Origin of the sequence: Psychrobacter immobilis (genome assembly GCF_904846285.1) — a bacterium.
Taxonomy (GTDB): domain Bacteria; phylum Pseudomonadota; class Gammaproteobacteria; order Pseudomonadales; family Moraxellaceae; genus Psychrobacter; species Psychrobacter immobilis_D.
The window spans coordinates 1-115,343 of the sequence record NZ_CAJHAD010000008.1 but is presented as its reverse complement, the minus strand read 5'-3'; the positions used below and the strand labels follow the sequence as shown (position 1 = coordinate 115,343).

Genomic DNA, 115,343 nt, shown 5'->3' with positions numbered 1-115,343 from the left:
CGCCTTTGAGTGGCTGATAATAAAGGGCGTTGATAGAAAAGTCGCGACGGGCAAAATCTTGTTTGATATCACCCCAGACATTGTCGCGCAGAATCATGCCGTCTTGATTGGTATTAGAATCATTAAGCGGTGGGCCACGAAAAGTGGCCACTTCGATCAGCTCACGCCCAGAGTACACATGCGCCAATTGAAAGCGGCGGCCGATAATACGGCAGCGCTTACCAAAGACGTCTTTAATCTCATGGGGCTTGGCATCAGTGACCGCATCAAAGTCTTTTGGACGCAGGCCTAGCAATGTGTCGCGCACGCCGCCACCGACGATATAGGCATCAAACCCAGCTCGGGTTAGGGTTGCAATCACTTCGGTAATGGAATTTGGTAATTCAGATTTATTCAGTTCTAACTGCTTGGCGGCACGCTCGGCCATGCATCTACTCCTCGCCTTTATTCTTAACCACCCTGACGAACACAGCGTCTATCAGGCGGATGTACCTGCTAGTTTAACAAATTTTGACCATGGTGGGTGTGTTATGACATTTACTTACATGCTATTTTGTCAATATTGGGGTTAATTAATACAAAATATCGTGATTAATACAGTGATTAATCCTGTACGCTTAAACGCCTGCGATTCTTCTCAATGGTTTTTGCACCGATGCCTTTTACCTTGGTCAACTCATCAACCGTCTTAAAGCCACCAAACATGTCACGATATAAAATAATCGCCTGCGCTTTATTGCTGCCAATACCGTGTAATGACACCAGCTCGGCTTCTGTCGCTCGATTGATATTAATGCTGCGCTGATCACGTGCTTGGGTTTGCACTGTTTCTTGCGTCAGTAAGTAATCATAAGCACTTTGGGCATTATCAAAACAAGGGGCGGCATTAGCATGACTAAGCGTTAGGACAATCATAACTAAGCAACCAGCTAGGCAGCAGTAAACGCCTGCTACAAACCTCATTAGCAGTGGCTTATTAGTCGCGTTCATGTTGTTTCGCCGCTTCCCACAGTGCGTCCATCTCATTAATGTCACTGTCTTCTAAACGCTTGCCAGCGGCAGCTAACTGGTCTTCAATATAGCCAAAACGTGATTTGAATTTATGCACACAGGTCAACGTCGCAGTTTCAGCGTCGAGGTTTAGTTTACGGGCGATATTGACCAGCGCAAACATGCAATCACCAAGCTCCTTTTCAATCTCTCTGATATTGGTTTTACTTATATTATATTTAGCAGCATCTTTTGGCTTATCTACAATCTCGGCCTTTAGCTCGGCAATTTCTTCATCGAGTTTATCAAATGCACCGCTGACGTCTTCCCAATCAAAACCCAATTTTGACGCCTGTTTTTGCACATCCTGCGCTTGCATCAGCGCGCTGCCGGCTTTGGTATTGTCCAAACGGCGCTGTGGTTTACCACGTGCAGCGCGGGCTTGTTGCTCCTCCGCCTTAATCTCATCCCAGCGTTCTTTTACCGCGGCTTCATCTTGTAGCGTTTCTGCTTCAAACACATGCGGATGCCGGCGAATCAGCTTTTCTTGTAAAGTGGTAATCACATCGCTCATATCAAAGCGTCCTTGCTCAGCGTACATCTGACAATGAAAAACTACTTGCAACAATACATCACCAAGTTCACCTTTGATGTCTTCATCATCATCACTTTGTACCGCTTCACCAAGCTCATAGGCTTCTTCAATCGCATAAGGAATGAGACTATGGTTGCTTTGTTTTTTATCCCACGGACAATCTGCTCGCAGCCGTGCCATTAAGGATAATAAATCCGCCAACTCGCCACTTGCTTCTGGCGTTCCTGGTACCGGTGTAGGCGCTGTTATTTTATTTTCTAAGCTATTCATAAAAAACACTCTTATATTTTTATTGGTTATTCAATAGAACCCTATTAAGTTTATAACGATTTTGTCGTTAGTGTAGCATTGAACACTGATTAGCTTATAATTGGGTAACCTACTTAATTATCATCTCACTGCTTAAACGCAAGGATTTTATCGTTATGCCCACATCCGATACCAATAATGCCAGCTATGCGACTCAAACCCAGTTCGCACCGATTAACATTGATTCATTTAAAGCTTACGATATCCGCGGCGAGCTTGGTGTCAATCTCGATGAAGCTATCGCCTACCGTATCGGCCGTGCCTTTGCCCAAATTTTATTCGAGCGTTATAACAGTGCCGATAATGATGCTACCGCTGAACTGAAAAACTTAAAACCAGCTATCGTTATTGGTAGCGATATTCGCCATTCAAGTGAACAGTTAAAACAAGCGACTATCAAAGGCATGCTAGATGCTGGCGTCGATGTGATTGATTTGGGAATGACAGGTACAGAAGAGGTGTATTTTGCCACCAGCTACTATCAAGCGTTGGGCGGTATCGAAGTCACTGCCAGTCATAATCCGATTAACTATAATGGCTTAAAATTGGTCAAAGAGCATTCCAAACCGATTAGCGCCGATGATGGTTTGGCAGAGATTCAAGCGTTGGCAGAATCAGGGCAGTTCATCACTGATAATACGTTAGGCAACCTACAATTACTGACGGATAAAAGCGCTTATATCGATCATGTGATGACTTTTATCGATACTGATAAATTAAAACCGCTGAAGCTGGTTATTAATTCAGGCAATGGCAGCGCCGGCCCGGTGGTTGATTTATTAATCGAAAAGTTAGCACAAGCTGGCGCACCGATTGAAGTGATTAAATTGCATCATGCCCCTGACGGTAGTTTTCCAAATGGCATTCCCAATCCGATGATTTTGGCTAATAGAACCGCCACCCAGCAAGCGGTGTTAGAACATAAAGCCGACCTTGGGATTGCCTTTGATGGCGATTTTGATCGCTGCTTTTTATTCGATGAATACGGCGAATTTATCGATGGTAGCTATGTCGTCGGAATGCTGACGCAAGCATTTTTAAACAAGTATGCAGGCGAGTCGATTGTTTATGATCCACGAGTAATTTATAACACCGAAGCGGTGATTACTGAGCATAACGGTAAGGCGGTCATCAGCAAGTCTGGGCATTCCTTTATCAAGCAGGTCATGCGTGATTCTGGCGCGGTTTATGGTGGCGAAATGTCAGCACATCATTATTTCCGCGATTTTTTCTACTGCGATAGCGGTATGATTCCTTGGCTGCTAACCATTGAATTATTATCGATTACTGGCAAGACGTTATCAGCATTGGTCAGCGGTTATATTGCAGCCTATCCAAGCTCAGGTGAGCTGAATTTTCATCTGACCACTCATGAGGCGCCGACGATTATCAAAGCGATTGAAGCCAAGTTTAGCATCGAAAATCCAACTAAATCGATGCTTGATGGTTTGAGTTTGAACTTTGGCGAATGGCGTTTTAACTTACGTGCCTCAAATACAGAACCACTGATCAGATTAAATATTGAAAGCCGCGGGGATAAGGATTTACTACAAACTAAAACCCAAGAGATTCAGCAATGGCTTGCCAGCCAAGGCGCTGTAACTGCTTAAATAGCTTTGATTTGTGAATACAGTATGAATCTATAAAAAAAGCGCCAGTTAATTTTTATATGAATCGGCGCTTTTATTTAGCTTTAACCTAATAACTGTTTGTCTACTGAGCTTATTTTACACCTGATAGAAAGCCTTATTTAGCGCGACCAATCCCCATATAGTCGCCGACTAGGCTATCTATCTGCGTTCGTGACAAGGCATTTTGCGCGTCGAATACGGGCATCGCTTCCTCATTAAGCTTAGCAATATCTAACCTGTTTTCTGGTAGCCAGCTTATAATAAAAATGGCCTGCGCCTCATTAAGCTGTTGATAAGGATTGTCAATTAATTCAAGCAATGGCTGCTGCTTATAAAGTGCGGCAAGCTCGGTTTGCGCTTTATTGCTATAGACTAGCGTGCGAATATTATAAGACCATAATAGTGCTAATAAAGGGTGAATAGCCGACTCTGCCGTCCGTCCCGAGCCTGCTTTATAACTACCGCCCCAAATCATAACGGTTTTATTATCGATAAAACCATCAAAATATTGCCAAAACTTACGGAATATCAGCTCTTTTTGATCTTCATTAATATGGATAACCGATTGCAATAGTGGCATGGCCAAACTTTGCGCTTGACTTGATTGCTGCAGCTGAAGCAATTCAGTCGGTAACGTATTACCGCCAAAGCCCCATCCTGCCTGCAAGTAGCTACTGCCCACACGCTCATCGAGTCCCATTATATGGCTGACCTGCTGGATATCTACCTGTTGGCTGTCGGCTAAGCGCGACATCTCATTCATAAAGCTGACCCGCGTTGCGAGCATCGCCATGATACTACTACGCGCAAACTCTATGGTGGCAATATCGGCATGATGCGTCGCACGTGCATGCTGCATTAATGGTTGAAGCATATTTAGATGGTGGCTGCTGTTTGGCGTTTTTTCACCAAGCAACCATAACGACGGGTTTAACATCGAGCTATAAGCATCACCGTCTTTTAAAAATACGAACGGTAAATAATATACCCAAGCGCGCTGCAAACGCTTGGATAATGAGGCAACCGACCCTAACTGTTTAATACCACTCATGACGAGCGGTAATGCTTGCTCATGACTATGATTAAAGGCGGTAATCCAGCTGTCCTCTAGCCATACTGAGCTAATACTGTCTAAAAATAACCAATATAGCGCTACTGATTTTTTCTCATCATTATCACTCGCCACTTCATAACGCTGTATTAACTCATCAGCACTCTTTGGCAGCGCATAGCTAATAATCTGTTGCTGCTGGTCATACATTTGCCAAAGCGCTTGCAGGTGATGCTCAAAGCCATACTGTTGTAACTGCTGCGCCAATAATTCCTTATTCGCATAGAGATGAACCTGCTGACCGAGACTTGCCAGCACCACGGCACTGGTAATGGCATCGATACTATGACCGACAAGAACGCAGACGTTATTATTTATCGCCGTATTATTAAACGGCTTGGGTACAGATTTATACTTATGTGTATCGATGGCATCAGCGCTCATGACTTTACCTTTGATTATTGGTGGATTATCAGTGTTAATAACTTAACAATATAACCATTAAGATAACCGCTTAATATGCTGTAACAGCTGATTGGTAGAGCTGTCGAACTGCTCACCGCCCTCTTGCTGCATGGCGGTATGCACTGACTCTGCCATCTGCTTACCCATCTCGACACCCCATTGGTCAAACGGATTGATATCCCAAATGCTGGCCATCACATAAACCTTATGCTCATAAAGCGCGATTAATGCCCCCAAACTATGCGGGGTCAGCTCGTCAATTAGTAAAGTCGTTGACGGCTGATTGCCGCGGTAGTATTTATATTTATCAGCGTCAGAAGCGATTTGACCATCAGTATCAGCTATAGCCGCATTGCCAAAAGCTAAGACCCGACTTTGTGCTAGACAATTGGCTAAAGACAGTTCATGTTGCTGCTGTAATGACGCATTGGTGGCTTTATCGCTATAACGCCGCACACAGGCGATAAAATCACAAGAAACTTGCTGCGTCCCTTGATGCAAGAGCTGATAAAAAGCATGCTGAGCATTTGAGCCAATCTCACCCCACAAAATCGGACAAGTATCGTAGTCTAATCGCTCGCCATGCAGCGTCACCGACTTACCATTACTTTCCATCTCAAGCTGGGTCAAGTAGCTGGGTAAATACTCTAAACGCCCATCATAAGGTAATACCGTATGAGCATTTACTTGTAAAAAGGTACTGTTCCAAACGGCAAGTAGACCTAATAATACTGGCAAATTTTCTACAAAACCCGCTTGCGCGAAGTGCTCATCCATACTATGAGCGCCGGCCAATAACGCTTTAAAGCCATCGATACCGATACGAATGGCAATAGCCAATCCAATCGCTGACCATAAAGAAAAACGGCCGCCAACCCATTCCCAAAGCTGCAATTGATGCTCAGGATGAATACCCCACGCGCTCATTTTCTCATTGTTGGCTGAGATACCGATGAAATGACGACGTAACACACTATCTTCCGTACCCGCACGCAGTTTTGCGGTTGCAAGCAGCCATGATAGGGCGGTTTTGGCATTAGATAACGTATCAACAGTACCAAAAGACTTAGATGAGATAATAAATAAGGTGGTTTCAGGATTTAAGTGCTTGAGCAAATTATCAAGTTGTGTGCCGTCCATATTGGAGACAAAATGCACTTCGATAGCGGTATCTGCCCACTCATCAAGCGCAGTGGTCGCCATCAGCGGCCCTAAATCAGAACCACCGACGCCGATATTAACCACATCGGTAATTGCCTTGCCGGAAAATCCACGCCATGTACCACTGCGGACACGCTCGGATAATCTTGCTACCTGTGCCAAGCTCTGGTGTACATCAGTAACGACATCTTGCGTACCAACTTGCAATTTCGCTGTCGCTGGTAAACGCAGCGCCGTATGCAACGCTGCACGCTCTTCACTGGTATTAACCATCGCGCCTTGCAGCAAAGATTGGATACGGCCTGACAATTCACAACTATTCGCCAAACTTAATAAATTTTCTAGCACAGCATCATTAATACACTGCTTGCTATAATCCATATATAGCGCACCAGCTTGCGTGCTAAAACGGCTCGTACGCTCAGTATCTTGAGTGAATAGCTTATCAAGCGACCATGGCTGTGCTGCTAACTGTTGTAACTGCTGCCAGTATTCAGAGCTGCGCGCGCTACTATAGCGATTATTGTCTTTTATATCGTTCATGCACTACTCTTCATTTGCTAATTGCTGCTGCGCGAAATAAATAAACGCCTGCATATAAGAACGCATATCACCGGCATCATAACTGGCACCGCGCATGGTCGTGACATTGACGCCGTACTCACTAATCAAAGCATCAACAGCATCGGTCAGTTGAATCTCACCGCCGACCGATGCTTTGGTATTTGCTAGATAATCAAAAATATGGTTACTAAAGACATAGCGACCGACGACCGCCAATCTAGAAGGTGCATCGGCTAAGTTGGGCTTTTCTACAAAACCGGCAACCTTAAAGCTGACATTCATATCTGTTTTGTCAGCTACATCGCTCGTATCACTCAACGCTTCATGTAATTGGGCGATACCATATTTATGCACATCTTCATCGGCAATTTTATCGACCAATATCTGCGAATGACCATCGCTGGCAAACTGCTCAATCATAAAGGCTAAATTATCCGCTGCCATATCTGTAGTAAACGGATCAAGTACCACATCTGGAAGCAATACAGCAAAATCATTCATGCCTATGATTGGGCGCGCAGCAAGCACTGCATGCCCTAGTCCCAATGGCTTACCCTGACGTATCATCGATATCGTCACATCATATGGTAGCCAATTTAAGCTGTCTGCTAGCTCGTCTTTACCTTTCACACGCAACTGGTTATCCAGCTCAGCATTGATATCGAAGTAATTTTCAATGGCGCTTTTTTGTGCATGACCGACCAACACAATATGCTTGATACCAGCAGCAATCGCTTCTTCAACGACATAATGAATCGAAGGACGATTGCCAAGTGGCAATAGCTCTTTCGGCACCGATTTCGATAATGGCAGCATACGTGTGCCAAAGCCTGCAACAGGAATAACCGCGTGGATAATTTTTTTCATAGTTTTTAAACTGTATTAAAAAGTGTGAGATAAAAGCTAGCTTTAAAGATAGTCTTTATGCAATCTAAGCGATGTTATACCCATTTGGATTCATACTCTGCCAACGCCATGTATCTTGACACATCTCAGTGATAGACAGTTTTGCTTCCCAGCCTAATAGCTGTTTAGCTTTATCAGCACTGGCATAGCAGCTGGCAATATCACCGGCGCGACGAGCAGAAAATTGATAAGGAATATCTTGGCCGGATACTTCAGAAAAAGCAGTGACTAACTCTAACACTGAAGTACCTTTGCCCGTTCCTAGATTAATAGGTAAGAACCCTACTGAGCTTGTTTGACTTAAGCTTACCTGTTGCTGTAGATAATTAAGCGCTGCTACATGACCTTGCGCAAGGTCAGTGACATGGATAAAGTCGCGTACACCCGTACCATCTACGGTAGGGTAATCATTACCAAAGATGCTGAGCTTTTCAAGCTTACCAACGGCGACTTGCGAGATATAAGGCATTAAATTATTGGGTATGTCATTAGGATCTTCGCCAATTTGTCCAGATGGGTGAGCACCTACTGGATTAAAGTATCTAAGCGGAATAAGATTCCAGCCATCATTAGTTGCAGCTAGGTCTTGTAAAATATGCTCGACCGTAAGCTTACTTTGCCCATAAGGATTGGTACAAGAACGTGGCGATGTCTCATCAATAGGCAGTACTTCAGGGTCACCATAAACAGTCGCAGAGGATGAAAAAACCAGATTTTTAACGTTTGCTTCAGCCATGACTTCCAGTAAAGTAATGGTGCCGCTGACATTATTATTATAATACAGCAGTGGCTTGGTAACGGATTCGCCAACGGCCTTTAAACCCGCGAAATGAATCACGCCAAAGAAATCATTTTCGGCAAATACTTGTTTGAGTAGCTTAGCATCTCTAATATCGCCTTCGATAAATTCGATAGGCTGCCCTGCTAATTTGGAGGCACGGTTAATAGCCTCAATGCTACTGTTGGATAAATTGTCATATACCACAACATCATAGCCTGCCTGATGCAGTGTTATACAAGTATGTGAGCCGATATATCCAGCGCCGCCGGTAACCAATATCTTGTTTTTCATAATTTCTACATTTTAGTCAAAGAAAAGGTATCTTAAGAATAAAAAAAGACACCCCATTGTAGGGGTGCCTTGTATTTTTTTCAACGACGTTTCGGTATTAGATTATCGATTAATACCTAAATTACCAACCGGTAACTTCTTTTAACTTATCACCGATTTTTGATGGATCGCGAGTATAAGCAATACCAGCGTCTTCAAAGGCTTTAAATTTCTCTTCAGCAGTACCTTGACCACCAGAGATGATCGCACCAGCGTGACCCATACGCTTACCGGCAGGCGCAGTCACACCAGCGATATAACCAACCACTGGCTTAGTCACGTGCTCTTTGATATAAGCAGCCGCTTCTTCTTCAGCAGTACCGCCGATTTCACCGATTAAGATGATAGCTTCGGTTTGTGGATCCTCTTGGAACAATTTAAGCGCATCGATCTGATTCATACCAGGAATCGGATCACCACCGATACCGATACAGGTTGATTGACCAAAACCAAGTTTAGTGGTCTGTGCAACGGCTTCATAAGTCAAGGTACCAGAGCGTGAGATGATACCCACTTTACCTGGCAAATGGATATGACCTGGCATGATGCCAATTTTGCACTGACCTGGAGTGATAACGCCTGGGCAGTTTGGACCAACCATACGGACGCCGTCTGCTTCTTCGATATAACGCTTGGCTTTTAGCATATCGATAGTCGGTACGCCTTCAGTGATCACAACGATCAATTTCACGCCGGCATCGACTGCTTCAACGATAGAATCTAGTACAAATGGTGCCGGTACGTAGATAACGGATGCGTCAGCTTGGGTCGCTTCCATGGCTTCCGCCATGGTGTTAAAGACTGGTAAACCTAGGTGAGTTTGACCACCTTTACCTGGGGTTACGCCGCCAACCACTTTAGTGCCATATTCGATTGCTTGTTCAGAGTGGAATGTACCGTTCTTACCAGTAAAACCTTGTACCAATACTTTGGTATCTTTATCAATTAATACACTCATTATTTTTTCCTTATTCGGTTGTCTTGCAATAGCAGTTTTCTCGCCCATTTAGCGTTAAATGTTAACGATAAATGCTTTTGCTAAAAACTGCCATCACGCTTTGACTATAATGCTTAAGCGTTTGGTTCAGCGCGTTATAAATAAACGGCGCTTAGACTCACAACTTATATTAAAGACTTATGCTTTAACCGCATCGACAATTTTTTGTGCCGCGTCTGCTAGGCCTTGAGCTGAAGTCAGTTTCAGACCAGACTCTTCTAGAATCTGTAAGCCCAATTCAGCGTTGTTACCTTCTAGACGTACAACAACAGGCACTTTAACGTCGACTTCTTTAACTGCAGCGATAATCGCTTCTGCAATCATGTCACAACGTACGATACCGCCGAAGATGTTGATGAGAACACCTTCAACACTGCTGTCTTCTAGAATGATTTTGAACGCTTCAACAACGCGATCTTTGGTTGCACCGCCGCCAACGTCCAAGAAGTTAGCAGGTTTGCCGCCATACAATTTGATGATGTCCATGGTCGCCATCGCAAGACCCGCACCGTTCACCATACAACCGATATTGCCTTCTAGGGCAACATAGTTTAGGTCAAATTCAGCGGCTTTAAGCTCACGCTCGTTTTCTTGCGTTTTGTCTTGTAGCGCAGCAATTTTAGGTAAGCGATATAGGGCGTTTGAGTCAATACCAATTTTGCCATCAACACAAACAATTTCGCCATTTTCACGAACCGCTAATGGGTTGATTTCTAATAATGCAAAATCATTGTCAACGAATGCTTGATAAGCGCCGCTCATCAATTTTACAAACTGGTTGATTTGCTTGCCTTCAAGGCCCAGTTTGAATGCCACTTCACGTGCTTGATAAGGCATTAGACCCACTAATGGATCAACGCTTACTTTGAAGATTTTTTCTGGGGTTTCGCTTGCAACTTCTTCGATATCAACGCCGCCTTCGGTTGATGCCATGAACGTTACGCGACGCGTAGAACGGTCAACAACTGCGCCAAGATATAGCTCAGTTTGTACTGGGTACATATCTTCTGCAACCAAGACAAAGTTAACTGGTTGGCCATCAGCGTCAGTTTGGAAAGTAACCAAATTGGTACCGATTAGCTCTTCAGCAACTTTTTTGGCTTCTTCGCGAGTTTTAACCAGTTTTACGCCACCCGCTTTACCACGGCCACCAGCATGTACTTGCGCTTTAATCACCGCAATATCCGTTGGCGTTTTATCAAAAGCAGCAGCAGCTTCGTCGCCGTTATGGGCGATGATGCCTTCTTGAATAGGCAAACCATAGCTTTTCAATAGCTCTTTTGCTTGATACTCATGTAAATTCATTGATTGTATCCTTTATTTTTTACAATTAATAAAAAGTGACAACAAGTGCGAGGCAGAATAACGCTGCCGCACTTATGATGATGACAACCGTTATCTTAATAGTGATAGCGGTCGCGCCATCCAGTTAAACTTGATATTTACTTAAATGCTTTGAATTCTAGGCATTTAATCTCAAAAACTACTTACGTTTTTTACGCTGAATGGCATGAATTGCACGGCCATCTGCTGATAAAGCGGCTTCATGAACGGCTTCAGAGATGGTTGGATGCGCAAACGTCATCAACTGTAAATCTTCGATGCTAGACACAAATTCCATCGCAATCATACCTTGATGGACGATGTCGCCTGCCCCAGCAGAAATAGCGTGCATACCTAATAGGCGGTCTGTTTTGGCATCAGCAACGACTTTGATAGAGCCCTGTGCTTCACTTTGGGCAAGTGCACGGCCGTTCGCTGCTAGGTTAAATGAACCAGTTTTGACTTCATAACCAGCTTCTGTCGCTTCTTGCTCGGTCAAACCAACCCATGCGATTTCTGGATGGGTATAAATGACATTGATAATAGTGTCATAGTTAACTTGTGCTTTTTCGCCATGAATGCGCTCAACCGCCATCATGCCTTCTTCCATGGCTTTATGCGCAAGCATAGGGCCACGAACCAAGTCACCGATTGCATAAACGCCGTCAAGGTTGGTTTTACACTGGTCATCGACATCGATAAGACCGCGTTCAGTCAACGTGATACCGCTGTCTGCGCCGAGCAATTTTTCAGAGTAGGCACGGCGACCGACACAAACGATTAGCTTATCAAAGCTTTCCTCGCTCGACTCACCTTTGGCTTCGCTGGTCACAACAACTTGATCGCCTTTCACTTCAGCATTGGTCACTTTGGTGTCGACGCGAATATCAAGACCTTGCTTTTTCAGCATTTTACCCGCTTCTTTAGCGATGTCTTTGTCAGCAGCAGCTAGGAAACTTGGTAGTGCTTCATAAACCACCACTTCCGCACCCAAGCGGCGCCATACTGAACCTAGCTCGAGACCGATAACACCAGCACCAATGACGCCTAAACGCTTCGGTACTTCCGTGAAATCAAGCGCGCCAGTAGAGTCAACGATGCGATCGCCATCAGTTTTTGCCACAGGAATATCGATCGGCACCGAACCTGCTGCAAGAATGACGTTTTTAGCCGTGATAATGGTTTCGCTATCGTCAGCAAGGGCGGTAAATTTAACTTTTTTATCCGCACCTTTACCGTCTTCTAACGTGCCCCAGCCTTGTAGCCAGTCAACACCGTTGCCCTTTAACAACGCCGCAACGCCGCCAGTCAATTGCTTGACGATGCCTTCTTTACGGGCAATCATTTGCTCGATATCAATAGCAACGTCGCCGGTGCTGATACCATGTTCAGCAAGATCATGTTTGGTTGCTTCATAACGATGTGATGAATCAAGTAAGGCTTTTGATGGGATACAACCGACGTTTAAGCAAGTACCGCCAAGTGCTGGCTCACCTTTATAAACGCGTTTTTCGATACAAGCCACGCTCATACCCAATTGCCCTGCACGAATAGCGGCTTCGTAACCACCAGGACCGCCGCCGATGACGACTAAATCATAATTGTCTTTCATAGTACGTTCCTATTTTTAATTTCTTTCTAATTTTATTTAACATTTAAATGATTGTTTAGCTTATTGACCTTTAAATAATGATTTTATCTTATCGTTAATACACGCTAAGAAAGACATCCGTTATTTATCGATAAATCACAATCATCTAGTCCAAAGTTAAAAAGCTTGTACCGGCGGTTACCAATACAAGCTCATAGGCTTAAAGGTCTAGTAGTAACATGGCTGGATCTTCGACCAACTCTTTGATAGTTACTAAAAACTGTACTGCCTCTTTACCATCAATCATACGGTGGTCATAAGAAAGTGCTAAATACATCATTGGTAGAATTTCAACTTTACCATCGACGGCCATTGGACGATCGTTGATAGCATGCATACCCAAGATAGCAGTTTGTGGTGGATTCAAGATTGGCGTTGACATGAGTGAACCAAATACGCCACCGTTTGAGATAGTGAATGTACCACCAGTCATCTCATCTAGACCAAGCTTACCTTTCTGTGCTTTACCACCCAACTCACGAATCTTGGCTTCAACATCTGCCATGCTCATGCGATCGGTATCACGCAATACAGGAACGACCAAACCACGATCTGAAGATACGGCAACACCGATATCATAATAGCCATGATAAACAATATCATCACCATCTAGTGAGGCGTTGACCGCTGGGAAACGTTTAAGCGCTTCGGTCGCCGCTTTTACAAATAACGACATAAAGCCTAGACGTACGCCATGACGCTTTTCAAACTGCTCTTTATACTTAGCACGCATGTCCATCAACGGTTTCATATTGACTTCGTTAAACGTGGTTAGCATCGCTGTTTCTTGAGAAGCGGCTAGCAGACGATTGGCGACTGTCTTACGTAGACGCGTCATTGGTACGCGTTTTTCCGTGCGCTCACCTGTTGATTCAGCGACTGGAAGACCGCTATCAGATTTAATAGAGCTGTCAGCTTTTAGCGTCGGGTTTGCCATGTCAGATTTGGTCACACGACCGTCACGACCACTGCCTTCGACGTCTTTAGGATCAACGCCAGACTCTTTCGCTGCTTTACGGACTGCAGGGCTTTGATCTTTATGATCTGCTTCGTCTTTTTTATCTGTTGCTTGGACTGGCTCACCGCCATCAGTACCTTGCTTTGGTTGTACTGGCGCAGCTGGCTGGTCTGGATCGACTGCAGGAGCATCACCTTTATCAGTACTACCGCTAGCACCTGCTTCAAATTCTGCGATCAATTCGTCAGACAAAACAGTATCGTCAACTTGCTTAACGATTCTGGTTACGACACCATTATCAGGTGCCACAACTTCTAATACCACTTTATCAGTTTCAATTTCAGCCAATAAGTCATCACGGCTAACTTCTTGACCTTCAGTGACATGCCATTCCACGATGGTGCCATCGGCAACCGATTCTGGAAACACGGGGGCTTTAATTTCAGCCATCGATATACTCCTTAGATATTGATATTACTATTTATTATTAAGTCGTGATGAGCAGTCAGTACCATTTTGAATTGTCTTACTTCAATGGTAATACGCGGTACGGACTGTCATCGCCTGATTCATGTATCTTATATAAATATAATCTGTTAAGTAAACGAGTCGTTACTTGGACAGCTCATCTACACTAATTCCAAGACCGCCAGCGATTAAATCTTGCTGCTGCTTGACATGCAGTTTTGCCGAACCTGTTGCTGGTGCCGCACTAGCAGGACGCGCCACTGGCTCCATGACTTTCGCCTTGGTTGGGTGCGGCACGACAATGCGGAACATATGCGGCGCTAAATAGTACCAAGCACCTTGGTTAAGCGGCTCTTCTTGTGTCCAAACGATTTCTTTTAAATTGCTATATTTTTCAATTTCAGCAATCAAACGTTTTTCTGGTAATGGATAAAGCTGCTCAATACGCACGATAGCAACATGGTCAAGACCTAATGCACGGCGCTGCTCTAGCAAGTCATAATAGACTTTACCGCCACATAACACCATACGCGTCACGTTGTCCGGATTTTGTTGATCCATCTCTGGCAATACCGTTTCAAACTTACCGTTTGCTAACTCTTCGAGGTTTGAAGTCGCCAATTTATGACGTAGCAAGCTCTTCGGCGACATAACGATTAATGGTTTACGAATCGGACGTACCGCTTGGCGACGTAGCGCATGATAAATCTGTGCTGGCGTCGTTGGGGTAATCACTTGCATATTGTCTTCAGCACATAATTGCAAGAAGCGCTCAAGGCGAGCAGATGAATGCTCAGGGCCTTGACCTTCAAATCCATGTGGTAACAGCATGGTTAGACCACAAACGCGCTGCCACTTGGTCTCACCACTAGAGATGAACTGGTCAATCACCACTTGCGCGCCGTTGACGAAATCACCAAACTGCGCTTCCCAAACGACAAGTGCATTTGGCACTGTGGTCGCATAACCATACTCAAATGCTAATACTGCTTCTTCTGATAGCAACGAGTTATAAGTGGCAAAGCGCGCTTGCTGCTCACTGATATGCGCCAATGGCACATACATGCTGCCATCTTCAATATTGTATAGCTCACTATGGCGATGCGAGAAGGTACCACGACCGACATCTTCACCCGTAATACGTACCAACACTTTATCGTTATCAACCAGTGAAGCGTATGCTAAGGTCTCGGCAGCACCCCAGTTTAAAGGCTCTTCACCCGTTTGCATCGCTAAGCGTTGTTCGACCACTTTTTGTACTTGACGTTGTAACTTATAGCCTTCTGGCATCTCCGCCATACGGCGGCCATAACCTTTTAGTACTTCGATATCGACGCTGGTATCCCAATCATCGACCAAGTCATGACCTAGATAAGGTTTCCAATCGACAAATAGCTCTTCGTTAGGCTGACTGACTAAAGAGTTGGCAACATATTCGCCGCGGTCTAAAGACTCACGGTATTCATCTTCTAAGCGAGTTTCATCTTCTTTACTCAGCAGACCTTCTTCAATTAGCTTTTGCGCATAAATAGTACGGGTCGTTGGTAATTTTTTAATCACCGCGTACATCAATGGCTGAGTCGCTGATGGTTCATCGGCTTCATTATGACCGTTACGGCGATAGCAGAACAAATCAATAATAATGTCTTTATCAAATTCATGACGGTAATCAAGCGCTAACTGAGCAGCAAATACTACGGACTCAGGGTCATCACCGTTTACGTGTAAAATCGGCGCATGAACCATTTTTGCTACGTCAGTACAATACTCAGTCGAGCGCGCATCTTCTTGACGGCTGGTGGTAAAGCCAACTTGGTTATTGATAACGATATGTACCGTACCGCCCGTGGTATAAGCGCGGGTTTGTGACATCTGGAAGGTTTCTTGTACCACACCCTGGCCGGCAAAAGCGGCATCACCATGAATAACGATTGGCAATACTGAGTTACCAGTTTTGTTATCTTGTAATGGCTGATCGTTACGACGAACTTGACGCGCGCGTACCGACCCTTGCAATACAGGTGCAACAATCTCAAGGTGCGATGGGTTAAACGCCAATGCTAGATGCGCCTCGCCACCTGGTGTCATCACGTTCGATGAAAAACCATTGTGATATTTAACGTCGCCTGAGCCTTTTTCTGGCTGTACTTTACCATCGAACTCATCGAACAAATCGGCAGGGTTTTTACCCAAAATATTGACCAATAAATTCAAACGCCCACGGTGAGCCATACCAATGACCATCTCTTTGGTGCCATAACCGCCAGCACGTTGGATGATTTCATTGATAGCAGGAATAAAGCTCTCACCGCCTTCCAAACCGAAACGCTTAACGCCGGTATATTTACGAGCCAGATATTTCTCTAAGCCTTCGGCGGCGGTTAAACGCTCAAGAATAGATAAACGTTTTTCTGTATCAAATTTAATATACCCTAGATTGCTCTCGAGATATTTTTCCATCCAGCGTTTTTCAGTGCTGGTGGTCACGTGCATATATTCAGTACCGATAAAACGGCAGTATACGCGCTCCATGATTTCGATAATTTCACGTAGCGGCGCTTCATCCTTACCAATATTTAAATCATTGGTCGGGAATACGGTATCAAGGTCAGCTTCTGAAAGATTGTGATAAGCAAGGGTCAAATCTTCCACTTCTGCACGTGGATGTAGATCCAAAGGATCAAGCTTAGCACGGCGATGACCACGGCGACGGTACGCTGAAATCAGTTGCTGCACGCCCATTTGTTTTGGGTCGGCACAGTTACCTGAATTGTCAGCAGTAGCGCCAGACGTTTCAGTGTTGACTTTATTAGCGGTCTGATTGCGCGCAAGCAACAAGAACTGATCCTTAATGGCATTATGCGCGGCATCGTTTGGTGATTTGTATTGTTGAAAATACGCTTGCCAATCGCTATCAACGCTACTAGGATCGTCTAGATATTGCTCATAGAGGGCTTCGATGTAACTGGCATTATCAGCGGCCAGTTCGGTATGATCTACGCTCGCTGCTTCTTTAGTTATACTATTCATAATAATCGTCTATTTGATAGATAAATGAATGGAATCGTGCTTATTATTGTGTTATTCGTTGTACATTAGGTATGTTGTTCATCGTTTTTTGCTATTAAAAACTATTTCGCAATTGTATGCTAAAGCTATATAACGGTAAAAAGCGTGATGGCAATACCAATCTTAGTATTTTAATTATTTGTGAACGGTCAGTTTTCTGAATCACATCGTTTCACAACATTAATTTATATATAATGCTATCAGCTATAACCAAATTGTTAATAATAAGGTTTTTAAGCAAGCATCTTTTCTTTCAGTTAGCCTATCAATTGGCTATTTTCACTGAAATGTCTTCCTATGGTAAAAGTATGGCGTATATTTCGCCAAACATACATTGCCGTATAGAGTAACATGCCTAGCCTAGGCGCCATAGTTTGTTTGTTCAATACTAGGTATTTACGTAATGAATATCTATTATCATTTATCGCAACTTTACCTTTAGAAGAATAAATCTTTGTAAATCTATTACTTCACAAGAACCAGATTTACACCAATAAGTCTTTGCAATACTAAACAATATTACCATATTCAATTATATAGGGAGACGCGCGATATAGCATGTCTTCTTACATACAAGCAACGTATTGTTAATAGAGCCTTACTTACACTGACGGATTTGCCACTGCTCCTCAACAATATCGCTTAAAATGCTGATATTGTCGTCTTAATCAGAAAAACAAGAGCTAATTGCTTAAAAAATAAGAGCTAGTTACTTAAAAGGCAGCTAACTACTCAATTTTTTTAATAAAAAACACCACCTAATGATAGGTGGTGTTTTTTATGGCGCTATTATAAAGCTAATTAACGATAAAAGGTAGACTAACCTGCTTGATCGATAAGTAAATTGCGTAGATGGCCAATAGCTTTGGTTGGATTCAAGCCTTTTGGACATACTGAAACACAGTTCATGATGCCGCGGCAACGGAACAAGCTGAACGGATCGTCTAAACGTGCCAAACGCGCACGAGTGTCCGTGTCACGGCTGTCAGAAACGAAACGGTTGGCATTCAATAGTGCTGCTGGACCTAAGAATTTATCAGGATTCCACCAAAAAGATGGGCAACTGGTTGAACAGCAGGCACATAAAATACATTCATACAAACCATTAAGCTTGTCACGTTGCTCAGGTGACTGCAAGCGCTCTGTTGCTGGCGCTGGCTGGTCATTGATTAGGAACGGATGAACTTTTTCGTATTGCTCGTAGAATTGGTTCATATCGACGACCAAATCACGAACCACTGGCAAACCTGGTAACGGGCGAACCGTTACTTTTTCAGGCAAGGTATTCATGTTAATCAGACATGCAAGACCATTTTTACCATTAATATTCATGCCGTCAGAACCGCAAATACCTTCGCGGCAAGAGCGACGGAAGGTCAGAGTTTCATCTTCCTTTTTTAAGCGTAATAACACGTCAAGCAACATACGATCTGAGTCTAACAACTCAACCGTATAGGTTTGCATGCGCGGCGCTGCGTCCACATCAGGATCGTAGCGATAGATTTCGATGGTGCGAGTACCTCGGCTCATAATGCTAAACTCCACACGTAGATGATGGCGGGCTGACAAACCATGCAATCTAAGGATTGTAAACTATCAGCGCTGCGATTTTAAATCTCAGCGCTGATAGTGGTCTGTCGCTGGCGGTCACCTTTTTAATAGATTAATAAAGGATAAAACGTTTGTACTGTGCGTAAAAATCAAGCGCACATCATCTAAAATTAATAGACGCGGACTTTTGGCTCGATATAATCGACGGTCAATGGCACTTTACGAACGGGTTTATAGATAACTTTATTACCTTCAGAATACCATAAGGTATGCTTCATCCATTCTCTATCGTTACGGCCGTTTGGTGCGTATTCATCATCTTCTGGGCGATCATAGTCAGAAACACTGTGCGCGCCGCGACTTTCGTGGCGCTTAGCTGCTGAAATCATCGTCGCTTTTGCCACTTCATAAAGATTGCCTACTTCAAAAGCTTCGATACGTGCGGTATTAAAGACTTGTGATTTATCAGCCAAATGAATTTGGTCAATCTTCTCGCCTAGCGCTAAGATTTTTGCAACGCCTTCGTCCATCATCGCTTGCGTACGGAATACACTGGCATGCGTTTGCATGGTTGCACGAATTTCATCAGCAACGTCTTGCGCATTATAGCCTGAAGTCGATTGTTGCAGTTTGTCTAAACGACCAACCGTATAATCAAGAATACGTGGGTCTAATGGCTTGTAATTGTGGTCAGCATGATGGAATTCATCAACGATATGCTTACCAGCTGCGCGACCAAAGACCAATAAATCAAGCAATGAGTTGGTACCTAAACGGTTGGCACCGTGCACACTGACGCAAGCACACTCGCCGATTGCATAAAGACCTTTAACAACGTTGCCTTTGGCATATAAACCTTCTTCATCAGTACCCGCTTCTAGATCCGGTACAATCACTTGACCATGGATAGTCGTTGGAATACCCCCCATCATATAGTGAATGGTTGGGATAACGGGAATTGGCTCTTTGGTGATATCGACGTTAGCAAAGTTTTTGCCAATCTCAAATACTGATGGCAAACGCTTCATGATGGTTTCAACACCTAAATGCGTCATATCCATCACGATATGGTCAGCATTTGGACCACAACCACGACCTTCTTTGATTTCTTGGTCCATAGAACGTGATACTAAATCACGTGGTGCCAAGTCTTTTACCGTTGGCGCGTAACGCTCCATAAAGGCTTCGCCATCTTTATTACGTAAGATAGCGCCTTCACCGCGGCAACCTTCGGTTAATAGTACACCGGCACCATGAACGCCCGTTGGGTGGAACTGCCAGAATTCCATATCTTGCAATGGAATACCTGCGCGAACCGCCATGCCAATACCGTCACCAGTATTGATATAAGCGTTAGTAGATGCCGCAAAGATACGACCCGCGCCGCCCGTTGCAAGAACCGTAATCGGTGATTGGAAGACGGCAACCGTACCCGTTTCTTGTTCAATAGCGATGACGCCATTGATATTACCGGCGTCGTCTTTGATCAAATCAAGCGCAATCCACTCGATAAAGAACTCAGTACCTTGCTGTAGGTTTTTCTGATATAACGTATGCAATAGCGCATGACCAGTACGGTCAGCAGCAGCACAAGCACGCTGTACGGCTTTTTCGCCATAGTTTGACGTATGACCACCGAATGGGCGCTGATAAATCGTGCCATCTTCGTTACGGTCAAACGGCATACCCATATGCTCAAGCTCATACACCACTTTTGGCGCTTCACGGCACATGTACTCAATGGCGTCTTGGTCACCTAACCAATCTGACCCTTTAACAGTGTCATAAAAGTGAAAGTGCCAGTTGTCATTGCTCATATTACCCAAACTTGCACCAATGCCGCCTTGAGCAGCAACCGTGTGCGAACGGGTTGGGAATACTTTGGTCAAGACTGCAACCTTCATGCCCGCTTCTGCTAAATGCAATGAAGCACGCATACCTGAGCCGCCGCCACCAACGATGACCGCGTCGTAGTTCAGGGTTTTAATATTACTAATAGTATTATCTTGTCTAGTTGCCATTACGGTTTTCCTAATGCCTGTTAATGCTTAGAAGTAAATAAAAAGGTTGTTTTGCATCTTATTGTGCGGTAACGCTACTGACAATAATCAAAATACGATACAAACAGCCTTCAACCACTTAATTTGCATATCTATCGTTATATTGGGTCATCTCACCTGATTAGCTACATTCACCTAGTAACTCATTCATCTAATCATTATGAGCTACTCAATAACTTATGCTTCTATTCAGTGTGCGCCCAACGCTATGATTAGCTATGACTATTTTGGTGACTACGGAATCATAATAATCTAACAGCTATAAACCATATAAGGGTTAATAGCGTTGTCAGGTTCATCCGTTGTTATTTGTTGATATCCAATGATTAGATATCTGCTTAATGATTAAACAGCAACGACACCGAAGCCGTTACCCCAAAAAATCATGATGCCCCAAAATAGAAACACTAAAATAGCGATAATCATTAATGTCTGTAGTACTAAACGTAGACCTGCTGCGCTTGAGCCCAGTTTGCCAGTGGTAATATAGTCAGTAAATACCGTCCACATACCAACCCAAGCGTGACCAGCCAATGCCAAAACGGCCAATAAGCTGAACAAACGCATCGGTAAACTGGTCATAAATTGTGACCAATCAACGAAGGTTACATCACCATGGGTTAAGAAGAAGCCCAGTAATACCACACTGTAAACGGCTAAAATGACAGCACTGATACGCTGCACAATCCAATCGCGTGAACCTGAGCCAGTTAGACCCGTAGCGCTGTTGATTCCTGAATCGTTTTTCATTAGAACATCACCCATACAAATGACGCGACAATTAAGATTGCTGCAATGACAAAGCTAATCATAGAAGCGGCACGGCCAGATTTTAGCTCCTCATTCATGCCCATATCAGCAAATAAATGCTTAATACCCATCACAAAGTGATAGGCAATGGCAGCGACAAAAATCCAGGCCAAAAAGCGAACGAGAACATTGTCAAATACGGTCTCAAAACTCTCAGGCGACGCCAAAGAATTCTGCAATAACCACAGCATGACAGGAATAAGTAGAAATAAAACAATGCCAGAGATACGATGCAAGATTGAAGCTATCGCAATCGGTGAGCGATTAACGCTAATCACTTGGCTTAAGGGCAGATCAATAGGTCGGTTGCTTTTCACAGCGGGCATCCTTTTTGCGGTTATACTCCTGTATCTGCTATCAACGCTTTATACCAATACTATTTATAAAAACACTATTTATAAAAAAACTATTCTAAAGCGGCGAGCAACACATGAGATGAATAAAGTAAGGAAGGGCTAGCTGACGTCGTTTAATTTGCGCTAAATTTGAAAGGTCGCTTCGGTCTATTAATTAAAGCCTATTTATAGAAGGCTAAACCTCGCTCGTTGAGATGACAATCCCTTTCAATAACAAGCTATCTACGTGCTTTTAATACTCAGCACACAGTATGGGATAAATCGATTAACTATTCTATTTTTACTGCTTGCCATCAACAAAAAAAGATAACGCCAAGGTGTCATCTCTATGTTATCATTTTTTATTAAGGTAAACTTCATTGTTGGCTATCTAAAAATAGAACAGTTAACAAGAATATTCAAGCGATAAGCTGGTTTATAGTCTATAAACCGAACGTCCAATCGTAACAAAGTATGAGTAAAGCCAAGCCTTATCCAAGGCTTTATTAGGATGAGCGATCAATTTGCGCAAAGCTAGTGCCAGTTAAATCCCTCTAATTATAAAATGACTGGCCACTAATTACAAATTTATCCCCTAAATAGTGGTTATTAGAGATTAATTAACAAAAAGCTAGCTATTGGTAATATGAATTCATTAGTATTACCAATTCAGGATAAAGCATAAACCCAAAGCAATTTGTCGATTACTCATACGCTGTCTGTTTTATGGTATTTATCTTTCGTTATTAAAACAGAGTATCTTGCTAAAAAGTCTTTAGTATTATAATGTTAATGAGAAGCATTACGTTAACAACAAGTAAGTATTTTAAAGCTAAATTACCAAGCAGACATATTTTGATACAAAGTTTACAGTCGCTAACTACGACTAAAGCACCCGTATCACAGCCATTACTGCCAAAAGTCTTTTCAAAACCTCAGTAATAACTGCTAATATAGCCTGCATATTAAATATAGCCTGCATGTTAAATGGGTTAAATTGATTTTGACCATTTAGGGCGCGAAGGTATGCGTCTCTACAATTTTATTCTAACAAGTTAAAACAATGGAGATTAGATTATGGCTGATAATCAAGCCACATTAACCGTAGATGGTAAGGATTACCAACTTCCTATTATTGAAGGTACTTTAGGGCCGTCAGTTATCGAAGTTGCTGCTTTTCAACAAGCTGGCTACTGGACCTACGATCCAGGTTTTATGGCAACTGCGCCTGTCGAATCAAAAATCACCTTTATTGATGGTGGCAAAGGCGAGCTGTTGCATCGCGGCTATCCTATCGATGAGTTAGCAAATAATGCTGAATATTTAGAAGTGGCGTATGCGCTGATTCATGGTGATTTGCCTAATGCTGAGCAAAAAGCGGATTTCTATGAAAAAGTCCGTAAGCATACTGGCGTTCATGACCAGTTACGTAAATTCTTTGAAGGCTTCCGCCGTGACGCCCATCCAATGGCTATCATGGTCGGTGTCGTTGGTGCTTTATCAGCGTTCTATCATGAAAATCTTGATGTAAGCAACGAAGAGCATCGTGAAATCACTGCTATCCGTCTAATCGCTAAAATGCCAACGCTTGCGGCGATGAGTTATAAATACTCACAGGGCGAACCGTTCATGTATCCGCGTAATGACTTCAATTATGCTGAAAACTTCTTATATATGATGTTTGCAACGCCTGCTGATGTTGATTATAAAACCAACGATGTCATCACTCGCGCTATGGACAAAATCTTTACTTTGCATGCTGACCATGAGCAAAACGCTTCAACGTCTACGGTACGGTTAGCTGGCTCTACTGGCGCAAACCCTTACGCTTGTATCGCCGCTGGTATCGCTGCCCTTTGGGGTCCATCACATGGCGGCGCCAACGAAGCCGTACTCACTATGTTAGATGAAATTGGTACAGTTGAAAACGTACCAGCATTCATGGAAAAAGTAAAAAGCCGTGAAGTGAAACTAATGGGCTTTGGTCACCGTGTTTACAAAAACTTTGACCCACGCGCACAAGTAATGAAAGAAACTTGTGACGAAGTCTTAGGCGCATTAGGTATCAATGATCCTAAGCTTGAGCTTGCGATGGCACTTGAGAAAATTGCTTTAGAAGACCCGTTCTTCGTTGAGCGTAACTTGTATCCAAACGTTGATTTCTACTCTGGCATTATCCTTAAAGCCATCGGTATCCCAACGTCAATGTTTACCGTTATCTTCTCACTAGCGCGTACTTCTGGTTGGATTAGCCATTGGTTAGAGATGCACAGCGCACCGTTCAAAATCGGTCGCCCACGTCAGTTATATACTGGTGAGACAAAACGCGAATTCGTTAAAGTCGAAGACCGTAAATAGTCAGTCTTTTATTTTAGCAGTATAAAAATTAGACACATAAAAATCCCGCTACGATAGCGGGATTTTTTATGGTCTATCTTTAATAAGATTTATTGAGCAAGTCAACTCTAATACTTTAAATTTTTACTGGAACTCTTTTAACGTCTGCTCATATTTGGCAATTTGCTCATCATAGCCTTTAATGGTTTCATTGAATTTCGCCATCAGCATTTCAAACTCTTGCTGCTGATTGATTTTCATTTGCTGCATATCAATGACTTGCTGGGCTTCTATTTGCTCCCATACTTGATGCTGAATAATCAAACGTGCCAACGCTGGGCTTTTTGCACTTAGTCTACCGGCGATTTCTGCATGTTCAAATACCTGTGGTACCAATGTCGCGATATTGATTAGAGTATCAACATCTTCCGCACTAAGTGGTGTGGTCACAGGCTGATAAAGGGCTTCCATCGCTTGCTGATAACTGTCTATAATCTGCTTATCTGTCAACATCACTGGTTTACGCGGCTCAAGACTAATACGCTTAAGCACGGTTAAATCGCGCTCGCCCACTTCTGTACTGGTATTAATATCAGTCTCTAAAGTAGCATCAATATCAGAGTTACTGCTAGCGTTAGAATCACTATTGCTATTTTCCTTAGCTGCGGCTGAATCCGTAGCAGTTGACTTTGCTATTTGCTCAGAATTAGTCGTTTGATTATTATTCGTTGTTTGATCAGCAGTTGTACTATCAGGCAACAAGTCATTGCTACTGTCTGACGCATCTGCCGCTTGTAGCGATTCATATTCCGCTTGCAAGCGTTGCTGTAACCCTTTGGCTTGCGCAAGATACAAAGGCTGAAACTGTTCTATACGAGCAGCAGCAGAATCGCTTTTGCGCATAGGCTGACTGTCTTCAGCGCTGGTTTTCTCTTTAGTTTGACTGCTATCGGGTATTGGCTCTTCGGCTTGCTGCTGACAACCACTTACTAACAGTACACCAGTCAGTGCTGCCGCAATCAATGTCGGTGCTTTATACGGTCGAATCATGGCTACATTTATAGAGCGATGATTAGCATCAATGTCAGGTTTTACTGATAAGAGTTTAAACATCCGAATTCATATCCTTATTAAAAGCAGAAAAAGTAAAAGCCAACGTGATGATACTGTCCATAACTAATGGTATTTTTAGAAGCGTTATTGACTCAATTGAGTAATAAATTCTAGAGCTTTTTATGATCATTTTTTTATAATAATTCCTGTCTGTAATCATAAACAGCTTAAGCCATCATATAAATATTTAAGCATAATAGAAAGGTTAAACTTTAAACGAACTGTGATTGTCATGGCTATGATGATTAGTATCAAGCTTTTGCGCCTTTAAAAATGGAATGCAAGCTTCAAAATCCCGACAGTCATGACCATGATGACGACGGACAAAATAGTCTTGTACCATACGTGCCTGCTGCTCAATGCCATAGTTAAAAAAAGACTTACCTGCTTCAAGTACATAATCATAACGACGATTTATGATAGCGCCGCGTACGACTTTAAGACCGTGCTGCAACTGCCAAACGTGGGTCAATTCATGGATAAGCCAGCTTTGCTTACCCAAGGAACATTGGCTAAAATCTGTGACCCAGTCAGCCGGATGGAAATAAATATTGCCATTAGGGCTAACAGCGTAATATTTTAAAACCCACCATGCGGTTTTAAGCTGCACGCTATCAAGCTTGAGGCTGTCACCAAATACTGAGCGTGCCAAAGCTATCTCTCCATCAGTCAGATGACGTGATTGTTGCTTTGAGCCTCTAGCAGCTATAGAGCGCTTAAATAAACGCTTAAAAGTCGACTGCAACCTCATTACTGTCTTACCTTATATACAAAAATTGAGCGTTTAGAATATTATTCTATAAGTACGATTCTTTATAGAACTATTAAGCCTTTAATAGGGATAAAAACTTAAAAAATAAAGTAGCTAAGACATAAGTTGTACACTTAGTTGACTTCTATTAACGTAAATCTGCGTTAGCCTAGCTAGAATATATATTCTTTTTTAACATCAAGCTTAAAATAAAGACTTTACCCCATAAAAATTAAAAGCTATTTAATTGATAATAGAGACCTTTATGCCACCGAATTTTCATGCCGATACCCCTCTTGCTCAGCGTATGCGCCCTGCGACCCTTGATGCTATTATTGGTCAAGAGCACCTGTTAGCAGCGGGTGCACCGTTACGGCGCTTGGTCGAGCAAGGGCATCTGCCGTCGATTATTTTGCATGGCGAAGCGGGCATCGGTAAAACCACCATAGCGATGCTATTAGCTGATGCCGTAGGACGACCCTTTCATGCGCTATCAGCATTAAACACTGGCGTTAAGCAATTACGTGAGGTGTTAGATAGTAAGGATTCGTTAAGCTTCGAGTCGCCTGTGGTATTTATTGATGAGATTCACCGTTTTAATAAAGCCCAGCAAGATGCGTTACTTGGGGCAGTAGAGTCAGGTGATATTACTTTAATTGGCGCGACGACTGAAAATCCGTCATTTAGTGTGAATAACGCGCTGTTATCCCGCTGCCAAGTTTATCGTCTAGAGCCGCTAACGCCTGAGCAAATCAGTGCGGTATTACAGCGTGCACTTTTAGAAGATAACATTCTGAAAAATTTGACGGTTGATTTGCAGGCGCAACAGACGATTAGCCAATTAGCGCATGGTGATGCTAGAAAAGCGCTCAATTTATTAGAGCTTGCTATTCAGACGGCGGATATGAAGCATTCACCATTAATTATCGATGATGAATTGGTCGCCCGTGTCGCTCAGACCGCGCTCGTACGCTACGATAAAGATGGCGAGCAGCATTACGATATTATATCTGCCATGATAAAATCCGTACGCGGCTCAGACCCAGATGCGGCACTTTATTGGATGGCGAGGATGTTGATTGGAGGTGAGCCTGCTGATTTTATTGCGCGTCGCTTAGTAATTTTGGCCAGTGAAGATATTGGCAATGCCAACCCTAATGCCCTACTCCTTGCTGATGCCGCTTTGCGTAGTGTGCAATCTATCGGTATGCCAGAAGCGCGCATTATCTTAGGGCAAGTGGTGGTGTATCTTGCGACCAGCGCCAAAAGCAACAGTACTTATAAAGCCATTAATGCGGCGATGGCACTCGCTGAGAAAGACGCCTCACCTGTGCCGCTGCATTTGCGTAATGGCGTGACCAAATTGATGCGTAATCAAGGCTATGGTCAAGGCTACGCATATCCGCACGATTATCCCAACCACTATTACCCACAAAGCTATTTGCCCGATAATTTAATCGGGACAAGTTTTTATAAATTTGCTGACAATCAGCGCGAGCAACACAGCAAACAATTTATGGACTGGCTAAAGAGTCAAGCGGCCAGTAACAATTAAGATTATAGGTTTGCATCATTGATAATACTTATTACTATTTTTAACCTATTAATTGACAGATTGTCAAGATGAGGCAGCACGCTGGGGTGAAAAACGTTAAAATGACCTCATAACAATATATAAGCCAATTGAGTAGGTCATTTTTATAGCATATGGCTCTAACTAAGGCAGGTTTTGCTTTAGCACAGCAGCGATTGGATCAATCTACTGCTACAATAGGCAGATAAACATTTATATCCCGAATTAAACCTATCTACACATAATAAAATATTGAGACTTCCTATGAGTTTAAATACGATTCCTGAGATTATCGAAGATATTCGTGCTGGAAAAATGGTCATCTTAATGGATGACGAAGATCGCGAAAACGAAGGCGATATCATTATGGCAGCGACCCACGTGCGCCCTGATGATATTAACTTTATGATTACCCATGCGCGTGGTTTGGTTTGTTTGACCTTGTCAGAAGCACGCTGTCAGCAGCTGGCACTGCCACTGATGTCAGACCGCAACGAGGCAAAATTTAGCACCAACTTTACCGTTTCTATTGAAGCGGCTGAAGGCGTCACGACAGGTATTTCTGCCGCTGACCGTGCGCGTACTATTCAAGCAGCTGTTTCTTCTTCAGCAAAACCAGAAGATATCGTCCAGCCTGGGCATATTTTCCCGATTATGGCTCAAAATGGTGGCGTCCTGCATCGTGCCGGTCATACCGAAGCTGGTTGTGATTTGGCTCGCCTAGCAGGTTTGGAGCCAGCAGCAGTTATCGTTGAAATCATCAATGATGACGGGACGATGGCACGTCGTGATGATCTAGAAATATTTGCCAAAGAGCATGGTCTGAAGATTGGTACGATTGCTGACCTGATTAACTACCGCATTGCCAATGAGCAAACGGTCGAAGAAATTGAATCACATCCGTTTGAGACAGAATATGGTACTTTTACTCTGCATCGTTTCCGCGAGTTTGGTGCTGACGAAACTCATTTGGCTTTAGTAAAAGGTGATGTAGGCGAAGGCGTCAGTACCGTTCGTGTTCATGGCTTCCATCCATTACGTGACTTATTTGCGGCGAAAAATGATGCAACTGGTCGTAGCGGCTGGAGTGTACGTTCAGCGCTAGAAGAAATACAAGATTCAGAACGTGGGGTACTGGTTTGGATTGGCAACCATCAACCGATTGATTTAGGAGATGCGCTTGATAAAGCTGCTGAAAATCAATCAATCTCAACCATTGCTCAGCAGCCGTATCGCAGCATTGGGGTTGGCGCACAGATTTTACGCCATTTAGGGGTTCGTGATATGCGCTTACTATCATCACCGATGAAGTTTTATGCCTTGTCAGGCTTTGATTTGAACGTTGTTGATTTTGTTCACGCACCTAAGCAAAAATAAAGACTAATAGTAAAATTAAGCAGTAGAAAGAGGACAAGAAAGGCACGCTAATATATTAGCGTGCCTTTCTTAATGGTTTTTTATTAATGAGTTTTATCTTATCAGTATCATTCTAGCAGTATTTATAACTTAATAAATAAACTCTCTTTTAAAGTTCGGGCGTATGACCGACTGTTTTTTCCAGCCCCAACAAGCGTTCACGCTCTTCAAATGTCCATGGCAACTTAGTTTTGCCATCGCTCTCTAAACGAACAATAACTGCATCAGCAGTAGCGACCACAGCTTGCTGAGCGGTGCTATAGTAGCTATATTCGATTACTATGCTGGTATTACCCAAACGCTGACAACGCACGCCTAATAATAAAGTATCGGGATAAATCACAGGACGTAGATATTGGCAGCTTGACTGCGCTAAGACCGTGACCATGCTGCCATCAAACATGCCGAGCGCCTGCAAATAGCCAATCCGTGCTGACTCCGCGTAACGATAAAAAACCACATTATTTAGATGGTTAAAAGCATCCATCTCACCCCAATGAATTGGCTGATGATGAATAATTGGATAGTGCGCTAACTCGTCAGGGTGAACGTTACCTGAACTTTCATTACTTAATGCTGTATTGTTCTCAAAACTATTCATCACTGCCTTTCTCTTATTTTTATCTTATAGAATTTTGAAAACTATCACTAACGCTTAGGCTTATCCAAAATTTGCGTGGTTAATAATGGCGTTGGTTTTGGCGCATTGGCAATCAATCGATCCAACCAGTCGATAACCTCAGTAATGTCATTCGGAGAGGATTTGGTTTGCGCCTTATCTTTATTAGCGGTTATGCTGTTCGTTGCTGGAGAGTTTTTATTATTGGTAGAGGGTTCTGATAATGATGACTGTGGCTCTAAGGTTTGTAGCTGCTTACGTGCTTGGCGCAAATAGCCAACCAACTGCTCTTTTTCACGCATATTGCTGGCTTGACTGGCTAAATTCAACGTCATAATCACTTCATGAATCACAAGCTGTCTGCGCGTTAAATTTACATTGTTATCGGTGCTATTAGTTTGACCAACCGTATTAGTTAGACGTTCATAACTGTGTAAAAACTCTTGGATATTTTGAATGGCTAAGCTTTGTAGCTGCCACGGACTCGGCTGCGAGCTTCTTGCCTGCAAACGTTCAATATCCTTTACCAAGCTTTGTTTAATGACCACGGTCAGTGCGGGGGCAATTTCATTACTGCTTTGGGACAGCTGCCAATGTAGGCCGCGCAATAACTCAATCGCTGCACTCTCGTTATTGTCTCCCAATAATCTATCAGCCGCTTGTATTTGAATACGCAATAAATCCAGCTGGTTTTGAGCTTGGCTACTGGCGGCAGCGCGAGGTGCTGGCAAGGTTTGCTGACTCATGGCAAAGATACGATCGTCCATCTCATTGAGACGGCTGACCATTTGCTCGTTGCTTTGCAAACGTTCATTCACATTGCGCTCGAAACGCTGTTGATTGATAAAAAACCACAGTAAAGCAGCGATAAGCAATAAAATCACCAGCCATTGCAAGCGTACCAAAAACATATTTGCTTGCCGGCGCTGCTGGATAGCAGAAGGTTCCTTAGATAATGATTCAGTATTAATGGACATAAGGCAGCACCGTTGGTGATTGATAATTTTTTAAGCAAATATAAAATAAATAGAGTAAGAAAAATGTGTTTTCTTGCTTACATTAAATCTACTATGGGTGAATTAATGGCTGCAAGAATTGTTGTTGGCGCCAAATCCTCCACCCGCCAATAGCTTAGTTGCTGACGCGCGACCATATTTGCTAAGCGCTCGCCTAATACCACATACGCAAAATTGGTGAGTTTTAATTGTGAACTCGCCATTTTGCCTTTATTGGACTCTAAATCCTTGGTTGCCACTGCCTTAACAACGGTTTCCCAGTTCTCAAATGCCGTGCCACTACTGACAATCACGATGGGCTTTGGCTGTGCTACTGAAGTTGTCTGCTGCAAAGACTGCTGCGCAAGGAATTGCGTTTGCCACTCTTCATACTGCGCCATAGCATCACTAGGCATTTTGCGCTCATACCAAGCGATGCTATCGATATGCACGCCGCGCGCCTGTAACGTATCAACCAATAAGCGCCGCCCACCGAGCCCGCGCCATACCAACAGCTTATCGCCTGCTTGCAGACTTTCAATTTCAGGCATGGCTAACATACCTTCGTTATTGGCAATTAACGGCTGCAATACTTGATAACTTGATGCATCCAATTTTGCATCATCTAACACTGCCGCAGTCGCTTCTCCGACCGCTATCAAATGGCTTGGGGCTTTTAAAGCTTTAAGCTCCGTCTCTTTTTGCGCGCTAGCATTTTCGCAAGATTTTTGAGCTTGGCGCTCATCCTCAAGCACCTGCCAAACAGCCAACCCTGAGGCGGCGGCTGTCGGACTGACAATAACGAGTGCTTGATAATCACCTGCAAACCATTGGCGCATCAACCCCATATCTTGCTCGGTAGTTGCGCGCGATTCTAGTGTCAACATCGGCATATCAATCACCGACATTCCTGCCGCTTGTAAATGCTGTGTCAGCGGTGCCGCACGCTCGATTGGGCGCGCATTGATGACCACTTGCGGCAGCAATGCTGGCTTATCAATAAATTGATTGGAATCAGTAGAATTCGGTGATGACCAAGACATAAACATACCGTGACAAAAAGCTTAGGAAGAAAGGAAGCTTAATCATAGAGTCATATAAGTAACAACGCTATGATTAAGATGGCAATAATAGTTAAATATTATTAAATATAGCTGCTATCTAGGATTATAAATGGCCGATAAAATATCACCAGCACCAATGGCTAGTAGCATCTCAGCAACTTCAATACCTAGCTGGTTGGCTTGCGCTTCTTGCTCAGCTTGGCTACCCGTTAAGGTCAAGCTTTTATCAGCTTTGAGTACCTCACTACCATCTTCTTGACCGACGCGACCGCGTAGCCACAAGGTATCACCTGCATCATTATTGCCATTTTGGCCATTGTTTTTGCTACTGCTATCTTTGTCTGTATCAGCCATTTGTAACACCGCATAAGCCGCAATCGGTACTTGGCAGCCACCTTGTAAATGACGGTTCAATGCGCGCTCAGCGATAAGGCGGATACGAGCTTTGTCATCATTTAATGGCGCTAATAATTTTAAAACTTCATCATCACCTTCACGGCATTCAATCGCCAGTGCGCCTTGTCCAACCGCTGGCAAGCAAATATCAATATCCAACTCGCTACGAATGCGTTCATCAAGCTCAATCCGCTGCAAACCACTGGTGGCCAAAATAATGGCATCGTACTCGCCCGCATCGAGCTTCCCTAAGCGCGTACCAACGTTGCCACGTAGAGTTTTGATCTGTAAATCGGGACGATAAGCTTTAATTTGGCATTGGCGACGTAAGCTTGCGGTACCGACCACCGCGCCTTGCGGCAATTCATCGATACTATGATAAGTATTAGAAACGAAAGCATCAGTTGGCGAGGCACGTTTACAGTAGACGCCCAACGTCAAGCCTTCTGGTAACTCCATCGGCACGTCTTTTAAAGAATGCACCGCAATATCTGCCTGCCTGTCATATAACGCTTGTTCAAGCTCCTTAACGAACAAACCTTTGCCGCCAATTTTAGCCAGCGGCGTATCCAAAATCTTATCCCCTTTAGTGACAATTTTTAGCAGATTAATCGTCAGCTCAGGATAAAGCGCCAACAGGCGGTCACGAATATGCTCAGCTTGCCATAATGCCAATGGGCTTTGGCGCGTGGCGATATTTAAGGTAGTCAAAGCAGGTGGCTGCGTGGTGCTCATAAAAGGCCTCAATAAGTTCGATACTAGAATGTCAGTGCTTAATAATAATGCAAATCTGGCACCCAAGACGGGCGCTACAAACGATTTATAAAAAAGAAGAATACAAAAAAATACCCCTATTTAAGCATAAATAAGGGTTTGATGATATGGCATGATTATTTCAACAGATTGCAGCGCTTGCTGCTTAATACTTTATAGCCACGTAGTTTCGAAGCTAAATGGCTTTGAAGTTAAATACGTCTAGAGCTCAATGGTTTTAAAGTTCAATAGAAAGCTACATGCTTTGAATCTTTTCACGTAGTGCCGGTAGATGGCGACGACTCACCGCTAGGGTTTCATCAATCCCTTTAAAATGCAGCTGGAACTGTCCTGCATCTAAGGTTTCTAAAAAGTCTAAATACTTGATATTAATAATGGCGTTGCGATGCACCCGAAACAATCTGCCCTCAAACTCTTGCTCAAGCTCTTTTAAAGTATCATCGATAAGGACAATGCCATCTCTATGGCGAACTTTGACGTACTTTTGATCCGCGGTAAAATAATAGATGTCTTTGAGTTCAATTAGCTCAACACCGCGATGGGTACGCGCTACTATATGTTCGCGAACTGGACGGGCAGTCGGATTCTCAAGTTTACGAATCCCATTTAATTGCGCGGCATTGAGATTGGTGGCTTTATGCAATGATTCTAGCAGCTCGTCTTTATTAGCTGGCTTTAACAAATAACCGATGGCATTGGCTTTTAGTGCCGCTATCGCATAATGGTCATAAGCTGTTACAAATATAATAGCTGGTGGATGTTTCAGCTTCGCAAGCTCTTGGGCACACTCTACCCCGTCCATCTCGGGCATACGAATATCGAGCAATATGATGTCTGGCTGCTGAGATTTTACGGCAATAATCGCCTCGATGCCTGTCTTTGCTTGGGCAACTACCTCATGACCTGATTCTTGGACAATCCTAACTAAACGTTCACGGGCTAATGGCTCATCATCACAAACTACAATCCGCATGCAAACTCCTTTATAAGTGCATACTTAGAAATCTCTTAATATATTCATAACATATCAGTATTTACAACGTATTAATTAGCGAAAATGGCTCTCTACTTAAGTTATAAACTAAGTGTCTAACTTGTGCAAGCCGCCAATCTATCTTGAGCGTTTAAATGTTTATTGTGACCAACACAACTAAGCGGTGCAATAAATATGCCACGTTAACAGTTAGTATTAACGGTTGACGATTAACCACCAAATGAAACGCTTTTAAAGAAAGAATTATAAACTGACATCTTGTAGCGGGTAATGAATAATAGTAAGAATTTGTTTACTCGTAATACTACTTTGGATATCGGCACTTTCGCCAAAATAAGCACGCAGGCGTTCGGCCTGAATATAAAAATCCATGTGTTGACGCAAGTCGTGGTTAATCATTAAGGTTTTTTTAGGCAGCTGCACGCTAATCGCAATTTCGACGCGATGCTGCAGCCAAGTAACTTTAATATCGATATAAATGGTTTCGGTGGTCATCTCAACCACGTTAAGCAGCATTTTTTCAATCACGCTTTGCAGCGTTAGCGCGGTAATGACCATGTCATACATCACATCTTCGTCAGGTAGCTGCCAGCTTATGACCAATTTATCTGCCAAGCGAATAGATTCAATGGCCAAATAATGCTCGCAAAGGGCAATCTCTTCCTCAAAACTAATCTCACGCGCCCCATTAAAACTGGCACGAAATAACGCTGAAACGTGCTGCAGTAAATCAGCAGCGCGAACTGGGTCAGATTCAATCAGTGACATTAACGTATTGATGGTATTAAAAAAGAAATGCGGTGCCAGACGGGCTTTTAACACATCGTTTTGGGCGCGCAGTTTTTGCTCAAACGATTGTTTAAGCGCATTCATCTCACGGTAGCGCCGTAAAAAAATCAGTAAAGCGGCAACCGTAAAGCCCGCGCTAATGACGACATTAAAAACAACCGTTGAGATAAACACGGGAATACTATAAGCAAACCAACCACAATTTATCATAATCAACAGGACTAACATCATGGTCACTGCGGTAGCACTCGTTAAGATGAGCAGCACATACATGCTGGCCCTTGATACGCTTAAACGCTTAAAGATAGGGCGCAGATAATCTATCAGATAAAAAGAAGGTAGTAAGGTTAAACTGGTCTGGATAAACCTCGCTATAAATTTGATGATAAATTGGGATTCATTGGCCACACTATGGCGATCCACTATAGCCACAAACAGCGACCAAAAAAAGATTGCCAACAGCCATTGCCAAGGCTTCATAATTTCCATGAGCTTGGGCATAAAAAACTCTAAGCGCTCCGCTAGTAAGGCAACCTCATCATTTGCTATACTTGAGTTCTTATTCTCTTGACTTGTCTTGTACCGATATGAACGCCAACTCTTCAAATATTAGTAATCCCGATTCAAATAAAAATCCAGCTGTTTCTGATTCTAGCACAGAAGCTTCTCTAACAAATACTGCTGCAGCGCACAGCCCTACAAGTAGTCAGGGACAGCAGATGTGGGGTGGTCGCTTTAGTGAGGCGACGGACAGTTTTGTCGCCGCCTTTACTGCTTCTGTCGGTTTTGACCAGCGCTTTGCCCGTCATGATATTCAAGGCTCGATTGCGCACGCCACCATGCTTAAAGAGTGTGGTATCTTAAGCGCTGACGACGTTGCGACCATTATCGATGGCTTACAGCAAGTGTTACGTGAGATTGAAGCGGGCGAGTTTAACTGGTCTATTGCGTTAGAGGACGTACACATGAACGTCGAATCACGCCTGACAGATATTGTCGGCGCGGTAGGTAAAAAACTGCATACTGGCCGTAGCCGTAACGATCAGGTTGCAACCGATATTCGTCTGTGGTTGCGTGAAGAAACGGATAATATCATCGCGCTATTGGTACGTTTGCAGAGCGGCTTGCTCGATTTGGCTGAGCAGCATACGGACACGATTATGCCAGGTTTTACCCATTTGCAAACCGCGCAGCCCGTGAGCTTTGGTCATCACGTAATGGCATGGTTTGAGATGTTATACCGCGATACAGAGCGTCTTGTCGATGCCCGTCGCCGTATCAATCAGATGCCGCTTGGTAGTGCCGCCCTTGCTGGCACGACCTTCCCAATCGATCGTAATATCACTGCCAAATTGCTAGGTTTTGAAGGTATTTGCCAAAACTCTTTAGACGCCGTATCAGACCGAGATTTTGCCATTGAGTTTACCTCAGCGGCCTCTATTTTAATGATGCATATGTCACGCATGAGCGAAGAGATTATCCTGTGGATGTCTGCACAATTTAACTTTGTGCAGATTCCAGATCGTTTTTGTACTGGCTCATCTATTATGCCGCAAAAGAAAAACCCTGATGTACCAGAACTGGTACGCGGTAAAGCGGCGCGTGTCTTTGGCCAATTGATGACATTATTAAGCCTGATGAAAAGTCAGCCGCTTGCTTATAATAAAGACAACCAAGAAGACAAAGAGCCGCTATTTGATTGCGTCGATACCTTAACGGGTTCGCTATTAGCATTTGCTGATATGCTACCGAACATCACGCCAAATAAAGAAAATATGCGCGCTGCTACCATGAAAGGCTATGCAACAGCGACTGATTTGGCTGATTACTTAGTACGCAATGGCGTTGCATTCCGTGATGCTCATGAAGTCGTTGGCAATGCCGTCGCTTTAGGTATTAAAGAAGGCGTTGATCTAAGCGACTTGTCTTTAGCGCAATTGCAGCAATTTAGCGATGCGATTGGTGATGATGTCTTTGAGTATCTAACGCTAGAAGGCTCGTTAGCAGCGCGTGACCATTTAGGTGGCACCGCGCCAAATCAAGTGAAAAAAGCGATTAGCCGTGGTCGTAATCGCTTGGAAGTATTTGCTTAACAACCGCTTAATAACAGTAGATTGCTACCATTAAAAATGCCCGCCATTGTTGCGGGTGTTTTTTTGAGCAGAATCAGGTACAGTATTAGGCAATCTCATTTATCCTTAGCATCATTAAAAAATCATTATAAATCAGGAGTCATTCATGACCGAAACTTTTAACCCACAAGCTAATACCGTTTTTTGCCGCAAATATAAACAAGAATTACCAAAAATGCCGCATCCGCCTTTTCCTAATAAAAAAGGTCAAGAGCTGCAAGAAACCGTCTCTGATAAAGCTTGGAAAGAGTGGCTTGAGCAGCAAACCATGCTGATTAATGAAAACCATCTAAGCATGCTAGACCCAGAAGCCAAAAAGTTCTTAACCGAACAACGTGATAAATTCTTAGATAACGAAGACTATGAGCGTGCGCAGGGCTGGACACCAGAAAAATAATATTGATAACGATTATCGTGGATTAGAAAGACAGTATTTAACTCAAAAGTACCACGATTGCATCTCAACTAACAAACGGCAAATGACTAGGCAGCACCCTTATAGTTTGTTAGTATGAGACTGATTTACAACACTGACAGACTCGGGGTGCGGTGTATGACAAGCTTACTTTATAAGCTTTTTAATACATTCGCTGAGAGATCACCCGCCGAACCTGATGCGGTTAGTACCGACGCAGGGAAGTCTTAAGCCTATGTTACAACTGTACAAAGGGCGCGCAGAAATGCCTTTTTATTATCGCCGACAGCTTATCTTTGACAGCGTTTTTACGCTGCTGTACGGCAATCAATAAAAAGTTGCGCCTACCAACCATCTAAAAAACTGTATTAGATTGAGTTTCAATGAAATTTTAATTTGATAGCAGTGCAGGCGTTTGATGATTGAATTTGTCCGTATTGCATAGTCTTGCCCCGCAGCTACTGGCGGTGTTGCTTTTATTCAAAAACCAACACGCTAGGACAGCATATGAACATGACACCAACCACATCGACTCCTGTTACTAAAACTTCTGACAAAAAAGCCGACGCGCTAAAGACGCCTGCCCACCGTACGGCAAATGATGCGCGTTTTGAAGAAGACGCCCGCGACTTACATCGTGTACTACCCGCTTCTAGAAAAGTCTATATCGAAGGCTCTAGACCCGATATTCAAGTGCCGATGCGTGAGATTAGCCTAGCAGACACCCCTGTTGGCGGTGCTGGCGCTAATGAAGGCGAGCACAATCCCCCATTTTATGTCTATGACACCTCAGGCGTTTATACCGATCCCAATGTCGACATTGACTTGACCAAAGGTTTGCCTAAATTGCGTGAAGGTTGGATAGCTGAGCGCGGTGATACTGAACAGTTAGATGGTTTATCAAGTTCTTACGGACAAGCTCGCGCCCGCGACATCAGTACCGCTAACTTAAGATTTGCTCATATTGATAAGCCGCACCGCGCGAAAGAAGGCAAAAATATCACACAAATGTATTATGCGCGCCGCGGTATTATTACCCCTGAGATGGAGTATATCGCTATTCGTGAAACGCAAAAGCAGCATAAGCTGACCGATATGCGCCAACACGAAGGCGAAAGCTTTGGTGCCAATACGCCGAAAATTATCACTCCTGAATTTGTGCGTGATGAAGTGGCTGCTGGACGCGCAATTATCCCAAATAACATCAATCATCCTGAATCCGAACCGATGATTATTGGCCGCAATTTCTTAGTAAAAATCAATGCCAATATTGGGAATTCAGCACTCGGCTCTTCTATCGATGAAGAAGTATCAAAGATGACATGGGCAACGCGTTGGGGTGCGGATACCATTATGGATTTATCCACGGGTAATCATATCCATGAAACCCGTGAATGGTTGATTCGTAACTCGCCAGTACCAATCGGTACGGTACCGATTTATCAAGCGCTTGAAAAAGTCAATGGCGTCGCAGAAGACCTAACTTGGGAGATATTCCGCGATACGCTTATCGAGCAAGCCGAACAAGGCGTCGATTACTTTACTATTCACGCCGGTGTACTATTACGTTATGTACCGCTCACTGCTGAGCGCTTGACGGGTATCGTCTCACGTGGCGGCTCTATCATGGCGCAGTGGTGTCTCGCTCATCATAAAGAAAGCTTTTTATACACCCACTTTGAAGATATCTGCGAAATTATGAAGCAGTATGATGTGGCGTTTAGTCTAGGTGATGGTCTGCGCCCTGGTTGTTTACAAGATGCTAATGACGAAGCACAATTCGGCGAGCTACGTACACTTGGTGAGCTAACAAAAGTCGCTTGGAAGCATGATGTACAAGTGATGATTGAAGGCCCTGGGCACGTAGCGATGAACCGCATTAAAGAAAACATGGACTTGCAACTGGAGCTATGTGCCGACGCACCTTTTTATACCTTGGGTCCTTTAACCACCGATATCGCCCCCGGTTATGACCATATCACCAGTGCTATTGGTGCCGCAATGATTGGCTGGTTCGGTACTGCTATGCTTTGTTATGTCACGCCAAAAGAGCATCTCGGTTTGCCCAATAAAAAGGATGTCAAAGACGGCATCATTACGTATAAGATAGCTGCTCACGCTGCTGACCTTGCTAAGGGTCATCCAGGTGCGCAGGCACGTGATAATGCCTTATCCAAGGCCCGTTTTGAGTTCCGCTGGGATGATCAGTTTAATCTGGCACTTGACCCTGATACCGCGCGTGAATATCATGATGAGACCCTACCAAAAGACGCGCACAAATCGGCACACTTTTGCTCAATGTGTGGACCAAAGTTTTGCTCCATGAAAATCACCCAAAACGTGCGTGAATATGCCGCGGGATTGGATAAAGATGCCGCTAATAAACAAGTCACGCCGCAAGCGGGCGATTTAACCCATGCAGGTCATCTGATTAAAGAAGTGGATACTAAGCTTGTCGGTCAAGTGGGTGAGGCCAGTCTCGATGAGATTCATAAAGGTATGGCAGAGATGACTGAAAAATATCATAGGGAAGGACGTCGGTTATATAAAGAGGTCTGACCGCTCAGCATTACCCTTCATCTTTAGCTCACAAAAAAGCGCTACTCATGAGTAGCGCTTTTTTTATGAACGAATAACTGATGGCAATAACTGATGGCAATAACAGATGACGTTTAACAGACTGTATTAAATCTTCGATGCCTCATAAATCTCTTCAATAGAAGCGTTAATAGTCGCAGCAAATTCTTCATCGCTCTGTTGCTTACTCAAGCCTTCAGTAAAGGCACGTGAGAAACTGGCAATCATACCAGGGTTTTGTTTAAGCTTTTCACAGGCATCATGACGACTATAACCACCCGATAGTGCCACCACTTTTAATACTTTAGGATGATCGATAAGTTCTTGATAGAAGCCTTCTTCTTCTGGCAAGGTCAGTTTTAGCATCACTTGCTGGTCGTTGTTTAAACGCTCAAGATTGTGCAAAATACTGGTTTTAAGAATGATTTCGCAGTCATGTTTTTTGCTACTGTTGATATCTACTTCAGGTTCAACGATAGGCATCAAACCTTTGGAGATAATCTGCTTTGCCACATCAAACTGCTGCTGCACCACAAGCTCAATACCATCGACACTTGGCTCGTAAATCACTGAGCGCATCTTGGTGCCAAATACCGGATAGTTTTTTGCTTTATCTAATAACAAGTCTAAATTTGATATCGGGCGCATCACTTGCACACCATTCATGTGCTCAGCCAAACCCTTATCTACTTTTAAGAACGGTACGATATTTTTATCTTCCCATAGATAGTTAGCCGTCGGCTTGCCATTAACCTCGCGCTCCATGGTATCTTCAAATAAAATCGCCCCAAGCACACGCTCATTATCAAAAGCATTACAAGTCATGATACGCGCGCGCATCTCATGTACTAGGTCAAACATCGCTTCATCATTATCATTATCATAAGCATCGCCGCTAACGCCGTAATTTTCTAGCGCTTTTGGCGTGCTGCCACCGCTTTGATCAAGGGCAGCGATAAAACCTGAACCATTTTTTATACGCTGTAATTGTTTTTCGTATTCCATTGAGTAGTTATCCTATCCTAATTAATAAGAGTCAAACATTATTATAATAAATCAGCTCGCAGCTAACATGATCTTGACTATAAATAACCTTAACATAGGATATGCCGTGTGCCTATCGTTGATCAGTTAAAATTTTACTAATTTAAATGCTCGAAGTTAAGCCAAAAATAATACCGCCACACAGCAAACTGCCAATAATAAACCGACGATATTGATACGGTTAAGCGACTCTTTAAACACGCCGACGCCTATCAACGTTGCCACCGCAATCACACCGACATTCATACCCGTAAAGACGATACTGGGCGACTCAGACAATACTTGATGGGCACGCACATAAGCATAAATATTGCCCATATTTAGCGCCCCAAGTAATAGCCCTGCGCTAAGTGCATTAACCTGCCAGCGTACGCGCGTGATGAGTAAGTAAACGAGCAGCAGCAAACCTGCCAACCCAAACGTCACAAACAAGGTTAAAGGAAAGGCCGCGCCTTGCTTGGCAACTTGTTTAAACAAGATATCAATAACGCCATAGCCTAGCCAAACGCCAAATAACCACAGCGGCGTCTGCTTTGCTTGGGTATTTATGAGCCCGTGTTGCGGACGATAGACCAAAGCGCCGAGTGCTAAGAACCCTAAGGCTAGCCCAAGTATGCGTGTGCCTGTCAGTACTTCGCCGAATAGTAAAAAAGCGGCAACTATAGGAATTATAAGCGATAAGCGCTGGGCGGCATCGGTTGCGACCATACCGACCGATTCAATCGCGCGCCCAAGAATAATAAACACCGCCGGCAATAACACCCCAAGCGCAATAATGATGCCCCATGCATGCCCAAGTGCGCCAATGTTACTAACACCTGGTTTTAATAACACCCAAGTCAGTAAAAATGCCACAGGATATCCTGCCACGATGGTTTGGCGAATATCGATATTTTTTTGGCGCAATATTTTTAAAAGTACGGAAACAGCGACGCTACATAGCACCGCTATCATTAGATACATCATTAACGTCATCCTTGTTAAATTACACTATGGCGGGTCTATTATGGACATTTCACACTGCTATCAGTATTACCTTTATCTTATATTCTGTTACTTCTTAGGCCTTAAATGGTTTTGCTGTCCACGTTGCTAAATACAACGAAATCATAGAATGTAACAAAGTATTTCTTATGCGGCAATCTATTTATCTTACAGGTGATTTAATTTTGGTTATTTATTACTGATAAGGTCATAAAGGATTGGTGAAACTACCCATGCAGTGAGTAAGCTAGAGTTGAGTATAAGCGATACTCTTCAGCTTACAATTAGCATGCAGCCATTAAAGCGAAGTTTGTTAAAATAACAGCCAATCCTAATCACAAAAGTAAAGATTCAAGAAAGTACGTTATCGTACTTATCTTGGCGTACTGCTATTGATGCTTTATCACTGCCTATGAATGCTCTATTTCGTTTTTTCGAAACTCGATTGCCCGCCTTTCCTGATACGCCTATGCCGCTGCCATCCCCAAGTGATGGCATGCTAAAGTTTTTGTGGGCCTGTACCAAAGGTCTACGTGGTTGGCTATTGCTGTTTATGATTTTGTCTGCCGGTATCGGCATCTATGAGGCCATGCTATTTGCGTGGATTGGAAATATTGTCGATTGGCTTGGCGTTTATACCCCGCAAAATCTGTGGACAGAAAAAGGCGATATGCTGCTATTGATGCTAGCCGTGATGATTGTCAGTCCACTCTGGATTGCCTTTTCATCGTTTATTCATTTTCAAACCTTGCAAGGCGTTTTTCCTATGCAAATGCGCTGGCGTTTTCATCAGCGCATGCTTGGGCAATCGATGCAGTTTTATCAAGATGAATTTTCTGGTCGCGTTTCTGCTAAGGTGATGCAAACGGCATTGGCGGTGCGTGATACCGTGATGACGGTCACTGACATGTTTATGTATGTCGCTGTCTACTTTATTACTACCGGCGTGATTTTATTTAATTTAGACAGCTTGTTATTAATCCCATTTATCGCTTGGTTTGTCTTAGTTTGGCTGGCGATGTGGTACTTTATCCCTAAACTAAAACAAACGGCGATTGTACAAGCCGATGCCCGCGCTTTGATGACGGGACGTATAACCGACGCTTACGCCAATATCATGACCGTTAAGCTATTTAGTCATTCGCGCCGTGAGCTTGGTTATGCCAAAAACGCTATGGGACAATTTTTGGGTACTGTCCATGCACAGATGCGCTGGGTCAGTTATTTAGAAGTCTCGACCCATTTAATTAGTGTCATTTTGGTCAGCTCGACAGCCGGTATCAGCCTCTATTTATGGCAGCAAGGCGCAATTGGGGTTGGGGCAATTGCCGCCGCGACGGCGATGGCACTGCGTTTAAACGGTCTCACGCAATGGATTATGTGGCAAACCGCCAGCTTGTTTGAAAGTATCGGTACCGTCCAAGACGGCATGCGCACTTTATCGGCACCGCAAACCATCGTTGATAAACCAAACGCGCCCGCACTCACAGTCACTGATGGTCGTATTGTCTTTGATCATGTTGATTTTAGTTATGAGAGCGAAGACGATGATACAGGATTAAATACGCATAAATTAGCCAAACGTCTTGATAATGTTACTGAGGATAGTATTGATTATGCTGCGGGAACCTCATACGCCAACCTACTAGATAATTTTTACTTAGATATCAAACCGGGTGAAAAAATTGGTCTGGTTGGGCGTTCGGGTGCGGGTAAATCCACCTTGGTCAATTTACTTCTGCGCTTTTTTGATGTTGATAAAGGTAAAGTCTATATCGATGGGCAAGCGATTGATGAAGTGACCCAAGAGTCTTTACGTCAGCAAATCGGTATGGTCACCCAAGATACCTCTTTATTACATCGTACCGTCCGTGAAAACATCGCCTACGGTCGTCCTGACGCAACCGATGAGGAAATCATTACGGCTGCCAAGCAAGCCCAAGCATGGGACTTTATCGAAGGCTTGTATGATGATAAAGGCAATACCGGTCTTGATACCCAAGTCGGCGAGCGCGGCGTTAAGCTCTCTGGCGGTCAACGTCAGCGCATCGCTATCTCACGCGTCATGCTCAAAAATGCGCCGATTTTGTTATTGGATGAGGCGACCAGTGCGCTTGATTCTGAGATTGAGTTTGCCATTACCGAAAGCTTAAACGACATTATGACTGGCAAAACCGTTATTGCGATTGCCCATAGATTATCGACCATTGCTGCGCTTGATAGACTGGTGGTCATGGATAAAGGTCATATCATTGAGCAAGGCAGTCATGATGAGTTATTGGCGTTAAATGGCGTTTATGCCCGTTTATGGCATCGTCAAAGTGGTGGCTTCTTGGGCGAAGACAGCTAATAACAATTCAATGATAAAAGTTAATACTAGAATTTAATAATAAAGGTTCAAAAGAAATCATCACAAGGAAGTGTTATTTTTATGGAAGTATTTACCAAGCGTATCGATATCGATGGCAAACAAGCACGCTATTATGACTTACAGCAGCTCAATCTGTCAAAAAAATCAGGCCTTCCTAAACGCCAGTCTGCCCATTTTTATGGCGGCAATAGTTTTACCGTTGGTACTTATGCACCTTTATTAAATGCGCTGGCCACTAGCTTTGACTTATCTGCGTTGGCGCTACGTGGCTACTGGTATGACAAACCACAAGCGCCGCGCCTGACCCGCGAACAAGATGCCGATATACTTATTAAGTTTTTAGAAAAAACTCAAGATGCTCCTATCGTGGGTATTGGACATTCGCAAGGCGCAACTGCTACCGCCATGGCAGCTGTCAAACGCCCTGACTTGTTCTCACAGCTATACCTTATCGAGCCTGTGACCTTTACTAAAAAGCAAGCGACCCTTTATAACATGCTGCCGCGTCAATTTTTGCTAAGCCGTGAGCCGTTTAAAAGCACCCTGACTAAACAAGCTACTTGGGTAAGCGTCGATGATTACTACAAGAGCTTACGCGCGCAACGGGCTTATAAGCGTATCAGCAATGAACACTTACGAGTGTTTGCTGAGCAAAGCTTGGCTGCCAATAATGAGGGAAGCTATAGCTTGATGTTCGCCCCCGAGCAAGAGCTTGCTAACTATTTTGGTGCGCCTCATATCGATGCTGCACTAAAAAAACTTAGCTGTCCTTATACCCTTATCACAGGCAAACCGACTTTATTTATCAATGATAAAGTACGCAAACAATGGCAAAAATTTGTCCCTGATGGCAGTGTTATCTCCTTGCCAGATTACGGTCATCTATTACCGATGGAAGCGCCTGAATTATGTGCGCAGATTATCAATGAACATTATAAAAACAGTAAATAAGCTGAGCGATGTGAGCTATGACTGACCTTTTTGCGCCCACGCCGACTGATAACTTATTGCCTTACGATGGCAAAGTAAATGATTTAGGTATCGTTATCGATTATCCGAGCGCCTTATATTATGCCTTGTTAACAACGCTGCCTTGGCAATCTGATATCGTTACCTTATTTGGCAAGACGCATATCACGACTCGCCAAATAGTATGGATGGGCGATAGTGATGCCAGTTATCAATATTCCGGGCACACACGTCAAGCGATTTCATGGACAGATTCAGTGTTTCATGTGAAACATCATGTCGAGCAGCAATTATTAAAAATCGGTATCCATGCTAACTTTAATTCTTGTTTGCTTAATTACTATCCATCTGGCGATGAGGGTATGGGCTATCATGCGGATGATGAAAAAGAGCTTGGCGATCAGCCTATTATCGCCTCCTTGTCACTTGGTGCCACGCGAAAATTTGTTTTTAGGCATAAAAAAACTCAAGACAAAGTTGAGCTTTATCTTGAGTCCGGTCAGCTTATCGTCATGCATGGCGATACGCAAAAATATTGGAAGCATAGCATCACTAAAACCAAAACAGTCGATGAAGGGCGTATCAGCCTAACCTTTAGACAAATGGCATTAAATTAATTAAGTTTGGCTTAGCTTGTTCTTAGTACAATCTTACCAAAGGTATCGCCTTTTTCTAGCTCGCGGTGTGCAGCCACTACTTCAGACAATGGATAGGTCTGCTGAATTTGCAGAGTCAACTTGCCATCGGCAACAAGCTGTAAAACCCGTGCCATATCTTCCCCACTACGCTGCGCTTTATAACCTGCCACCTTTAAGTTCTTCTCGCTACCCGCTGCTTGCAGTTTATCAACCCAAATCGTTGGTAAGACATTGACGCGGCCACCAGACTTGATGACGCTTAGCGCGCTTACACCCGCATCATCACCGACCAAGTCCAGTAGCACATCGGCTTGTAAGTCACGAAAAGTATCATCTTTGGTATAATCAATCCAACCTGCCAGCTTACTTTTATCTATTAAATCGTCAAGTTTGGCATATTTCTCGGGTGAGCAAATAACGGTTACTTTTACATTATCTTGCGTCACTTTATCCATCAATAGCTGAATGGCTAAATGCCCAACGCCGCCGGCTGGCGCATTGATAACAACATGCTCACCGTTTTTAATATCAGAAAACTCGACAAATTGCAGCGCCGTTTGTCCAATACAAGGTAGTGCGCCTGCTTGCTCTAATGTCAGCGCCTGAGGAATTTTTGCCAGTAGATTAGCATCGACCGCAACATACTCTGCATAACCGCCACCGTCAAAGGTCAGTGCCGCGACTTGCTCACCGATTGCAAACTTATCACTATTACTTTTAACGACGATACCAGCAACATCACAGCCTAAAATAGCAGGCTCGTTTTTATTAAATTTATCTTTTTGAATCGCCTCAGCGCCCCAACCTTTACCTTGACGGGTTTTGTAATCGACGGGATTGATGCCGGCATAAGCGATTTTTACTAATACTTGGTTATCCGTTAATTTAGGAATAGCCACACCGTCTTGATATATCATGACTTCAGGTTCGCCAAACTCGCGTATTAGTACGGCGTGTTGTGTCGTTGGTAGTTGTTTATCAGACATGACTTATCATCCTTGTATTATTCTAATATCTATTCTTTGGTTAATTTTTTATTTATTAATTTATAGCAATGCCAACTCTGCACTAAGTGGCAAATGATCTGACAGCGTTGACCAAGGCTTGCCAGTATGTACCCAAGCATCTTTTACCCTTAGATTGCGCACATAGATACGGTCTAAACTCAGCACAGGTAGCTTTGCGGGGAAAGTTGGCAGTAATTTGCCATGGCAATGTTTAAAGGCTTCGGTCATGCCTAAGCTCGATGCAAGTCTGTCACAAGACATTTTTTTCCAGTCATTAAAGTCACCCGCCAAAATCAGTGGCTGGTCGGGCCCAATCTCATTACGCACATAATTGGAGATGGCTTCGTATTGCTTGATGCGGTCGCGCTCGAAGAGGTTTAAATGAGCACATAACACCACTACCGGCATCTCCCAACCTAGCGGCTGCACTTCACAGTGCAAGACACCGCGCTGCTCAAGCTTATTAACGGTGATATTGACGTTATGCTTTGGATCTAGCGGAAAGCGACTCAGCACCGCATTGCCATGATGACCATTTTCATACTCTGAGTTTTTACCGTAGCTATTTTGCAATTGTAGATACTCCCCAAACCATTCATGCTGAGATTGGTCAGGGTATTCGTTATATTGCATATTGCGCTTGAGGTTTTGACCCTGCACTTCTTGTAGACAAAGTATGTCTGAGCCAATGATATCAAGCGCTTGAGCGATACCCTGTATCTTGACTTGGCGATTCATCGGCGACATGCCTTTATGAATGTTGTAGCTGGTTAAAACAAAAGAGGTGGTATTAGTCATAAATTTATCAGTTATAAACTCAGTATTTATAGAATTAGAGTGAGTAGCACTTTATTAAATACTTATCGTCATCGTTAAATAATAAGATAAAATTAAGCCTACATTCAATGAAAAAGAGCATTGATTCGTGCGAACCAATGCTCTTATATTATACCTATATTGTGACGCTGGCTAATCCATTAAAATATCAGCAACCGATTAATAGCGCGTCACTAGAGCAATTGGCTGATCTTCACCCATAAGATCCTGCGGCATAAATACAGCTTTACCGCCATTATGGATGACATGTTCGATGATTTCGCCAACGGCGTCATCAGTTATGCCTTCTGCTGTCGCATCATCTGCCATACTTAATGTCTGCGCTTTTTCATCGATTTTGGCAGGTTGCATATAACCGCGACGGACATATAAGGTTTCGCCAACGCCTTGGAAAGCACTGCGATAGACTTCTTGTAAATCTGTCTGCAGCATATTTGCACCGCGCGCTTTGTCAATCTCGCCCATAGCAGCTTGATGTAACGACGAGCGATAGCCTTCTACCGCTTCTTGCACACTATCAACAATATGCTGGGCGCTACCTTCTTCTAAGTTTGTGGCGTTTGAGACGGTGGCAATAATATTTTCTGGACGGTCACAAACATCTTTATAGTAACCGATATTTTTTGCATCACCCACGACTACTAGCGGCATTTTATGCTCGCCCCATAACTCTTGCACACTTTTATCTACTTGGTTAAAGAACTCTTTTAGATAACTACTTTCATTATTCGCTGAACGATCAGAGCCTGCATCACCAGTCGTATATAGACCATTATTTTCAATAGGAAAGGGAATGTTTTCCATATTGTTTTGCGCATCCGCCTGCTGATCAAATTCTCTCACCACACGATCGTTAGATGCTTCAATTAGACGTGCCTTATCACGCGTCAATACCACCGTATAATAATGAACGGCACTCGCCATATCGCGAACCAAATCACGCGTCGCAAATCTATCAGAGATAATTACTCGTTCTTTCGTATCAATAGGCATACGAACGATTTGCACATCATCGGTACTGGCAAATATAGCCAAGGTATCTAGGTTATAGTTATGATTAAGCTCATTGGTTTTATTTTGAATATTTTCTAAGATAGTGGTCGCGGTACGCTTATCATATTCATTATTTAAGCGTTCTTCGACAACTTTTAATTGGTTTTTTAAAGAGATAGGATCTTTTTGATTATCAGGATGCTCACGATGCGTTTTGACAAAAATACTAACGGCTGGATTGGCTTTGGTTTCACGTAAGCTTTTAAGAGTTGCTTTCATAGATACTGCTCCTTGTTTTATTATCATTGGTTTGCTTATTAAAGCAAATTTTTTATACTTATCGTCATGCTTATATATTTACAGGTTAATTGATTATATTTATAGCTTAATACTTAAAGGCTGCTTAATAGTAAAACGACTTGTTATAGCCATTGCATTACTATGATGCTAACAACTTAACCCCACTCTCTGTAGGGTTAATTTGCAAGTAAATGATGACGCTTTGTAAGTGAAGCTTAGCCAACATTAATAGCAATCTCTCTACCGCAACTTTTTATACTCTCCACATCTATTTACTTTAAGAGGAGATATACAGTAAAGGGTTGTATTCCAAGCGATTGATACCCATCTTTTAGATACTCTATATAATTGAACCTATATCACAAAAAATATATAACAAAACTCAAACCTCGCAATGAACAATCCTTCTCTTATTAATATTGGATACTTTTATGATTTCTATTTCTGCAAATTTACGCCTTGTCGATTTTGACAATGTCGCACCGGATACCTTACAAAACCAAATTATCAGTGCCATCGATACTGCCAATGCCTTTTTAGACAACATGAGCGCCAATACTGATAGCAATAATAATGCTAGTGATTTCAGCGCTGAGCAAGCCTTGAGCGATATCATGACTTTTGATCATATCAATCTGGCGTTGGATCGCAGTTGGGGTATTTTGTCGCACCTCAATAGCGTCATGAGCAATGATGAGATTCGTCATGTACATCATGAGCTGCTACCTAAGCTGTCTGCTTATGGCACAAGGGTTGGACAGCATCAGCCATTATTTAGTCGTTATCAAACTATCGTCAATGACACTGATTTTTTTGCTACCCTTGAGCCAGCACGAGCGCGGGCTATTGAGCTTGCGTTACGTAGCTTTGAGCTATCAGGCGTGGCACTACCAAAAGCTGAACAAGAAAAATTTGCTGCAATCCAAAGCGAGCTCTCCACCTTATCCGCGACGTTCTCAGACCATATATTGGATGCGACTCAGGCGTATGCCATGCCGCTTAACCAAGAACAGTTAGCAGGGTTAACCGAAAGTGGACTTGCACTACTGGCAGATGCTGGTGAACAATATAAAGCCCGCGAGCTTGCCCGCGGTACGATCACCCAAGCAGATATCGACGCACTACCAACTCCTTATTATGTGGCAAGTTTAAATATCCCGGTTTACCTTGCCGTCATGACTCATGCGGATGATCGCAATCTGCGCGAAACGCTTTACCGCGCTTATGTTACCCGCGCTTCTGAGTTCGATAAGCATACCAATACCAAAGGCGAATCACTCAATAACGACGATATCATGAGTCAAATTCTACAATTACGCGCGCAGAAGGCCAAGCTATTAGGTTTTGATCATTATGCAGACGTTTCACTATCGACCAAAATGGCAGATAGCGTAACGAAAGTTGAAACCTTTTTAAGAGATTTGGCCACGCAAGCGACCCCAGCAGCTAAGCGAGATTTAGCACAGCTGCAAAAATACGCGCAGGATTATGGTATTACTGACTTACAGCCGTGGGACAGCGCTTATATCGCTGAAAAAGTCAAACAAAGCGAGTTTAGTTTATCGCAAGAAGAGATACGTCCGTATTTCCCATTGCCAAAAGTAATTAACGGTTTATTTGCTATTGTCGAGCGTTTATACGGTATCAAGGTACAAGAGCACAGTGAATCTGTATCACGCTGGCACGATGAGGTAAGTTTTTATCAATTATTTGATGCGGATGATAACTTGCTTGGTGGCTTTTACTTTGACTTGTTTGCGCGTAGCGATAAACGTGGCGGCGCGTGGATGAGCGGTTTTCAGTCGCGTTATACTTACGACGAGAAAAACCATGAACAGCTACCCGTCTGCTTTATGGTCGGTAACTTCACCCCTGCCCTTGATGGCAAACCAAGCCTATTAACTCATGATGAAGTACTAACCTTGTTCCACGAGTTTGGTCATGGTCTACATCATTTATTGACCCAAGTGACAGTTGGCGATGTCGCTGGTGTTAATGGCGTTGAGTGGGATGCGGTCGAATTGCCCAGTCAATTTATGGAAAACTGGGCGTGGGATGCTGAAGGTATTGCGCTGATTAGTAGCCATGTCGAGACTGGTGAGCCATTACCGAAAGACAAACTTTCAGCCTTGCTGGCGGTAAAAAACTTTCAAAGTGGTATGCAAACCTTACGTCAAATCGAATTTGCACTGTTTGACTTATTGATTCATGCACACACACCAGCGCTTGATTATGATGGTATTTTAGCGGCTTTAAATGCCGTGCGCGATGATATTGCTATCATGCAGACGCCTGATTACAACCGCTTTGCCAATGGCTTTAGTCATATTTTTGCCGGTGGTTATGCGGCGGGTTATTACTCGTATAAATGGGCGGAGTTGTTGTCTGCTGATGCCTTTAGTAAGTTTGAAGAAGAAGGTATTTTTAACCCAATTACTGGTAAAGCCTTCCGTGAAACCATCTTATCAGTGGGCGGTAGCTTCCCTGCCAAGACCAATTTTGAGAATTTCCGTGGTCGCAGCGCCAGTATCGATGCCTTACTACGCCATAGCGGTTTTGATAATGCTAAAAATGACGATGCTGCAACTGCTCAAACGACGCGCGAGGTTATCTAAATGCGTTATCAATCATCAACCCCAAAGCGGCGGTTTTTAGCGGGCGTTCGTTGCCCTAAATGTCAGGCATCGGATGCGGTGGTACAAGTAAATATCGTTACACCCGAACCTGATGAGTACATCGAATGTACTCAGTGCGGACATAGCGAGCATCGCCCCGATCCTGATGTGATCAGTGCCAAAAACCATGCCGAAGACCAGATCGCTCGTGATGCGATGGCGACAGGCACCAGCGGTACGGTCAAGTTTAAGCCATAAATAAGAAAACCTGTATCGTCAAGTCTTAATAGCTACTAGCCTATCTAATGATATATATCCAGTTAGATAGGCTTTTTATTTTGATTTTGCTATAGTATGCCTACTTATATTTTTGACATAAATCGATTATTGTATGAATAAGAAAGAAATACGCCCTTTACCAGCTAAATCGCTGAAGAAAAAGCCTACTAAGGCACGCCAAAAATGGTGGCCAATCATTATCTTAGCAGTACTATTAATTGGTTACTGGGTTTGGAAAAATAATTCGCCTAACGCTAGTATCGCACCCGTTGAAAGTACGGCATCGACTGCCGCTTCTATTGAGCAAGATAGCGCTAAACAAGCAGATACCAACTCATTAAATAACACGTCAGATAATAGTGAGCTGAATTTAGATACTGATGATGCTACTGTTACGGATAACCAGACGCCCGATCCCGAAGCTATCTTAAATGCGCCTTTACCAGAAACAGATAGTTTGGCGAAAGAAGAAATCGATCGCTTAGCAGATGAGCATAAACGCTTAGCAGAACAAGAGAAGTTAGCGGCTGAGCAATTGACGATGAATAAACAGCTGACAGAGATGAAAGCTGAGCAAATCGCCTTGCTTGAAGAACAAATTGCTCAGTTAGAAGCAGCAGAAGGCGCTAAAACCAGCGCGAAATAATATCACTTTTATAAAGGGGCAAGAAAATGGCAGGTCTACAACTCACCCATGCCCCTATTTTAAATAGCAGCGCCCAACTGCTGATACTGCCTGTTAATAATGCCGGTATCCTTTTAGACCCTATCCTCACACGAAGCAAGAATCTATATCCAGACAACTACCAACGCTACTATCGGTCTTGCCGTGATGGTAGCTTAATGGTTGGTAGCTGTTTAATGCATAAACGCTCACGCGAGCAGGCGGGACTTGGCGTCAGTAGTAATGGCAATCAACCAAGTTATATTGCCAATCTTGTGATATCAGACCATCCTTATCATCCAACCAGATTTCGTTGGCTCACGTCGGCGCTAGTCGATTTACAACAGCAGCTCGTCCCGCTTATCCGTTATCAAGGTATTCGTAGGGTTGCACTATTAGCGCGTCCGCTTATTTCTAGTCAGGGACAGAATACTCCTTTAAAAAATAGCGACAAGGACAGTAGCGATGATAAAATAGCAAAATCCATTGCTCTAGATTGGTATAACGATATCCTGCCTCTTGTCACCCATCATCTGCAAAATGTACCAAAGCTGAGTATCGATATTCACCTTCCTAAAGACATCAATATATAAATCCCTTTCTCATTGTCATTATTTTTTGAGCACATAAAAAAACCGCCTTGATTGCTAGCTATCAGCAACCAAAGCGGTTTTTTAGATTTTGACTAGGTCAAATTGTGTCAAATATCGAGGATTAGCTTTGCTCGATACCTTTCATGGTCAGTTTGATACGACCACGGTTATCAACGTCTTGTACTAATACTTTAACGATTTGACCTTCTTTCAGATAGTCAGATACGTTCTCTACGCGCTCATCAGCGATTTGCGAGATATGTACTAAACCATCAGTATTTGGCAGTACATTAATAAAGGCACCGAAGTCAACGATACGCGCAACCGTACCTTCGTAAGTTTTACCTATTTCAACTTCTGCGGTGATTGCTTCGATTTTAGCAATAGCCAATTTGGTTGCTGCTTTGTTTTCACCAAAGATACGAATCGTACCAGCGTCATCGATATCGATAACTGCGCCAGTTTCTTCCGTTAGCTGACGAATCGTTGCGCCGCCTTTACCGATGACGTCACGGATTTTGTCTGGGTTGATTTCGATAACGGCATAGTTAGGCGCATGAGCGTTGATTTCAGTACGGCTTGCAGGCAATACTTTGTTCATCGCATCTAAGATATGGATACGACCTGCATGGGCTTGCTTAAGGGCTTGCTCCATGATATCTGCAGTAATACCTTCGATTTTGATATCCATCTGTAGTGCTGTGATACCGTCTTTTGAACCCGCTACTTTAAAGTCCATATCACCAAGATGATCTTCATCACCTAGGATGTCAGACAATACCGCAAAACGCTCGCCTTCTTTAACCAGACCCATCGCGATACCAGCAACCGGTGCTTTTAATGGTACGCCAGCATCCATCAATGCCAGGCTTGCGCCGCACACTGAAGCCATAGAAGATGAACCGTTTGATTCAGTGATTTCTGATACCACACGAATCACATACGGGAAGCGGTCGCTATCTGGAAGCATTGCTTCAACACCGCGGCGCGCTAGGCGACCATGACCGATTTCACGGCGTTTTGGAATGCCTTCACGGCCTGTTTCACCGACTGAGAAATGTGGGAAGTTATAGTGCAACATGAAATGGTCGCGAATCGTACCAGCCAATGAATCAATCATATTTACGTCACGCGTGTTACCAAGAGTTGTAGTCACTAATGCTTGCGTTTCACCGCGGGTAAATAGGGCTGAACCATGAGTAAATGGTAATACGCCAACTTGGACATCTAGAGCACGAACGGTTTCAAGATCACGACCATCAATACGTGGCTTACCTGACAAGATATTGTCACGAACGGTGCGGTATTTTAGATCATTGTAAATTTCTTTTAACTCAGAAACAGTATCATTGTAGGTTTCTGCTTCCGCGTCACCTGCCAATGCATCGATAATAGCTTGTTTTATTTCATCAAGTTTGGTATAACGCTCTTGCTTATCCGTGATGGTATAAGCGTCGGCCACTTGCTCGCCAAACTGCGCTTTCATGCTGGTTTCTAACGCTTGATCGCGAACAGGTGCCGCATATTCTTGCTTAACAGTACCAATCTCTGCAGCCATTGACGCAATGTTATCAATAACGATTTGCTGCTGCTGATGACCGTATAAAACCGCACCTAGCATTTGATCTTCAGACAATTCTTTCGCTTCTGACTCAACCATCAACACGGCAGATTTAGTACCAGCAACCACTAAGTCAAGGTCGCTCTCTTTGAGCTGCTCAAGCGTTGGGTTAAGAACGTATTCACCATTGATAAAGCCAACACGAGCAGCAGCCACAGGGCCGTTAAATGGTGCATCAGAGATAGCGAGTGCTGCTGAAGCACCGATTAGCGCAGCGATATCTGCAGACTGACTCTTATCTGATGAAACAACCGTTGCCGTGATTTGAATTTCGTTCACATAGCCTTCAGGGAATAGTGGACGAATCGGACGGTCAATCAGGCGTGAGGTTAGCGTTTCAGCTTCGCTAGCACGGCCTTCACGTTTGCCATAAGCACCAGGGATTTTACCCGCTGCATACATTTTTTCTTGGTAGTTTACGGTCAATGGAAAGAAGTTTTGCCCTTCTTTAGCATCAGACTTTACTACCGCTGCCACTAGCACAGTCACGCCGCCCATGTGGACTAAAATAGAGTTTGCTTGACGAGCGATACGGCCCGTTTCGATAACGACCTGCTGGTCGCCGTATTGGAATTCACGCTTAATGGTATTAAACATTGTCATATAATTTTCCTAATATTGACTGACGAAAGTGATATCAGCACTATAAAAAGCTGATATTTGTCATTTAAAATTCTTTATATATAGCCACTAATTGCCAATTATACGGTTAATAACTGCGTCGATTAGGGCTAATATCATTACTTATTTAACTGATATATCGGTATTTATTTAAAATAAACATCGTACTTCTACCTATGTATACCTAGATAAAGTACGTTGGTGTAAATCTGGTTTTCTAGTCTTAACGTTAAAGGCGTGAGCACTTTAGAATAAGTTACATTCGACACGATATTGTTCACTGGCTTTCTTTAATAAGATATTTACACGTGGCGTCCATGCGTATAACTCTATGCATATAAATAAATGGTATAGCTCAAGGCGCTATAGATAATCATCACATACGCTAAGCTATATCAATATTCGCTTGAGCGCCAGTATGACTCAGAAACTCATAAGGCATTATTTTACAGTGATTTATAGGCATTGACCAATTAAATGCAAGTCAGCGTTCATTGACCGTGTAACTTTATAACTGATACTTAAAATATCCGATAGTAGCAGACCGAAATCTCTATAGGTCATTATTGATATTAATAAGCATAAAAAAACGGCGTGAAACTATTCCACACCGTCTTTAGAGAAAATCTATTTTATCGACTTCAACAAGTAAGTTCCAAATGGTTTAGCAAAAAATCTAAAATCCCGCCAAATTAAGGCATATTTTAGTTCAGCCACCACTCGTACTATTGTCGCCAAATTAACGACGTAGACCTAATTGGCTAATAAGGGTGGTATAGCGACCAAGATCTTTACCTTTTAGGTAGTCAAGTAATTTACGACGTGTGTTAACCATACGGATAAGACCGCGACGGCTATGATGGTCAGCTTTGTGTGCTTTAAAATGGTTTTGTAAGTCATTAATACGCGCACTTAACAAAGCTACTTGAACTTCTGGTGAACCTGTGTCGTTTTCGCCACGTTGGTATTGGGCAATGATTTGTTCGCGATCGGTATTAGTTAGCATAAATCTCTCCGGCAATGCTATAAGCTCCAAGATGTACTTAATAGTTAAGCATCAAGGAACGATAGAATAATAAATAAAATAGTTTGACGGTCATTCAGGACAACCCTGCATTACTAGAGTTGACCTAGTGTACGACAAACTTATTAATGATAATCTTTATTCAAAACCGCTCAAAATAAGACATTATCTAACTTAAACTGTTGCCAAAATTAAGATAAAGCTATATCTAAAACGATATTTAAATATTCCAGCGATTATAACAAAAAACTGCTGAACTAGCAGCAGTTTTTTATAATAGTTTTATAGCTTATAATGAGTCGGCAATTACTATAGATTAATAACGCTTTATATTGTGCGTTATTATGACCAGTTTTAAATATATCACTTTTTGACGTCATCTTGCGTAGCAGTCCCACCAAGAGCATCATCATCAAGCGGTGCGGTAGTTGCTTCCGCTAAACTGTCTGGACTAGTATCTTCGCTAGGATTAATATCTTCCGCTAACTCTTCGATTTTCTTCTCTTGTGCATCCATGTTGTCTTTTGAGTCTGTCATAAATACTCCCAGTTATAATTATTGTTTTATATCTATTTGCTAATTGCGTTGTTCTTAATCAAGGGTTCATGAATCAACAGTGTTAATAAAGCTAATTATTTTTCTTCTTTAGTGTTTTTTAAATTATCAGCAATACGGTCAGCAGCAGCTTCGGTATTTTCTGTATGATTGTCTTCAGTTTGACCTTTCAATGCTGCTGTAGCAGAATCTGAACGTTCTTGCTCAAGCTTAGTATTATTTGGGTTAGGGTTTGACATAGTATTTTCCTTTTGTGATTGTGTTTATTGATAGAAATTAAAATGAATAAGTCTAAATAAATATTGCGATGATGAATATTAAGACGTGGAGAGCGCTTTATCTATAGCAGCAACAAAGTCTTTAATATCATCTGGATTACGCGAAGTAATCAGATTACCGTCTACTTGCACACTTTTATCTACGAAGGTTGCCCCAGCGTTTTCTAAGTCAGTTTGTAATGTATGATAGGCGGTCAAGGTTTTACCTTTTGCTATACCCGTATTAATCAGTGCCCAAGGCGCATGGCATATCACAGCTAAGGGTTTACCGGCTGCGTTAATAGCGTTAATAATACTATGTGCTTCTTTATTACCGCGTATGTTATCGGCATTTACCGTCCCGCCTGGTAGCACCAATGCATCATAATCAGCGACTTCTGCGTCTTTAGCATATAGATCTGCAGTAAAGGTAGTGCCCTTATTAACGTCCTGCTGCATCGCTTGAACATCTTTGTCTTTATTGGTCGTAATAAGAACAGTATTATAACCTTTTTCTTTTAGTTGATTATCGACCTCTTCATACTCTGCTTGTTCAAAGTTATTATGTAATAAGAAAGCAATGGTTTTCATAGTAAGCCTTATATTTTGATACGTTAATTTTATTATTTCATAGTGATAAACTATATTTTTTATTATTATTTTTAAGTTAGAAACTTTACTTATATAATTAATGTCTTTTTATTTTTATGTGTATAGCTTATCTTTATTGTTATATTTCTTGATAGTTAATTAACTTCCATTTTTATTATTCTTATTTCTTTTATTTTTATGTCCTTGTCTGCTTTCCGTAGCTGACTTAACTAAGGTACAAAAAAAGCAGGTCTCACTATAGGTGAAACCTGCAATAAAATGTGATGATATGTGATTAGTGTAAACTCTTAGTAAGTTTTACTTAGTTTCAGTTATGGTACTAAAGCTTATTTAAGTATTAATATTACAACTGAATGAGCTTTTTCGGCTGTAAGCGACCATTTAGACTCAGTGCTCCTAGACCAATAAACTGCCCTTGCTCATTTATGAGACGGATATCTGCGGGTATTTCATAAGGCAACAAAGCCTCACTATTACCTTCACTATCATCGCCATTTTGTTGAATAACGTTATTTTCATCGTGACTAGGCTGTTGCTCGATGACAGCTGAAATATACCATTGCAAATCGTCGTTTAGCTGCTCGATGACATTTAAACGTTGTCCCATTTGTACACGGGCGCATTGCTCAGCCGTTAATATAAGCTCAGCCTCAAGGTTGATGCAAGCATCTAAGGGTAATAAATGCGCCTGACGATCTTCTAAAGCTAATGCTTCTAAATTCGCCAAACTAATCGCCGCGTCAATATGAAAGTCACCGACTTGTATACGTCGTAAAGCAGTTAAATGTCCTAATGTACCAAGCATTTTGGCAATATCTTCTGCTAATACGCGTACGTATGTACCCTTAGAGCAAGTCACTGTCAGCTGGATTTGCTTAGCGTCGATTACTGTTAAATTAATTGCTTTAATAACAATATCTCTTGCCGGGCGATCAATCTCAATACCCGCACGCGCATACTCATATAGCTTTTTGCCATCTTTTTTTAAAGCAGAATACATCGGTGGAATTTGCTGCTGTGGCCCTAAAAACTGCTGAGCAATTTCTTCTAGCCCTACCGCATCGAACTGTGGAATAACTTTCTCAGCGACAATCTGTCCATCAGCATCACCCGTATCAGTCTGACTACCCAAAAGAATAGTTGCTTGATACGATTTATCGGCATCAAGTTGATAATGACTGAACTTGGTCGCTTCCCCCAAGCAGATAGGCAATAGACCCGTTGCCATGGGATCGAGCGTTCCCGTATGACCGGCTTTTTTACTGTCATGCTTGGGAGATTTAAACAGGTACTTTACCTTTGACACCACTTGTTGTGACGTCATACCTTGCGGTTTATCGACTAAAATCACGCCATTGACTTTTATCTTATCAGTCATCTGTTTAGTCTTCTTAGAGGGTTGCATAGAGGCTTTTGTAGAGACGATCGACATAATAGCTTTTACTCGTTGATTTCTTGCTCATCAGACTCGTTTTGCTCAGTTTTAGTGACCGCTTTACTAATCAAATCCATCATATAGTTACCACGCGCAGTGACTTCATCGTAGTGAAAACGTAAGCGCGGCGTAGTGCGAGTCTTCAGACTGTGACTCAATTCGGTACGCAAAAAACCAGCAGCTTTGTTAAGGACTTTGATGCTTTCTTCGTGATTTGAAATAGTCATAGCATCGTTGAGTTCAGGCTCCATGATGGTGACATAAATATCAGCGTAGCCTAGGTCTGGGCTGACTTTAACACTAGAGATAGTCACAAAACCAGTCAGACGCGGATCATTAACGGCATCACGGATAAGGACAGCGAGCTCACGCTGAATCTGATCAGCTAAGCGTTGTAAACGTTGGTTCATGTTATTACCTTACTTTAATATGGCTTATTTTTATTGATTGATAAGTTTTTGATTAACAAATTTTAGGACTTCTATTTGCTAAAAAAGGCCTAGCAGGGTGTACCTGTTAGGCCTAAGTACAGCTGAATATTAAGAATTATCAAGCAGCTACTTTAGATAGTACGTGCGAACTCTTGGATTTCAAAGACTTCGATTTTATCGCCAGCTTCGACATCATAACCACGAACTGCTAGACCACATTCCATACCGGTACGTACTTCATTGACGTCTTCTTTATAACGACGTAATGATTGCAACTGACCAGTAAAGATAACTTGGTCATCACGCAGGACGCGGATAGGTTTGTTACGATAAATCGTACCTTCAACAACCATACAACCTGCTGCTGCGCCAAACTTGCTAGAGCGGAATACTTCACGAACGTCTGCAACACCCAAGATTTTCTCGCGATGTTCAGGCGCTAGCATACCACTCATGGCGGCTTTGACATCATCAATCAAGCCATAGATAACGCTGTAGTAACGAATATCCATATTAGCAGTATCTGCTTTACGGCGTGCGGTTGCATCTGCACGGACGTTGAAGCCTAGTAATACCGCTTCGCTAGATTCTGCTAATGTTACATCAGATTCAGAGATTGGACCAACCCCTGAGCTAATGACTCGCACTTTAACTTCATCAGTAGATAGCTCGTTTAGTGCAGCAAGTAGGGCTTCAAGTGAACCGCGAACATCGGTTTTTAGTACGATATTTAAGAATGACACATCGCCTTGTTCCATCTGATCGAACATGCTCTCTAGACGCATGGCATTCTGACGTTCTAGTTGACGCTCACGCTCACGATTGCTTCTAAAGTCAGCAACTTCACGGGCTTTTTTCTCGTCGGTTAAGACTAAGAATTCGCTACCTGCAGCAGGTGTTTCAGGTAAACCTAAAATCTCTACTGGAATAGAAGGACCTGCTGACTGAATGCGCTTGCCATGTTCATCGGTCATCGCACGAACTTTACCGTAATGCTCGCCTGCTAATACTAAGTCACCTTGTTTCAAGGTACCTTTTTTAACTAGGACACTAACAACCGGACCGCGACCTTTTTCAAGTCTTGACTCAATAACCACGCCTTGAGCAGCACCATCTAATGGCGCTTCTAGCTCCATCAGTTCAGCTTGTAGGCTAATAAGTTCTAGTAGCTCGTCAATACCGTCGCCTGTTTTGGCTGAGATACGAGCCATTGGGGTATCGCCGCCCCACTCTTCTGAGACTACTTGTTTAGCAGTTAACTCGTTAAGGACACGATCAGGATCGGCGCTTGGCTTATCCATTTTGTTGATAGCAACAATAATAGGTGTACCAGCAGCGCGCGCATGATCAATCGCTTCTTCGGTTTGTGGCATCATGCCATCATCAGCGGCGACAACGATTACGACGATATCCGTCGCTTGTGCACCACGTGAACGCATAGCACTAAAGGCTGCGTGACCTGGAGTATCAAGGAAAGTAATAACGCCGCGATCAGTTTTCACGTGATACGCACCGATATGCTGGGTAATACCGCCGGCTTCGCCAGTGGCAACCTTAGTTGCACGGATTTTATCGAGTAATGAGGTTTTACCATGGTCAACGTGACCCATGATAGTCACGACTGGTGGACGCGTTTGCACGTTACTGCTGCGCTCATCAACCGCATCTTGCAGATCATCTTCAACTTTCGTATCACTAACCGGTACAGGGTTATGACCCATCTCTTCAACGATAAGACTGGCTGTCGCTTGATCAATGGTGTCTGATTCGCGCGCAATTTCACCCATTTTCATGAGCAATTTGGTCACTTCACGAGCTTTAACCGCCATACGCTGTGCCAAATCAGAAACAGTAATATGTTCGCTGATTTCGACGTCATAAATAATTTTATCAAGCGGCTTTTCAAACTTATGCTGCGAAGCTTGCGTTGAACGTAAACCGTTTTTGCGGTTTTTAATTTCACGCTCATCTTGATTTTTACGACGACCACGACCACGGGCACTAGTGCTACTGGTACCGCGCTTGATTTCACGACGTTCTTTTTCAAATGACTCTTCTAGCGCGTCACCGACCAAACCTTCGGCCAATGGTTCATCTTTACGAACTTCAGTAGCAGGCTGATCGGTATATTTACCAGCCATTTTGCGCATTTGCTCAAGCGTACGTTTTTGTGCTTCTTCCGCTTGCGCGCGGCGTGTTTCAGTTTCGATTTCGCGTAGACGGGTTTCTTCTTTTTCACGGGCTTCGCGAGCTTTACGCTCAATCGCCGTTTCAACTTTTGGCTTCGTCGCTGCAACTTTTTTCTTTGGTTGGTCTTTTGGCTTAACTTCTACTGCCGCTTTACCACCTTTTTTTACAACCACTGACGTTGAGATATCATCGTTCTTGTCACTAGACTTTTTGCTAGAGCCGAGGCTTGCACGCATTGCCGCTAAAGTAGCTGCTTGGCGCTCTTCAGATTTTTTCTTAGTAGCCGCACGTTCTTCAGCATCTTTGGCAGCACGCTCTTGTGCCTCAATCATTGCTTGCTCTCGAGCAGCCAACTCTTCAGCCATTTTCTCTGGATCAGGCTTCTCAAATACTTTCTTTTTACGCACTTCCACATTGACGCTCTTAGATTTACCTGAAGAGCCAGTCACGCGCGCAGTGCTAGTCGTTTTAGATTTGAGACTAATACGACGCTTTTCTTCCTGACCATGACTTTGCTTTAAATACGTCACCAACTTTTCCTGCTCAAGCTCGGTGACTATGTCACCTTCTGCGCGTGCAGGCAGTCCAGCGTCTACCAGTTGCTGTTGTACAGCACTTGCGGTTTTGCCTACCATATCTGCCAGTTCTTTGACGGTCTTATCTGCCATTTATTATCACCTACTGTCTATTATTTGCTATATGTTCAATTCAGTTGTTGGCTACAAATGATTGGGTTAAGGCTGGTTTGTGTTACATTTGACTATATTACGTCGCACCAACCCTTATTATCGATAGCATATCACTAAAAGACAGCGATATGCAGTTACCGCTTATTCATTGAACCAAGATTCCCGAGCTTTCATGATGAGTTTTCCTGCGGTTTCAGAGTCTAAACCTTCGATATCTTCTAAATCGAAGACGGCTTGTTCTGCCAAGTCATCTACGGTAATGATGTCTTTTTGCGCCATTTTATAAGCCCAACTGACCGTCATCCCTTCAAGATCTTGTAGTTCTTGACTTGGCTCTTTCATGTTCTGTTGTTTGACCAATTCATCAGCGATGACAACTTCTTTCGCACGCTCTTGAATCATGTCAATCGCTTCGTCGTCTAACCCTTCAATATCATAGAAAGTTTCGACAGGTACATAAGCGACTTCTTCAATACTGGTAAAACCGATATCGACAAGCGCTTGTGCTAAGTCTTTATCGACTTCTAAACGCTCATAGAATAATTCAATAAAGGCTTTCGATTCGTTTGCTTGACGCTGCTGATATTCTTCTTCTAGCATCATGTTTAGCTTATAGCCTGTTAGCTCAGAGGCTAAGCGTACGTTTTGACCTTGTGAGCCAATCGCGCGCGCCAACTGATCATTGGTGCTAAAGATAATATCCGCAGTTTTAGTATCTTCATCGAGAATAATACTGCTAACGTCAGCTGGCTCTAAAGCGCTGATGATAAATTGGGCAGGATCATCTGACCACACCACCACGTCAATACGCTCGCCATCAAGCTCTTGCTGTACCGCTTGGATACGCGTACCGCGCATACCGATACAAGCGCCAACTGGATCGATACGATGGTCGTTGGTCTTCACGGCTATTTTAGCACGCGTACCCGGCAAGCGAGCCACGTTACGAATTTCAATAATTTGTTCTGCAATCTCAGGCACTTCTTTTTGCATTAAAGCTGAGAGCATTTCAGGATGGGTACGTGACAACAATAACTGGGCACCGCGATTTTCACGGTTAACATGATATAAAATGGCATTGATACGCGATTTTGCGCGTAATTGCTCACGTGGCAACATCTGGTCACGTGACAAATAACCTTCAGCGTTATCGCCTAAATCAATGATAAAACCATCACGAGTCTGTTTTTTGACTTCGCCATACATCATCTCGCCAACACGTGGCTCAAACGCGTCTGCTACTAAATTGCGTTCCGCTTCACGAATTTTTTGGATGATGACTTGTTTGGCTTGAGTGGCAGCAATACGACCAAATTCAATCGATTCGATCTGCTCTTCTTTGATATCACCAATTGACCATTCATCTTGGTCAAGATCAGTAATCGCCAGCTGACACGCAGGCATCTCATGGTCTTCATCTGCAACCACTGTCCAGTAACGATAAGTATCGTAATCACCGGTTGCGCGGTCGATTGACACCCGCACTTCTACTTCCGGCTGATCGGTATATACTTTTTTCTTAGTGGATACCACCAAAGCATCTTCGATTGCTTCAAAGATATCTTCAGGATTTAAGCCCTTTTCATTACTGACAGTTTCTACTACCGTTAAGATTTCACGACTCATGCTATACCTGTCCTATCGTTTTATAATTGACTTAAATTTTATCGTTAGTGTGTTGACGTTATATTTTCACCGTCAGCCATAAGCTGTTTGGAGATTAAAATACCGACTTATAGGAAAGCTTTTTTAAGAAAAGCTGTTTTAAAATTAGTTTAGAACAATGCATTTTCTTTAAAACCAATCTTTAAGACTAAGCATCTTCATAAATCAGGTTGGCTTTATCAATATTACTTAATGCAATCTCAAACTGCTCACCATCGCTAGCAGTCAGTTTTAATGTGGTCGCATCGATACTGTCTAAAGTACCGGTTGCTTTGCGGCGTTTTTTATCGCCTTCACCAATCGCTTGTATCAAACGTAAGCTCACTGTTTGACCCACATAACCATGCATTTGCTCATCAGAGAAGAATGCACGGTCAAAACCCGGTGACGAGACTTCTAAAATAAACTCGCCAGCAATCGGATCATGGACCTCAAGAATACCGCTCACTTGATGATTCACTGCGGCACAGTTCTCAATCGTTACTTGCTTATCTTGGGCTTGATCTTCTGGCAATGCCTCAATATAAATGCGTAACAAAGAGCGATTACCTTGTGGCGCAAACTCTATACCCCATAGCGCAACATCGCAAGCCGCGACAGCAGGAGCAATAATATTGGTCAGTTCTGTAACTTTTGTCGAAAGCTTCATAATCTATTTATCTTTTCCTATTCACTTCTCGAGCGTACCGAGTTAAGTGTTTTTAATTTTATGCATCGAACCTTTATAAGTTCAAAATTTGTTAATCGCTGTCTTAATGGACAAGAATATACTTAAGCCATAATCTTTATTCTATTCTTAAAACGTAACTATATATGTGATACGTTTCAGACTCGTGCTTTTATATAAGGATGAGCATAAAAAACATCAAGCTCAACCATGCAATGCTTTTATTATTTATAAAACAGAACTATCGATAAAGGTGTGAGAAATAAAGGATAATATGCTTACCAAGCATCGCGCTAGTCGCGGCAGATGATGGTTAGTAACGAGTAGCATCGTACTCTATAGAAATAGAGCTTAGCATAAGTAGGATAGATATCGCGATAACACCGACCATCAGATACAAAAAAACCCACAAACATAATGGTGGGCTAATCGTTACTGACAAATTTAGTATGCAAAACATCAGTATAAAAAGTGGTAGCGGGGGCTGGATTTGAACCAACGACCTTCGGGTTATGAGCCCGACGAGCTACCAGACTGCTCCACCCCGCATCAATCTAGAACGCATATTATAGGGAGGTTTTATAGAAGTGTCAATACTTATTTTAAATAAATCCTAAATTAAGTATTGCCGACGATAATTCCAATCTTATACCGTTCAAGTAAAACATCGTACAGATAAAGCTTGGTGCGATTGGGGGGACTTGAACCCCCACAGCTTGCGCCACCACCCCCTCAAGATGGCGTGTCTACCAATTCCACCACAATCGCATCTTTCTCACTACGCTGTTTATTGAGTTTCAACCCATTATAACGGATGCTTAAGGAAGGCATCGAAGGTTAAAGACTGCTAAAAACAGAGAAGCATTGTAAGACTAAGCGCTTAAAATAGCAAGTACTGCCTGTAACAAAAGCCATTCAATCAAAGCGCTTTTCTTTGTCATCTATTAATAGGTAGCTATTAACCGTTATTAAAAATATTAATTATGAACGATAAATAACTACTGAAAACAGCTACTGAGGATTTTGTGTCAAAGGGCGTGGCGTTTGTGGTGCTGAAACTGGTGCATCTAAACGGAATTGATCTTCTGCTTGTTTACGCGCATGCACGGCAAGCGTCATACTGGTGATAAAAAATATCACCGTTAATACGGCGGTCGCACGCGTTAGAAAGTTTGCAGTCCCTGCGGCGCCAAATACTGTGCCCGATGAGCCAGCCCCAAAAGAAGCCCCAGCATCTGCCCCTTTACCATGCTGTATCAAAATCAAGCCAATCATGGCAATCGCCACGATAATGTGCAGGGCTAATATAAACGTAAACATGGTGGCCTCTTTTGCCGCGTAATGACGACTGATAACGAAAAATAAATCGTAGGGATTAATAGTAAAAATGAGTGATGTTTAACAATTGACATCTAATATTGCAAACCAGTTGTATAAACAAAGCGATTATATAAATAAGGCGCATTGTACACGATTGCAAGGGCACTGTTAAAGCCACTTTTACCAACTGCTAAAGACATTTTTTGAATAAAGTAGCCATTCAGTATTTATTAAACGGCTGTTTTATCTGATTTTATTAAGCCATAGCACGGCTAAAGGCCTCGGCAATAGCTAAAAAGCTTTCTGCTTTTAATGATGCGCCGCCAACCAATGCGCCATCAATCATGCTATCGGCGGCAAAGCTATCGGCGTTGTCGGCATTGACGCTACCACCATATAAAACAGTCATGTTTTCTAATGCATCATTAAAGCTGGCAAGCGTTTGCTTAATATGCTGATGCGTCGCACTCACCTCTGCCACGGTTGGTACTTTACCAGTACCAATCGCCCAAACTGGCTCATAAGCGACAATTAAACGCTCTGATAAACCTGCAATAAGTTCGGGTTTTTGCGCAAGTAAGTCCTTAATAACAGCTAATTGCTCATCAATGACTGCAAGCGTTTTTTTCGCATCGTACTGCGCTTGGGTTTCGCCAATACAAAATACCACGCCTAGGTTTTGCGTAAGCGCATGAGTCATTTTGCTTAATAAGCAGTCATGAGATTCTTGATGATACTGGCGGCGCTCAGAGTGACCCAATATCGTCCATGTTGCGCCAGCATCTGCAATTTGCTGCGCTGAGCAATCGCCGGTATAAGCGCCTGTGCTTGCACTATGAGCACCAATGTCTTGGGCGGCGCTAAGTATTGAACTGCCCTTTAGACGCTCACTGACAGCCGTTAAATGAATAAAACTTGGTGCGACCATCAATTGACAACCAGCGATATCAGACTGCTCTTTGGTGCTAACGGCAGTTAATAGGTCGTCTAGTAGCGCATTGACGTCATGGCTCGTTGCTGGATTCTGCTTCCAATTTCCAATTACCCAAGCTTGCATACTTATATACCTTGTCTTATCTATTGCTGCCAATATGGCTCATATTCGCGCAAGTATAACAAATATTTCCCAAGTGCTATAGTCCGTTGCTAGAGTATGATGCATTCAGAATTGGAACTGATTTTGCATAGTATTTTTGTCAAAACGACATTTTTTGCAGATGAACAGTCTTATACGCTATATAAAGTCTTTTAACTCTAAGAAATTCCTATATCATTCTATTCATAGAAACTAAAACCAAGACAATCAATCATCTGTATGGTTGACTATAAATAATTTCAACAAGCTAGATGCAACTGATTTGCACTAGCTAATTAGACATAACTATATAAGTTATAATCGCTCGTTGGCTATTAATCATATAGATAGATGTTTATACGGTTTCGATAAAATTCAGTTTAAAAAATACAGCCTATTTGGTATCAAGCAAAGAGAGGTCTTAATGTCTATTACAGCCAGTAAATACGGCGGCTTAGCGCAGCAGTTAATTAGCGAAGGTATTGTGAGCGAAGCGCATATGAAAACTGCGCAAACGGAATCACAACAACAGCAAGTAGGGTTAGTGCCTTATTTGGTCGAGCACAAGCTTGCCAATGCCTATCAATTGGCACAAATGTTGTCACAAGCTTTTGGCGATCCTTTATTTGATCTTGATGCGCTCAGCTCAGACGTCATACCAAAAGACTTGGTCGATGAAAAAATCGTGCGTAAGTTTAACGCCTTACCCCTGTTTAAGCGTGGGCAGCGTTTATTTGTTGCGCTGAGTGACCCGACCCGTATTGATGCTATCGACGCCATTGCCTTTAACTCACGGCTATCTATTGAAACCGTAGTCGTTGAAGAAGACAAGCTAAAAAAGCGTATTGAGAACCTTTACGCTGATACCATGCAAAACTTTGATAGCTTTTCTGATAGCGACTTAAATGTAGGCTTTAACGAAAGCGAAGAAGACGAAGGCGAGACCAAGCTTAGTGACGGTGTCGATGAAGCGCCAGTTGTAAAGTTTGTCAATAAAATGTTGGTCGATGCCATTCGTATGGGCGCCTCAGACTTACATTTTGAACCTTATGAGAAAACCTTTCGCGTGCGTTTCCGTGTCGATGGTGTGATGCAAAAAATGGCCAACCCACCCGTACAGCTTGCCAGTAAAATCGCGGCACGTTTAAAAGTAATGTCACAAATGGACATATCCGAGCGCCGTATACCGCAAGATGGTCGTATTAAGCTTAAAATCTCTAAAGATAAAGCCATCGACTTCCGAGTAAACTCTTTACCTACTTTATTTGGCGAAAAGCTTGTTTTACGTATCTTAGATCCCTCATCAGCCATGCTGGGTATTGAAGCATTGGGTTATGAGCCTGACCAAAAAGAGATGTTTTTAGAAGCCTTACATAAGCCGCAAGGTATGCTTCTTATTACCGGTCCCACTGGTTCTGGTAAAACTGTCTCTCTTTATACGGGTATTAATATACTAAATACTGGCGAAACTAATATTTCCACTGCCGAAGATCCGGTTGAGATTAACCTTGAAGGTATCAATCAGGTCAACGTCAACCCGAAGGTGGGTTTAACCTTTGCCAATGCGCTTAAGTCATTCTTACGTCAAGATCCTGATATCGTCATGGTTGGTGAGATTCGTGACCTAGAGACGGCTGAAATTGCAATCAAAGCGGCTCAAACGGGACATATGGTTCTATCAACTCTGCATACGAACTCTGCACCTGAGACCTTAACGCGCTTACGCAATATGGGTGTTGCCTCATTTAATATTGCAACGTCAGTAAACTTGGTCATTGCTCAACGGTTGGCGCGGCGCTTATGTAAAAACTGTAAAAAGCCCATTAATATCCCTCGCCAAAGCTTGCTTGAACTGGGCTTTAACGATGCTGACTTAGACAATCCAGATAATATCATTTATGAACCAGTCGGCTGTAATGAATGCCGTGAAGGTTATAAAGGGCGTGTCGGTATTTATGAAGTGATGAAAGTCAGTCCTGATATCTCTCGTATTATCATGGAAGATGGTAACGCGATAGATATTAAAGATGCGGCGCTAAAAAATGGTTTTAGAGATTTACGCCGCTCTGGTGTTTTAAAGGTACTACAAGGGGTAACCAGTATTCAAGAAATGATGCGCGTGACCTCTGAATAACTAATATGAGAATATAAAAATGAATTATTTATGACTTTAAGTCTGTGCTTTTGTAAACTAGCAATATCATCTAACAGATGTACTTAAATATAAAACAGTTATATACTGGCTTTTTGCAATTAAATAAAGTATATGAAATATTGATCATACTTGTATGCATTGCAACATCTCTATTAGACAGAACTTTAAGGGTATTAACATGGCAAAAGCTAAAACCGACATGCTGTTAGACTTTGTCTATGATGGGGTGAACCGGCGCGGACAAAAAGTGAAAGGCGAAACGACCAGTCGTAGCTTGGAGCTGGCAAAAGCCACTTTACGCAAACAAGGTATCACAATTAAAGGCATCAAGAAAAAGCCCAAACCTTTATATACCTTTAAAAAGTCTATCAAGCCTATTGATATTGCTATCTTTGCCCGTCAATTGGCAACGATGATGAAAGCCGGTGTGCCACTGACCCAGTCTTTTGAAATTGTTGCCGACTCACTTGATAACCCCAGTATGAAAGACTTAGTCTTACAAATAAAAGCTGATATTGAAGCAGGTGGTACCTTTGCTTCAGCATTACGTAAGCATCCACGCTACTTTGATGACCTATTTTGTTCACTCGTCGACTCTGGTGAGCAATCAGGTGCGCTTGAGACTATGTTAGAGCGTGTTGCTACCTATAAAGAAAAAAGTGAATTACTCAAGGCTAAAATTAAAAAGGCAATGAAATATCCGATTGCAGTTATTGTAGTAGCCATTATCGTTACTATGATTCTACTGATTAAAGTAGTTCCAGTATTCTCAGATTTATTTGAGTCTTTTGGTGCCGAGTTACCTGCCTTTACTCAAATGGTCGTTAATATGTCTGAGTGGATGCAGGCATGGTGGTTTGTTTTAATTGTGCTCATCGGGGGTGCTATTATTGGGTTTTCAGAAGCCAAAAAGCGCTCTAAGAAATTTCGTGATTTTTTAGACCGTGCAGTGTTAAAAGCGCCGATATTCGGCAATATTGCTTATCAAGCGGTTATCGCCCGTTTTGCTCGTACGCTATCGACGACCTTTGCCGCTGGTGTACCCCTTATTGATGCCTTAGACTCTACTGCTGGGGCAGCAAATAACGTGGTATTTTACAATGCCATTCAGCAAATCAAAAACGATGTATCAACCGGTCAGCAATTGCAGTTTTCTATACGTTCAACCAATATATTTCCAAGTATGGCGATTCAAATGGTTGGTATCGGCGAAGAATCAGGTAGCTTAGAAGAAATGCTCGATAAAGTAGCGGTCTATTACGAAAATGAAGTCGATAACGCCGTTGATGGTTTGACTAGCTTAATGGAACCTATGATTATGGCAGTGCTAGGCGTATTAGTCGGCGGCTTAGTGATAGCCATGTACTTACCAATCTTCCAAATGGGCGCAGTAGTAGGCTAAAATCTACTACAAGGACAACGACTTCATGCAATTTATTCAGTTATTACAAGAAAATATGACTCTTGCCTTAGTCGTATTTGGTCTACTCGGTCTTTGTGTTGGCAGTTTTTTAAATGTGGTGATTCATCGTATACCGCTTATGATGATAGCGGCGTGGCGACAAGAGTGTAGCCAGTTTATGGCTGAGCAAGCGGACATGCCGCGTGAACATACGATGCCACTGGCAAACATTGTCACCACTGATATCCCTATTACCTTAAGCACGCCTGCCTCACGCTGTCCTCATTGCGCCCATAAAATAAAGTGGTATGAGAATATCCCTTTAATGAGTTGGCTTGTATTACGTGGGCGCTGCTCGGATTGTAAAGCCTCTATAGGATTGCGTTATCCTATCGTTGAGCTAGTCACAGCCCTACTATCTATCTTGGTCATTTATCAGTTTGGCGTCAACGCCGCTGGATTATCTGCCCTGATTTTGGTCTGGACGCTGGTTGCATTAACCGGTATCGACTTTGATACCCAGCTATTGCCTGACCGCCTAACCTTTCCTTTAGCAGGATTAGGCTTGGCGGTAAACTCTCAGGGATGGTTTGTATCGCCTACTCAATCTATCTGGGGGCTATTACTCGGATTTTTGTCTTTGTGGGTGGTGGTCAAAGTCTTTTATGTCATCACTAAAAAACATGGCATGGGACAAGGCGACTTTAAATTATTGGCGGTGTTAGGTGCCTGGCTTGGACCTATGATGTTGCCGTTAATTATTTTACTGTCGTCACTGCTTGGTTCAATCGTTGGGCTTATTCTGATGAAGAAACAAGGAGAAAGTCGTCCTTTTGCCTTTGGTCCTTATATCGCGCTTGCCGGTATCATCGCGTTACTATACGGCTCAGACATCGTCAATTGGTACCTGGGGATGTATACTTAACCTTATATACTCATGCAAGTAGACCTGGAATTTCTAAAAATAGGGTCTTTAACCTGCTAGAATAGGCTATTGCTGTATTACGGTCATCCCTCTTTTATCGGTTAAATAAGTCATCATTATGTCAAATTATGCCTCATCTTTATCTTATTCCTTTCAACCACAGCCTCACCAAGCCAAAAGTAAGACATTGGTCATTGGTTTAACCGGTGGTATCGGCAGTGGCAAATCGGCGGCAAGCAATTGGTTCGCTCAGCAAGGGATTGATATTATTGATGCGGATGTGATTGCTCATCAAGTTGTCGCTAAAGGTAGTACCACTTTACGAAAAATCAAGAGAAAATTTGGTGATTGGGTATTAAAGGCCGATGGTGAAATGGATCGCGCTGCTGTGCGCACCCATGTCTTTACTCATCCTGAGGCTCTGATTGAGCTTGAAGCAATCACCCATCCAGCGATACGTGAAGCTGCAAAACTACAACTAGCAGCCAGTACATCACCTTATGTGGTGCTGTCAGCGCCACTGCTGATTGAGGCGGCGGAAGCTGGTCTTGCCAATTTATGCCACCGTATTTTGGTGATGGATGCCACTGAGGACACCCAGCTTGCGCGTGCGACTCAGCGTGATGAGCAAAGCGTGCAAAAGATTAAAGCCATTATGGTCAATCAGCTGAGCCGCGAAGAACGTAATCGTCATGCGGATGATGTGGTGCTCAACGAGAGCGATCTTGCGGCGCTATATGTACAGCTTAAGCCCTTACACCAAGACTATCTTACGCTTGCCCATCAGCTAAAGTCCGCTGCCGATTAATCTCGTAGAGCGCCATACCGGTAGCAACACTCACATTTAAGCTTTGTAAGTTACCATGCTCGTTGCCTGACATCGGAATATAAACCAGCTCATCGCAGCTATCCATAGTCAGGCGACGCATGCCCTCACCCTCTGAGCCCATAATAATAGCAGTTTTACCGGTCAAATCTGCCTCGTGTATTGGCTTAGCATCTGCGTTTAAAGCAGTACCAAAGACAAATACACCAGCGTTTTTAATCTTGGTTAGCGTACGGGCCAAATTGGTCACACTAACGATAGGCATCATCTCTGCCGCCCCTACCGATACTTTAGCAACGGTTGGCGTCAAGCTTGCCGCATGGTGTTTTGGACAAATGACGGCATCAACGCCCATTGCTACGGCTGTGCGCAAACACGCGCCAAAGTTATGCGCATCGGTAATTTGATCAAGCACCAACAATAAACACTGCTCACGGCTAGCAAGGATATCGAGCAAACCTTCATCAGCGAAACCTAACGGGCGCGCATTAAGCACTACACCTTGATGCTGCGGGCTGCCACACAGTTGCGTAAGTTTGTCTTTTTGCGTCGGTTGAATACTAATGCCATTATCACGTGCTTGCGCCATAATCGCTTGCACGTTACTGTCAGCCTCGCGTCCTTGCTGGACAAACAAGCTGAGTCCATCAAGAGGACGGTGTTCGAGTAAGGCATCAATCGCATGAATGCCATAGAAATAGCTGGGTTTTGCCATAATAGGCCTACTGATTATAAAGTGGATATCGCACTTGGCGATAAAGAAGAAAAATATAGCGATAATTGTAGCAACTAATCAGCGGCTAAACGAAATATTATTATTAAAAAAATCGTCAAAAAAAAGAAATAAACCTTATTTAAGATTTATCTCTTTTAAAGTACTTAATTAAAAGGGTCATACAACGGCTCTTGACGCCTTTAATAACAAGATGTTCTAGCCGGCTTACCCTTCTAAATGACAGATATACTGCACGATTTCTTCCGTGCGTAAGTTAAAGCCACTATTGCCTTCGACCACGAATGACTGTCCTGCGCGGTAGTAGCTGAATTCTTCTTCACCGTTTATTTTGACCTCACACTCACCGCTGATGATTTCGATACGTTCAGAGGTATTGGTGCTAAAGTGATAGTGTTCGACCAAATTGTCGCAAGGCAAAATAACTCCTAACGTTTTATGGCGACCGTCCTCAAACATAATGGTGTGGCTTGAGCAACGACCATCGTAAGATATCGTGGCTTGAGCATTGACTGTTACATTGGTAAATTGCGCCGCTGTCATAGTGGCTTCCTTATCAAATAATTATTGCCAAACTAAAAAACCAAATTGAAAAATCTAATTGAAAAACTAGAGATTAATTCACTGCCTAAATGACAGTTAAACAACCTCTTTTTAATGACTAATTTTTAACGACTAACACTATATTCAGCTTAATGTCACTAACAACTAAAGATAGCATCCGGCTGAGCTTACATTGTCTGAAATATTTATGCACCTCTGACTTTGACCGTCATAGTGCTGTCTTTGTTTATCTATAAGACCAACCTTGTAGCACAGATTGTATGAAAATCTGGTGGTAAGAGTTTATCATTATGTGAGATTATGCTACCACATTATATCTATAAAGTTTGTTACAGCGACTAGGAAAGTTTGCTTTATTATTAAATGCACGACCAACTTTGATTACCTTTAAAATTTGTATTTACTGTCTTTTGCCACCATAATATTTGCCAATCTCCTTTATCTCATTAGCACCATTAACCAAAGCCGTTTATTTCCTTATTTACCTATTTTAGACATGAATTATCAGCATAATTGGTGAAGTTCATTGTCTGCCATGAGAGGCGTTGATGCTCGTATCATTAACTTTACATCAGTTTGCATTGATTGCTCAGCATGAGCTGAGTGTGGCTGAAGGCTTCAATGTCATCACCGGTGAGACGGGTGCTGGCAAGTCGTTATTATTGGATGCACTATCTTTATGTGCAGGCGAGCGCGCCGACAGTGCGATGGTCAGACACGGCGCTGCGCACGCCGATATTTATGCCCAGTTTGATGTGGAAAATAATGACGTCGTTGCCGAATGGTTTGCCAAACATGAGCGTCCATTAGAAGAACCTGAAGTGTTGATTCGTCGTCAGCTTAGTAATACAGGGCGCTCAAAAGCGTGGTTAAATGGCACGCCGGTCAGCTTGGCGGAGCTTAAAAGTTTGGGCGCCTTACTGGTTAATATTCATAGTCAACATGCCCAGCAAGCATTACTTAAGCCGCAGTTTGTGGTGCAATGGCTGGACGAGATGGCACAAATCACGCCACTTGCAGAACAAACGGCCAGCAGCTATCAAGCTTATCAGCAGCTCAAACGCCGAGCTGCTGATATCGCTAGCCGCGAAGCCCAACGCCAAGACCGTATGCAGTTGTTGCAAAGCCAGCTTGCCGACATTGAGCCACTACTCGCCGTTGATTATGCAGAAGTTGAAGCCGAGCACGAAGAGCTATCTAATATCGAGGCATTAATGCAAGAGGCCAGTCACGGCTTGCACCTACTCGATAATGATACCGATGAGCCTGATGTCATGACCTTGCTCGGACAAGCGATTAAGCTTTGTGACAACCAAATGAGCGTCAGTCAAACCTTTGAGCAGGCTTCCGAACAGTTGCATTTAGCACAACAGCAAATCACTGAGGTCACAGGCTTACTATCGGATTATGCTGAGCAACAGCTACCTGACCCTGAGCGCCTGCAAACACTCGATAGCTTAATCAGTCTCGGGCATCGTTTGTCACGTAAGCATGGCTTGCCAGCAAATGATTTAATCGATGAAGCAAAAGGTTGGGAAGCACAATTAGCACAATTAGAAAACGAGCCAAGCAGCGATGCGATGGCGGCGCAAATCGAGCAAGCATGGCAAGACTATCTCACGCTCGCAACGCAGTTAAATAAAGAGCGCTCAAAAGCGGCGCCGATTGTCAGTAAGCAGCTGATTAAGCAATTACAACCGCTTGCCCTGCCCAACGCCCGCTGCGAGTTTGTGTTTACCAAAAAGGCCGATACGAGCCAATATAGTGCGCAAGGCTGCTATGATATCGATTTATTATTTAGCGCCAACGTCGGTATGCCGATGCAGCCATTACACAAGATTGCCTCGGGCGGTGAGCTGTCACGGATGGCACTGGTGATGCAAGTATTGCAAGCGACCAATGCTGATAATAATGCCGCCAAGCCGATGCTCGTCTTTGATGAAGTGGACGTTGGCATCAGTGGCGGCACCGCGCAAGTGGTCGGTGAGTTATTACGCGCGCTTGGGCAGACGCAGCAGCTGCTGGCTATTACCCACCAAGCACAAGTTGCGGCACAAGCGCACCAACATATCTTGGTACAAAAACATCATGATGAACAAACCGAAAGCGAGCTATTAATATTGACCGATAGTGCTCAAGTCGATGAGCTGGCACGTATGTCTGGCGGTGTGACCATTACTGATGTCACCCGTGAACATGCGCGTAGTTTATTGACCGATGTTAAATAAACATCTACGGTGCACCATTAATGTTGAATAAGCGCTAAATATTTGCTTTGGTTGATTTTTTACTCAGTATCGCCATATAGTGGTGTGTCATCTCTGTTATTTTACCATTTACATTAGGTTGCGTTTTTTGCTATGTCCAAAGCCAATTTGACCCATCATTTCTTAATTGCGGCACCCGAGCTGTCAGACCCACGGTTTGAGCAGGCGCTGATTTATATCTGTCGTCACGATAAACACGGGGCACTCGGACTGATGGTCAATCGGCCATTAGAGCAGTCGCGCGTGGGCAAACTGTTAGAGGATTTAGACATTGAAGTGACTGACCCACAAGTGATGGAAGATGTGGCGCTAGAAGGTGGTCCTATGTATCCAGAAGTCGGCTTTGTCCTGCATACGGGTCAGCCAGAATGGGCATCGTCTTTTGCAATATCAGAAAACGTATGTATCACTACCAGTCAAGATATCCTAAAACGTATCGCCGCCGGTCAAGGTGTTGGGCATTATCAGCTGTGCTTAGGTCATGCCAGTTGGGGTAAAAAACAGCTCGACCAAGAGCTCAATAACGGCGACTGGCTCGTCTGCCCTGCTGATTTAAACTTATTGTTTGATACGCCATTTGAAGAACGTTGGCAAATCGCTGCCGATAAGATTGGCGTTAATTTTGACTATTTAAGCAGCGATATCGGTCATGCCTAGCGTTATATATTGAGTACTATATACTTAGCAGCATTTGCTTAATGAAGACAGAAATAGGAAACACCCCTGATTATGGTAGATAGCACGCTTATAACAGATACGACAGCTGTCGAACCAGCCATTAAGCCGCATCTTATTTTGGCACTCGATTATGGGGTCAAAAAGATGGGCATGGCGTTAGGTAATACCATTACCGAGACTGCGCGTGCCTTTGATATCTTGGCGATGAATAACGGTCAGCCTGATTGGGATAATCTGCTCGGTATTATCAAAGTTTGGGGCGTGGCAAAAGTGGTGGTCGGATTGCCACTGAATATGGATGGTAGCAGCTCAATGCTGTCCAAGCGGGCGCACAAATTTGCTCGCCGCTTAGCCCATAGAGTTATGGAGCAGCATCTGCCGGTAGTTGTGAGTCTTTGCGATGAGCGTCTAACTTCAGTGGCAGCACGCGAAATTGCGTGGGAAAACGGCTGGATTAAAAACGAGCGCGACCCAATTGATGATATCTCCGCCTGCATCCTGATGTCGACTTACTTTGCTGATCCCAGTAGCAGTATCGCCATCGACGCGATTAAAGCGGATTAAGATAGCAGTAAGTCCATTGCTAACATACCGCGCCTCTTTGCTATATCATCTAAACGAATAAATGACTGATTAATATGACCACTGTCTCAGACCAATCTTTGCAAAACAAGTCGCAACGTGGCTTTGCACCGCTCGCGATTGCGCGTATCAAAGGCGCTCAACGAGTAAACCAAATAGCGATTTATCTTATTTATGCCGCTATTCTCGCCTTTATGGTTTTTGGCACCATTGCCAGTATCAAAGCCTTTCATGACAATCAATTGCTTTATCAACTCTTCTATAACTTGCCCTATGCCTTGGTTGCGCTCACGATTCCTATTACTATCTATGATGCGTTGGTTATTTATCGTTATCGCTTAAATCAGCCATCGATGATTGCTATGAGTATTGGCGTATCGACGATCATATTGGTTGGCGGGCTTTTATTTGCCGATACTGCTTGGTTGGGACTATCTTGTTGGCTTGGGGTGGCATTTTTATTCAAAGTTAGCTTTAAGCGCTTTTTTGACTTTTTAGAAACTGAAGAAGACACTGAAATCGCTGAAGAAGCGTAAAACAGCTGAACAGAAAATAATGCTAAGCAATAAGATAGCAAAAAAATTTAACCACATTTTATTAATTTAAAACGACGACTATGACTACTTCAATACCTGATAGCACGATTCAACATCATCTAGATACTCAAGGGCTTATTTGCCCTGAGCCAGTGATGATGCTGCATCGAATCATTCGTAAAGCCGAAGCCGGTGCGGTGATTGAGATACTCGCGACCGACCCTGCGACCACTCGCGATATTCCTAATTTTTGCCGTCATTTGGGGCATGAGCTTGTAAAGCAAGAAACGCTTGCTAAAAATGTACCTTTAAATGTCGATCCCGATGAAATCACAGTTGCTGACGATAATAACGCGCCTATCAGCGCCACGCTTTATCGTTATTTGGTCAAGAAAAAGAATGCTTAAATGTATTTGATTGACCCTAGAGCATTAGTAACCTAAGAGCACTAAGAACGTCAGTACATTAATAAATGTAACAGCAGTAATAGCATCAAGATATCTTTGCTTTGTACGAAACATATCATTCACAAATTAAAGGTAGATAGCGTGTTAGCAACCCAAAAGCAGTATGTGCAGTGGCAGGAAAACAAAGACGGAAACGAAACCTTACATCAAGCCCGCTGGTTGTCGGAAAGCAATCATATGCCGCCTGCCCGTATTGTATTGATTGATGATAAAACGACCGCAGATGAGGCTTACCGTTTGGCTTGCGAAGGCACTTCATTACTGTGGCGCGGTGACTTTCATAATGCCAAGCAATTGCTACAAGCGCTCAACCGACGTATTGAGCGTACCAATGAGCGCTCTGAGCAGCGTAAAATAAAAAAAGCAGCAAATCAATCTGCTAAGTCTAATAAAACTGCAGTTGAATCTTCAGAGTTATCCAAAGACATTCCCAACTTATTTCATCAGCAGCGCCAAATCCAAGCGCAGCGTGCGCGCATATTAAGCCGCTTGCTATTAGAGCTTGATGCCAATTATGTCAGCCAGTTACGCCGCGCTCCCGATGTCAGTGCAGCTTGTATAGCTGCTTTTGGCGAGCTGAAAGAGTCATGTGTACTGTCGTTTCGTGATTTGCAAGGGGCGCTTGGCGCAGCACAGTGGCGCGAAAAAGGCGTCCCAATTGAAAGTTTAGGCCTATCGATATTCCCGCATTATGGCGTTTTTGCACCAACCCGCCATGAGTATGTACAGCTATTGCTCGATGCGCCATTACCAAAAATTCATGATGTCGCCTATGATATTGGTACGGGCACTGGCTTGCTGGCTATTATATTAGCGCAGCGCGGTGTAAATCAGGTAATTGCCACCGACTTAAATCCGCGTGCTTTGGCCTGCGCCAGCGAAAATTTTATGCGCCAAGGGCTAGCTAACGTGCAGTTACAGCAAGCAGACCTTTATCCGACTGATGCGCCACTTGCCAATTTAATTGTCTGTAATCCGCCTTGGTTGCCTGCTAAGCCCAGCTCGCCGTTAGAGTACGCCGTTTATGATGCCAACAGTGCAATGCTGCGTGGATTTTTGCAAGGCGCGAAATCTCATTTAGCTAAGCAAGGAGAAGTCTGGTTGATTCTGTCAGATTTGGCTGAGCATTTACAATTACGCACTCGTGAGGAATTATTAGGCTGGTTTGCTAATAGTGGTTTGAAAGTAAAATATCGTCTCGATACCAAATCTAAGCATGGTCGCAGCCAAGATAATACCGATCCGCTATTTGCAGCGCGTAGTGCGGAAGTCACCTCATTATGGTGCTTAGAAGCTGCCTAATATTTAATAATTGATAATTAATCATTGAGTATCAAATTATGAGCCGCGACCGTGCTGTGCAACAGCGCCAACCTAAAGCGCTAGCCGTTGATGATGAACCTACTTATATCACCGAGTTTCGTCAAGCGATGCTTGCCCGCGGGCTTGCAACGCGGACGCGTAACGCTTATGTGCGCGATTTGCGTTCTTGCGAGTTGACCAATCCTATCGCGCTGACGAAATGGCAACCTGAAGACGTGCTGCACTGTCTATCAACCCTTACCCAAGACGGCAAAACGCCGCGCACGCAAGCACGTATGCTCTCAAGCTTGCGCCAGTTCTACCTTTGGATGATTGCCAGTAATCTGCGCGAGGACAATCCGTGCGAGCGTATCAAAAGCCCCAAATTAGGCCGTCCACTGCCAAAAGACTTAAGCGAGGCGGATGTCGATAATCTGCTTGCTGCGCCTGATACTAGCACGGCACTCGGACTGCGTGATAAAGCCATGTTAGAGGTGCTCTATGCTTGTGGTCTACGGGTCAGCGAGCTAATTAACCTCTCGCTTGAACAAGTAAACCTAAATTCTGGCTGGCTACAAATTACCGGTAAAGGCAATAAAACCCGACTGGTGCCATTAGGTGAATATGCAGCAGATGCACTAGAAGACTATCTAACACATGCTCGTGGTGATTTGATTGCGCATTTAAAATCGGGCAATTGCCAAGCGGTGTTTTTAACCGCGCAAGGCGGCTATATGACGCGGCAAAACTTTTGGTATCTATTAAAGAAATACGCCAAAGTTGCCAGTATCGATAAAGAGTTATCGCCGCATACCTTACGTCACGCTTTTGCGACCCATCTACTTAATCATGGTGCGGACTTGCGTAGCGTGCAGTTATTACTTGGGCATAGTGATTTATCAACGACGCAAATTTATACCCACGTGGCGACGGCGAGATTGCAGAAGCTGCATGCCGAGCACCATCCGCGCGGTTAAAGTTGGAACTAAAGATCTATTGATGATTGTAAGAGGAATAAAACGTGTTGCAAGCTCAGCCATCCACTCTGCCTACCCTAACAAAAGGGCAAAATTCTGCCCTCAAAAACCTTACTATCATGGGTTACTTAGAAGGCACGTCTTTTTTATTATTGCTTGGTGTCGCTATGCCTCTAAAATATATGCTGGGTATTCCCGAAGCGGTGAAATATATCGGTATGGCACATGGAGCACTATTTATCGCCTATATCCTGATGCTGCTGGTCGCGACTAGCAAAATAAAAATGCCGCTGTGGGCAATGCCTGCAGGTGTGCTTGGCTCATTTTTACCATTTGGTCCGTTTATATTTGATCACTTGTTGAAGAAGCGTTTGAGAAAGTGATGTTGATCAAGTAAATCTATACATGCGTGGTAACGGCAGTATTGGAAGGTTATATATGGAGTATCATTCACAGGGTTGGGTTTTTATTCAAATTTCTAAATTAAGTTTTTTCCAAAACTGCTTTCTATAACTTGTCTTCAAAACATAATTTTTGTATCAACATGCAGCTTTCTCAAGTCGAAAGGTCTTAATCTACTTTCTTCAATCAACTCTATAAATGCCTTAAAAAAGTGTCTTTTTTGGTTCTTCTCGAGCTTTAGAGGTTTGTCTCTTAAACCTGTTGCAATCATTACAGAGACAACTTTGGAACCGAATTCGATTAACTCCTCTTCTGTGAAATCTTCCATATATCTATTAAGTCGATAGTTTTTTTCAATCCTCTCTTGGCTATTTAGAGTCTTATCAGGCTCTTTCTTTAGCTTCTCAATATTCATAGCTAAATCAAAATCAGTAAATACTTGATAATTAGAACCACTGAAAACAGAATAATCTTTAACCATTTGAGCTAAAAACTTATCTGCTTTTACACTTATTTCAGTTACATCTAAGGTTCCATTTTCGATACAATAAACTGGCAGCATTATTCCATCATTTTGGCTAATTTTTAATTGATGAGTCCCCTGAAACAATATTACCTGATGGATATTTGTGAATCTTAACTTTCCATTGGTTCTAGACACTAACTTCTTTTTAATATAATCAACTAATACATCAGGTTCAAAAAACTCTGCTAATTCGTTAATAATAATAAGAGTTCCATAAGTTCGATAATCCATATTCAGATACTGAACTGTCGATTTTATCTGCCTATTAGCTTTGCTTATGATGCTTTCAATTTGTCTAAAAGCTTTAGTTTCTATCTGAGTTATGATTTCTTCACCATCAGATAAGAGACTAACAGCTTTTCTGAAATCAAACTCACCATAGATAGCGGGAAAGTCAGGTCTTTCCATGATTTCCTGGAAATGCTTATTCATTTTTTGAGCAGGGCTTTCCTTTAAAGTCTTTAATTCAATAACAATTAGATCTCTAACTGCATAATCAGCAACTGATATTACATAAGATGCTCTATTAGCAGCAAGGTCAAGATCTTCAACTACATCATACTGTGACATAAAATGTTTAAAGTTGATTTCGTTCGAGAAGTTAATATCTTTATTATTCATATTTATAGAGCCTTTTGACCTCAATTAGTCATTTACTATACTAAGTATTATAAAACAAATGATTAGCTTAGAGCTTAGGCTTAAAACGAGACATTACTTTTTCCTTAATATTCACAACTATAATAAATGAAACCAATCCCTAGCTGCAAACCTGCCCTTTTCTCGTTACAATACTCTCTATAATGTACGCGCTGTTTCATTCTATAGCCTACTAACCTTTTACTTATCCAATACCTGAGAATCCCATGAGCCATAGACCCCCTGCTGACCTATTAAAAAGCGCCCAACATTGGCGCGAAGATATTAACTTTCGCCAAGATGTGCTGGGCAAGCCGTTTGATTTTGCGACCACGTGGGGTATTTTTTCACCGCAAAAGCTCGATGATGGTAGCTTAATGCTGCTTGATTATGTGGATTTTCAAGCGGATGATGATTCGATAGATTTGGGCTGTGGTTATGGCGTGCTCGGTATGACAGCGGCGCGTGAATGTCCGAATGGTCTGCATACCTTGATTGATAAAGACTTTATGGCGGTAGAATATGCGCGCTTGAATTGCGAGAAAAATGGTCTGAAAAATGTCGATGTACATTTATCAAACGGCTTTAATCATGTAGCAAAAGATAAAGACTTTAGCCTTGTGATGTCAAACTTGCCAGCCAAAGTAGGCAAAGAGCAGCATTACCTATATTTTCTCGATGCCTATGCGCGCATGCGTAAAGGTGGGCGCTTTTATGTGGTCACCATTAATGGTTTACGCCAATTTATGAAACGCTCATTTACCGAAGTGTTTGGCAATAGTGAAAAAGTCAAACAAGGCAAAACTTATACCATTACCATGGCGACCAAAGACTAATCTATAAACACTTCAGACTTCAAAGCTTATGTCTTAAACGCTATGTATACAAAAAGCCCGCTAACATTATGATGTGTTAGCGAGCTTTTTTGTGCCTAAATTTCTAGAGTTACATTTGCCGTTTCAGTAAATATCCACCCAATATCGTGCTGGCGATAATCGGTAATATCACCATTAATAACGGCGAAAATCCAGTCGCTAATGAGACAAAACCAACCAAGTCTTGCACATAACTAAATAGCAAGCCAAATAGCAATGCCACGACGATACGTAAACCTAAGCTATGGGTGCGCAATGAGCCAAAAACGAATGAGCAAGCAACAATCACCAGCGATAAAATCGATAACGGTGAGAGCAGCTTTTGCCAAAATGCTAACTCATGACTTAACGAGCGCGTGCCTTGTTGGCGCATAAACTGACGATGCTCATACAGCTGAGTCAATGACAAATCCTCTGCCTGACGAGTGAGTAAATATACCGATTCAGGGGCAAAGGGCAAACTTAAGGTATCTGACGGTGCGGTAGCTTGGCTACTCTCAAAGCCCTGATTAATCATCAACTTGGTCATATTGCTCAGCTGCCACTCGTAACGATATTGCTCGCTCGGTTTGCTGCTATTGGTATCTATAGGCTCGCGGCCGATATATTTCCCCCCCTCAGCATGAATGGCGGTTTGCAAGTTGCCATTATTGTCCAAATGCCAGCGTTTGACCTCGCCGATATTGCCTTGCACATCGGCATAATCGATATACAAAATATCGCTGCCATCTGGCTTGGCACTACCGTCTTTTGCACTCTCGAAGCGCGGTTGTACCGTCCAATAACCGCGTACCGAGGTGACAAGCGAGCTATTGTCTTGATCGTTAATCTCTTGCGCCAATTGATTTGAATGCGGCAGGACAAACTGATTAATTACCAATGCCAACAGCACAAAAATCATAGCAGGCTGCAACACCCAACCGACGATACGATAAACACTGACGCCAGCGGCGCGCATGACGACGAGCTCGCTTTTATTGGCAAGTAAACCTAAACCAACCACAGCACCAAGTAATGCGCCCGTTGGGATAAACTGCTCTAAGAAGTACGGCGAGCGATAAAAGATATATTTAATCGCCTCGCCCATCGTATAGCTATCATCTAGCGAATCCAGCTCAGACAAATAAGAGAACACCAACTGCAATGCCCACAAACCTATGACCGCGCCAATGATGGCAAGTAAAGCGTTTAGTTTAACGTAACGGCTCAGCACTTTTAGATTGGTTGGTTTGGGCGCAAGTTTCAGTTTAGTGTTTGGCGAATTCGACTTTGATAATTTAGAGAATAAAGCACTCATTAGGATTGTCCTCCTTGTGAGCCATTGCTTTTGTGGTCAATATTGCCTTGATGCTCGCTAACGGTTAACAGCTCATCTGGCTTGCGAAAGCGCAAACGATGCTGCATGCGGCTGCCCCAGTTCATATAAAGCGCCAATCCTATAAATCCTAATATTAACCATGCATACGCCCAAACGCTCACACTGCCTTTACTCACAGCATTTTTGAGCGAAATAATGCCCAGCGCACAGCTGACAAATAATAAAATCGACGGGAACAGGCGCAACCAGCGACCTTGACGCGGACGTACTTGCGCCAGTGGCACGGCAAGCATCGGCGCGATAATCATCAACCAAGGTAAAGCCAGACGATAACCAAGCTCCCCTTGCGCCGCTCGAAGTGCATTTTCACTATTCACTGCTGCGCTGCCCGTTGCGGCTTGCCATAATGGACCAATTGCTTGGGTTTCAATATTGGCTTCGGTGATGACTTCTTTGGAGGATTCGGTCAAGGTGATACGATAGCGATCAAAGCCCACTTGATTATACTTTAGACTGCCCGCGCCGACTTCATAACGGCGACCTTGGAATAAATCTAATTGGGTGACACCGCTACTGCCAGTATCTACTTGCTCAGCGCGTTTGGCCAAGGTAATGGTATCTTTACTAATATGGTCTTTGCTTATAATCTTGTTACTTGTGAGCGCGTTTGGCAGCTCTGGGATATTGAGTTGCTCAGCAGTTTCAGGGTCAATATTACTATTGACATCAACGGTGGCATTTTTTGCGGCATTGCCTTTAGTCTTAGGCTCAGACTGAATAAGTATCACATCTTGCAATTGCTTTTTATCATCGCTTAAGCTGCCAACATACAAGTGATAATTGCCACTACTAATAAACTGATTAGGACGAATCAAATCAAAAGCGCTGGTCAACGCTTGCTGCTGCCAGACGCTTTCCGATGAGCGTACGCCCCACGGTTTGCCAACGATAGATAAAGCTGCTTCCCCAACAAACAGCGCCAATATCAACGGTGTCATCAAACGGCCAAGCTTACCACGCGACACGCCGCTGGCATTAATCACCGCCATTTCTTGGTCAACGTATAATCGCCCAAATACCAGCATGAGAGCGATAAAAAAGGCCAGTGGCAGGATGAGCTCTAAAAAGTAAGGCAAATTATAACCAATAATGGTAAATAATAAGCCGATGTCCAGATTGCCTTCTGCGGCAATACCAAAGTAACGGATTAAGCGACCGCCGAGCATCATCACCACTAAAAACCCCAATACCAAGGCGGTCGTTGAGGCAACTTGTTGAGTCATATAGCGGCGTAATATCACAATAGGCACTCTTTAGAAAAAGGTTGGTATGCGCACGATTGAGCGCAGGTTTATTGGCGCTACGCTATAAATAGTAGCGATAAAGATAACCGCTAATCGTAGCATATTTTGCTTAAAAATGGCTGTGAAATGTGTTTGAAAACATTGCGTCTATCTTGCTGTAATGCTGCATGAATGGCTAGATATTAGATAAAATCAGCAAAGCGTATAGCGCATATAATTTATAAGCTTGTCTTAATATAAGCGCCACTCTATTAAGTCTTTGCGCTATATTTTTGCTTTATGTCATTTGGAAAAGTTTGTTTGTCGTTGGTATCCTTACGCGCCTATCTTTAGATTTCGTTGCTAGACTGAGTGAAATGCAAAATTTATGCTTATATTATTTAACGCTCATATGACACAACGGAGAATACGATTGATGAATACACTGACTTCTACTCCAGCCACTACTCCATCGACCTTACTTGAACTCGCTGGTGGTCAATTTGCTGCCCTTGATTGGTCAAATTGCGCTATCGTCTTTATTGACTATCAGAACGAATACGTCGATGGTGCGATGCCATTGGGGCAAGCCGGTGATAACGCCATTAAAAATGCGCGTCTACTACTAGATAAAGCCCGCACGCAAGACATTCCTATTTTCCATATCGCCCATCACGGCGCAGATAATGATAAGGTTTTTAATCCTTTATCGTCGAATGTTGAAATTGTCGCTGAATTACAACCGAAAGATGGCGAAACTGTCATTGTCAAAAAACATCCTAATGCTTTTTATGATACTGAGCTACAAGCACTAATAGCAGGCACGCAAAAGCAGCAAATTATTTTTGCAGGTTTTATGAGTCATATGTGTGTCAGCTCAAGTATCAGAGCGGCATTTGATTTGGGCTTTGATAGTTTTGTCTGCCATGATGCCTGTGGTACGCGTGCCTTGCCGAATGATAATAAAGAAGCCATAAGTGCGAAAGTAATGCACGAGACTGCGATGGCAGCATTACAGGATAGATTTGCGGCTTTAGTGACGACAGCTGAATTGATTGGTGAGTAACTGACTACTCTGTAAAGACATAAAACAATTACTTAAACAATTATCGCAAAATTGTGCAAATATATTACCCAAGCCTTGCTCACTGCGCACTCGCCTCGCAATATGCTACACTATTGCGATGGCTAATTAGCCCAAACATTTTAATAAACAATACAACTGCTTTAACAGGTATAAACAATTTAAATAAAACCTGCCATTTTTATCATGCTAATTTCATAACTCTAATAAGGATAACTATATGAATATTAAATTAACCCAAACCTTGCCAAAGACGTATACGCAAAAAATTCTGAAAAAAGAAGCCAAAAGTAAAGATGCCGCCTGCCTTGTGGTGCTCATCGATGATAAGAAAAATATCTTAGCTGAAGCAGAATTAAGTGATTATCAAAGCCGCATTGAGCAGTTGATTGAAGTATCACATTTTAATGGTAAAGCCTGTGAAACAGTAGCTGACTATGCGCTTGCTGGTGATAAAAAAACCACTAAAGAAAATCCAGTACAGCTGTTATTGGTCGGTGTGGGTAATCTTGATAAACTTGGTCATAGCGTATTACAAAAAATCGCCAATACCATTTATCAAAGCACGCAAAAACGCGTTGACTCTATTACTGTCGCCCTAGGTGATGCATTAGAAGAAAATCATTTTGGTCAGTTTGCTTTGAATTTACTAGCAGCGAGCTACCGTTTTGATAAATACAAATCTGAGCAAACCACGCCAGTTTTAACCGATATCTATTTACTGGCTGATAAGTCTCTGCAAGCTTCTTTAGCATTTGCCGAAGCGGTCTTTGCCGGTCAAAGCTTGACTCGTGATGTCGCCAATGAGCCGGGTAACATTTGCTTCCCCGCTTATATGGCCGAACAAGCACAAGAATTGGCCAAAACCTATCCTGACCTATTAAAAGTCACGGTATTGGGTGAAGACGAGATGTCAGCGCTGGGTATGGGTTGCTTCTTGGCCGTTGCGCAAGGTTCTGCTAAAGAAGGCAAGCTGGTACTCATGGAGTATCGCGGAAAGTCCAACTTTAGCGCTAATGCTAATAAAGGCATGACTAACAGCGCCAAAGTCGCAGGCGGTCTAAAAGCCTTGGCAGATAAATTACCAACCAAAGCTGCTAGCAAAAAAGCCGCTAAAAATGCTGAACAAAATAGTGATAACGATGTACAAGCTGCCAATGATGACGCGCCTATCGTCTTAGTCGGTAAAGGCGTGACCTTTGATTCAGGCGGTATCTCAATCAAGCCCGGTGCGGCAATGGATGAGATGAAATTTGATATGGGCGGTTCAGCGTCGGTACTCGGTACGATTAAAGCTTTATGTGAAGCGCGTCTACCGATTAACGTCGTTGGCGCCCTTGCTTGTGCAGAAAATATGCCATCAGGTGATGCGACTCGCCCTGGTGATATCGTGAAAGCTATGAACGGCAAATCGGTTGAAATCTTAAATACTGATGCGGAAGGTCGTTTGGTATTGGCCGATACTTTATGCTACGTGCAGCGCTATAATCCAAAAGCAATTATCGATGTGGCAACTTTAACCGGCGCTTGTGTGGTTGCCTTAGGTCATGTACGCTCAGCGGTATTTAGTAATGATGAAGATGTGTTATTTGAGTTAGAAAACGCCAGCCACTTATCAGGCGATTTAATCTGGCACATGCCAATGGATGACGAGTATCAAACGCAGCTTGACTCGCCTATCGCTGATATGCAAAACATCGGTGGTAAAGGCGCCGGTGCTGTGACTGCTGCTTGCTTCTTATCGCGCTTCGTCGAAGAAGGTCAAGCATGGGCGCATTTAGATATTGCTGGTACGGCATGGAACTCTGGTCAAGACAAAGCGGCAACCGGTCGTCCTGTTCCACTGTTTATGCAATACCTCAAAAACAGCGCAAACATGGCTTAATCAGCTATAGATAATCTATTGCTGAAAAACCAATTTATGCAGAACAATTTATGAAAATGAATTTATGAACATCAGCTTTTATGTTTTAAGTGAGAGTAAAGCCCAAGATTTCTTGGGCTTTATTTGTCAGTTGACCCAAACGGCGCTCAATAAAAGCACTCAGTCGTTATTGATTCTTATCGACAGCGATGATGAATTACTATCGACGCTTGATGAAGCGCTATGGTCACATGATGCCGCAAGCTTTATACCGCATAAGCGACTTCTGGACGCTACTATTGCTGACACTGATGATGTTAATGAGACTGTTGACGCACCTGTTAAAAATGAAACATTAGCACCTGTTTTACTGGGCAACTATATGCCAGCGGATTTTAAAGGTATTGTCCTAAATACCACCATCCATCCCGTTAATACTTTTATGGCGGCGACCAATAATGCTCAGCCTACTCGGGTACTTGAGCTCATAAAACCCGACCCTAACAGTATGCAAGAAGGGCGGCATAAATATAAAGCTTATCAACAATTAGGCTATGAGCTGACACACTTCAAGGTTTAAGCTATAAAACCTCTTTATTTTTGTCTAAAAAAGCGTTTCTACTTTTCTCATACCGCACTTTTTCTTAGCCCTATATCCCTAGGCAGCTACGGGTTAAAGATAGGCGTTTCTCTTAAAAAAATGCTACCATCCTTCGATTGCTTTTAGGTTTTATGAAAAATCTCATATTTATTGACTAAGTCGAGGGTGTATAGATGCGTTCATTAATTGCGATGTACCAGCGTATAGGGTTGGTGCCGCTCATTATTATCGGTTTAATATTAGGTGTTTTGATTGGCTGGCTGGCACCAAATGTTGGCATTGCGTTAGGATTATTAGGGACGCTATTTGTCGGGGCGCTAAAGGCGGTCGCGCCGATATTGGTATTTATTTTGGTCATGGCAGCCATTAGCCAGCATCGCAGTGGCAATGAGGTGTATGTCAAACCCGTGCTGATTATGTATATGTTCGGCACTTTTTTGGCAGCCCTAACGGCAGTTGGCGCCAGCTTTTTATTCCCAACAGATCTGATATTGGTCAATGCCACCATTGAGCAAGTACCGCCAGCGAACCTTAAAGAAGTATTGACCAACTTGCTGATGAATTTGGTCGCCAATCCGGTCAATGCTATCGCCGAAGCCAATTATATTGGTATTTTGGCTTGGGCAATCATTATAGGTTTCGCCTTGCGTCAAGCCAGCGATACCGCGCGTACGGTAGTCGGTGATTTTTCTGATGCCATCTCACAAGTGGTCAAATGGGTCATCGCTCTAGCGCCGTTTGGTATTTTAGGCTTGGTTGCCAATACGGTCGCTGAGACAGGCTTTGCTGCGCTAGCAGGTTATGCCCGCATCTTAATGGTACTGGTTGGTTGTATGATATTTATCGCTTTGGTCGTCAATCCCCTGATTGTCTTAGTGAAGACCGGCAAAAACCCTTTTCCCTTGGTATTCACCTGCTTACGTGAGTCAGGTATTACGGCATTTTTTACCCGTTCATCAGCTGCGAATATACCGGTTAATATGAACCTTGCGCGTAAATTAGGTCTACACGAAGACACTTATTCGGTCACCATTCCACTGGGCGCAACCATTAATATGGCTGGCGCGGCAATTACGATTAACGTCTTAACCCTTGCGGCAGCGCATACGCTTGGTATCGAAGTAACCTTTGCGTCAGCGTTACTACTAAGTTTGGTAGCAACGATTAGTGCTTGCGGCGCTTCTGGCGTCGCGGGTGGCTCATTACTATTGATTCCATTGGCAGCGAGCCTATTTAGTATTCCAAACGACATTGCCATGCAAGTGGTGGCGATCGGCTTTATCATCGGTGTGATACAAGACTCGGCAGAGACCGCACTAAACTCTTCTACAGACGTATTGTTTACTGCCGCAGCTGATCCAAAATATGCGCGTTAATTTTTAACTAAGCAGCTTGTTTTCAAGTATTTTCTATAAATAATAAAGGGTCTCATACTAGAGACCCTTTTTTTGTGCTAAATAGTAGGTGATTCATTAATTTAAACAGTCATTTTAAATAGTTGCATTAAATAGTGGCTTCAAATAATGGTTTTAAATAACGGCTTTAAACATTTGCTTCAAACGAGTGTTTTAAACAGTTACTTTAAATGATCGACATCGACTTCGATCACTGGTGTTTGCATGTCGAGCTGGCGCTTAAATTGACGTAGCTGCTCAACCTCATCTAATAACTCCAGTATCAGACCAATCGCCGGCACGCTAGCTTCAAAGTCGCGGCTCAGGCGTGAGGCACGGCGCACAGTGGTCAATTGATAACCAGTGAATTGTTGGCGCTCTGGCACATCATATTCGATGATATTTTCTTCAATCAATTCGATGACCCATTGGCGTTCTTGACCACAGGCAGATACGAGCTCATCTAAGCTCAAGATAATATCGGTAAATTCAGGCGAGTGTTTCATCATGATTATCCTCGTTTGCTTTTTATTTTATCGTTATCGTATGATCTTTATCTCTATTGCAGGGTTTGTAGTCATTACTTTTTGACGTCATTTTGCTATTTGTTAATCGCTTTGGTTAACGGCTGATACTGGTGTCAGCAAAAGCTTCTTTAAGCTGCTCATAAGCTTTGGTAGCGGCCTCGCTGCTGATATCAGGGTTAACGATATTTAAGGTTAAATATAAATCGCCCGCTTGTTTAGCAGGAATGCCCTTACCTTTTAAACGCAGATTACTGCCAGATTTACTGTTTCTAGGAATCGTCACGCCAAGCGTCCCTGCTGGGGTACTGACGTTGATTTTTTCGCCGAGCGCTGCTTCCCACGGCGCTATATTAACGGTTTGATAAACGTCAGCGCCTTCGATGCGGATATTATCGGCATGACGAATCTTCACCTTTAAAAATAAATCGCCATTTTTACCACCGCCAATACCCGCTGCACCTTGTCCCGCTAGACGAATTTGTTTGCCATCGGTTATGCCTTTTGGAATCTTAATTTTCAGCGTTTTATTGTCGTAATCGACACTACCATTTGCTTGACGCGTAGGCACATTTAATTTAATGCTGTAATCGTCACCGTCATATACCGACGCCAAATCAACCGTAATTTCTGCATGCTGGTCTTGACCCTTACTATCTTGCGCGCCAAAACCGCCACGCTGTGACTGACTACCTGATTGTCCACCTGCCCCGCGACCAAAGGTGGAAAAAATATCATCGAAGCGAAAACCGCCATCGCCATAAGCTTCGCCTTCGCCAAACTGACCTTTAATATCTTCCCAGCGGTAGCCACCTTGTCCGCCCGCTGATTGCTCGCCGAATCCACCCGCACCAGCTTGACCGGCAAAGGGATTGTTGAGCATGGCATCGTATTCCGCCCGCTTGTCTTTGTCTCTAATGGTTTCATAAGCGTTGTTAATTTCTGCAATTTTATTATCCGCGTCGGGAGCGTCACTGACGTCAGGATGATATTGACGCACAAGCTTACGATATTTCTTTTTAATGTCAGCATCTGTGGCGTCTTTTTTGACCCCTAAAATGTCGTAATAATTTTTCTCTGCCATGTTATTTTTCCTCAATATAAAAGCACGTTAATAAGAAATGCTATGCCAATGTAAACGAGATGATGGGAAAGTTTATTTAACGGCGACATAACAGATTGCCATTATCATCTAGTAATCATGATAACAATAATAAAAGCTCGTACCGTTAGATAAATATTACCAGTACTGTCACCCACTATTAAACCCGTTACTCATCGTATAAGTATAAAAGCTATGTATATAGGACATCATGGGGATTTTATGAATAAAATTAAATAGATAGCATCGTTATCTAAGATAGATAAATCTAAAAATTTTAGGAAAAATAGCGCGCTTTGACCTTAAGAGTTCTTTTACATGCCTGTAATAATATAACAAGCTCCTTCTTGTAAGATACTTTCATTATTTGTACTCACAGGGAGTATGGATAACATAGGCAAGAATATCTGTCTATCTCATCAATAGCATACAGGTTTTAAATGTCTTATTTAATCAAGTCTTTAGTCATCACTTTATCGCTGCTGCTCAGTACCACCGTTTTTGCCGGCAATACCAGTTACTATGGTAGTAAGTTCCATGGCAAACGTACCGCAAGTGGCAGCATATTCAATATGAATTCTCTGACCGCTGCGCATAAAACGTTACCATTTGGGACCAAAGTAGAAGTAACCAACAAAAAGACAATGCAGAGCGTGATTGTAAAAATCACAGATAGAGGACCTTTTATTAAAGGTCGTATTCTGGATTTATCTAAAGCTGCTGCTGGTCAAATAAACTGCGAGCTTTGTACGACTACCATGAAGATACTCTCTTATGGTGATGGTAAATATCGTATGCAATAAGCACATAAAATACTAAAAAGGGAAGGCATAAGCCTTCCCTTTTTTATGACTAGCTTTTATCTCTTGGTTTTTATTAAAACTGAGAGATAAGCGCCTTGTCGCGCTAGCCTACACTGGCTTCCATTTCTTCTAGAGTCGTCATCGCGAGCAATAACTTTTCTTCACTATCGCTATGCTGCTGCTGTAGCGCCGTTTGCTCATTCAGTAATTTCATTAAATCAGCTTTACGGCTTTCTTCATAAAGCTCAGTATCAGCAAGCTTTGTCTCAAGAGTCGCTAACTTCTTATCAATATCAGCCAACGCTTTTTCTGTATTCTCAATATTGCGGCGAATAGGCGCAGTTAATTTACGTTGTTCAGCGGCTAATTTACGCTGCGCATCTTTACTAAGCACAGGTTGAGACTCGTTATTGCTCACTTGCTGATTGACCCCAGTATCATTAGTTTCACGTGAAACAAACTTCTTACTTTCCTTTTTGCTCTTTTTCTTACTATTGCTTTTATCGGGCGTATTTTCTTGCTTACGTTTTTCAGCCAGCCATTTACCATAGTCGCTGATGTCGCCATCGAATTCTTCGATTATACCGTCATGGACCAAAAACAGCTCATCACAGACGTTGGCAATCAGCTCGCGGTCATGCGATACCAGTACCACTGCCCCTTCAAATCCTTGCAAAGCGATGGTCAAAGCCTGACGCATTTGTAGGTCTAAATGGTTGGTTGGCTCATCGAGTACCAGCACGTTCGGACGTTGCCAAACAATCAACGCTAGCGTTAAGCGCGCACGCTCGCCACCGGAGAATAGCTCGCTTATGGTATCTATACGGTCGCCACGGAAATCAAAACTACCCAAAAACGAGCGTAGCATTGCATCAGACGTTTTACCTGCTAAGCGGCGTAGCATCTCTATCGGAGTTGCCTTAGGATCAAGGATATCCATTTGATGCTGATTAAAGTATCCAAGCTTTAGCGTATCTGAAACGTTATAGCTGCCCTTTAATACCCCAAGCTCACCGACCAAGGCTTTAATCAAGGTCGACTTACCCGCGCCATTCATTCCTAGCAGTCCGATACGCGTATCAGGAGTCACTTGTACATTGGCATTATAAAGGAGCGGGGTATCGCTATAGCCGATATCGGCATCGGTCAGCTCAATCAATGGAGAGCTCATATTCGCCGGCTCATAAAAGCGGAACGAGAATGGGTTGTCCGCCATCATTGGAGACAACTCCGCCATGCGCTCAAGCTGCTTGATACGGCTCTGTGCTTGCTTTGCTTTACTAGCCTTTGCACGGAAGCGACGAATAAAGTCGTCTAAATGCGCTTTGGTCGCTTCTTGCTTCTCAAACGCTTGTTGCTGCTGCGCCATACGCTCATGACGCGTGCGAATAAACTGCTGATAGTTACCGGTATAAAGGGTGATTTTTTGTTGCTCAACGTGCAAGATATGACCAACAGTATTGTCCAAGAACGTTTGGTCATGCGAGATAACGATGACCAAGCCAGTAAAGGCGTTAATCCACGTCTCAAGCCAAAGAATGGCATCCAAATCCAAATGGTTGGTTGGTTCATCAAGTAGCATCAAGTCTGCACGGCTCATCAAGGTCTTAGCAAGGTTTAAGCGCATACGCCAACCACCTGAAAACCCTTCTACAGGTAGCTCGTGCTGGTTGGTATTAAAACCAAGACCTGCCATGATTTGTGCCGCTTTGGTCGGCGTACGATAACCATCAATCTCATCAAACTGCTGATGTAATACCCCAATCTGATCGTCACTGACACTGCTTAAATCATTTAACGCCGCATTAATCTCATACCACTGCTCATCACCGCTCAACACATAGTCAATAGCGGTCTGTGTAGTCGCGCCAACTTCTTGCGCCATGTGCGCCACATGCCAGCTATCAGGAATACTGATTTCGCCCTTATCAAGCGTCACTTCGGTATCACCGGTGCCCATGCGTGTCAATAATAAGGCAAACAAGGTTGATTTGCCGGTGCCGTTATTGCCCGTCAAGCCAACTTTATGGCCCGGATGTAGCTGGAAGCTTGCCCCTGCAAACAACTCACGACCATCACGGCGAACACCAACGTCTTTAAATTCGATCATATAATTTCTTCATCTCAACAATAATATAAAACTTAAGGCAATAAAAACACACGTCTGGCATGTTTACAGGCGGCTATTATTTCAAACGCTTGCCGCATAGGCAAACGATTAAATAACTATTTTAAATTCAAACCTTTATACTGCTAAAAACCGCTCGTTATGATGATGGAGCGCGAACGATTTAAAAGTTTGTGATTTAAAATAGCTATCTCGTTGCAAACGCTGCTTTCACCCTTGACAAATCAATCAATACCCCAATTATGATATACTAGTAAAACACTATTGACATCATGCAGTTAAGTGCCTAAATTTAAGCGTCGGCAGCATTGCCATTCATCAAATCGCTATGCCACAATGCAAAAACGTCGCAATGCCAAAATGAGCGCTCAACATCAGCATCTAGATGCCTTGACCAAATATAAATATTTTACCGTAGCCTATGCTTTATCAGCCGCTACTCATCAGTCGCCCTATCCAGTATAAATAGACGACCTCGCAGAAATAAAAAACAAATCATTTGATTTTAGCAACTGAGGTAGATATGAACGAATCAGCCAACCAATTTAACCCAAGCTCAAGTCAGCCCGTTGACCCAACCGCGCTGAACTTAACCGACAGTGCGGCGAAAAAAGTACGTCGCCTGCGTGAAGAAGAAGGTGACAGTAACTTGATGCTGCGTGTCTACGTGACGGGTGGCGGCTGTTCAGGCTTCTCTTATGGCTTTAACTTTGCCAATGAGCTCAATGAAGACGATGCCAATTTTGATAATGAGGATGTGACCTTAGTCGTCGATTCGCTAAGCTATCAGTATCTGCAAGGTTCTACCGTTGACTATACCGAAGGCTTAGAAGGCGCGCGCTTTATCGTCACCAACCCAAATGCCATCACTACTTGCGGCTGCGGTTCATCGTTTTCTCTTTAAGCAGGTCGAGAGAGTTACGTCATTTTAGAAGCAACCTAGTCGAGCAACATAGTGCTGTTGGGATAAAATTAAGTATACAATCGTAAACTAAAAAAGTCGTTTTTAACCGATAATCCGGTAAAAGGTGGCTTTAATCGGTTTACGATTGTTTTTTTATGGGAATATGCTTAAATACCGCTTTCTTTTGAGTAGCTAAACTAATCAATCTCATATTTTAGCTGAGACCTAAAAGACTTTTTGCAAAGCCATTGCTTGCGAGCCTTTTATTAAAAGATTTTTGTTAGAAGATTTTTTATTAAAGGATTTTGCTATCAAAGGCTAATGACGGCAAAACAATCCCATTCCTATCCCAAATAATTAAGGCACACCCTCATGGCTAAGTTATCACTTGATGCATTAAACGACATTGACGGCTTTATCGCAGCAGCGTTAGTAGACAGCGAATCTGGTCTAGCAATGGCCACTCTTGGCTCTGGCATCGATCTTGAACTGGCTGCCGCTGGTAATACTGAAGTGCTGCGTTCTAAGCGCAAAGTAGCAGAAGCGTTAGGTTTAAATGAGAACATCGAAGATATTCTTATCACCTTGAGCAAGCAGTATCATTTGTTACGCCCATTGGTACGTAATGACAACTTATTTTTATACCTTGTACTTGACCGTCAAAAATCAAACCTTGCCATGGCACGTCATATTCTAAAAGGTTTCGAGACTGAATTAGAATTTTCATAAGCCTGTTTTTTATTTAAAGTATTGAATCATTTACATGAAATAATGAATTTAAAGCATCTACTTGATAAGTAGGTGCTTTTTTTAATTAAGATGCGCTGATTGCAAAATTTTATTTTATCTTTTATCCACGAAACAGCCGTAGTTTAACCACAACCGAAGCTTACTGTATTTGTAATTGTGCGTGGTTTTTAGGGTGGCTTTGGGCTAAACTGACGTGAATATCTCACCCCTTTTTGCAGTCGTACAGCAATCGTGTGGCGACTGACCATAACTAATAACAACAGATGACTATTATGAGTAATTTTGCGAGCAGCTTTGTCGATTTTGAAATTCCAAACTGGTTTGATAGCGAGCATTTAAGCGGCATGCTGCGCGGTATCGAAAAAGAGGGCCTGCGGGTTAAACCTGACGGGTTTTTGGCACAAACGCCACATCCTGCCAAACTTGGCTCAAAGCTGACCCATCCGTTTATTACCACTGACTATTCAGAAAGCTTGCTTGAACTTATCACTGATCCCAAGACTTCACCGAAAGAGACGCTGACCATGCTGCGTCAGCTGCATTTATTGGTTTACCAAGGTATGCCTGAAGGCGAGCTGATGTGGCCATTATCAATGCCGTGTATGCTGTCATCAAATGACGAAGATATTCCGCTAGCAGATTATGGCAGCTCTAATACTGGTAAGCTAAAGACCTTATATCGCAGTGGACTTGGTATCCGTTATGGTCGCCGGATGCAGACCATTGCAGGTTTACATTATAACCTGTCCTTTGGTGATGACTTATTTAATGCATGGCAAGCGCAAACGCCAAGCGCACAAGATTTGACCCTAACAGAATTTAAAAACGATAAGTACTTGGGTCTTATTCGCAACTTTAAACGTCTGACCAGTTTGTTGCTGTATTTATTAGGTGCCAGTCCCAGTGTCTGCCCGTGCTTTGTGTCAGGTATCGAGCACGACCTTGAGCTGCTTAATGACTCAACCTATTATAAACCGACTGCAACCAGCCTACGCATGGGTAAGCTTGGCTATACCAATAGCGTGCAAGAACACCTTGATATTCGGTATAACAATCTACCCGAGTATGTCAAAGGGCTACGCCGTGCGATTCAAACCCCGCATGAAAGTTTTCAAAAGCTGGGCTTAGATGATGCAGACGGCAATCCGATTCAAATCAATGATCATATTCTGCAGATAGAAAACGAGTACTATAGCCCTATCCGTCCAAAACAAATTGCTGAAAGTGGCGAGAGTCCAACCGAAGCGCTTGAGCGTCGCGGTATTGCTTACGTTGAGTTTCGCGCTATCGACCTCGACCCTTATAGCGATATTGGCATTCGCTTATCTAGCGCCTGTTTTTTAGAAGTGATGGCACTGTACTGCCTGCTCAGTGATTCGCCAGAGCTAATGCCAGCAGAAGAAGAAGCGTTGGCTGTTAATTTGGAGCGCGTGGTCAACGAAGGTCGCCGTGAGAACTTGCAAATCATCAATAATGGTGACGAGCAAACCCTTGAAAGCTGGATGCTCACCCACCTAAGCCGTATGCAGCCATTGGCAGAGCTACTTGATGCACACTATGGTGGCAATGAATATCGGACGGCGGTTGCCTTGATGCAAGGTAAAGCGGGACATTCTGAGTCGACTATCTCAGCGCAAGTTAACTCAGATAGTAAGCGTTTGGGCAGCTTATGGCAGCTTGGCTTTACTCTAGCACAGCAGCATCGTGAGTCAATATTACAGCAAACTTTGAGCCCGAACACCCAAGCCAAATATGAAGTACTTGCCGAAAAATCTATCTTGCAGCAAGCGGAGCTTGAAGCAGCTGAAACCGAAGACTTTATGGATTTTTTACAGCAATACCGCTAATTGTTTATTAATTTCATTATTTATCAATTTTAACCTTTATCAATAAGCACTTTATAAGAGTATTCGCCCCATGCGACAGCTGACCACTTACCGTAATCTGCAAGTGTTTTTAGTAATAATGACCGTGATAGGCATGAGTTTTGCGCTATTTTTCTTACAGCGTTATATGGGATTTTCGCCTTGCCCGCTGTGTATTTTTCAGCGTATTGGGCTGATGATTATGGGCGGCTTTGCTTTAATCGCAGCGCTGTTTAATCCAAAATCAATGGTGGTGCGTTTGCTATTATGGCTTGGGAGCTTAGCAGGTATCGGTTGGGCGGCTGTAGTCGCAGGTCGTCACGTTTGGCTACAACATTTGCCTGCTGACCAAGTGCCTTCTTGTGGTCCCGGCTTAGATTATTGGCTTGACACCCTGCCGATGCAGCAAGTCTTAAAAGAAGTTTTTGCAGGCTCTGGCGAGTGCGCGTCTATTGATTGGACGTTTATGGGCTTGAGTATCCCTGAACAATCTTTGATTTTATTTAGCACTCTGATAGTGGTGCATGTGCTGATTTTATGGCGTATCGTACGCCCTGCTCGCTAGATTTTTTTATAAACAATTTTTCTAACGGCTGTTAATAATTTTCTAACTTCTTTAATTGCGCTTCATTATTAACCACCACTTATATAACCGTCATGCTTAATTGCACTGACGGTTATTTTAGTTTTATATCCTATAAAAGCTATTTATTTGATATTTTCACCCTATCAGCACTACCCACAAACCTCCTTAGTCACTTTTACGCTTTGATATCTCTATAAGATTTATCTACCCTATTGGAATAACGATAGATTCCATAGCCCATTAATCGCATATAGACAGTGTTTTTAATGCTTATATACGATGTTATTGATTAGCTCGTTTACAGTTATCACATAATTTAACGAAGTCTGGGTCGCGCGTTTTACTTATTGCCGTTAAGCTTGTCCTATTTAGTTTTTGATTATTTTTATTTTACCAATGCCACAGTCAGTTTTCCTACTGGCAAGGTTTAGATACACTATTTAAAAAACTGTTTTTTGGTAATACTATGATGAATTTCTCACCTACTTGCTGTTTTGCGGTTACCACTATCAGACGCTGTATGCGCCCATTGTTAGCAGTACCACTTTGTTTATTACTGATGAGCTGTGACAGCGCATCCTCTTCTAATAATAAAACAACGCAAACTGCACCGATAAATAGTCTAGAGCAGACTGATGGGCAAAGTGATGCTGCTCTAGAGAATGGTAGTAGCGATGTAGTCAATGAGGCAAATGGCGAACAAGGTCAGTCACTTATTGCAGCGGCCAATGCAAAAGACAATACGCGAAGCTCACCGATGATTTCTGCAGTGAATAGTGATAGTAATTTGCAAGCAACGTTGATGGGGGATTATGGCGGTATTGTGCCATGCGCCTCTTGCGACAATATCGACATTACTTTAAATTTATTCGCTGATGGCTCTGTGCTAAAAACCAGTGTTTTTAATGATGCAGAGCCGACCAATCCGCCTTTACTAGAATCTGGGGTTTATCGCCAAGATGACAATAAAATTACCATTGTCTACGAGAATAAAAACATCGAAACCTATCAAATTAGAGACAATCATTTGATTATGATGGATGCCGATAAAAATCCTAATGATGACTATACTCTGTCGCGTCGCTAAGCAGACAGGTAAACAGGATTTTGCGCAAATCATCTAGATCAATCATCTAGATCAATCATCTAGATCAATCATCTAGATCAATCATCTAAATCGAGTTTCTACATAACGCCTACTTACTGGGCGTTTTTTATTGGTCATCTTATGGTGTTTACTTTACAATGAGCCTTTGTCTATTGAGCTATCTACCGAACTGTCTGCTGCACTAATATGTGTTGCCTGACATTCAAGCTCAATTCCCTTTTTCAAGCGTGTACGGAACGTCTATGCATATTCATATTCTTGGTATTTGTGGTACTTTTATGGGCTCGCTGGCGTTACTCGCGCGCGCGCTTGGGCATACGGTTACAGGCTCGGACGCCAATGTCTATCCACCGATGTCGACCCAACTTGAAAATGCTGGCGTGACGATTGCCGAAGGTTATTTGGTAGAACATTTGCAGCCGACGCCTGATTTGGTGGTGGTTGGTAATGCGATGAAACGTGGCATGGATGTCATTGAATATATGCTTGATAGCGGTCTGCGCTATACCTCAGGGCCACAATTTTTATCTGAACAAGTGCTGCAATCTCGCCATGTCATCGCTGTGGCTGGTACGCATGGTAAAACCACCACGACAACCATGCTTGCTTGGATACTACATTATGCCGGTATTGATACAGGGTTTTTGATTGGCGGTGTGCCATTGGTCGATACCACTGATGCGCACTTACAGCAAGTCTTTGCCCATAGCAGCTACTTGGGTGCTGAAAAAACCGTTGATGGCGATGTAGAAAAAGCAGGTTACTTCGTTATTGAGGCTGATGAATACGATTCGGCATTTTTTGATAAGCGTTCAAAGTTCGTTCACTATCGTCCGCGTACTGCAATTTTAAATAACCTTGAATTTGACCATGCCGATATCTTCGCTGACCTAAACGCTATCCAAACCCAGTTTCATCATATGGTACGCATGATTCCAAGCACCGGTAAAATCATCATGCCAGCGGCGACCATTAGTTTAGAAGATACCTTGGCAAAAGGCGTTTGGACACCGATTTGGCGAACTGCTGTTCTAGATTCGTTGGCAGATAATACCGATATAGAAGACAAAACGTTAAAAAACAATAGCGACTGGCAGGCTGAGCTTATCAGCGCCGATGGCGGTCAATTTAATGTCAGTTTTGTCGCGGATACTGCTGATAAAGAAGCAACAGGCGTCGTCGATTGGTCAATGAGTGGCATTCATAACGTCAATAATGCTTTGGTTGCGGTCGCGGCTGCTTATAATGTTGGTGTCGATGTCAAAACTGCCTGCGCGGCATTATCAGCCTTTGCTGGTATCAAACGCCGTATGGAGCTGATTGGCGATGTAAATAACATCTTGGTATTTGATGATTTCGCACATCACCCGACCGCCATTACCACCACCTTAGATGGTGCCAAAAAGAAACTGGCGAACAGACGCATTTGGGCGATTATCGAGCCGCGCAGCAACACCATGAAAATGGGTATTCATCAAGACAGCTTGGCTGAGTCCGCTGCCCTTGCCGACCATACTTTATGGTATGAGCCAACAGGACTTGAATGGGGTCTAAAGGACGTCATCGATAATGCCAAGGCTAAAAACCCGAATATCGCAAGTCAGCAGGTACTTTCTAGTACCGAGGCGATTATTGAACATATTATTACCTATGCCAAATCTGGCGATGCTATTGTCATTATGTCGAATGGCGGCTTTGAAGGGATTCATCAGCGTCTATTAACTGCGCTGCGTAACCAATAAAATGCTGCTAAAAAACTAAAAGCATTGAAGTATTTCTATCTTAAAAGCGTGGTTCCGTTAAACGAACCACGCTTTTTTATGGGCGTTTTTTCTCAGTCAAATTTATAGCCAAGCTAACAGTCGAACCTACAGCCAAGCTAACAGTCAAACGCATATCCAAATCAGCCGTTATTTTTATGCGCTAAATTACTTTTCTTAAATTTTCAAATTTTATCTTCTCAATTAGCCATGGCGTTAGCGACTTTACTACCTTTGTAACCTACCGTTTACCTATCTCCTCTGCTTGATAGCAAATATGGCTTTTTCCTCACACAGCCCGTACACAGATAACATTTCGTCCTTACTTTTTTAAGTAAGGAATGATTACAATGAATTCATCAAAATAAGTAACATATTATAAATAACAGTATAAATTAAACCCTATTAGGAGAATAACAATGAGCTTTATTTGGATGATTATCGTAGGTTTGGTCGCAGGTTTATTGGCTCGTGCTATTAAGCCGGGTAACGACCCTATGGGTTGGATTATGACCATCGTTTTGGGTATCGTTGGTGCGATGCTAGGTGGTTTTGTCGCAGGCTTAATCGGTATCAATGCTGATGGCGGCTTTACTGGTCTAATATTCTCAGTAATCGGTGCAATTATCTTACTATTTATCTATGAGATGATTATGAGTAAACGCCGTATATAATTGATGCATACCACTCATAGCGTTTAATCTAATTAAAGAAATATAAAAAGGTCTTGCTCAATGCAAGGCTTTTTTTATTGATACCATTTTTCTGTCTTAATTATTAATCATAAGTCTTGCTTATGTTATTAAATAAGGATAAAGAACCTCATGTATTGATAAGCATTACTTTTGTCCCCATTTATCTTATAATATCAGACCTATTTTATCTTTATCATTGAGGTGAGCCTTATGGCGTTACTCCCTATTTTAAGCTATCCTGACCCGCGCTTACGCACGATTGCTAAGCCTGTCAAGGAAGTCACGGCTGAAATCAAAACCTTAATCGCCGATATGATTGAGACCATGTATGATGCCCAAGGTATTGGGTTAGCAGCGAGCCAAGTTGATCGCCATATCCAGCTTATCGTCATGGATTTATCGGAAGATAAAGATAGCCCAAGGGTTTTTATTAATCCTAAGGTCACGCCGTTGGTAGAAGAAAAGCAGCCGTACGAAGAGGGTTGTTTATCGGTACCTGAAGTCTATGATAAGGTTGAGCGTCCAAGTAAAGTGCGTATCGAAGCCTTAGACGAGAATGGCAACAAGATTGATGAAGAAGTAGAAGGTTTACTTGCTGTTTGTATCCAACATGAAATGGATCATTTAAACGGCGTCATTTTTGTCGATTATTTATCGCGTCTTAAACAAACGCGTGCGCGCGATAAAGTGCGTAAGGTGCTTAAAATACGTGAGAAGCAAGGCGAAGAGATACACGATAAACAGCCGCAAACTACCAACTCTTAATTGATTCATTCATTTATTTTTTAAGCCGTATTTTTCGTCATTTAATTATTAGTAAGAAATATCGTTCGTTAAGAATTTATGCTTGCCGCTTAATTTTAGCCGCGGCAATAAGTACGATATAAGCAGCAATAATTACGATGATGGTTTTATAACGACGATGGTATTGGCTTTATACTTTCCAATATTTTTATTCTCTGACATCTAGTGTCTTCATTAAAGGTTTCCTACCATGACCATGATCAAAATTGACCAATATTTTGACCCTGCCGGCTGGCAGAAGTTCACCAAAGCTGCCGAAGGTCGCGACACGCCATTTTTGGTGGTCGACTTGAGCCGCATTAAAGCAAAATATGCGGAAATGGTTGGTTTTTTTCCAAAGGCAAAAATCCATTATGCTATGAAGGCAAGCCCTGCGGTTGAAGTCATTAACTTACTGGCTGAGCTTGGGTCAAACTTTGACTGTGCGTCAATCTATGAGCTGGATCGGGTGCTTGATTGCGGCGTTGAGCCATCACGTATCTCTTATGGCAACACCATTAAAAAAGCGCAGCATGTCAAATATGCCTTTGAAAAAGGGATTGATTTGTACGCAACCGATTCTGAAGCGGATTTAAAAAATATCGCTAAGCACGCGCCTGGTTCAAAAATATTTGTACGTATTTTAGTACAAGGCTCTGAAACCGCTGAATGGCCGCTATCACGTAAATTTGGTTGCCATCCAAATATGGCGATTGACTTGTTGATTCAAGCGCGCGAATTGGGCTTGGTACCTTATGGTATCTCGTTCCACGTCGGTAGTCAGCAAAAAGACGTGGCTGCTTGGGATGATGCGCTCGCTAAGGTCAAATATATGTTTGACTGGATGAAAAATGAGGAAGGCATTAAGCTACAAATGATTAATTTAGGCGGCGGCTTTCCGGCGAACTATATCAGCGAAGTCAATCCGGTCAAAGTTTATGCAGAAGAGATTACCCGTTATCTGACCGATGACTATAATGAAGATGAAATGCCTGAGATTATTCTTGAGCCAGGTCGTTCATTGGTTGGCGGCTCCGGTGTATTGGTCAGCGATGTGGTACTTATTTCGCGTAAATCAGATACGGATTTGACGCGCTGGGTCTATACCGATGTGGGCTTATTCCAAGGCTTGATTGAGACTTTGGGTGAAGCCATCAAATATCCTGTTTATACGCCTAAAATGGAAACGTCGACAAGCGAAGGCACCGTCGTATTGGCAGGTCCAACTTGTGATTCAACCGATATCATGTATGAAGAAGCCGGTTATCAGTTGCCAGAAGAGTTAGAAATTGGCGATAAGATCTATTGGTTAACGACTGGTGCTTATACCAACTCGTATTCGTCTGTCGAATTTAATGGTTTTCCGCCGTTAGAGGTGGTTTATATTGATTAATTTTTAACCAATCAATATCAATAAAAAAGCGCGGTACTGCTTATCACAGTACTGCGCTTTTTTACGTCTATTTTAATATATCCAGTGATGGGGCGTTAATAAGTACCAGCTACTGTACCAATAATGAAATAGGCACATTATTGTTGCTATTTAGCGCCCTATTACTGCCATAGCCTGAGTTTTTACTTTGATTGTTTTGTGAGATTTGTCCGATAGTCACCCACTGTCCGCGTGGTACGATGATGGTGCTATTCAATCTTTGCCCTTGTACGCTACTGTTATTATTATAAGCATGGCGATTATCAGAAGGATTAGCGCGCACGAGCTGCTCTTCTACTTGGGTGAGCGTTACTTCGACCTGTCCGTTTGGCAATAACTTTGGCGTTACCGCAATCCCTTGCGTCGTTGGTAGTAATACTTGCTGCTGAATAACAATCTGCCCCGCTGGGCCATGATACGTCGGATAGCTATTGGCAATATAGCTTTGGTTTAATGAGTAAAGCGTGCCAGTGCTGATACTGGCTGCACTGCCAGACAACGTTTGTACTTGATATAGATTATGACCTTGATGCTGGCTATTACGCTGGTTAATCATCCCTGCACCTTGAATACCGCGATTGCTAATAACAATCCGACCTTGCTGGATATTACCTTGGGATTGACTAGTATTACCGACACGCACAGCAACGGTCAACGCCTGCGGTTGAGCATCAATCTGATTGAGTAACTGCTTTACTTTTTGATAATTAGCAGCCGTGGTACGTAATACTAATTTATCTTGATAGCTAGACAACGTGCCGCCATCGCGACTATTATTTAACTCCTGACGCACCGCTGGTAATAAGCTCTCGCCACCATAGGTATGAATGACATAGGTTTGATAAACCGTGGCTTGTACGACTATCGGCAATACCGTCAAGCCTAACGTAAATACTATAGGACGCGTATAACTTGTGGTTTTGGTAGCTTTTATCATAGCCAGTATGCGACCAAAACGTGTTATTAGATGTTCGCTAAACTTATTCATGTATGAATCCTAGCAGTCATTCTGCTTTATCAATAAGTAACGGCTGCCAAACCATAAGCCAAAAACCTTAATCCTTTAAGTTTTAGTCATTTAAACCTAAGACATCCTGCATATTATATTGACCAACTTCTTGTTTAATTACCCAAGTTGCCGCACGTACCGCTCCAGAAGCAAAGGTCATACGCGCACGCGCACGGTGGGTAATTTCAACCACTTCACCGTCGGCAATAAACATCACGGTATGATCGCCGATGATTTCACCGCCGCGTATCGCATGAATACCAATGCTGCCCGCTTCGCGCTCGCCTGTTTGCCCTTCGCGGCCATAGACAGCGACGTCTTTTAGGTTCTGTCCGCGCGCTTCTGCGACGGCTTCTGCCATCATATAAGCCGTGCCCGATGGCGCATCGATTTTATGCTTATGATGGGCTTCGATGACTTCTACATCGGCATCGGTACCAAAGGCTTTTGCTGCCATCGCTAGTAATTTTAATGATAGATTAACGCCTGTTGAATAATTACCCGCATAAACGATAGCGATTTGCTTACTTGCTTCTTTTAATACTTTCTCTTGTTGCTCATTAAAGCCTGTGGTGCCAATCACCATCGCAACATTATTTGCTGCGCAGATTTGCATATTTTGTTCAGTGGCATCAGGTAAGCTAAAATCAATCAGCACATCGATGTCATTAATGACTGCTTTTAAATCATCGACAATCTGCACATCTAGACGACCAATTGCTGCAACTTCGCCAGCATCAGCACCGACAAGACTTGAACCTTGACGTTCAATCGCAGCGTTCAGCGTTGTTTGTGGGTTGTCCTGTACGGCTTCGATAAGCATACGACCCATACGCCCACCGGCACCGATAACACCAACGTTAATGGTTTTTTTATTTTCTTGCTGACTCATATCTTTATCCTAAATATTTTATTTTTAATAAGAGAGTTTTTGCATAATATATTTATCATAAGTTTAGCAAATATCGCTGCATATGTGGCTTTTTATACAGCCGATAAAAAGCCCAAAGGTTTCACATGAAACTTTTGGGCTAGCTTAAATATTTATTTGAGATACTTATTTTAGCTACATGATTTGAATATAACTTCTGAGCAATAAATAGGATTAATCAAATAAATCGCCAATCTTCTTAAAGAATGACTTTTTATGGGGTGATTGTTGATGTTTGCTGTCGCCATCAAGTGTGTCTTGGAATTGACGTAACAAGTCTTTTTGCTCACGAGTCAGATTCACTGGCGTCTCGATGACCACACGGCAAATTAAATCACCTTTCATGGTCGTGCGTACTGGCGTCACCCCTTTACCGCGTACACGCAACAATTTACCACTTTGCGTACCTTCGGCAACCTTTATTTTCACTTTGCCATCTAAGGTTGGGATTTCAACTTCTTTACCGAGCGCCGCATCGGTGATACTAACTGGCACGTCCATATAAAGGTCAGCACCTTGACGGGTAAAGACATCATGCGGTTTGACGCGTACTTCGACGTATAAATCACCGTTTTGTACGCCGGCACCGCCTGCTTCGCCTTCACCTGCGAGGCGTACGCGGTCACCATCATCAACGCCTGCTGGAATAGATACTTCAAGCGTGCGTGATTTGTCTTTGACGCCATTACCATGACAATCAGGACAAGGGTTTTTAATCTGTTTACCAGAGCCGCCGCACTGTGGACACGCTTGCTGCACGGCAAAAAATCCTTGCTGCATACGCACTTGACCCTGACCATGGCACATCTGACAAGTCACGATATCAGAAGCATTTTTTGCGCCTTTACCATCACAGGTATCGCAAGGCGCAGGAGCGGTAAAGCTGATTTCTTTTTTACAGCCGCGCACCGCTTCTTCTAGGGTCAGCTCAATCACATAACGCAAATCTGAGCCACGGCGCGAACGTCCACCGCCGCCACGCGACTGACCAAAGATATCGCCAAAGTTGCCGAAAATATCGCCAAATATATCTTGGAAATTACCACCACCTCCGCCGAAACCGCCACCGCCCATGCCGTTCTCAAAGGCAGCATGACCCATACGATCATAAGCTGAACGTTTTTCTTCGTTACTCAATACCTCATAAGCCATCGACGCTTCTTTGAACTTCTCTTCGGCATCAGGGTCATCAGAGTTACGGTCCGGATGGTATTTCATAGCAAGCTTGCGGTAAGCTCGCTTGATTTCTTTGGTGTCTACAGTCTTACTGACACCTAATATCTCATAAAAATCGCGCTTACTCATGGGCTCTCCTATCGTCTTCACAGTCCACCGGTCGGTCGATTCATCAACCCGAGTCAATCATCCTACTTATACTGCTACTTATATTCGCATTAAAAGGTTTCACATGAAACACAGCGAAATAGGCGCAGGCAAAAAGGATGATTTATGAATCTTACAAGCGAGTACGGCGGGATGCTGCTTAGCCAAATCAATTATTAAAAGTTTGCGCTATTTATGGAGATGGCAATATGATTTATCAAGCGCTTGGCAGTCAAAATTCTCACATATGGCATTTAAGCACTTAAAAAAGATTTTATTAAGAATTCAATAAAGGTTTTTATACCTTTATAAAGGCTGACCATGCTAGTATTTAGCGCCATATTGATGGGGTTTTAAATCCTATTTTTGAGATTTTTAGCCACTAGGTTTGCAATAAGGTAGTAATTTTTATGAAAAAGCTGATTGTTTTATTTATAGTGATTGCCATCGCAATCTATGGCGGCTCGCCTTACTACAGCGCCTATCAGCTTAAAAATGCCTATGACGCCAAAGATGGTGCGACTATCGCAGCAGCGATTGATTATGAGCAAGTGCGCCCCAGTATCCAAAATCAGCTGACCAGCCAGTTTGCAGTGACCATGACCAAATACCCATTGGTTGCCGAACTTGGCGGCGCGCCATTAACCGAGGCGGCCAACGGTTTTATCATTCAAGCGGTCGGTGGTGCGATTACGCCGCAAAATATCGAAAAACTGATTAATACCCAAGGTCAAGCCAACACCGCGACCAAAGAGCTTGCCGCTGCATGGGCAATTGCCAGTAATCAAGTCGATTTAAAGAACTTGATTCAAAGCCTAATTATTCAGCGCGGTGATATCAATGCCGTGGTTAAAAATCAAATGCAGCAAATTATAGATAAACAAGCGGCAGAACTTGAACAACAAGCGGCGCAAGGAACAGATAGCGATAAGCCAAATTTGGGCTATTGCGGTATTAATTGCTTTGACATTAGCGGTCAGGTTAAAGGCTACCCGCTCACGATCAAAATGCAGCGAGATGGTTTGATAAATTGGAAAATCGTCGATATCATTTTACCGCAATAGACGTTCTCATAATAAACGTTGCCACAATAAATTAGCTAGAGCCAATCGTTAAGCGCATAAAAAAACCACCACATGAATATAGTCATACGGTGGTTTTTTATTGGTTATTTTCCATGCTATAGCATACTAAACAACTTACTCCACGCCCAAGAACTCTAAAAACTCAGGGCTCTCAAAGCTTGCTTGAAAAAGGACACCATCTTCACGGTAAATAGCCGGCGTTGCCATCACCGCAAGTCCTGCCGCTTTTTCGCGATTGGGCGTTATATGGTTGACCTTACAGCTTGCTGGTGCAGGCGTCATTTTACCTTGTAGCATGGCTTTATCTAATGCCTTGCGACGGCTATCTTCATTGCCCTGACACCAGATAGCGCGCATTTGCTCAGGCGACTCTTCATAGATCGGATAGCCAATGGTTTTGACCGTCACGCCCTTTGCATTGAGCATGGGCAGTTGTTGATGCAAGCGGCGGCAATACGGGCAATTAACATCGGTGGCGACATATATAATTGCTTTTTCAGTGCCAGTTGCGGGGTAATTAATCAGCTGGCTTTCGTCCAAAGTTGCAAATACGGATTGGTTTTTAAGGCGCTCAAAGTTGCCATCAAGCCCGATAAACTGACCGTTTTCAATCACTGATATCTCGCCGTCGGTAATATACTGCCCATCATCTGACAATAAAAAAGGCACGCCTTCTAAGGTGGCTCCCCAAATGACACCCGGCACCGCAGTATAGAAGAACGGTATTTTGGCACTCATGTTTTTTAGCGCGCTCATATTAGCTAGGATGTCAGATTTGACACTGGCGCTAACGGGTTTGCCAACTTGTGCGCTGCTGCTACGTGCTGGGGTTTTAGTCACTACGCGTTTGCTTGGATTCTTTTGTAGCTCCCCTTGGATGACATATTTGCCATCTGCGGTAATATGCAGCGGCGGCTGTCCTGCTAGATTAACCTGATACATATTGGGTAGTTTAGACGGTACGATAGAGGTGATTTGGGTTTTGATACCGGCTTGGCTCAGCAGTTGACGTAATTGACTATCGACCGCTTTACTGATACTGCCAGTAGCTTGGGTGCCTTGAATAGTTTCAATAGTTTGCGGCGCTTGGTTGCTGTTTTTTTTGATAGCGTCAGTAGTACTTTGCTGCGCACAAGCAGTGGAGGTCAATAATATGGCACTGATTAAGCTGGCAGATTTTAATATAGGGAATTTCACAAAGACAGTCCTATTGGTTTTTAATAGCTATTACCATTAAAATCATTCCTGTTAAATGCTATTTTTTAAAAAACAGCAACTATTCACGGTAAGAATTTAAAGGTAACCACAATTAATAAAGATAACTATATTATGTAAAAATATAGATTAAAAAAAGATAGGCTGACTTTAGCACAAGGGCAGTTTTTGCAAAGTATTAAAGGCTTAATTTTGCAAAACTGCTACTGAGCTTTAAGAGATAGGCAACACAGACAGTTGGCAGAGATAATAAATATAAAAAGTAGGCAGCAAAAAGCAGCACACTTTGCAGTGGCTGCTCATTTTGGAAAATATTTTAATGGCTCATCTTAGGATTTAGCACAGCTTAAGTTTAGAACTTAGCCACTTCTTCTGGTGTTAGGAAACGACTGTCGCCTTTATCCAAACCGTCTAAAGTGATATGGCCAATACTGGCGCGGTGCAGCTCAGTCACTCGATTGCCAAAGTAGCCCATCATACGTTTGACTTGATGATATTTACCCTGCTCTAAGGTTAAACGCGCATGGGTTTCATCGATGAATTCAAGAATGGCAGGCTTGGTTTCTTCGTGCTCGCCTTCTAACAAGATACCTTCGGCCACTTCTTTAACAGCATTGGCTTGCGCGTCGCTATCCATCGCCTCAGCTAAGGTCAGCTCATAAATCTTGGCATGCTCATGTTTAGGGCTGGTGACACGGTGCAACCATTTGCCATCATCACTGATAAGCAACGCACCCGTGGTATCGACATCGAGGCGACCTGCAATACGTAAACTACCAAGCTCTGGTACGGCAATCAGCTCAGTAACGATAGGGTGTTCTTTGACTTTTAAGGTACATTCAAAGCCTTCAGGCTTATGCAGCAGAATATAGCGATTACCAGCAGCAACTGACAACGGCTCGCCTGCCCACATTACCTCATCGTTGACGATATCGACGTGCAGCCCTGGATCCTTGACCACAGTATCATTTAACGTTACTTCACCGGCGTGCAGAATCTTTTTTGATTCTTTGCGCGACAGCTCAGTGGCTTTACTCAGAAATTTATCTAGACGCATACTATTTACTACCATCCATTTTATGATACCTACTCTACCTTAGCGTCTAACGACACAAGCAGTCATACTGAGCTTGTGCGCTATCTTCACTGATAAGAAGTGGTACTATAATAAAAAATTAAATGAACACTGCGCCAAATACGGACGACAGTGAAAGTTAAGTAAGTTTACCATATCCAACCTAGACCTGATGAAATATGAGCTATCAAACGCTAAAACATGCTGTGACCACACGCTTAGAAATTAAAAAATCTGAGTTTATTGCCTATGCTTATCCGGTGACCTCGCGTGAGCAAGCCATGTTTCACGTGGAACAACTACGTCAGCAATATACCGATGCGCGCCATCATTGTTGGGCGTATATCATTGGTGATCCCAACAATACCACCAGTGCTGGCTTTGACGACGATGGCGAACCGAATGGTACGGCAGGACGACCGATATTAAATGTCTTACAGCATAAATCCATCGGTAACGTCATTATCATTGTGGTGCGTTATTTTGGCGGTATCAAGCTCGGTGCGGGCGGCTTGACTCGCGCTTATGCTGGCTCAGCGCAGGCTGCCGTCGATGAAATGGTTCTTCTACCCTATGTACCAATGGCGCAAGTGCAAATACTCGCTGAGTTTGCCACTGAAGCGCAATGTCGCTACGTGGTCGAAAGTTTACATGGTCGTATCGATGACGTGAATTATAGTAAACAAGTGACATTGACCGTGACGCTTGCTGAAGCAGATATAGATCGTTTAAAAGAACGGCTGGCGATGGATGGGCGCGTCTTAGATAATTCGTAAGAAATAAGTATTTTTAATTCTCTGTTTCTAACATGCTATTTTTAGTAGCATTGTTTTGAATAACATGGTTTTTAGTAGTATTGATTTGAGTAACCATGCGTTCACTGAGCGTTCACTGAAAAGCATTGGTTTTGACCACGTCCGTCGGTATGATAAGGCATTGATTGTTAAAGACGATTTTAACGATAATTCATATAACCATTAAATAAGAAACCTTTATGCCAACATCGAAAGCACATAAAACCTTTTCACCTACCTCTTTTAAACCGCCCTTTTGGCTGAGTAATCCACACCTACAAAGCATTTTACCGAAATTTTTTGCCCCAAAAACGCCGACTTATCGCCGTGTGGTCGAAAAAGACTCCTTGGATGAAAGTGATATTGCCTATGACTTTTATGACGCCCATCCTATAGACGCCCAGTCTATAAAAGCAGCAGATAATGGCGAGCTTGAGCAAACGCCATTAATCGTGCTATTTCACGGTATGGAAGGCAGTAGTGACAGTCATTACGCCCGTGCTTTGGCGTATCAGATGCATGCGCAAGGCTGGCACTTTGTGGTGGCGCACTTTCGCAGCTGCGGCGGTATTCCTGCCAGCGGTCGTGTGTTTTATAACGCCGGTGACACTGGCGAGTTGCATCATATGCTAGAGAATTTGCGCGAAAATTACGCCCATATCTATGCGGTAGGTGTGTCGCTAGGTGGCAATGCACTGGCGAAATATATGGGTGAATATGGCGATAAAGCGCTATGTGATGGCGCGGCGGTGATTTCAGCACCTGTCGATATGTCGTCCGCGGCGCTTAGTATGCACAGCTTTTTGAGTCATCGTATTTATACGCCGTATCTGCTTAATCCCATTATCAAAAAAGCGTTGGCGAATGACATTACCAAGGATGAGATCGACTCTATTAAAGCGGTCAATCGTATCAGCGATTTTGATGATATCTTTACCGCGCCGCGCCACGGCTATCGCTCTAACAATCATTATTATCACTCCTCATCGGCATTGCCTTATTTGATAAAAGTGACCAAACCTTTATTATTAATTAGCGCCAAAGACGATCCTTTCCTTGGCTTTACCGCTACGCCAAACGATGTCTCTGACAGCGTCACTATTTTAAACACTGAGCATGGCGGGCACGTGGGCTTTATTCGTTATAACGCTGATAAAGACAAATCTCCTCATCTTTATAAAAAATCAAGATTTGATATCAATTGGTTACCCGAAACCGTCAGTGCTTATTTCGAGTCTATTGGCGTCGCGTCTAGCTCTTGATAATGACATTTGCTAATCTACTAAACCCTAACTATATTATTCTAACTTTAAACCTTACTCCTTTGAGATTGCGCCATGTATCCATTTATCCGTTATGCCAGCACCATCGCCCACGCCGCGCTACAAGTAAAAAAGGGCAATACCTTAACGTTTAAAGATACCAGTGAGATTACCTTTCGCTGTCGTTTGACGGACATTGATAATTTCTTGGAGATGAATAATGGTCGCGTGCTGACGCTTTATGATATGGGACGTACCGATTTTGCGGTACGGAGCGGACTTGGCAGCCAACTGCTCAAGCAGCGTTGGGGTTTGGTGGTCGCTGGTAGTACCATCCAATATCGCAAACGCATTCGTGCTTTTGATAAAGTCACCATGAAAACTCATATCGTCGGTTTCGATGAGCGCTGGATATATATCGAACAGTCGATGTGGGTCAAAGGCAAGCCGTGCTCCTCTGCCCTACTACGCACCGGCGTCACCGAAGGCGGCAAAGTCATCGAAACCTCGCGTATCTTAGCAGCGTTAGATCAAGCGGATTGGGAGCTACCACCGAGCGGCTATGTGGCAGAATGGATTATCAGTGATGCTGATCGTCCGTGGCCGCCGCAAGCTTAAGGCCAATAACTTAACGGTTTTCGTAAATCACAAGCAACGCTTCACATCCAAGTAACCTTATAGCTACTATTTACTAACAATACATTATATAAATACATATATTAAATGTTAGGATAGTAGTGAGTTTTATACTCAACTGAATAATATCTAGTTAGAAAAATAGTCTCATTAGAAACAAGCTAATTAAAAATAGTCTAATAAGGAAAATAAAATGGTTAATAATACGGATTACGTCGGAACATTATTTGATAATAGCGACTCAAACCCAAGCAAAATTACTTTAGCTTTTACCATGGCTGGAATTGCCTTGAAGAAAGGTCACTCTGCATCCGTGATTTTGATGGTAGATGCGGTACATTTGGCATTACCCAATGCCTTGGATGACGTCAATATTGGTGCGCCATTTGAGCCTGCGAGCGAATTGTTAGAAGCCTTTATCGAAAAAGGCGGTAACGTATTGGTCTGCGGCGCGTGTATGAAACACAATGGCGTCGAAGAATCAGCGATTGATAAGCGCTTCACCGTCATTAGTGGTGATGATGTGGTTGAACTGCTGATGAATGCGAAGGGTTCTTTACAGTTGAATTAAGCGTTTAAGCTAAGCAATAAGTTTAAATAAATGGGTTGGTTTTTTAGTCATCATTTTGATGGTTGAGAAAACTAACCCATTTTTATGGTAAGTAATTATTTGAACCGTTTAAAATTAACTAGGGCGTGTCCCTAATTCAGTTTGCAGTGGATCATAGTACAAGCCAGATATAGCATAGATTTATAATTTCGTGCCA

101 protein-coding genes, 2 tRNA genes and 1 riboswitch (1 of these 104 running past the window's edge) are annotated in these 115,343 nt (G+C 43.0%); of the genes, 47 read left to right on the top strand and 56 right to left on the bottom strand.

The window, feature by feature from the left end:
- From pcnB to mazG, 3 genes are all read right to left on the bottom strand, one after another.
- Positions 1-427: the 5' end (the start) of a polynucleotide adenylyltransferase PcnB gene (pcnB, locus tag JMX13_RS06950; RefSeq protein WP_201611459.1), read on the bottom strand. 1,874 nt of this gene lie to the left of the window's left edge; 427 of the gene's 2,301 nt are visible here — the first part of the coding sequence; the start codon lies at positions 425-427; the stop codon falls past the left edge of the window.
- A 176-nt stretch (positions 428-603) separates the two neighbouring features.
- Positions 604-990 carry a ComEA family DNA-binding protein gene (locus JMX13_RS06945; RefSeq protein WP_201611451.1) on the bottom strand — a complete coding sequence of 129 codons (387 nt, stop codon included), beginning with the start codon at positions 988-990 and terminating at the stop codon, positions 604-606.
- Positions 977-1,855 (bottom strand): nucleoside triphosphate pyrophosphohydrolase, encoded by an 879-nt coding sequence (gene mazG, locus JMX13_RS06940; protein ID WP_201611441.1) that lies wholly within the window; start codon positions 1,853-1,855, stop codon positions 977-979. The genes JMX13_RS06945 and mazG overlap by 14 nt, the downstream gene beginning before the upstream one ends.
- A gap of 155 nt (positions 1,856-2,010) precedes the next feature.
- Here mazG and JMX13_RS06935 point away from each other — a divergent pair, with 155 nt between their 5' ends.
- The gene (locus JMX13_RS06935; protein WP_227686242.1) at positions 2,011-3,504 is read left to right on the top strand and encodes a phosphomannomutase CpsG; all 1,494 of its coding nucleotides are present in this window, start codon (positions 2,011-2,013) and stop codon (positions 3,502-3,504) included.
- 136 nt (positions 3,505-3,640) lie between these two features.
- On the opposite strand, the gene JMX13_RS06930 is transcribed toward JMX13_RS06935, so the two are convergent.
- From JMX13_RS06930 to sdhC, 13 genes are all read right to left on the bottom strand, one after another.
- On the bottom strand, positions 3,641-5,020 hold the full coding sequence (locus JMX13_RS06930; RefSeq protein WP_201611433.1) for a UDP-glucose/GDP-mannose dehydrogenase family protein: 1,380 nt from the start codon (positions 5,018-5,020) through the stop codon (positions 3,641-3,643).
- A 57-nt stretch (positions 5,021-5,077) separates the two neighbouring features.
- The gene (pgi, locus tag JMX13_RS06925; RefSeq protein WP_201611430.1) at positions 5,078-6,745 is read right to left on the bottom strand and encodes a glucose-6-phosphate isomerase; all 1,668 of its coding nucleotides are present in this window, start codon (positions 6,743-6,745) and stop codon (positions 5,078-5,080) included.
- Positions 6,746-6,748: 3 nt separating this feature from the next.
- On the bottom strand, positions 6,749-7,633 hold the full coding sequence (locus JMX13_RS06920; RefSeq protein ID WP_201611428.1) for a UTP--glucose-1-phosphate uridylyltransferase: 885 nt from the start codon (positions 7,631-7,633) through the stop codon (positions 6,749-6,751).
- Positions 7,634-7,697: 64 nt separating this feature from the next.
- On the bottom strand, positions 7,698-8,744 hold the full coding sequence (gene galE / locus JMX13_RS06915) for a UDP-glucose 4-epimerase GalE (protein WP_201611426.1): 1,047 nt from the start codon (positions 8,742-8,744) through the stop codon (positions 7,698-7,700).
- A 121-nt stretch (positions 8,745-8,865) separates the two neighbouring features.
- The gene (gene sucD / locus JMX13_RS06910) at positions 8,866-9,741 is read right to left on the bottom strand and encodes a succinate--CoA ligase subunit alpha (RefSeq protein ID WP_149490377.1); all 876 of its coding nucleotides are present in this window, start codon (positions 9,739-9,741) and stop codon (positions 8,866-8,868) included.
- A 177-nt stretch (positions 9,742-9,918) separates the two neighbouring features.
- Complete coding sequence (gene sucC, locus JMX13_RS06905) at positions 9,919-11,085, bottom strand: ADP-forming succinate--CoA ligase subunit beta (protein ID WP_201611424.1); 1,167 nt, start codon at positions 11,083-11,085, stop codon at positions 9,919-9,921.
- Between the two features lie 178 nt (positions 11,086-11,263).
- Positions 11,264-12,715, bottom strand: coding sequence for a dihydrolipoyl dehydrogenase (gene lpdA / locus JMX13_RS06900; RefSeq protein ID WP_201611422.1), 1,452 nt, complete (start codon positions 12,713-12,715; stop codon positions 11,264-11,266).
- Positions 12,716-12,914: 199 nt separating this feature from the next.
- A complete protein-coding gene (gene odhB / locus JMX13_RS06895) occupies positions 12,915-14,162 on the bottom strand; it encodes a 2-oxoglutarate dehydrogenase complex dihydrolipoyllysine-residue succinyltransferase (protein WP_201611420.1) in 1,248 nt (415 codons plus the stop codon).
- Between the two features lie 162 nt (positions 14,163-14,324).
- Entirely contained in the window at positions 14,325-17,210 is a 2,886-nt protein-coding gene (locus JMX13_RS06890) for a 2-oxoglutarate dehydrogenase E1 component (protein WP_201611418.1), read from the bottom strand.
- 858 nt (positions 17,211-18,068) lie between these two features.
- Positions 18,069-18,779 (bottom strand): succinate dehydrogenase iron-sulfur subunit, encoded by a 711-nt coding sequence (locus tag JMX13_RS06885; RefSeq protein ID WP_201611416.1) that lies wholly within the window; start codon positions 18,777-18,779, stop codon positions 18,069-18,071.
- A gap of 191 nt (positions 18,780-18,970) precedes the next feature.
- On the bottom strand, positions 18,971-20,821 hold the full coding sequence (gene sdhA, locus JMX13_RS06880; RefSeq protein ID WP_201611413.1) for a succinate dehydrogenase flavoprotein subunit: 1,851 nt from the start codon (positions 20,819-20,821) through the stop codon (positions 18,971-18,973).
- A 384-nt stretch (positions 20,822-21,205) separates the two neighbouring features.
- Positions 21,206-21,610, bottom strand: coding sequence for a succinate dehydrogenase, hydrophobic membrane anchor protein (gene sdhD / locus JMX13_RS06875; protein ID WP_201611411.1), 405 nt, complete (start codon positions 21,608-21,610; stop codon positions 21,206-21,208).
- The gene (sdhC, locus tag JMX13_RS06870; protein ID WP_079690599.1) at positions 21,610-21,996 is read right to left on the bottom strand and encodes a succinate dehydrogenase, cytochrome b556 subunit; all 387 of its coding nucleotides are present in this window, start codon (positions 21,994-21,996) and stop codon (positions 21,610-21,612) included. Before sdhC ends, sdhD begins: the two co-directional genes overlap by 1 nt.
- A 1,086-nt stretch (positions 21,997-23,082) precedes the next feature.
- Here sdhC and gltA point away from each other — a divergent pair.
- A complete protein-coding gene (gltA, locus tag JMX13_RS06865) occupies positions 23,083-24,363 on the top strand; it encodes a citrate synthase (protein ID WP_201545231.1) in 1,281 nt (426 codons plus the stop codon).
- A gap of 123 nt (positions 24,364-24,486) precedes the next feature.
- Here the strand turns inward: gltA and JMX13_RS06860 are convergent, their stop codons facing one another.
- The gene (locus JMX13_RS06860; protein WP_227686241.1) at positions 24,487-25,455 is read right to left on the bottom strand and encodes a hypothetical protein; all 969 of its coding nucleotides are present in this window, start codon (positions 25,453-25,455) and stop codon (positions 24,487-24,489) included.
- A gap of 205 nt (positions 25,456-25,660) precedes the next feature.
- Positions 25,661-26,206: a type IV secretion protein Rhs gene (locus JMX13_RS06855; protein ID WP_227686240.1), complete on the bottom strand. Its 546-nt coding sequence runs from the start codon at positions 26,204-26,206 to the stop codon at positions 25,661-25,663.
- A 265-nt stretch (positions 26,207-26,471) separates the two neighbouring features.
- Between JMX13_RS06855 and JMX13_RS06850 the strand changes: the two genes are divergently transcribed.
- Positions 26,472-27,761 carry a replication-associated recombination protein A gene (locus JMX13_RS06850; RefSeq protein ID WP_201611409.1) on the top strand — a complete coding sequence of 430 codons (1,290 nt, stop codon included), beginning with the start codon at positions 26,472-26,474 and terminating at the stop codon, positions 27,759-27,761.
- 282 nt (positions 27,762-28,043) lie between these two features.
- Entirely contained in the window at positions 28,044-29,156 is a 1,113-nt protein-coding gene (ribBA, locus tag JMX13_RS06845) for a bifunctional 3,4-dihydroxy-2-butanone-4-phosphate synthase/GTP cyclohydrolase II (protein WP_201611407.1), read from the top strand.
- 148 nt (positions 29,157-29,304) lie between these two features.
- On the opposite strand, the gene JMX13_RS06840 is transcribed toward ribBA, so the two are convergent.
- From JMX13_RS06840 to JMX13_RS06815, 6 genes are all read right to left on the bottom strand, one after another.
- Entirely contained in the window at positions 29,305-29,796 is a 492-nt protein-coding gene (locus JMX13_RS06840) for an acyl-CoA thioesterase (protein WP_201611405.1), read from the bottom strand.
- A 47-nt stretch (positions 29,797-29,843) separates the two neighbouring features.
- Positions 29,844-30,791: a hypothetical protein gene (locus tag JMX13_RS06835; protein WP_201611403.1), complete on the bottom strand. Its 948-nt coding sequence runs from the start codon at positions 30,789-30,791 to the stop codon at positions 29,844-29,846.
- A gap of 77 nt (positions 30,792-30,868) precedes the next feature.
- A complete protein-coding gene (locus JMX13_RS06830; protein ID WP_201611401.1) occupies positions 30,869-31,852 on the bottom strand; it encodes a uroporphyrinogen-III synthase in 984 nt (327 codons plus the stop codon).
- A gap of 114 nt (positions 31,853-31,966) precedes the next feature.
- Positions 31,967-33,004 (bottom strand): hydroxymethylbilane synthase, encoded by a 1,038-nt coding sequence (gene hemC, locus JMX13_RS06825; RefSeq protein WP_201611399.1) that lies wholly within the window; start codon positions 33,002-33,004, stop codon positions 31,967-31,969.
- Positions 33,005-33,278: 274 nt separating this feature from the next.
- Positions 33,279-34,016, bottom strand: coding sequence for a LytR/AlgR family response regulator transcription factor (locus tag JMX13_RS06820; protein ID WP_201611390.1), 738 nt, complete (start codon positions 34,014-34,016; stop codon positions 33,279-33,281).
- Positions 34,017-34,280: 264 nt separating this feature from the next.
- Positions 34,281-35,327 carry a sensor histidine kinase gene (locus JMX13_RS06815; protein WP_227686239.1) on the bottom strand — a complete coding sequence of 349 codons (1,047 nt, stop codon included), beginning with the start codon at positions 35,325-35,327 and terminating at the stop codon, positions 34,281-34,283.
- A 218-nt stretch (positions 35,328-35,545) separates the two neighbouring features.
- Between JMX13_RS06815 and argH the strand changes: the two genes are divergently transcribed.
- The 3 genes from argH to thiC all read left to right on the top strand — a co-directional run bounded on the left by argH (position 35,546) and on the right by thiC (position 39,932).
- Positions 35,546-36,919: an argininosuccinate lyase gene (gene argH, locus JMX13_RS06810; RefSeq protein WP_201611488.1), complete on the top strand. Its 1,374-nt coding sequence runs from the start codon at positions 35,546-35,548 to the stop codon at positions 36,917-36,919.
- Positions 36,920-37,064: 145 nt separating this feature from the next.
- Positions 37,065-37,355, top strand: coding sequence for an oxidative damage protection protein (locus JMX13_RS06805; RefSeq protein ID WP_201545221.1), 291 nt, complete (start codon positions 37,065-37,067; stop codon positions 37,353-37,355).
- Positions 37,356-37,488: 133 nt separating this feature from the next.
- Positions 37,489-37,613, top strand: a riboswitch (TPP riboswitch).
- 273 nt (positions 37,614-37,886) lie between these two features.
- Complete coding sequence (thiC, locus tag JMX13_RS06800) at positions 37,887-39,932, top strand: phosphomethylpyrimidine synthase ThiC (protein WP_201611486.1); 2,046 nt, start codon at positions 37,887-37,889, stop codon at positions 39,930-39,932.
- Between the two features lie 126 nt (positions 39,933-40,058).
- On the opposite strand, the gene JMX13_RS06795 is transcribed toward thiC, so the two are convergent.
- Positions 40,059-40,955, bottom strand: a complete 897-nt coding sequence (locus JMX13_RS06795; RefSeq protein ID WP_201611386.1) for a fructose bisphosphate aldolase — start codon at positions 40,953-40,955, stop codon at positions 40,059-40,061.
- A 156-nt stretch (positions 40,956-41,111) separates the two neighbouring features.
- A complete protein-coding gene (locus JMX13_RS06790; protein WP_201611377.1) occupies positions 41,112-41,960 on the bottom strand; it encodes an EamA/RhaT family transporter in 849 nt (282 codons plus the stop codon).
- A 430-nt stretch (positions 41,961-42,390) separates the two neighbouring features.
- On the opposite strand from JMX13_RS06790, the gene JMX13_RS06785 reads away from it, so the two are divergent.
- From JMX13_RS06785 to JMX13_RS06775, 3 genes are all read left to right on the top strand, one after another.
- Positions 42,391-44,328, top strand: coding sequence for an ABC transporter ATP-binding protein (locus tag JMX13_RS06785; RefSeq protein ID WP_201611375.1), 1,938 nt, complete (start codon positions 42,391-42,393; stop codon positions 44,326-44,328).
- 81 nt (positions 44,329-44,409) lie between these two features.
- On the top strand, positions 44,410-45,300 hold the full coding sequence (locus tag JMX13_RS06780; protein ID WP_201611373.1) for an alpha/beta fold hydrolase: 891 nt from the start codon (positions 44,410-44,412) through the stop codon (positions 45,298-45,300).
- A 17-nt stretch (positions 45,301-45,317) separates the two neighbouring features.
- Positions 45,318-45,935 carry an alpha-ketoglutarate-dependent dioxygenase AlkB family protein gene (locus JMX13_RS06775; RefSeq protein WP_201611371.1) on the top strand — a complete coding sequence of 206 codons (618 nt, stop codon included), beginning with the start codon at positions 45,318-45,320 and terminating at the stop codon, positions 45,933-45,935.
- 11 nt (positions 45,936-45,946) lie between these two features.
- Here the strand turns inward: JMX13_RS06775 and JMX13_RS06770 are convergent, their stop codons facing one another.
- The 3 genes from JMX13_RS06770 to JMX13_RS06760 form a co-directional block, all read right to left on the bottom strand.
- Positions 45,947-46,942, bottom strand: coding sequence for an NADP-dependent oxidoreductase (locus JMX13_RS06770; RefSeq protein WP_201611369.1), 996 nt, complete (start codon positions 46,940-46,942; stop codon positions 45,947-45,949).
- A gap of 60 nt (positions 46,943-47,002) precedes the next feature.
- A complete protein-coding gene (locus tag JMX13_RS06765; RefSeq protein ID WP_201545208.1) occupies positions 47,003-47,761 on the bottom strand; it encodes an endonuclease/exonuclease/phosphatase family protein in 759 nt (252 codons plus the stop codon).
- Positions 47,762-47,959: 198 nt separating this feature from the next.
- Positions 47,960-49,072, bottom strand: a complete 1,113-nt coding sequence (locus tag JMX13_RS06760) for a hypothetical protein (protein WP_201611367.1) — start codon at positions 49,070-49,072, stop codon at positions 47,960-47,962.
- A gap of 452 nt (positions 49,073-49,524) precedes the next feature.
- On the opposite strand from JMX13_RS06760, the gene JMX13_RS06755 reads away from it, so the two are divergent.
- From JMX13_RS06755 to JMX13_RS06740, 4 genes are all read left to right on the top strand, one after another.
- Complete coding sequence (locus JMX13_RS06755) at positions 49,525-51,708, top strand: M3 family metallopeptidase (RefSeq protein ID WP_201611365.1); 2,184 nt, start codon at positions 49,525-49,527, stop codon at positions 51,706-51,708.
- On the top strand, positions 51,709-51,966 hold the full coding sequence (locus JMX13_RS06750) for a YheV family putative metal-binding protein (protein WP_201611357.1): 258 nt from the start codon (positions 51,709-51,711) through the stop codon (positions 51,964-51,966).
- Positions 51,967-52,099: 133 nt separating this feature from the next.
- Positions 52,100-52,633: a hypothetical protein gene (locus tag JMX13_RS06745; RefSeq protein ID WP_201611356.1), complete on the top strand. Its 534-nt coding sequence runs from the start codon at positions 52,100-52,102 to the stop codon at positions 52,631-52,633.
- 26 nt (positions 52,634-52,659) lie between these two features.
- On the top strand, positions 52,660-53,244 hold the full coding sequence (locus JMX13_RS06740; protein WP_201611355.1) for a hypothetical protein: 585 nt from the start codon (positions 52,660-52,662) through the stop codon (positions 53,242-53,244).
- Positions 53,245-53,365: 121 nt separating this feature from the next.
- On the opposite strand, the gene pnp is transcribed toward JMX13_RS06740, so the two are convergent.
- The 14 genes from pnp to tpiA all read right to left on the bottom strand — a co-directional run bounded on the left by pnp (position 53,366) and on the right by tpiA (position 67,388).
- Positions 53,366-55,468, bottom strand: a complete 2,103-nt coding sequence (gene pnp / locus JMX13_RS06735; RefSeq protein WP_201611354.1) for a polyribonucleotide nucleotidyltransferase — start codon at positions 55,466-55,468, stop codon at positions 53,366-53,368.
- A 757-nt stretch (positions 55,469-56,225) separates the two neighbouring features.
- On the bottom strand, positions 56,226-56,492 hold the full coding sequence (rpsO, locus tag JMX13_RS06730) for a 30S ribosomal protein S15 (RefSeq protein ID WP_045443035.1): 267 nt from the start codon (positions 56,490-56,492) through the stop codon (positions 56,226-56,228).
- 381 nt (positions 56,493-56,873) lie between these two features.
- Entirely contained in the window at positions 56,874-57,047 is a 174-nt protein-coding gene (locus JMX13_RS06725; RefSeq protein WP_201545197.1) for a hypothetical protein, read from the bottom strand.
- A gap of 95 nt (positions 57,048-57,142) precedes the next feature.
- The gene (locus JMX13_RS06720) at positions 57,143-57,304 is read right to left on the bottom strand and encodes a hypothetical protein (protein ID WP_201545194.1); all 162 of its coding nucleotides are present in this window, start codon (positions 57,302-57,304) and stop codon (positions 57,143-57,145) included.
- Between the two features lie 78 nt (positions 57,305-57,382).
- Positions 57,383-57,913 carry a type 1 glutamine amidotransferase domain-containing protein gene (locus JMX13_RS06715; RefSeq protein ID WP_201611344.1) on the bottom strand — a complete coding sequence of 177 codons (531 nt, stop codon included), beginning with the start codon at positions 57,911-57,913 and terminating at the stop codon, positions 57,383-57,385.
- Positions 57,914-58,277: 364 nt separating this feature from the next.
- A complete protein-coding gene (gene truB / locus JMX13_RS06710; protein WP_201611342.1) occupies positions 58,278-59,366 on the bottom strand; it encodes a tRNA pseudouridine(55) synthase TruB in 1,089 nt (362 codons plus the stop codon).
- Between the two features lie 8 nt (positions 59,367-59,374).
- The gene (locus tag JMX13_RS06705) at positions 59,375-59,779 is read right to left on the bottom strand and encodes a ribosome-binding factor A (RefSeq protein WP_201611340.1); all 405 of its coding nucleotides are present in this window, start codon (positions 59,777-59,779) and stop codon (positions 59,375-59,377) included.
- 152 nt (positions 59,780-59,931) lie between these two features.
- The gene (infB, locus tag JMX13_RS06700) at positions 59,932-62,658 is read right to left on the bottom strand and encodes a translation initiation factor IF-2 (protein ID WP_201611338.1); all 2,727 of its coding nucleotides are present in this window, start codon (positions 62,656-62,658) and stop codon (positions 59,932-59,934) included.
- 162 nt (positions 62,659-62,820) lie between these two features.
- The gene (nusA, locus tag JMX13_RS06695) at positions 62,821-64,305 is read right to left on the bottom strand and encodes a transcription termination factor NusA (protein ID WP_201611336.1); all 1,485 of its coding nucleotides are present in this window, start codon (positions 64,303-64,305) and stop codon (positions 62,821-62,823) included.
- Between the two features lie 187 nt (positions 64,306-64,492).
- Positions 64,493-64,993 carry a ribosome maturation factor RimP gene (gene rimP, locus JMX13_RS06690; RefSeq protein ID WP_201611334.1) on the bottom strand — a complete coding sequence of 167 codons (501 nt, stop codon included), beginning with the start codon at positions 64,991-64,993 and terminating at the stop codon, positions 64,493-64,495.
- A 490-nt stretch (positions 64,994-65,483) separates the two neighbouring features.
- A tRNA-Met gene (locus tag JMX13_RS06685) sits at positions 65,484-65,560 on the bottom strand.
- Between the two features lie 134 nt (positions 65,561-65,694).
- Positions 65,695-65,779 (bottom strand) — tRNA-Leu (locus tag JMX13_RS06680).
- A gap of 243 nt (positions 65,780-66,022) precedes the next feature.
- Positions 66,023-66,331, bottom strand: coding sequence for a preprotein translocase subunit SecG (secG, locus tag JMX13_RS06675; RefSeq protein WP_025652589.1), 309 nt, complete (start codon positions 66,329-66,331; stop codon positions 66,023-66,025).
- A gap of 256 nt (positions 66,332-66,587) precedes the next feature.
- A complete protein-coding gene (gene tpiA, locus JMX13_RS06670; RefSeq protein ID WP_201611332.1) occupies positions 66,588-67,388 on the bottom strand; it encodes a triose-phosphate isomerase in 801 nt (266 codons plus the stop codon).
- Positions 67,389-67,830: 442 nt separating this feature from the next.
- On the opposite strand from tpiA, the gene pilB reads away from it, so the two are divergent.
- From pilB to coaE, 4 genes are all read left to right on the top strand, one after another.
- Entirely contained in the window at positions 67,831-69,540 is a 1,710-nt protein-coding gene (gene pilB / locus JMX13_RS06665) for a type IV-A pilus assembly ATPase PilB (RefSeq protein WP_201611330.1), read from the top strand.
- Between the two features lie 199 nt (positions 69,541-69,739).
- A complete protein-coding gene (locus tag JMX13_RS06660) occupies positions 69,740-70,963 on the top strand; it encodes a type II secretion system F family protein (RefSeq protein ID WP_201611320.1) in 1,224 nt (407 codons plus the stop codon).
- Positions 70,964-70,988: 25 nt separating this feature from the next.
- Positions 70,989-71,888, top strand: coding sequence for a prepilin peptidase (locus JMX13_RS06655; protein ID WP_201611318.1), 900 nt, complete (start codon positions 70,989-70,991; stop codon positions 71,886-71,888).
- 118 nt (positions 71,889-72,006) lie between these two features.
- A complete protein-coding gene (gene coaE / locus JMX13_RS06650; RefSeq protein WP_201611305.1) occupies positions 72,007-72,696 on the top strand; it encodes a dephospho-CoA kinase in 690 nt (229 codons plus the stop codon).
- Here coaE and rlmB read toward each other — a convergent pair.
- Positions 72,659-73,429, bottom strand: a complete 771-nt coding sequence (gene rlmB, locus JMX13_RS06645; protein ID WP_201611303.1) for a 23S rRNA (guanosine(2251)-2'-O)-methyltransferase RlmB — start codon at positions 73,427-73,429, stop codon at positions 72,659-72,661. The genes coaE and rlmB overlap by 38 nt on opposite strands.
- 225 nt (positions 73,430-73,654) lie before the next feature.
- Positions 73,655-73,990, bottom strand: a complete 336-nt coding sequence (locus JMX13_RS06640) for a pyrimidine/purine nucleoside phosphorylase (RefSeq protein WP_068407914.1) — start codon at positions 73,988-73,990, stop codon at positions 73,655-73,657.
- Between the two features lie 569 nt (positions 73,991-74,559).
- Between JMX13_RS06640 and recN the strand changes: the two genes are divergently transcribed.
- The 8 genes from recN (at position 74,560) to JMX13_RS06600 (ending at position 81,203) form a co-directional block, all read left to right on the top strand.
- A complete protein-coding gene (gene recN, locus JMX13_RS06635; protein ID WP_201611301.1) occupies positions 74,560-76,239 on the top strand; it encodes a DNA repair protein RecN in 1,680 nt (559 codons plus the stop codon).
- Positions 76,240-76,371: 132 nt separating this feature from the next.
- Complete coding sequence (locus JMX13_RS06630; protein ID WP_183619385.1) at positions 76,372-76,935, top strand: YqgE/AlgH family protein; 564 nt, start codon at positions 76,372-76,374, stop codon at positions 76,933-76,935.
- Between the two features lie 72 nt (positions 76,936-77,007).
- Entirely contained in the window at positions 77,008-77,520 is a 513-nt protein-coding gene (gene ruvX / locus JMX13_RS06625) for a Holliday junction resolvase RuvX (protein ID WP_201564270.1), read from the top strand.
- 74 nt (positions 77,521-77,594) lie between these two features.
- Positions 77,595-78,074 (top strand): hypothetical protein, encoded by a 480-nt coding sequence (locus JMX13_RS06620; RefSeq protein ID WP_201611293.1) that lies wholly within the window; start codon positions 77,595-77,597, stop codon positions 78,072-78,074.
- 80 nt (positions 78,075-78,154) lie between these two features.
- Complete coding sequence (tusA, locus tag JMX13_RS06615; RefSeq protein ID WP_201611290.1) at positions 78,155-78,481, top strand: sulfurtransferase TusA; 327 nt, start codon at positions 78,155-78,157, stop codon at positions 78,479-78,481.
- A gap of 141 nt (positions 78,482-78,622) precedes the next feature.
- Positions 78,623-79,843 (top strand): methyltransferase, encoded by a 1,221-nt coding sequence (locus tag JMX13_RS06610; RefSeq protein WP_201611288.1) that lies wholly within the window; start codon positions 78,623-78,625, stop codon positions 79,841-79,843.
- Between the two features lie 38 nt (positions 79,844-79,881).
- Entirely contained in the window at positions 79,882-80,820 is a 939-nt protein-coding gene (gene xerD / locus JMX13_RS06605; RefSeq protein ID WP_201611286.1) for a site-specific tyrosine recombinase XerD, read from the top strand.
- Positions 80,821-80,864: 44 nt separating this feature from the next.
- Positions 80,865-81,203, top strand: coding sequence for a DUF3817 domain-containing protein (locus tag JMX13_RS06600; RefSeq protein WP_201611284.1), 339 nt, complete (start codon positions 80,865-80,867; stop codon positions 81,201-81,203).
- A gap of 137 nt (positions 81,204-81,340) precedes the next feature.
- Here JMX13_RS06600 and JMX13_RS06595 read toward each other — a convergent pair whose 3' ends face one another.
- Complete coding sequence (locus tag JMX13_RS06595; RefSeq protein ID WP_201611282.1) at positions 81,341-82,369, bottom strand: hypothetical protein; 1,029 nt, start codon at positions 82,367-82,369, stop codon at positions 81,341-81,343.
- A gap of 245 nt (positions 82,370-82,614) precedes the next feature.
- Here JMX13_RS06595 and JMX13_RS06590 point away from each other — a divergent pair, with 245 nt between their 5' ends.
- Positions 82,615-83,223, top strand: a complete 609-nt coding sequence (locus JMX13_RS06590; RefSeq protein ID WP_201611280.1) for a class I SAM-dependent methyltransferase — start codon at positions 82,615-82,617, stop codon at positions 83,221-83,223.
- A gap of 109 nt (positions 83,224-83,332) precedes the next feature.
- Here the strand turns inward: JMX13_RS06590 and lptG are convergent, their stop codons facing one another.
- Complete coding sequence (lptG, locus tag JMX13_RS06585) at positions 83,333-84,559, bottom strand: LPS export ABC transporter permease LptG (protein WP_201611278.1); 1,227 nt, start codon at positions 84,557-84,559, stop codon at positions 83,333-83,335.
- Entirely contained in the window at positions 84,559-85,863 is a 1,305-nt protein-coding gene (locus JMX13_RS06580) for an LPS export ABC transporter permease LptF (RefSeq protein WP_201611276.1), read from the bottom strand. The genes lptG and JMX13_RS06580 overlap by 1 nt, the downstream gene beginning before the upstream one ends.
- Before the next feature lie 436 nt (positions 85,864-86,299).
- Here JMX13_RS06580 and JMX13_RS06575 point away from each other — a divergent pair, with 436 nt between their 5' ends.
- The 4 genes from JMX13_RS06575 to sstT all read left to right on the top strand — a co-directional run bounded on the left by JMX13_RS06575 (position 86,300) and on the right by sstT (position 90,788).
- Positions 86,300-86,929 (top strand): cysteine hydrolase family protein, encoded by a 630-nt coding sequence (locus JMX13_RS06575; protein WP_201611274.1) that lies wholly within the window; start codon positions 86,300-86,302, stop codon positions 86,927-86,929.
- A gap of 238 nt (positions 86,930-87,167) precedes the next feature.
- Positions 87,168-88,832 (top strand): leucyl aminopeptidase, encoded by a 1,665-nt coding sequence (locus JMX13_RS06570; RefSeq protein WP_201611272.1) that lies wholly within the window; start codon positions 87,168-87,170, stop codon positions 88,830-88,832.
- A 64-nt stretch (positions 88,833-88,896) separates the two neighbouring features.
- Positions 88,897-89,391 carry a DNA polymerase III subunit chi gene (locus JMX13_RS06565; protein ID WP_201611264.1) on the top strand — a complete coding sequence of 165 codons (495 nt, stop codon included), beginning with the start codon at positions 88,897-88,899 and terminating at the stop codon, positions 89,389-89,391.
- 194 nt (positions 89,392-89,585) lie between these two features.
- Complete coding sequence (sstT, locus tag JMX13_RS06560) at positions 89,586-90,788, top strand: serine/threonine transporter SstT (RefSeq protein WP_201611257.1); 1,203 nt, start codon at positions 89,586-89,588, stop codon at positions 90,786-90,788.
- A gap of 200 nt (positions 90,789-90,988) precedes the next feature.
- On the opposite strand, the gene JMX13_RS06555 is transcribed toward sstT, so the two are convergent.
- Positions 90,989-91,312 carry a chaperone modulator CbpM gene (locus JMX13_RS06555; RefSeq protein ID WP_201564015.1) on the bottom strand — a complete coding sequence of 108 codons (324 nt, stop codon included), beginning with the start codon at positions 91,310-91,312 and terminating at the stop codon, positions 90,989-90,991.
- A 115-nt stretch (positions 91,313-91,427) separates the two neighbouring features.
- Positions 91,428-92,414 (bottom strand): DnaJ C-terminal domain-containing protein, encoded by a 987-nt coding sequence (locus JMX13_RS06550; protein WP_201611255.1) that lies wholly within the window; start codon positions 92,412-92,414, stop codon positions 91,428-91,430.
- Between the two features lie 458 nt (positions 92,415-92,872).
- On the opposite strand from JMX13_RS06550, the gene JMX13_RS06545 reads away from it, so the two are divergent.
- Positions 92,873-93,235 (top strand): septal ring lytic transglycosylase RlpA family protein, encoded by a 363-nt coding sequence (locus JMX13_RS06545; RefSeq protein ID WP_201545137.1) that lies wholly within the window; start codon positions 92,873-92,875, stop codon positions 93,233-93,235.
- A 103-nt stretch (positions 93,236-93,338) separates the two neighbouring features.
- On the opposite strand, the gene JMX13_RS06540 is transcribed toward JMX13_RS06545, so the two are convergent.
- A complete protein-coding gene (locus tag JMX13_RS06540; RefSeq protein ID WP_201611248.1) occupies positions 93,339-95,345 on the bottom strand; it encodes an ATP-binding cassette domain-containing protein in 2,007 nt (668 codons plus the stop codon).
- A gap of 300 nt (positions 95,346-95,645) precedes the next feature.
- Between JMX13_RS06540 and JMX13_RS06535 the strand changes: the two genes are divergently transcribed.
- The 10 genes from JMX13_RS06535 to JMX13_RS06490 all read left to right on the top strand — a co-directional run bounded on the left by JMX13_RS06535 (position 95,646) and on the right by JMX13_RS06490 (position 105,207).
- A complete protein-coding gene (locus JMX13_RS06535; RefSeq protein ID WP_201611238.1) occupies positions 95,646-95,828 on the top strand; it encodes a hypothetical protein in 183 nt (60 codons plus the stop codon).
- A gap of 58 nt (positions 95,829-95,886) precedes the next feature.
- Positions 95,887-96,267 carry an iron-sulfur cluster insertion protein ErpA gene (gene erpA / locus JMX13_RS06530; protein ID WP_201611236.1) on the top strand — a complete coding sequence of 127 codons (381 nt, stop codon included), beginning with the start codon at positions 95,887-95,889 and terminating at the stop codon, positions 96,265-96,267.
- A 372-nt stretch (positions 96,268-96,639) separates the two neighbouring features.
- Positions 96,640-96,996 (top strand): roadblock/LC7 domain-containing protein, encoded by a 357-nt coding sequence (locus JMX13_RS06525; RefSeq protein WP_201545135.1) that lies wholly within the window; start codon positions 96,640-96,642, stop codon positions 96,994-96,996.
- Between the two features lie 284 nt (positions 96,997-97,280).
- Positions 97,281-98,864 (top strand): glutamate--cysteine ligase, encoded by a 1,584-nt coding sequence (gene gshA, locus JMX13_RS06520; RefSeq protein ID WP_413786305.1) that lies wholly within the window; start codon positions 97,281-97,283, stop codon positions 98,862-98,864.
- 70 nt (positions 98,865-98,934) lie between these two features.
- Entirely contained in the window at positions 98,935-99,447 is a 513-nt protein-coding gene (locus tag JMX13_RS06515; RefSeq protein ID WP_201611230.1) for a disulfide bond formation protein B, read from the top strand.
- 487 nt (positions 99,448-99,934) lie between these two features.
- Positions 99,935-100,555, top strand: a complete 621-nt coding sequence (locus tag JMX13_RS06510) for a copper resistance protein NlpE (protein ID WP_201611227.1) — start codon at positions 99,935-99,937, stop codon at positions 100,553-100,555.
- A gap of 263 nt (positions 100,556-100,818) precedes the next feature.
- Positions 100,819-102,318, top strand: a complete 1,500-nt coding sequence (gene mpl / locus JMX13_RS06505; protein WP_201611224.1) for a UDP-N-acetylmuramate:L-alanyl-gamma-D-glutamyl-meso-diaminopimelate ligase — start codon at positions 100,819-100,821, stop codon at positions 102,316-102,318.
- 437 nt (positions 102,319-102,755) lie between these two features.
- A complete protein-coding gene (locus tag JMX13_RS06500; RefSeq protein ID WP_201545128.1) occupies positions 102,756-103,010 on the top strand; it encodes a GlsB/YeaQ/YmgE family stress response membrane protein in 255 nt (84 codons plus the stop codon).
- Positions 103,011-103,241: 231 nt separating this feature from the next.
- Positions 103,242-103,796, top strand: a complete 555-nt coding sequence (gene def, locus JMX13_RS06495) for a peptide deformylase (RefSeq protein WP_201611222.1) — start codon at positions 103,242-103,244, stop codon at positions 103,794-103,796.
- A 235-nt stretch (positions 103,797-104,031) separates the two neighbouring features.
- Positions 104,032-105,207 carry a type III PLP-dependent enzyme gene (locus JMX13_RS06490; RefSeq protein ID WP_201611484.1) on the top strand — a complete coding sequence of 392 codons (1,176 nt, stop codon included), beginning with the start codon at positions 104,032-104,034 and terminating at the stop codon, positions 105,205-105,207.
- Positions 105,208-105,316: 109 nt separating this feature from the next.
- Here the strand turns inward: JMX13_RS06490 and JMX13_RS06485 are convergent, their stop codons facing one another.
- The 3 genes from JMX13_RS06485 to dnaJ all read right to left on the bottom strand — a co-directional run bounded on the left by JMX13_RS06485 (position 105,317) and on the right by dnaJ (position 108,491).
- Positions 105,317-106,234 (bottom strand): hypothetical protein, encoded by a 918-nt coding sequence (locus JMX13_RS06485; RefSeq protein ID WP_201611219.1) that lies wholly within the window; start codon positions 106,232-106,234, stop codon positions 105,317-105,319.
- Positions 106,235-106,316: 82 nt separating this feature from the next.
- Complete coding sequence (dapB, locus tag JMX13_RS06480) at positions 106,317-107,147, bottom strand: 4-hydroxy-tetrahydrodipicolinate reductase (RefSeq protein ID WP_201611216.1); 831 nt, start codon at positions 107,145-107,147, stop codon at positions 106,317-106,319.
- A gap of 213 nt (positions 107,148-107,360) precedes the next feature.
- Entirely contained in the window at positions 107,361-108,491 is a 1,131-nt protein-coding gene (gene dnaJ, locus JMX13_RS06475; protein WP_201611214.1) for a molecular chaperone DnaJ, read from the bottom strand.
- Positions 108,492-108,919: 428 nt separating this feature from the next.
- Here dnaJ and JMX13_RS06470 point away from each other — a divergent pair, with 428 nt between their 5' ends.
- Positions 108,920-109,573, top strand: a complete 654-nt coding sequence (locus tag JMX13_RS06470; RefSeq protein ID WP_201611211.1) for a DUF2939 domain-containing protein — start codon at positions 108,920-108,922, stop codon at positions 109,571-109,573.
- 135 nt (positions 109,574-109,708) lie between these two features.
- Here JMX13_RS06470 and JMX13_RS06465 read toward each other — a convergent pair whose 3' ends face one another.
- Both JMX13_RS06465 and JMX13_RS06460 read right to left on the bottom strand, forming a co-directional pair.
- Entirely contained in the window at positions 109,709-110,791 is a 1,083-nt protein-coding gene (locus JMX13_RS06465; protein WP_201611206.1) for a disulfide isomerase DsbC N-terminal domain-containing protein, read from the bottom strand.
- A 370-nt stretch (positions 110,792-111,161) separates the two neighbouring features.
- A complete protein-coding gene (locus JMX13_RS06460) occupies positions 111,162-111,866 on the bottom strand; it encodes a pseudouridine synthase (RefSeq protein ID WP_201611482.1) in 705 nt (234 codons plus the stop codon).
- Between the two features lie 197 nt (positions 111,867-112,063).
- Between JMX13_RS06460 and JMX13_RS06455 the strand changes: the two genes are divergently transcribed.
- The 4 genes from JMX13_RS06455 (at position 112,064) to JMX13_RS06440 (ending at position 115,147) form a co-directional block, all read left to right on the top strand.
- The gene (locus JMX13_RS06455) at positions 112,064-112,660 is read left to right on the top strand and encodes a YigZ family protein (protein ID WP_201611202.1); all 597 of its coding nucleotides are present in this window, start codon (positions 112,064-112,066) and stop codon (positions 112,658-112,660) included.
- Positions 112,661-112,878: 218 nt separating this feature from the next.
- The gene (locus JMX13_RS06450) at positions 112,879-113,940 is read left to right on the top strand and encodes a YheT family hydrolase (RefSeq protein WP_201611190.1); all 1,062 of its coding nucleotides are present in this window, start codon (positions 112,879-112,881) and stop codon (positions 113,938-113,940) included.
- A 75-nt stretch (positions 113,941-114,015) separates the two neighbouring features.
- The gene (locus JMX13_RS06445) at positions 114,016-114,558 is read left to right on the top strand and encodes an acyl-CoA thioesterase (RefSeq protein WP_201611188.1); all 543 of its coding nucleotides are present in this window, start codon (positions 114,016-114,018) and stop codon (positions 114,556-114,558) included.
- Positions 114,559-114,769: 211 nt separating this feature from the next.
- A complete protein-coding gene (locus JMX13_RS06440) occupies positions 114,770-115,147 on the top strand; it encodes a DsrE family protein (protein ID WP_201611184.1) in 378 nt (125 codons plus the stop codon).
- Positions 115,148-115,343: the final 196 nt, after the last annotated feature.

Coding starts and splice junctions, on each gene's coding strand:
- JMX13_RS06945 (WP_201611451.1), bottom strand. CDS start 990: ATGAACGCGACTAATAAGCCACTGCTAATGAGGTTTGTAGCAGGCGTT.
- mazG (WP_201611441.1), bottom strand. CDS start 1,855: ATGAATAGCTTAGAAAATAAAATAACAGCGCCTACACCGGTACCAGGA.
- JMX13_RS06935 (WP_227686242.1), top strand. CDS start 2,011: ATGCCCACATCCGATACCAATAATGCCAGCTATGCGACTCAAACCCAG.
- JMX13_RS06930 (WP_201611433.1), bottom strand. CDS start 5,020: ATGAGCGCTGATGCCATCGATACACATAAGTATAAATCTGTACCCAAG.
- pgi (WP_201611430.1), bottom strand. CDS start 6,745: ATGAACGATATAAAAGACAATAATCGCTATAGTAGCGCGCGCAGCTCT.
- JMX13_RS06920 (WP_201611428.1), bottom strand. CDS start 7,633: ATGAAAAAAATTATCCACGCGGTTATTCCTGTTGCAGGCTTTGGCACA.
- galE (WP_201611426.1), bottom strand. CDS start 8,744: ATGAAAAACAAGATATTGGTTACCGGCGGCGCTGGATATATCGGCTCA.
- sucD (WP_149490377.1), bottom strand. CDS start 9,741: ATGAGTGTATTAATTGATAAAGATACCAAAGTATTGGTACAAGGTTTT.
- sucC (WP_201611424.1), bottom strand. CDS start 11,085: ATGAATTTACATGAGTATCAAGCAAAAGAGCTATTGAAAAGCTATGGT.
- lpdA (WP_201611422.1), bottom strand. CDS start 12,715: ATGAAAGACAATTATGATTTAGTCGTCATCGGCGGCGGTCCTGGTGGT.
- odhB (WP_201611420.1), bottom strand. CDS start 14,162: ATGGCTGAAATTAAAGCCCCCGTGTTTCCAGAATCGGTTGCCGATGGC.
- JMX13_RS06890 (WP_201611418.1), bottom strand. CDS start 17,210: ATGAATAGTATAACTAAAGAAGCAGCGAGCGTAGATCATACCGAACTG.
- JMX13_RS06885 (WP_201611416.1), bottom strand. CDS start 18,779: ATGAGCCGAGGTACTCGCACCATCGAAATCTATCGCTACGATCCTGAT.
- sdhA (WP_201611413.1), bottom strand. CDS start 20,821: ATGGCAACTAGACAAGATAATACTATTAGTAATATTAAAACCCTGAAC.
- sdhD (WP_201611411.1), bottom strand. CDS start 21,610: ATGAAAAACGATTCAGGAATCAACAGCGCTACGGGTCTAACTGGCTCA.
- sdhC (WP_079690599.1), bottom strand. CDS start 21,996: ATGCCCGCTGTGAAAAGCAACCGACCTATTGATCTGCCCTTAAGCCAA.
- gltA (WP_201545231.1), top strand. CDS start 23,083: ATGGCTGATAATCAAGCCACATTAACCGTAGATGGTAAGGATTACCAA.
- JMX13_RS06860 (WP_227686241.1), bottom strand. CDS start 25,455: ATGTTTAAACTCTTATCAGTAAAACCTGACATTGATGCTAATCATCGC.
- JMX13_RS06855 (WP_227686240.1), bottom strand. CDS start 26,206: ATGAGGTTGCAGTCGACTTTTAAGCGTTTATTTAAGCGCTCTATAGCT.
- JMX13_RS06850 (WP_201611409.1), top strand. CDS start 26,472: ATGCCACCGAATTTTCATGCCGATACCCCTCTTGCTCAGCGTATGCGC.
- ribBA (WP_201611407.1), top strand. CDS start 28,044: ATGAGTTTAAATACGATTCCTGAGATTATCGAAGATATTCGTGCTGGA.
- JMX13_RS06840 (WP_201611405.1), bottom strand. CDS start 29,796: ATGAATAGTTTTGAGAACAATACAGCATTAAGTAATGAAAGTTCAGGT.
- JMX13_RS06835 (WP_201611403.1), bottom strand. CDS start 30,791: ATGTCCATTAATACTGAATCATTATCTAAGGAACCTTCTGCTATCCAG.
- JMX13_RS06830 (WP_201611401.1), bottom strand. CDS start 31,852: ATGTCTTGGTCATCACCGAATTCTACTGATTCCAATCAATTTATTGAT.
- hemC (WP_201611399.1), bottom strand. CDS start 33,004: ATGAGCACCACGCAGCCACCTGCTTTGACTACCTTAAATATCGCCACG.
- JMX13_RS06820 (WP_201611390.1), bottom strand. CDS start 34,016: ATGCGGATTGTAGTTTGTGATGATGAGCCATTAGCCCGTGAACGTTTA.
- JMX13_RS06815 (WP_227686239.1), bottom strand. CDS start 35,327: ATGCCCAAGCTCATGGAAATTATGAAGCCTTGGCAATGGCTGTTGGCA.
- argH (WP_201611488.1), top strand. CDS start 35,546: ATGTGGGGTGGTCGCTTTAGTGAGGCGACGGACAGTTTTGTCGCCGCC.
- JMX13_RS06805 (WP_201545221.1), top strand. CDS start 37,065: ATGACCGAAACTTTTAACCCACAAGCTAATACCGTTTTTTGCCGCAAA.
- thiC (WP_201611486.1), top strand. CDS start 37,887: ATGACACCAACCACATCGACTCCTGTTACTAAAACTTCTGACAAAAAA.
- JMX13_RS06795 (WP_201611386.1), bottom strand. CDS start 40,955: ATGGAATACGAAAAACAATTACAGCGTATAAAAAATGGTTCAGGTTTT.
- JMX13_RS06790 (WP_201611377.1), bottom strand. CDS start 41,960: ATGATGTATCTAATGATAGCGGTGCTATGTAGCGTCGCTGTTTCCGTA.
- JMX13_RS06785 (WP_201611375.1), top strand. CDS start 42,391: ATGAATGCTCTATTTCGTTTTTTCGAAACTCGATTGCCCGCCTTTCCT.
- JMX13_RS06780 (WP_201611373.1), top strand. CDS start 44,410: ATGGAAGTATTTACCAAGCGTATCGATATCGATGGCAAACAAGCACGC.
- JMX13_RS06775 (WP_201611371.1), top strand. CDS start 45,318: ATGACTGACCTTTTTGCGCCCACGCCGACTGATAACTTATTGCCTTAC.
- JMX13_RS06770 (WP_201611369.1), bottom strand. CDS start 46,942: ATGTCTGATAAACAACTACCAACGACACAACACGCCGTACTAATACGC.
- JMX13_RS06765 (WP_201545208.1), bottom strand. CDS start 47,761: ATGACTAATACCACCTCTTTTGTTTTAACCAGCTACAACATTCATAAA.
- JMX13_RS06760 (WP_201611367.1), bottom strand. CDS start 49,072: ATGAAAGCAACTCTTAAAAGCTTACGTGAAACCAAAGCCAATCCAGCC.
- JMX13_RS06755 (WP_201611365.1), top strand. CDS start 49,525: ATGATTTCTATTTCTGCAAATTTACGCCTTGTCGATTTTGACAATGTC.
- JMX13_RS06750 (WP_201611357.1), top strand. CDS start 51,709: ATGCGTTATCAATCATCAACCCCAAAGCGGCGGTTTTTAGCGGGCGTT.
- JMX13_RS06745 (WP_201611356.1), top strand. CDS start 52,100: ATGAATAAGAAAGAAATACGCCCTTTACCAGCTAAATCGCTGAAGAAA.
- JMX13_RS06740 (WP_201611355.1), top strand. CDS start 52,660: ATGGCAGGTCTACAACTCACCCATGCCCCTATTTTAAATAGCAGCGCC.
- pnp (WP_201611354.1), bottom strand. CDS start 55,468: ATGACAATGTTTAATACCATTAAGCGTGAATTCCAATACGGCGACCAG.
- rpsO (WP_045443035.1), bottom strand. CDS start 56,492: ATGCTAACTAATACCGATCGCGAACAAATCATTGCCCAATACCAACGT.
- JMX13_RS06725 (WP_201545197.1), bottom strand. CDS start 57,047: ATGACAGACTCAAAAGACAACATGGATGCACAAGAGAAGAAAATCGAA.
- JMX13_RS06720 (WP_201545194.1), bottom strand. CDS start 57,304: ATGTCAAACCCTAACCCAAATAATACTAAGCTTGAGCAAGAACGTTCA.
- JMX13_RS06715 (WP_201611344.1), bottom strand. CDS start 57,913: ATGAAAACCATTGCTTTCTTATTACATAATAACTTTGAACAAGCAGAG.
- truB (WP_201611342.1), bottom strand. CDS start 59,366: ATGTCGATCGTCTCTACAAAAGCCTCTATGCAACCCTCTAAGAAGACT.
- JMX13_RS06705 (WP_201611340.1), bottom strand. CDS start 59,779: ATGAACCAACGTTTACAACGCTTAGCTGATCAGATTCAGCGTGAGCTC.
- infB (WP_201611338.1), bottom strand. CDS start 62,658: ATGGCAGATAAGACCGTCAAAGAACTGGCAGATATGGTAGGCAAAACC.
- nusA (WP_201611336.1), bottom strand. CDS start 64,305: ATGAGTCGTGAAATCTTAACGGTAGTAGAAACTGTCAGTAATGAAAAG.
- rimP (WP_201611334.1), bottom strand. CDS start 64,993: ATGAAGCTTTCGACAAAAGTTACAGAACTGACCAATATTATTGCTCCT.
- secG (WP_025652589.1), bottom strand. CDS start 66,331: ATGTTTACGTTTATATTAGCCCTGCACATTATCGTGGCGATTGCCATG.
- tpiA (WP_201611332.1), bottom strand. CDS start 67,388: ATGCAAGCTTGGGTAATTGGAAATTGGAAGCAGAATCCAGCAACGAGC.
- pilB (WP_201611330.1), top strand. CDS start 67,831: ATGTCTATTACAGCCAGTAAATACGGCGGCTTAGCGCAGCAGTTAATT.
- JMX13_RS06660 (WP_201611320.1), top strand. CDS start 69,740: ATGGCAAAAGCTAAAACCGACATGCTGTTAGACTTTGTCTATGATGGG.
- JMX13_RS06655 (WP_201611318.1), top strand. CDS start 70,989: ATGCAATTTATTCAGTTATTACAAGAAAATATGACTCTTGCCTTAGTC.
- coaE (WP_201611305.1), top strand. CDS start 72,007: ATGTCAAATTATGCCTCATCTTTATCTTATTCCTTTCAACCACAGCCT.
- rlmB (WP_201611303.1), bottom strand. CDS start 73,429: ATGGCAAAACCCAGCTATTTCTATGGCATTCATGCGATTGATGCCTTA.
- JMX13_RS06640 (WP_068407914.1), bottom strand. CDS start 73,990: ATGACAGCGGCGCAATTTACCAATGTAACAGTCAATGCTCAAGCCACG.
- recN (WP_201611301.1), top strand. CDS start 74,560: ATGCTCGTATCATTAACTTTACATCAGTTTGCATTGATTGCTCAGCAT.
- JMX13_RS06630 (WP_183619385.1), top strand. CDS start 76,372: ATGTCCAAAGCCAATTTGACCCATCATTTCTTAATTGCGGCACCCGAG.
- ruvX (WP_201564270.1), top strand. CDS start 77,008: ATGGTAGATAGCACGCTTATAACAGATACGACAGCTGTCGAACCAGCC.
- JMX13_RS06620 (WP_201611293.1), top strand. CDS start 77,595: ATGACCACTGTCTCAGACCAATCTTTGCAAAACAAGTCGCAACGTGGC.
- tusA (WP_201611290.1), top strand. CDS start 78,155: ATGACTACTTCAATACCTGATAGCACGATTCAACATCATCTAGATACT.
- xerD (WP_201611286.1), top strand. CDS start 79,882: ATGAGCCGCGACCGTGCTGTGCAACAGCGCCAACCTAAAGCGCTAGCC.
- JMX13_RS06595 (WP_201611282.1), bottom strand. CDS start 82,369: ATGAATAATAAAGATATTAACTTCTCGAACGAAATCAACTTTAAACAT.
- JMX13_RS06590 (WP_201611280.1), top strand. CDS start 82,615: ATGAGCCATAGACCCCCTGCTGACCTATTAAAAAGCGCCCAACATTGG.
- lptG (WP_201611278.1), bottom strand. CDS start 84,559: ATGAGTGCTTTATTCTCTAAATTATCAAAGTCGAATTCGCCAAACACT.
- JMX13_RS06580 (WP_201611276.1), bottom strand. CDS start 85,863: ATGACTCAACAAGTTGCCTCAACGACCGCCTTGGTATTGGGGTTTTTA.
- JMX13_RS06575 (WP_201611274.1), top strand. CDS start 86,300: ATGAATACACTGACTTCTACTCCAGCCACTACTCCATCGACCTTACTT.
- JMX13_RS06570 (WP_201611272.1), top strand. CDS start 87,168: ATGAATATTAAATTAACCCAAACCTTGCCAAAGACGTATACGCAAAAA.
- JMX13_RS06565 (WP_201611264.1), top strand. CDS start 88,897: ATGAACATCAGCTTTTATGTTTTAAGTGAGAGTAAAGCCCAAGATTTC.
- sstT (WP_201611257.1), top strand. CDS start 89,586: ATGCGTTCATTAATTGCGATGTACCAGCGTATAGGGTTGGTGCCGCTC.
- JMX13_RS06555 (WP_201564015.1), bottom strand. CDS start 91,312: ATGAAACACTCGCCTGAATTTACCGATATTATCTTGAGCTTAGATGAG.
- JMX13_RS06550 (WP_201611255.1), bottom strand. CDS start 92,414: ATGGCAGAGAAAAATTATTACGACATTTTAGGGGTCAAAAAAGACGCC.
- JMX13_RS06545 (WP_201545137.1), top strand. CDS start 92,873: ATGTCTTATTTAATCAAGTCTTTAGTCATCACTTTATCGCTGCTGCTC.
- JMX13_RS06540 (WP_201611248.1), bottom strand. CDS start 95,345: ATGATCGAATTTAAAGACGTTGGTGTTCGCCGTGATGGTCGTGAGTTG.
- erpA (WP_201611236.1), top strand. CDS start 95,887: ATGAACGAATCAGCCAACCAATTTAACCCAAGCTCAAGTCAGCCCGTT.
- JMX13_RS06525 (WP_201545135.1), top strand. CDS start 96,640: ATGGCTAAGTTATCACTTGATGCATTAAACGACATTGACGGCTTTATC.
- gshA (WP_413786305.1), top strand. CDS start 97,281: ATGACTATTATGAGTAATTTTGCGAGCAGCTTTGTCGATTTTGAAATT.
- JMX13_RS06515 (WP_201611230.1), top strand. CDS start 98,935: ATGCGACAGCTGACCACTTACCGTAATCTGCAAGTGTTTTTAGTAATA.
- JMX13_RS06510 (WP_201611227.1), top strand. CDS start 99,935: ATGATGAATTTCTCACCTACTTGCTGTTTTGCGGTTACCACTATCAGA.
- mpl (WP_201611224.1), top strand. CDS start 100,819: ATGCATATTCATATTCTTGGTATTTGTGGTACTTTTATGGGCTCGCTG.
- JMX13_RS06500 (WP_201545128.1), top strand. CDS start 102,756: ATGAGCTTTATTTGGATGATTATCGTAGGTTTGGTCGCAGGTTTATTG.
- def (WP_201611222.1), top strand. CDS start 103,242: ATGGCGTTACTCCCTATTTTAAGCTATCCTGACCCGCGCTTACGCACG.
- JMX13_RS06490 (WP_201611484.1), top strand. CDS start 104,032: ATGATCAAAATTGACCAATATTTTGACCCTGCCGGCTGGCAGAAGTTC.
- JMX13_RS06485 (WP_201611219.1), bottom strand. CDS start 106,234: ATGAATAAGTTTAGCGAACATCTAATAACACGTTTTGGTCGCATACTG.
- dapB (WP_201611216.1), bottom strand. CDS start 107,147: ATGAGTCAGCAAGAAAATAAAAAAACCATTAACGTTGGTGTTATCGGT.
- dnaJ (WP_201611214.1), bottom strand. CDS start 108,491: ATGAGTAAGCGCGATTTTTATGAGATATTAGGTGTCAGTAAGACTGTA.
- JMX13_RS06470 (WP_201611211.1), top strand. CDS start 108,920: ATGAAAAAGCTGATTGTTTTATTTATAGTGATTGCCATCGCAATCTAT.
- JMX13_RS06460 (WP_201611482.1), bottom strand. CDS start 111,866: ATGCGTCTAGATAAATTTCTGAGTAAAGCCACTGAGCTGTCGCGCAAA.
- JMX13_RS06455 (WP_201611202.1), top strand. CDS start 112,064: ATGAGCTATCAAACGCTAAAACATGCTGTGACCACACGCTTAGAAATT.
- JMX13_RS06450 (WP_201611190.1), top strand. CDS start 112,879: ATGCCAACATCGAAAGCACATAAAACCTTTTCACCTACCTCTTTTAAA.
- JMX13_RS06445 (WP_201611188.1), top strand. CDS start 114,016: ATGTATCCATTTATCCGTTATGCCAGCACCATCGCCCACGCCGCGCTA.
- JMX13_RS06440 (WP_201611184.1), top strand. CDS start 114,770: ATGGTTAATAATACGGATTACGTCGGAACATTATTTGATAATAGCGAC.